Origin of the sequence: Streptomyces sp. SID13666 (assembly GCF_010548325.1) — a bacterium.
Classification (GTDB): Bacteria; Actinomycetota; Actinomycetes; order Streptomycetales; family Streptomycetaceae; genus Actinacidiphila; species Actinacidiphila fildesensis.
Map to the genome: position 1 here is coordinate 1 of NZ_JAAGLX010000020.1, position 114552 is coordinate 114552.

Sequence of the window (114552 nt, forward strand, 5' to 3'; positions counted from 1 at the left end):
GCCACCCCGGACTCGACCCCGTCGACCAGCGCACCCTGGAACGCGCCGCCATGGTCACCGCGCTGCTGCTGCTCGCCCGGCGCACCGCGGGCGAGGCCGAGCAGCGCTTCCGGGGCGAGCTGCTCGACGACCTGCTCGACGCGCCGCACCGCGATCCCCGGCTGCTGCGCGAACGGGCCGGCCGGCTCCGCGCCGACCTCGACGTACCGCATGTCGTGCTCGCCGCCCGGCCGGCCGACGGGGCTACCGCCGACCGCCAGCGCCTGTGGTCCGCCGCCTCGCACGTCGCCGCCACCCGGCACGGCCTGGCCGCCGCCCGGGACGGCGGCACCGTACTGCTGCTGCCCCTGGAGGACGGCGTCGACGCGTCGACGACCGCCCGCCGGCTGGCCGCGCAACTGGGCGCGGCCGTCCACGCCGAAGTCACCGTGGGCGCGTCCACCCGCGTCCCCGCCCCGGCCGCGCACCCCGAGGCGGTCGCCGCGGGATACGCCGAGGCGCAGCGCTGCGTCGACGCGCTGCGGGTGCTCGGCCGGGGCGGAGAGGGTGCCGCGGCCGAGGACTTCGGCTTCCTGGGCCTGCTGCTGGCCGACTCCCGCGATGTCGGGGGCTTCGTCCGGCGGACCATCGGCGCGGTCACCGACTACGACACCCGGCGCGGCACCGACCTCGTCCGTACCCTCGACGCGTACTTCGCGAGCGGGATGAGCCCGGCCCGCACCAAGGACGCGCTGCACGTCCACGTCAACACCGTCGCCCAGCGCCTGGAGCGCGTCGCCCAGCTGCTCGGCCCCGACTGGCAGCAACCGGACCGCGCCCTCGAACTCCAACTGGCGCTACGCCTGCACCGGCTGGGCGGCGCGGGCTGAACCGCCGCCGGTCCGCGACCACCCTCCTGGTCGCGGACCGGCTGATCCTTTCGCGGTCAGCGCGGCGCGGTCGCGGCGGTGGCCGCGGGCGCCGGGTCCGCGGCCCGTTCCCGTTCCGGTTCCACCGCGGTGAGGTCCCGGCCGCGGGTCTCCTTGGCGACCGCGACGGCGACCAGGGTGATGACGGCGGCGAGGACCACGTACAGGGAGATCGGGGTGGACGTCCCGTAGTCCTTCAGCAGCGCGGTCGCGATGAGCGGTGCGGGGGCGCCGGCCGCGACCGAGGCGAACTGGGCGCCGATCGAGGCACCGGAGTACCGCATGCGGGTCGAGAACATCTCCGAGAAGAAGGCCGCCTGCGGCGCGTACATCGCGCCGTGGAAGATCAGTCCGACGGTGATCGCGAGCACCAGCGAGCCGAAGTTCTCGCGGTCGATGAGCATGAAGAACGGGAACGCCCACAGCCCCACCCCGGCCGCGCCCAGCAGGTACACGGGTTTGCGGCCGATCCGGTCGGACAGCGCGCCCCAGGCCGGGATCACCGCGAAGTGCACGGCGGAGCCGATGAGTACGGCGTTGAGCGCGGTCTGTTTGCCGAGCCCCGCGTGGGTGGTCGCGTAGACCAGGACGAACGCGGTGATGACGTAGTAGCTGATGTTCTCGGCCATCCGGGCGCCCATCGCGACCAGCACATCGCGCCAGTGGTCCCGGAACACGGCTACCAGCGGCATGCGTTCGACGGGATCCTCGGACGTCCGCGCCGCGGCCTTGGCCAGCGCCGCCTTGAAGACCGGCGACTCGTCGACCGACAGCCGCACCCACAGGCCCACCATCACCAGCAGACCGGAGAGCAGGAACGGTATCCGCCAGCCCCAGGCGAGGAACGCCGAGTCCGACATGAGCGCGGTCAGCGCGGAGAGCACCCCCGTCGCCAGCAACTGCCCGGCCGGCGCCCCGGTCTGCGGCCACGACGCCCAGAACCCGCGGCGCTTGGCGTCCCCGTGCTCCGACACCAGCAGCACGGCCCCGCCCCACTCACCCCCGAGCGCGAAGCCCTGCACCAGCCGCAGCACGGTCAGCAGCACCGGCGCGGCCGAGCCGACCGTCGCGTGGGTCGGCAGCAGACCGATGCAGAACGTCGCGCCGCCCATCATCAACAGGCTGATGACCAGCAGCTTCTTACGCCCGAGCCGGTCGCCGAAGTGCCCGAACACCAGCGCGCCGACCGGCCGGGCGGCGAAGCCGATCGCGTAGGTCAGGAACGACAGCAACGTGCCGACCAGCGGATCGGAGCCCGGGAAGAACAGCTTGTTGAACACCAGGGCGGCGGCGGAGCCGTAGAGGAAGAAGTCGTACCAGTCGATTGTGGTTCCTATGAGGCTCGCGGCTACAACTTTCGCCATGTTGCGGAGAGTTGGCGGTGGGGCTGTGGGTGCGGTCATATCGGTCTCTTCCGGGCGGGGATGAGGGTGACTTTGGTGTTGCTCACGGTAGGAATGGCCCGGGCGTTGCCCCATGTGGTGGGAGTCCATAGTTCAACGTCGTCTCGTGGTGGTGGGAGCCGTGGAGCTTGTCCAGTGAGGGGCACCTGGCAGCAACTGTCGTCATCCCCGGTAACCCGTACCGTGCTGATTTGCACGGGCTGCGGGCGGCAGGCCGACACTCCCGCGCCGCGCCGATTGCCGGCGTTGGTAAGGTTGGGGCCTCCAAGAGGTCGAGGGCCCTCTTGTCTATTCCAGTGGACCTCGATCAGGTTGAGGCTTTGTTGTCCGACCTGATACCGACCGGACGGTGACCACCGAGGGCTGGATCATCGTCGTCGCCGAGATCGCCTCCGGCGGCCTCGACTTCGCCCAGGACCCGATGGTCTCCGCGGCGGAGCGGGAGCTCGACGCGGCCGGCGTCAAGAAGCCCCCGAGGTGGTGCTCGCCGACGTGAGGTGCTCGAATGCGGGCGCGTCATCCGCCTGGCCAGGCGTGAGGACCAAGCACAGCGGCCGACAACGCCCATCCGCCGCCAAGTGAACCTTGGTGGTCAGCCCACCGCGGGTGCGCCCGATGGCATGGTCGGCGGGCTCGCCGGCCGGGGCCCCTTTTTGCGGGCCCCGGCCGCATGCTGGTGGGCACGCACGATCGTGGAGTCCACTGCGACAGCCCAATCCAACTCGCCCTCGGCATCGGCCTGGGTGAGCAGGGCAGTAAGCACCCGCTCCCAGGTACCGTTGATCGCCCACTTTCGCAGCCGGGTGTAGACGCCCTTCCACGACCCGTACTCGGCGGGCAGGTGCACCCACTGCGACCCGGTCTGGAACTGGTGGCGTCGATCACCTGCCGGTGATCACGCCACCGCCCGCCCCGCCTCGGCGTCCGGTCCGGCAACAACGGCGGCGCTCCGACGTCTTCTGGATTGCTGACAACCCTGCGCCTGCCGAAAACCTCAAGCCGGTGACCCGCGTCACACCCGGCTCCTGTCAGCAATCGGGGCGCCGTCTCGTTCAAAGGGCACGCGAACGAGACAGGAGCCACGCCATGAAGCACCGCATCGTCGTACTCGGCGCCGGATACGCCGGGGCCTTCGCCGCCGGAAACCTGGCCCGTCGGCTCTCCCCCGCCGACACCGAGATCACCGTTGTCAACGCCGTGCCCGACTTCGTTGAGCGGATGCGGCTCCACCAGCTCGCGATCGGCCAGGACGTCGCGTTCCGCAAGCTCACCGACGTATTCGCGGGCACCGGAGTGCGGCTGCGCCTGGCGTGCGTCACCGGCGTCGACCCCGAGCGCAGGACCGTCGCCGTGACCGGCGAGGATGGGGACGGCGAGCTCGCGTACGACACGCTTCTCTACGCGCTCGGCAGCTCCGTAGCCCACCATGGCGTCCCCGGCGCGGCCGAGTACGCCTTCGATGTGACCGGCCGGTCCTCGGCGCTGCGTTTGCGCGAGCGCCTGGCCGGCCTGGGCGGGGACGGTACCGTGCTGGTCGTCGGTGAGGGGCTGACCGGCATCGAGACCGCCACCGAGTTCGCCGAGTCCCGGCCCGACCTCTCGGTCGCGCTCGCCGCCCGCGGCGAGCTGGGTGCCTCGCTCTCCCCGAAGGCCCGCCGTCACCTGCGCCAGGCCTTCGACCGGCTCGGCATCACCGTCCACGAGCACACCGGCATCGAAGCCGTCGAGCCGACACGTGCGATCGCCGCCGACGGTACGTCCATTCCGGCCGACGTGACCGTGTGGTCGGCCGGGTTCGCCGTGCACCCCATCGCGGCCGCCAGCGGTCTGGAGGTTGCCGAGACCGGCCAGATCGTCGTCGACCGCACCATGCGCTCGCTCTCGCACCCGGACGTCTACGCCGCCGGTGACTGCGCCTACGCGATCGGCGAGAACGGCCGGCCGCTGCCGATGTCCTGCGCCTCGGCCGGCCTCACCAACATGCAGGCGACCGCCGCGATCATCGCGCGCCTGACGGGCAGCAAGGTCCCGACCACTGGACTGAAGTACTACGGCAACCACATCAGCCTCGGGCGGCGGGACGCGATCTTCCAGATGGTGGATGGGGACGTCCGGTCGAAGTCCTGGTACCTGGGCGGCCGGACCGCCGCGCGGCTCAAGTCGGGCGTGCTCAAGGGGGCCGGGTGGGGCATCGCCCACCCGACCTTCGGCATGCCGAAGCGCAAGCGCCGCCTGGCCACCGCGCCCGACCGGGCCGGTGTGAGGGTCGCCGCATAGGCTGTTTCGCATGGACAGCACAGCCATCGATCGGTTCGAGGCCAGCCGGGGCCGGCTGGCCTCGCTCGCGTACCGTCTGCTCGGCTCGGCGGCCGACGCCGAGGACGCCGTGCAGGACACGTTCCTGCGCTGGCAGGCCGCGGACCGCGAACGGGTCGAGGTGCCGGAGGCGTGGCTGACCAAGGTCGTCACCAATCTCTGCCTCGACCGGCTCCGCTCGGCGCAGGCGCGCCACGAGCGAGCCGTCGGAGACTGGCTGCCCGAGCCGCTCCTCGAGGGCGACCCGATGCTCGGTCCTGCCGATACCTTCGAGCAGCGCGAATCCGTGTCCTTGGCCGTACTGACCCTCATGGAGCGCCTCTCGCCGGTCGAGCGGGCCGCTTACGTCCTGCGCGAGGCATTCTCCTACCCCCACGCCGAGATCGCCGGGATCCTCGACATCACCGAGTCCGCGAGCCAGCAGCATGTCCACCGGGCCCGGATCCGGGTCGCCGCCGAGCGCCGCGAAGGCTACAGGGCGGACCCCGCGGCCGCGCGCCGGATCGTCGAGGAGTTCCTCGCCGCCGCCACGTCGGGGCGCACCGAACGGCTGGTGGCGCTGCTCACCGACGACGTGACGGCGGTCTCGGACGGCGCCGGACTGGCCAGGCGGCTGTTGCGCTACAGCACGCGCGAGCGGGTCGCCTCCTATGTCCGGGCCGGCTTCAAGCCCACGCCGGCGAAGCGGCGGCTGGCCGGCGGCTCGCCCGCGATGCATGTCGCGCTGCTCAACGGCTCCCCGGCCGTCCTCGCCGTGGTCGACGACCGGGTCGTGGGCGCCGTGGCGTTCGAAGTCGTCGACGGCAAGGTCGCGTCCCTGCGGGGCATCGCCGCCGCGGACCGGCTCGCGCGCCTCAATGAGGCCTGGCGGCAGCACGAACCCGACGCACCGGTCATCAACGCATGGTGACCAGAGCCACCGGAATCCCGAGACCGTGACCTGAGTCGGAGCGATAACAGCACCCCTTCGGCCCCCGCGCTGCACAGCATCGCGGGGGCCGAAGCGCGTCGGGGGCGGTGGAACACGAAGCCGCCGTGGGGCTTGGCCAGGTAGCTGACCTGTGTGGTTCCTTCCAGCCGTCGTCCTCCTGCGTACTCACCGGCCGACGCGTCGGCGGGTCACGGACGTACGAGAGTTCGCCGGCTACTTCGGGCGTGGCATGAACTTCTCCGCTTGTTCCTCGGCCAGGAAGTCGAAGATCAGTCGGCTGACCAGCTCCGGCTTCTCCAGGGGGAGGCCGTGCGAGGTGCCGGGTACGATCGCGAGCTGTCCGTCCGGCAGGGTGGTGCGCATGGCCTCAAGGTGCTCGACGGTCACCAAGTCGTCGTCGCCGGCCATGACCAGGGTCGGCGCGGTGATGGTCGCGAGGTCGGTGAGTTGGGTCTCGGTAACCAGGAGCGCAGGGCGGATCTTGTCGAAGACGACGGGGAAATGGTCCGGGCCGTCCGGAGACAGGGCCGCGTACACTTCGAGGAGCATCGGCGGCAGGTGGTTGACAGTGAAGCCGTCCATCATCGCCTGAGCCCAGGGGCGGCCACCGCTGATCGTGACCGCGGTGCCGATGACAACGAGCTTGCGGACCAGGTCCGGCCGCCGCAGCGCGGCGATCAGGCCGACGTTGGCACCGTCGCTCCAGCCCACCACGTGCGCCGGTCCGATACCCAGCGCCTCGATGAAGGCGGTGGTGTCGTCGGCCATGATCTCGTAGGTGATCGGGCCCTCGACGTCCGGCATCCGACCGTGTCCGCGCCGCTCCGGACTGTAGACGCGATACCGCTCGGCGAGCAGCGGAGTGAACCCGCCGCCGAAGACGTCGACACTCGCGAAGCCGCCGTGCAGCAGGACCAGGGACTCACCGGTCCCCTGGGCCTCGTAGTAGGTGCGCAGAGCGCCGGCGTCGACGTAGTCCTTCACGCTTGAGGTCGGCGCCAGGTCTTGGGTCTGGGTGGTGGTCATGGCGGCTCTCCTTGGCTGAGCACAGCGGTGTAACTGCGGACACGACCACCGTACGAACGGGTGAACGGGTGACGCATGAGGCGTTTTGCCCATCTGTGCCCGGGAAGACCGGTCGGCGCGGACGTAAACTCGGCCCATGTCCAGTCGGCAGGCGAGCACGGGAAATGCCACGGCGTTCCACGGCGTCAGGGTCGCCGAACTGGCCGCGACCCTGTCCTACGCCGCCGACCTGGGCCTGGGCCAGCCGCTCGCGCACTGCATGCGGCAGACGACGATCGCCCTGCGACTCGCCGACCTTGCGGGCGCCTCCGAACGGGAGCGCGAGGCGACGTACTACCTCGGCCTGATGATGAACGCCTACTGCCACGCCGACGCGTCCGAACAGGCCCGCTGGTTCGGCGACGACATCGCCTTCAAGGCGGCCGCCTACGACACCCTCGGGATGAACACGGCCCAGCTGGCCGCCTTCATCGTGCGCCAGGTCGCCTCGCACGGCAGCGGGCTGGACCGTGCCCGCCGCCTGACCCAGTTCCCGCGCTCGGGCTGGAAGGAGGTCATGGACTTCCTGTCCACGCACGCACGCCTGGTGTCCCAGTTCGCCCAGCAGATCGGGCTCGACCAGGTCGCCGTGGACTCCTTCCGGCAAGCCTACGAGCAGTGGGACGGCAAGGGTGTCCCGAACGGTCTGCGCGGTGCCGACATCGCGCTGCCGGCCCGGCTGGTGCAGCTCGCCGGCCCCGCCGAGGTCTACGCCCGCAACCACGGCGTCGACGCCGCCCGCCGCCACCTGCGCCGGCACCGGGGTGCCGACTACGACCCCGCGGTCGTGGAGCTGTTCTGTGCGAACGCCTGGCAGGTTCTCGACGGGCTCGACGAGGCGTCGGAGTGGGACGCGATCCTCGATGCCGAGCCCTCGCTCGGGCGCCGGGTGGCCGGCGCCGAGCTGGACACGATCCTTGAGGCGATGGCGGACCTCGCGGATCTGAAGTCCCCGCATTTCGCGGGCCATTCGCGTGGCGTGGCCGGCCTGGCGGCCACCGCCGGCCGCGTCTGGTCGCTGCCTGACGCGGAGATCGCCACGCTGTACCGGGCCGGGCTGGTGCACGATCTCGGCCGGCTCGGTGTGTCCAACGCGATCTGGGAGAAGCACGGCCCCCTCACCGTTGCCGAGACCGAGCATGTGCGTCTGCACCCGTACCTCACCGAGCGGATGCTGGCCGGGGTGAGCGCCCTGGCAGCGAGCCGGGAGATCGCCGGCCGCCACCACGAGCGCCTCGACGGCTCCGGATACCCTCGCGGTCTCACCGGCGCCCAACTCCGGCCGATGGACAACCTGTTGGCGACGGCTGACGCCTACCACGCGATGACCGAGCCGCGCCCGCACCGCGGGGCGTTCACCCTCGACGAGGCCGCGGAGGAGCTCACCGCCGAGGCCACAGCGGGCCGACTGGACGGTGCCGCGGTCGCCGCCGTCCTCACCGCGGCAGGGCGGCCACGGCCGCGTCGGCGCGCGTGGCCTGACGGGTTGACAACGCGCGAGGCAGAAGTCCTCGCCCTCCTCGCCCGAGGACAGTCCAACCGGCAGATCGGAACCCGCCTCACCATCACGCCGAAGACCGCAGCCAACCACGTAGAGCACATCTACGCGAAGATCGGCGTGTCCAGCCGGGCCGCTGCCACCCTCTACGCGATGCAACACGGCCTCGTCGGCGCGTTCGAGCCGCCGACGGACTAGCGGTTTCGCCGGCCGACGCACGCGGCTGGCCTCAGGGCACACACGTAGCCGGCCACGTAGTCGATCTCGGACCCTTCCGGACCGCCGGTCCGCGAACGGTACATGCCCACCGATTCGATGGGCCGTCCGATGGGGCGAAGCAAGGACCTGCGCATCCAGGCCGACCCTTGCGAACCCGACGTACTGATCGACAGGTGACGAGTCTGGAGGACTTCGGGACTTTCGGCCCGCATCATGCCCACCTCCCCCGGACAGACCGCAGGCTCGGTCTCGGCTGGACCGAGCGTGTGGACAGGTGTCTGTCCCGTCTGGACGATGCGGGGCTCCCTTGCTCGTCGAACGGAGGACTCCTTCTGACGCTCGTCAGAAGTGGGGCGCCCGCCCTTTCTGCTCTTCCCGCTTCGGCGGGAGGCGACGTAGGTCAGGAGAGGTGACTGACCTGCGGCCAGTCGATGTCGACAGCGGCTGCCTTGTTGAAGTAGTTGGTGAGGATGTTGAGCGCCACGTGAGCGATGACCTCGGCGATCTTGGTGTCATTGAGACCGGCTGCGCGGGCGGTCTTGAGGTCGGTGTCGGTCACGTCTCCGCGGGTTCGCACGAGGGCGGCGGTGAGCTTGAGGGCGGCGTCGCATGTGGGGTCGGTGGACTCGGCCCTGCGTGCTGCGTGCGCCTGCTCCGTGGTGAGCCCCGCGAGGTTGGTGGCGATGTAGGTGTGCGCGGAGAGGCAGTAGTCGCAGGTGTTCTCCTGCGCCACGGCCAGCGCGATGCTCTCGCGGACCGTTGCGGGGAGTTCGCCGGTGGCGAGGGCGCCCGAGAACTCCAGGTAGCCCTTGAGGACGGCGGGGCTGTTGGCCATGGCCTTGGTCATGTTCGGCGTGACGCCGAGCGTCTTCTGGACTGTGGCCAGCAGGTCGGCGGCTGCGCCCTGGGCGTGGGCGGGCTCGATGATCGGGAGTCGGGACATGGTTTCCTCCAGTGGAACGACACTAATTCTCACGGTTGATAGTTCGATCAAACGTGAGAACAGTAGTCATACATTTCTCACGGATGCAAGCCAGTGTTACCGTGAGGTTATGAAGGTTGAGGACTTGGAGGGAGGCGGTGCGCCCGCGCTGGGGGAGCCGCTCCCCATTGAGCTGGCCAATGCCACCTATGCGGTCAGGGGACGCCTGGTCGACGGGCTGCAGACCGTCGAGCACGTCGCGGCGTGGTTCCGTGACAACCGGGCACGGTTCGCGGAGCAGTGCGCGGACGCGGACCTGCTGGCCACCGGCTCCGAAGAGCTGCGCGCCACGCGGGCCCTGCGCGACGCGATCCGTGTTCTCGCGGAGGCGGCGGTCCGTGGCGGGACACCCCCGCGCCAAGCCGTGGAGGTGATCAACGGGCAGGTCCGTGCGGCTGCTCGATGGCGGGAACTCTCGTGGGCCGATGGCCCGTCCGTTCGTGCCCGCAGCGCGACGACGTCCGTCGTGGCCGCGCTGGCTGAGATCGCTCAGCGAGCAGTGGACTTCTTCGGCGGTGACCGGATCGGCGACCTGCGGGCGTGCCAGGCGCCCGGGTGTGTCCTGTATTTCGTCAAGGACCACCCCCGTCGCGAGTGGTGTTCAGCCGGATGCGGGACCAGGGCCCGCGCGGCCCGCCACTACGAGCGGACGAAGGCGGCCCGATAAGCCGCAGGTGGTGCGCCCTCGGATACGGGTTCTCTCACGCGTCCGGCCTATCCGCGCCTGGCGTCAGAGGGTTTTGCCTGGTGGAGTGGTTCAGAACTCTGCCCATCCGAGAGCGGAAGGCACCCGCATGCCGGACACTGCGCCGTCCTACTCCGATCTGCGCGCCCTGGTCATCAACTGCACGCTCAAGCGTTCTCCCGAGCGCAGCAACACCGAGGGTCTGATCGACGTCAGCCGCGGCATCTTGGAGCGGCAGGGTGTCGCGGTCGACGTCGTCCGCGCTGTCGACCACGACATCGCCACCGGTGTCTGGCCCGACATGACCGAACACGGCTGGGAGAGCGACGAGTGGCCGGTCCTGTACAGCCAGGTGATGGCCGCGGACATCCTCGTGCTGGCCGGGCCGATCTGGCTGGGGGACAACTCCTCGGTGATGAAGCAGGTCATTGAGCGGCTGTACGCCTGCTCGTCGCTGCTGAACGAGGCGGGACAGTACGCGTACTACGGCCGGGTGGGCGGCTGTCTGATCACCGGCAACGAGGACGGCGTCAAGCACTGTGCGATGAACGTGCTCTACAGCCTGCAGCACCTGGGTTACACCATCCCGCCGCAGGCCGACGCCGGGTGGATCGGCGAGGCCGGGCCCGGCCCGTCCTACCTGGACGAGGGCTCGGGCGGCCCGGACAACGAGTTCACCAACCGCAACACCACGTTCATGACGTGGAACCTCCTGCACCTGGCGCGGATGCTCAAGGACGCGGGCGGCATCCCCGCACACGGAAACCAGCGCTCCGAGTGGGACGCGGGCTGCCGCTTCGACTTCGAGAACCCCGAACACCGCTGACCGAAGCGGGATGTCAGGTCGGCGTTTCCCGTACACGCGGTGCTCCGTGGCCCTGCCCTCAGGCTCGTTTTCGAGGCGGAGCCATGATGCCCGGTCCCCGTCCGGCCCCGGATTCATGCTCTCTGCGGGTCGTCTCCAGGCGCTCCCGGGGTTGGCGTGATTTCGACGAAGGGGATGTGATCGTGGCCGATCTGGTAGTAGTCGTCGGCGGTGCCGTCAGTATCGATGCCGCACCAGCCCATCAGGCGGCGAGCGGTGCGTGGGTGCAGCGGGGCGTAGGCAGCCATAGTGTGCCCGGATTCCTCCGGGGTCATGGGGCGGGCGATGGCGGGCATGCGCGTTCCACCGACCTGGATGGTGACGTGGGGGGAGTGCAGAACGTTTTGGTACCACTGTGATGTGGGGCCGAAGCCGGAGGCGAGATGGTAGGCGCCGGTGGTCGCATTGCGACCGGTGACCTCAAGGACGACCAGGCGGGGCTGGCCGCTGGTGCGACCGGTGTGGGTGAGCAGGAGGACGCGGTGGCCCATCAAACGTCCCAGGTGCCAGCGGTAGAGGTGGATCGGGGCGCGTGCGAGCCGGCGGCGCCAGCCGGTGGGCGGCGGGACGGCTGTGATGTTCCGGATCACGGGCGGGCTCCTCTTCTGGTGGCGCGTGGGTTCACCGCTGGTGGCCGTGCGGGCAACTGGCTCTTTCGCCGGGTGCGCGGGTCCAGTGGTGCTCGCAGTACGGTGCGTCGCAGCCGGCACAGAATCCGGCGTCGCTGTAGAGGTCCGCTCGGTGCACGCGTTGGTAGGTGCGGGGATGGTGGAAGGCATCGCTGAACTGTTTGGCACGCTCGGCGGTGACGTTCTCGCCCGGACCGTTGTCGTAGCGCTCGCTCTCGACGATCAGCCACCACATGGACTGGTCACGGCCTGCGGCGTAGCGGTCCTGAGTTGCGCGGTTCCAGCGCAACCAGCGCACAGGGGATTGGTGGGGCGGAGCGAGTTCACGTTGGGCAGCCTGCGCTCCGCACAGAGCACACATCAGGTGCAGGACGAACCAGGCAGCGGGAATCTGCCGCATGCGACCGTTCCTTCGCTGAGGTGAGCGCTGACGAAACCCCATCCTTGCACAATGCAAACAATTGCGGGAAAGGTTCCGCGGGTCCCACGCGAATCAGGAGGTGGCGGGTTCTGGCCAGCCCAGCGGGTACAGGTCGGCTCCCGTGGGGGCGGCAGGCTCGCCTCCCGCCTCGGCGAAGGCGGTCAGGGCGTCGACGAGAGCCTGTCGCTGGTCGGGGGTGACGCGGGCGACGATCGCGGCGATCTCGTCGCGGCGGCGGGCGGTGGCCTCGTCGACGATGCGGCGACCGGCTGCGGTGAGCTCCAGGAGGTTCTCCCGCCGGTTTCCGGGATTGACCTGACGGGAGGCGAGCCCTGCGGCGATCAGGCGGTCGATCATGCGCATCGCGGTCGAGGGGTTGACGCCCAACTGCTCGGCAAGGACCACGAGTTTGGTGGCGCCCTGCGTGGACAGCACCACCAGGAGCCTGAACTGCGGCAAGGTGACCGCGTCCTCCATGGCGGCCAGCGAGCGCGCGGAGACGGCGACCAGCACGCGTGAGGCGGTCAGTACCGCACGGGTCACCGCATCGACGTCATCCGTGCCCGGCAGGGGCTGCGCGCTCTGGTTCATGCCCCCTTTCTACCCCGCGTGTGACAGGGAGCCATCCTCTTGACTATCTTTGCATAATGCAAAGGTAGCTTTTCGAGGAGACAGACCATGAGCAGTTCCCGCATTCGGGACCCAGCCCCCACGGCCGTCAGCGCGGTGCCACTGCGGTCGCGGCCGCCCGCGGTCGTGACCGGGATGCGTGAAGCTCCCTGGGGCCTGACGGTCCTGGCCCTGCTGATCGGCACCGGAGCCGGGCTCGGCTCGATCGCCTTCCGCTGGCTGATCCAGACCTTCACCCGGCTGTTCTCCGGACACGCCGACTACGCGGGCGCCGGCCATGCCGCCAACCCACACGTCCCGTGGCTGGGCGTGTACTTCGTCCTGCTGACTCCGGTGATCGGCGGCCTGCTCTACGGGCCGCTGGTCGACCGCTTCGCGAAGGAGGCGCGCGGCCATGGGGTGCCCGAGGTGATGCTGGCCGTCGCGCAGCGCGGCGGCCGCATCAACCCCAACGTCTCCGTGGTCAAGGCGCTGGCCTCGGCGCTGTGCATCGGCTCCGGCGGCTCGGTGGGCCGTGAGGGCCCGATCGTGCAGATCGGCTCCGCGCTCGGCTCCACTCTGGGACGCTTCGTCAAGGTCGGCGAGGGGCGCATGCGCCTGCTGGTGGCGTGCGGCGCCGCCGGCGGCATCGCCGCCACCTTCAACGCCCCACTGGCCGGGGTGTTCTTCGCCATGGAACTGATCCTGGGCGACTTCGCCGTCGAATCGTTCGGCGCCGTCGTCATCGCCAGTGTCGCCGCCAGCGTCATCGGGCGTGCCGCGTTCGGCGACACCGCGTTCCTGACGCTGCCCGCCTTCCACATCGACCACGTCGCCCAATACCCGCTGTTCGCGCTGCTCGGCATCACTGCCGGCGCGGTCGGCGTCGGCTTCACCCGCATCCTCTACCTCATCGAGGACGCTTGCGACTGGGCCTGGCGCGGCCCCGAGTGGCTGCGCCCCGCCGCCGGCGGCATCCTGCTGGGCGTTCTGCTGCTGGTACTGCCCGAGATGTACGGAGTCGGCTACCCCGTTCTGCAGAACGCGGCCCAGGGGCAGTACGTCGCCGGGTTCCTGCTGCTCCTGCTCGTGGGCAAGATCCTGGCGACCAGTCTGACGATCGGCATCGGCGGTTCCGGCGGCGTGTTCGCCCCGAGCCTGTTCATCGGCGCGATGCTCGGCGCGGCCTACGGCACAGCCGTCCACGGCCTGGTACCGGGCACGGCCGGCGCGGTCGGCGCGTACGCGTTGGTCGGCATGGGTGCGGTCTTCGCCGGCGCCTCCCGGGCACCGATCACCGCCGTGGTCATCCTCTTCGAGCTGACCGGCCAGTACACGATCATCCTGCCGCTGATGCTGGCCATCGTCGCCGCCACGCTCGTCAGCCGTCTGTTGTCCCGCGACACCGTCTACACCCTCAAACTGCGGCGCCGGGGCATCGATCTGCACGCGCCCGCCGCGGGTGCGCGCCTGGGCAGTCAGACGGTCGCCACGGTCCTGGAGGACCTGCCGGATCCAATGCCCGCGGCCACCGGACTCACCGAGGCCGCATACCGGCTGAGCATGTCGGACCACGGTGTACTGCCCGTCATGGACAGTGACGGCCGGTACCTGGGCACGCTCACCGCTCGCACCGTCGCCGAAGCCCTGGCCGAAGGAACGGGCGGTGAACCCGGTGTCCCGTCCACAGCGGGCGAACTGGCCGAGTTCCCCGGCCCCGTCACGGTCGACATGTCCCTGGCCACCGCCCTGCACGTGCTGGTGGCCGCCCCGGGCACCGGCCTGCCGGTCCTGGACCAGGACCACACCCAGCTGGTGGGATGGCTCACCCACCAGAGCGCCCTGCGCGCCCTGGGTCCGCCCTCCCCGGCGTGACCGCGCCGCGGGCCCGGCCGTTTCCCGGGCCCGCAGGACTTGGTATCCGGCGGCTCCTTGGGCGCGGTCGCGTGGGAACACCGTCAGGAATGCGCCAAGAGACCGTAAGGGTCGTGTAAGTTCGGTGACGGTGTGCCGGGAAGTCTGGTCGGCGATCGCTTTGGCGATCCTTCTGCCGATCCAGGGAGCTTCTTGTGGTACTCGTCGCGGTGTTCGGTGTCGCCCTGCTCATAGCGGTGTTGGTGTCCGGTCTCGCCGCCCGCTCCGTCCTCTCCACATCCCTGCTGTTCCTGCTCGCCGGTGCCGCTGTGGGTGACGGCGCTCTGGGCCTGGTGCACATCGCCCCGGACAGCCCCCTGGTGACCGCGACCGCGGACCTGGCGCTGTTCACGGTGTTGTTCACCGACGGCATGCACGTCTCCTTCCCCAGCCTGCGCGCCGCGTGGCGCAACCCCGCCCGCGCACTGGGCATCGGGATGCCGTTGGCGTTCGCGGGTGTGGCGGTGCTGACGCACTATCTGGTGGGACTGGACTGGACCACGTCGTTGCTGGTGGGTGCGGTGCTGTCCCCGACGGATCCGGTGTTCGCCTCGGCGATCGTGGGCCGCAAGGAGGTACCGGCCCGGCTACGGCAGTTGTTGAACGTCGAGTCGGGACTCAACGACGGTCTGGCGCTGCCAGTGGTACTGGTCCTGATCACCGCCGCCGGCCCGCTGCACGCCGAGGGGAACGGCTCGCTGGGGGTCGTGGGCCTGGAGCTGGCCGGCGGTCTTGCGCTGGGCGTGGTGGTGCCGCTGCTGATGACCGCCGTGGTGCGGCTGCCGGGACTGGGCGCGGAACCGCGCCTGCAGCCGTTGGGGCCGCTCGCGGTCGGCATCGTCCTGTACGCGACCTGCCACCTGACGGGCGCCAACCCCTACCTGGCGGCCTTCGCCGCCGGTGCGGTGCTGGCCTCCTCCGCCCCGCAGACCGCCCACGCCTTCGAGCCGTTGGGCGAAGCACTGGCGGAACTGAGCAAGTTCGCCGCCCTGCTGGTCTTCGGCGCGCTACTGACCCCCGCCCTGTTCGGGAGCCTGTCGGTCGGTGGATACGTGGTGGTGGTGCTGGCGATCGCGCTCATCCGCCCGGCATCCTTGCTGATCTCCCTGCTCGGCACACGGATCGACAGCCGGGAGAGGTGGGTGGCGGCCTGGTTCGGACCCAAGGGCTTCGCCTCGGTGGTCTACGGGCTGCTGGTGCTGCAGGCGGGCATCCCACAGGGCGAACAGGCGTACACGCTGATCGCGGTGTGCATCGCGGTCTCCATCGCCGTGCACTCCAGCAGCGACGTCCCCATCGCCCGCCTCTTCCACGTCGACGACCTGCTCGGTATCCCCGACGACGAGGACGACGACACCGCCGGCGTTGTGGAAGGCCGCGATCCGCAACCACCGGTCCCCGCACCGGCCGCGGACCCGGAAACCGCCCCGAAGAACGACGCCGACCCCCACAGCAAGGAGCCCCGACGTGCGCGCACGTGATCTGGCCGAACCGTACCCGAGCATCGGAGTCGGCGACGACGCCCTGACCGCCGCCCGACTGCTGGCCGAGGAACGCCTGCCGGCCGTCCTGGTGCTGGACGCGCACGGGATGCCCGGCGCGATCCTGCCCGCCTCCCAACTGGTACGCCTGCTGGTGCCGAACTATGTATTGGAGGACCCGGCGCTGGCCGCGGTGATCGACGAGGCCCACGCCGACCGGCTGTGCCAGGCACTGACCGGCCGCACGGTGGGGGAGGTGCTGCCGAAGGAAGCCGCAGCGCCCCCCGTCGCGGATGCCGATGACACGGCGGTGGAGGTCGCGGCGCTGATGGCGACGTCCCGCAGCCCCCTGATCGCCGTGGTCGAACACGCCGCCGACCGCCGACACGGCACGGACCATCTACTGGGCGTCATCACCGCCTCCCGGCTCCTGGAACGACTGCTGGCCACCGCATGAGCAACTGGCACGCCTGGGCGGCACTGGCGGTCTTCGCCGGCGCCTACGTCCTGATCATCACCGAATGGGTCCACCGGGTGGCCGCCGCCCTGGGCGGCGCCGCCCTCATGCTCGCGCTGCGCGCCACCGACGCGGACGCCGCCTTCTTCTCCACCGATTCCGGCATCGACTGGAACGTCATCTTCCTGCTGCTGGGCATGATGATGATCGTGGGCGTGCTGCGCCGCACGGGACTGTTCGAGTTCCTGGCGATCTGGGCGGTCAAGCGCGCCCGCGCCAAGCCGTTCCGCGTCATGGTCATGCTGGTGGTGATCACGGCGGTGGCGTCCGCGCTGCTGGACAACGTCACCACCGTGCTGCTGGTCGCCCCCGTCACGTTGCTGGTGTGCGAGCGACTCAATCTGCCCGTCGCCCCGTTCCTGATCGCCGAGGTACTGGCCTCCAACATCGGCGGCATCGCCACCCTGGTCGGCGACCCGCCGAACATCATCATCGCCAGCCGCGCCGGCCTGAACTTCAACGACTTCCTCGTCCATCTCGCCCCGCTGGCCGTGATCCTGACCGCTGTTCTGGTGGTCATGTGCCGGTTCATGTTCCGCCGGGCGTTCGTCTACGACGAGAAGCTCGCGGCCGAGGTGATGGCGTTGAGCGAACGCGAGGCGATTCGCGACCGCAGGCTCCTCGTTCAGGGGCTGGCGGTGCTCGGCCTGGTGGTGGCCGCGTTCGTGCTGCACCCGGTCCTGCACTACGAGCCGAGCGTCGTGGCACTGCTCGGCGCCGGCCTGCTGGTCGCCATCAGCCCCGTCAAGACCAACGACGTGCTGGCCGATGTGGAGTGGCCCACCCTGGCGTTCTTCGCCGGCCTGTTCATCATGGTCGGCGCCCTGATCGAGACGGGCGTCATCAAGGAAGTCTCGTCCGCCCTGGCCGACGCCACCGGCGGCAACGCCCTGGGCGCCACCATGCTGCTGCTCGGCGCCTCCGCCGTGCTGTCGGGCATCGTGGACAACATCCCGTACGTCGCGACGATGGCCCCCATCACCGCCGACCTGGTCCACACCGTGGGCGACACCCACGGGCACGTCCTGTGGTGGGCCCTGGCCGTAGGCGCCGACCTGGGCGGTAACGCCACCGCGATCGGCGCCTCCGCCAACGTCGTGGTCCTGGGCATCGCGGAACGCAACCGCACCCCGATCAGCTTCTGGACCTTCACCCGCTACGGCGCCCCCGTCGCGGCCGTCACCATCGCCGTCTCCGGCCTCTACATATGGCTCCGCTACTTCGCCCTCGCCTGAAAGATCAGTCAAGCGACGGCAACCGAGGTACCCAGCCCGCAGCCCCTCCGCACCATCCACCCCAGGCAGGCCCCATTGAACGCCACTCTCCTCTGGACGATCCTGGCGATCTGCAGCGCCGTTCTGCTGCCGGTCGGCGTCCTACTGACCACCGGCACCCCGCTGCCCCGGCTGGCACCGTTCTGCACTCGGCGCCGGATGCTCGGCGTGTGCGCGCTGCGGTATTACGGGGCCGCGGCGGTCACCACCGTGGCGCGCCTCGTTCACGCCCACACGGACACCCTCCTGCTCTGCACCGGCATCGGCATAGCCATGACGCACGCGGCACTGACCCTCACCACCATCGCCTCCACCGTAGGACCCCGGTCCGCTCGCGCCCTGCCGTGACCCGACAGAGCCATCCGGACCGGCGCAGCCACAAGGAGATCACCATGCCGGAACGAGGATGGAAAGCGTGGCGCGCAGCCCGCGCCCTGCGCCGTATCGTCCATGTCCACCGCAATGACCGCGAACGCCTCGTCGTGAGCCTGCACGGAGAGATCAACCACGCCAACGCCGCACCGATCGGACAACTGCTGGCGGCGCTCCTGCAGGCTTCACCCACCGAGGCACACCTCGACTTCGTGCAGGTCCCCCGCCTGGGCACGGCAGCAGCCTCGCTGTTCTTCCCCCTGATGGCCGCCGCCCGCTCCCACCGCACTACCCTCATCGTCCACCGCGCCGACCCATCGTTGCGCGCCGCGCTCCACGAACTCGGCCTCGACCGAACGGGACTGTCCTACAGCGGCGATCCCATCTGACGCCGTTCGCCGATCGGCGCGGGGGCAGCGTCTGGAGGCGCGTCACAGCCGTGTCATGATCTCGCTGGCGTCCGGCGTGGGTCCGGCGCGCGGGAGAGAGATCATGAACCCCTACCTTGCTCTGCCCCTTCTCCTCATAGCGTCGCTCATCGCCGCCGCGGGCTTCGCGGCGGTCACCCGTGGCTGGGTGCTGCCCAGGAATCGGCGCCACATCCGCAACCCTCGTCTCTACGGCTGGGGCCAGCTCATAGTGGCCTTCGCTCTGTGCTGGCAGCTTGTCTTCGGCATGCCGAGCCGCGATCCCGAAACCCGGGCGTGGGGAACCCTGACCGGCGCGGTGATGCTTGTTGCCGGATTTATCGTCGCGTTGATGGGCCAGCTCACGAGTAGTAGACGCAAAGGCAACAGCACGCGGTAGGAGAGTGCTGTGGCAGACCACGCGCGATCGCGCTGAGCAGACAGTATGGAGCAGATGGAACTCCCGTCGTGCGGGTAGGTGGTGTGCACCGGCCTCGTAGGCAGGACAGTGTCCGGCCTCCGGGCACAGCCGGTGCGGCCAGGAACAGGATGCACGAGAACACGGTGATGCCGATCCGCAGCCAAGTCATAGGCGATGAAGCCCCTCTCGCCGTGTCGAGGCATCCGAAACGGCTGATGTCCCTGAAGACCGGGCGCAGCACCGATGCAGCCTGGTGGCAGCCCGGCATCCGGTCATCGCCCGGCCCGATGAGAGAAGCAGGGTGAGGGCCGCTTGGTAACTCGGCGGGATCCCGGTGCTGCTACTGCCGAGCCGGGTCAGCTGGGCGATGTGGGCGCTCAGGGTTCACGCGCACGGTCAGGCAGCCCCCGCCGAACTCGTCCCCAGAGCGCCATCCGGCCCGGACTGTTCGGCACCGCCCATCTCCTGAGTGAAGGCCAACGGGTCGCTGTCGAATCCGCGGGTCATCTCGTGGAACTCCCACTCGCCGGAACTCAACCTGCTGAACTCCGCGACCGTGGTGGCGGTGGAGCTCGCAACCAGCGTGAAGTCGGTCGCCAGCAGTTCGGTGTATCCCTCAACGACCACTACGGCGGCGTTCTCGATGGCACTGAAGGTGCGACGCCCGCCGTCCTGATGGATGACCACCCCCACCACGACACGCCCGTAGGAGGATGACAGCCGGTCGAGTTCCAGCACCATGACCTCGACGAAGCCGAAACCCTGTCCGGTCTGGCTGTGCCGGGTCATGTTGATGGTGCCGTCCGGTGATCTGCTGTCGTAGTGAACGACATATACCGGCCGCCCGTGAAGGTCGTCCAGGGAGTAGGTCGCAGCGATGATGTCGAGATGCCGGGGCGGTTCCCCGAAGGGGCTGGGGTCCCACTTGAGTCTCACATCGATCTTTCGGAGCCCCTTGTTCACGCTGCTCACCGGACGCTGCCTCCCCGCTCCCGACCCCCGCGGGACCCACCTGGCCCCACCCTTCAATTATGGTTCGTGACGAGCCACTTGATACTTCGTTAACGCTTCTGTGCCAGGGCTGCCCAAGCATCGGCCCTGGTCATCATTCCGTCGCTCGTCCAGGATCCGGCCGATTGCGGCGGGCTCGGGGTCCCTGGCCTGTCCGTTTGGTTGTCAGTGCGCGTCACACCCCTGTGGACCGTCTTCCCGGTCGGCGAGACCGTGCAGGTGGGCGCGGCCTCACCTGACCTGAGCCTGTCCGGGCCGGGCGAGTTCGACCTCTTCGGGCGGGCGATCCCCACCCGACTGCGGTTCGAACTCCCCATCCGTTCTCTGCTGCGGCTGACAGGCATCTGATGTCGGCGTCTCTACAGCGGCCTTTTGGACACCCGATGCCTTCTCACGTCCAACGTCCGCACCAGCCCGTCGAGACCCAGGAGAGCGTGTGGCGCAGTGGGAGATATCGGAGCATTATCTCGAGGGGTAGGCCAGTATCTTGGCCGAGGTGTGCCTGACGGGCCGTCGGCTGGCCCGTGACGAGCTCGAATCGGCACATGCCGTCCGGTCGCCGAGGGTCCCGCCGTGAACGACGACACGGACCCCATCACCCGTCGGGTGGCGGGCGCGCTGATCAGCCGGTTCGGCGATAGCGGGGTTCTACTCACCACGAAGGAGGGCCGGCCGGTCTGCATCGCCCCGGGCGATCAGGCGGATGTCCTGGCCCATTTCGATCAGCAGCCGTAGGCGGCTTCGCCCGGCGGACCTGCTGCTTCCCGGTTCTGACCGGTGACCGGCAGGCAATGGCAGATCTCGTGCAGAGCACCCTGGGGCCGTTCCTGCAACCACGTGGCGGAGCCGGCCATTCCTGGAGACACTGACCGTGTACTTCGAAGCGGGCTGTGTCTCGGCCGAGGCCGCGCGGCACCTCGGCTTGAGCGTTCGTGCCCTGACTTACCGACTTGACCGCATCCGCCAACTCACCGGCTCCGACCCCGCCGAGCCGATGCATCGCTACACCCTGCAGGCCGCCGTGATCGGGCCCGGTTGCTGGACTGGTCGATTGAGGAGATCCAGTCGGACCCCAGCGCATGATCCGTACCCGGACGGGGTGGCCGCAGGACACCGCCTTGCGGCACTGTACGGAGGTGCTGAACCTCCCGAACCAGCTCCCTCCCGCAAATCACGTCGGCCACATGGTGGTGTGCGGCGACGACGCGCTCGCGTACCGGCTCGTTCACGAGCTCAGCGGCGTTTACGGAACGCACGTCACCGCCCTCGTGTCATCCCTGGAGCGCAACCATGCTCCGCGGATCGCCGAACTCGGCCTGCTTCCCGGTGTGTCGGTGACCGTCCTGGAGGCACTCGACCCGGACGAGGCCACGCTGCGCGCGGCAGGTGTGGATCGGGCGGTGGCAGTGGCGCTGACGTACGGGGACGACCAGACCAATATTCACGCCGCTTTGCGGGCCCGGCGCCTCAACCCGGACGTGCGCCTGGTGATCCGCATGTTCAACCGCAAGCTCGGCCGGCATCTCGGCGAGATGTTGGAGCGGGCTTCCGCGGCCCGGTCCCCTCAGCCGAGGCGGTCCGACATTGACGCGTCCATCACGGTGCTGTCCGATGCCGACACCGCCGCACCGGCCCTGGTCGCCGCGGCGGTCGTCGGCAGCAGTAAGGTCGTCCAGGCTGATGGCCTGCTGTTGCGCGCCGCCGAGCGCCCGGTGGGCAGCGAGGGAAGTCGCCCGCACTTGTGCACCCTGGCCCTGCTGCCGGACCCGGTCACCGACCTCAGCCGTGACGACCCCGGCTCTGATCCGCAACTGTTGCCTGACGACGCGGCGGTGAATGCCGCGGACGGCGGTCGCAGCCGGGTGGTACTGGAGGCGATCACGCGACGGCCCGGGCCCCCGGTGCCCCGCAGGCGGCTGCCGCGCGGGCTGCCGATGCGGGAGCTGTTCTCGAGGCGGTTGCGTTGGACCGTCGCTGGGCTGGCCATTTTGCAGGGGCTTTTCGCTGTCCTGACGTGGCAGGTGAGCGGTGGGGCGCCTTTGCGGGCAGCGTACTTGTCGATGCTCGACCTGCTGAGTCTGGGCGATCCGGCGCTCGGTGAGCCGACCGGGCGGCAGGTGCTGCAGTTGCTGTCCGGCTTGTCAGGGATGGCACTGCTGCCGGTGCTCTTCGCGATCGTCGTCGAGGCGTTGGGCGCGTTCCGTAACGCGACCGCGCTGCGGCTGCCGCCGCGCGGACTGTCAGGGCACATCGTGCTGCTGGGTCTCGGCAAGGTCGGCAGCCGGGTGCTGGACCGGCTGCACGCCCTGGACATCGATGTGGTGTGCGTCGAGCAGGACCCGCAGGCCCGCGGTGTCGTGCTCGCTCGCTCTCTTCGGGTGCCGGTGATCATCGGAGACGCGACGCAGGAAGGTGTACTGGAGGCGGCGAAGATCGGTCGCAGCCGTGCCCTGCTGGCCTTGACCAGCAGCGACAGCACCAACCTGGAGGCGGCCCTCTACGCGCGCGAGAGCAAGGCCGAACTGCGGGTGGTGATGCGACTGTTCGATGACGAGTTCGCCACCGTCGTCTCCCGGACTTTGCGGGCGTCCTACCCCCAGGCCACCACCCGCAGCCGCAGCGTCTCCACCCTGGCCGCCCCGGCCTTCGCCGGAGCGATGATGGGCCGCCAGATTCTGGGCGCCATCCCGATCGAGCGGCACGTCCTGCTCTTCGCCGCTGTCGACGTGCGGGGACTGCTCGAACTGGAGGGCCGTACCATCGCCGAAGCCTTCCAGCCCGGCGCCTGGCGCGTCCTGGCGCTTGACCTGGCCGAGCCGGCGGAACGCCGCCCCGACCTGTCCGCCACACCGGAGAACGGACCCGCAGCGCGAGAGCCGGAACTCGCCTGGGAAGTTCCCTCGGGCTACGTTCTGCGCCCCGAGGACCGTGTCGTCCTTGCAGCCACCCGCCACGGCCTCGCCCGCCTTTTGCGCCACGCCGGCCAGAGCGCACACAGCACAAGCTGAAGCCCCGCACCGCGACTCACCCCGGACTCTCCATGGCCGGTCGATAGAGCCAGTCGCCGCGGACAAGGCGATCGACGCCATCACGTGGCCTTGCACGCGCGTGGCGGGTCGTCAGGGTGATGTCGGAATGTCGTAAGGAGTCGCTGACGCTCGCGGACGGCCGCTACGGCATACGGTCATCTGGATACTTTGAGTGACCGAGAAGGGGCAGAGATGGACGATGAGCAGGATGCGAACCTTCCTCCCCTTCCGCGGCCTTCGGGGGGCGGCCCCAGCAGTTCTGGAGATGGTGCTGCTGAGCAGTCGGCTGCTGAACCGACCTCATCCGAGCCTGTGAGTCGGTACGATGACGAAGCCTCCGCCCCTACTCCCGCCGACGCCCCGGAGCCGACGCCCGAGCAGCCTGGCCGTTTGCGGGCGCTGCTTGCGGCCGGCCCGCCGCCGGGTCCTGCCCGGCCGGGGTTCTGGCGCAGCCCGTTGCGCGGTCCGTGGCTGACGTCGGTGTTCGGGCTGATCCTGCTCGTGGGTATCTCGGTGCTCTTCGTGACCGGGCTGCTGTCCTACGCCGCGTACAACCCGGACCTGTCTCCGGTCAATGACCAGACCCCGGACAAGGGCATTCTGGGGTTCTACCTGTTCTCCTGGCCGACGCACCCGTACTGGCTCTACCGCCTCCTGCAAGGTGTGCACGTCACGCTGGGGGTGGTGCTGATCCCGATCCTGCTGGCCAAGCTGTGGTCGGTGATCCCGAAGCTGTTCTCCTGGCCGCCGGTGCGCTCGGTCAGTCATGCGCTGGAGCGATTGTCGCTGCTGCTCCTGGTGGGCGGCGCGCTGTTCGAGTTCATCACGGGCATTCTCAACATCCAGCTGCACTACATCTTCCCCGGCTCCTTCTACACCCTGCACTTCTACGGGGCGTGGGTGTTCATCGGCGCGTTCGTCGTCCACCTCGCCTTCCGCATTCCGACCATGGTCCGCGCCCTGCGCAGCCGCCGGATGCGCACCGAGTTGCGCACCCCGCTGGAGCGGACCGAGTCCGAACCCGCGGACGAGACAGGTCTGGTCTCACCGCGGCCGGCCCCGCCGACGATGTCGCGACGCGGCGCGCTGGGCATGGTGGGCCTGGGATCCGCGACCCTGCTCGTCGTCACGGCCGGGCAGAGCATCGGCGGACCCTGGCGCCGCACCGCACTGCTCGCCCCACACGGCGGCCCCAACCCCGGCTCGGGCCCTGGAGGGTTCCAGATCAACAAGACGGCGGCCGATGTCGGCATCCGGGCCCGTGACATCGGGCCGGAGTGGCGACTGACCGTGCGCGCCGGCACCCGTCAGATCGTCCTCACCCGGGCCCAGGTCCTGGCGTTGCCGCAGCACGGAGCCTCGCTGCCGATCGCATGCGTGGAGGGGTGGTCCACCGACAACCAGGACTGGTCCGGCGTGCGGCTTGCCGACCTGGCAGCCCTCGTCGGCCTGCACACCAGCCCGCCGGACGTCGCGGTGGAATCCGTACAGCGCGGCGGCGCCTTCCGGTCAACGGTGCTGCGAGACAACCAGGTCCGCGACTCCCGCTCGCTGCTGGCACTGCGGGTCAACGGAGCAGACCTCACCCCGGACCACGGCTACCCCGCCCGGATCATCGTCCCCGCCAACCCCGGCGTGCACAACACCAAATGGGTCACCCGCCTCACCTTCGGAGGCACCCTGTGAAAAGCCTCCGCGCCCGGTACGGCGCTTCCCCCCTGCACCTGCTGCTCGTCCTGTGCTCCTTCGCCCTCACCGCGTACGCCGGGATCCGGCTACTCCAAGGCGACACGCTCCGCATCGCGATCTGGTTCGTGGGCGCGGCCCTCATCCACGACCTGGTGCTGCTCCCGCTCTACACCCTCACGGACCGCGCAACCCAAGCCCTCGTCGGCTCCCGCGGCGGTGCCGGGAGACACGACCGGCCCCGGACGACGTGGATCAATTACCTTCGCGTGCCGACCTTCGTCGCTCTGCTCCTGCTGATCACCTGGTACCCCTTGATCCTCAGCAAGGTCCCCGGTTACCAGCTGGCCACGGGCCTCCCCGCGGACGTGTTCCTCGGCCGCTGGCTGCTCATCACCGCCGCCCTCTTCGCCGCCTCGGCCCTCTGCCTGATCACCTCGATGCGGCGCCACCGCACCCCGCGTACCGAGCCACGTACGCAGACCAAGGGAGCAGGTGAATCGTCAGATTCCTCTCCATCCGCGAAACCTGGCCACAAGGCCTCACCAGAACAGAAGGAGCCTGAGAGCGACACCTGAGACATTTGTCCGGCTCCAGCTGCACTGGGCACGAGGCAACTCCGGTAGGTATGAGAGGGAGCGTGGTGACGGCCGGGTTCCGGGACTCTGGTGGTTCAGTTGACCGCACCGGATGTGACAGTTGACGTCCGTGTTTCGTAAGGATCGAATGGCCGGAATGTCGGCCTCGGATTCGTAGGGTGAGGAGCGTGACCAACCCACCGACACCGCCTGTCGACGTCGTACTGCCGTGCCTGGACGAGGCCGGTGCCCTGCCCTGGGTGCTGGAGCGCATTCCGTCCGGCTGGCGGGCGATCGTCGTCGACAACGGCTCGACCGACGGCTCCGCCGACCTGGCCGCCTCCCTCGGCGCGACGGTGGTCCGCGAGCCGGTCCGGGGCTTCGGCGCCGCCTGCCACGCCGGACTGCTCGCCGCGACCGCCGACATCGTCTGCTTCTGCGACTGCGACGCCTCGCTCGACCCCGCCCTGCTGCCGTCCGTCGCGGACCCGGTGCTGCGGGGTGATCTCGACCTGGTGCTCGGCCGCCGCCGGCCGACCACCCGCGGCGCCTGGCCGCCGCACGCCCGGCTCGCCAACCTCGAACTGGCCCGGCTGATCCGCCGCCGCACGGGCCTGCGGCTGCACGACCTCGGCCCGATGCGGGCCGCCCGGCGGACCGCGCTGCTGGGCCTGGAGCTGGCCGACCGCCGGTCCGGCTACCCGCTCGAAATGCTGGTCCGCGCCGCCGACGCCGGCTGGCGGATCGCCGAGACCGACGTCCCGTACGCGCCCAGGACCGGCCGCTCCAAAGTGACCGGCACCTGGCGCGGGACCTGGCACGCGGTCCGCGACATGAGCGCCGTGCTGCGGCAGCCCCCGATCGGCGCGCCCAGGGACGAGCGGACCGCCGCGGTCGCTCAGGCCGCACGATGACGGGCGCTCCCGGCGTGACGACGCTGCTGGTGATCGCGAAGGAGCCGGTGCCGGGGCGGGTCAAGACCCGCCTCACGCCGCCGTACTCGCCGCGGCAGGCCGCGGCACTGGCCGAGGCGGCGCTCGCCGACACCCTGGACGCGGTGCTGCGCGCCCCGGCCCGGCGGCGGGTGCTGGTGCTCGACGGCGCGCCCGGCCCGTGGCTGCCGCCGGGCTTCGACGTCGTTCCGCAGGGGGCCGGTGGCCTGGCCGAACGGCTCGCGGCGGCGTTCGCCGGCTGTACGGGGCCGACCCTGCTGGTCGGCATGGACACCCCGCAGCTCACCCCGGCCGTGCTGGAGCCGGCGCTGCGGCCGGACGGCTGGCTCGGCTGCGACGCGTGGTTCGGTCCCGCGGCGGACGGCGGCTTCTGGGCGCTCGGCCTCGCCGAGCCGGATCCCCTGTTGTTCCCCGGAGTGCCGATGTCGACGGACCGCACGGGCGAGATCCAGCGCCGCCGTCTCACCGACGCCGGGCTGCGGGTCCGTGACCTGCCAGTACTGCGCGATGTGGACACCGCGTCCGACGCCGCCGAGGTCGCCGCCGCCGCACCCGGCTCGCGCTTCGCCGCCGCACTGCGGGCAGCCGAGCTCAGCCCGGAAGGCGCGCTGACGGCCCCGGGCCTCGCCGTCGCCGGCCGGACGGAGGCCCGATGACGGCGGTGGACGGCGCGACCGCGACGATCGCGCAGCGAACCGGTGCCCCCGTCCCAGCCCCCGCGCCCTGGATCGACGATCCGTACGCGCACGCGATCCGCTACGGGCGGGGGCCGCTGTTCCTGCGCAGGGCCGACGGCTGGCTGCTGCCGCTGGACGTGGAGCGCTGGTGCGCGGCGCCGGACGCCGCCGACATCGCGCTGCTGTACCGGTGCCGGCGCGGCCCGGTGCTCGACATCGGCTGTGGTCCCGGCCGTCTGGTGGCGGCGATCGCGGCCACCGGGGTGCCGGCCCTCGGGGTCGATGTCAGCCCGGCGGCCGTGGCCCGCACCCGGGACAGCGGCGGGGCGGTGCTGTGCCGTTCGGTCTTCGACCGGCTGCCCGCGGAAGGCCGCTGGGGCACGGCGCTGCTGATCGACGGCAATGTCGGCATCGGCGGCGACCCCCGCGCCCTGCTGGCCCGGGTCGGCGAACTGGTCGCCCCCGGTGGCCGGTTGCTCGTCGAGGCGGCGGCCTACGACGTCGACGAGCGCTTCACCGTACGGGTGCAGGACGGCCGGGGCCGGCACGGCCGGGACTTCCCGTGGGCCCGGCTGGGTGCGGCCGCCCTGCGGTCGGCCGCCGACAGCACCGGCTGGACGCCGGTCGAGGAGTGGTCCGTGGACGGCCGCCACTTCGTGGAGCTGTGGCGGGCTGACGTTCCGCATCCCGCACACAAGAACACCGGACAAAACCGATGAAACTGGGCACGCCTTACGGATCGCGGACGCGGGGCCCGGCGGGAGCCCGCCGGGTGCTTCCGCCTGCCACGGTGGGCGGTGTGGGAGTCCGCACTGTATGCACCTCAGTCCTCGTCGCCGTGCTGACCGCCGTCGTCGCCGTCACCATTCGCTCAGGAGGTTCCGAGGCGGACCCGCGCCACCTTCTGTACTGGTACGCGGCGGCCTGGGTGCTGTTCGCCGGAGCCGTATGGGCGGTCCGCAAGGTGCCCGTGCGCGCCGCCGTGGTCCTGGTGCTCGCCAGCAGCGCCGCGCTGTCGCTCGCGGCGCTGAGCGGGCCGCCGCGCACCAGCAGCGACATGTACCGCTACGCCTGGGACGGCAGGGTGCAGGCCGCGGGCATCTCCCCGTACGCCCATCCGCCCGCCGCGCCGGAACTGGCCGGGCTGCGCGACCGCTGGCTCTTCCCGCCCGGCCAAGTGTGCATTCCCCCGGATCTCCACCCGCTCGGCGGCGGCTTCTGCACGCTGATGAACCGGCCTGGTGTGAACACCATCTACCCGCCGGTGGCGGAAGGCTGGTTCCTCGCCGTTCACGCGCTGTCGCCCGACGGCGCCCGCCACAAGCCGACCCAGATCGCGGGCGCGCTGCTGGCCGTCGGGACCAGCGCCGCCCTGCTCCTCGTCCTGCGGCGGCGCGGCGATCCACGGCGCGCGGCGCTGTGGGCCTGGTGTCCCGCGGTGTCCTTCGCGGCCGTCAACGACGCGCATGTCGACACGCTCGGCGTGCTGCTGACCGTGCTCGCGCTCGGCACGTCCGTCCTGCCGCGCCGCGGCGCGCTGCTCGGCGCGGCCATCGCCGTCAAACTGCTGCCCGCGGTCGTCCTGCCGGGCGCCCTCGCCCGCCGCGGCCCCCGCGACGCCGCGCGCGTCCTGGTGCCCGCCGTGCTGGTGATCGCGCTCGCCTATCTGCCGTACATCCTGACCTCCGGCTTCGGCGTCCTCGGCTACCTGCCGGGCTATCTGCAGGAGGAGGGGTACGAATCAGGCAGCGTCCGACGGTTCGCACTGCTGCGGCTGTTCCTCCCGGACTCCGTCGCCGCCCCGCTCGCGGTGATCCTGATCGCGCTGACCGCCCTCTACGTCATGCGCCGCGGCGACCCGGAACGGCCGTGGAGCGGCGCGCTGCTCGTCACCGGCACCGCGCTGCTCCTGACCTCGCCCTCCTACTACTGGTACGCCCTGCTGGTGATCGCGCTGGTCGCGCTCGACGGCCGCTGGGAATGGCTCGCCGTCCCCCTCGCGGGCACCGCGCTCTACATCGGCAACGCCATGGGCGCGCACGGCAGTTGGCTGCAGTCCTGGTCCTACGGGACCGCCGCGGTGACCGTCCTGGCGAGCGCAGCGCTGCGGGCGTATGGCGAGAGGCAGCGGTCCAGAAATGCCGTAGCGGCACGTCGCACTGCTGCTCCGGTGGTCGGTGATGTCCCTGCCACCAGTACCCCGGAACCCACAGCCCGGAGGTGAGAGCCCGGCGTCGATGTTCGACGCTCGTTGTCGCAATGTCGCTAGGGGAACGGAGTTGACGGAGTGTTGGTTGATCGCGCTGCTTGGGCCAGAGCCTGTTGGTCCGCGAGGGCGATCGCCAGTTCTCCGGCCGCAGTGGGGTGCAGTGGGGCGTCCGCGTCTGGTCCTTGAACGAAGGACTGGTCGCTGCAGAGCCGGTGCCCGTCGAAGTGCTGCTGGACGTCGATGAATCCGAAGGTCTGCGCTCCCTCGCGGAGGACGGCGTTGAGGTCCGACAGCCGGGACTCCAGAACCTTCGCCTTGTCGGCGGTGATGCCTTGGTCGGCCAGGCAGCCCACGTCGTCTCCGAAGGGGTTGTAGTACTCGTTGATGAGGACCGTGGGATGCTGAGGCAAGGCCGCCAAGTTCCCGAGCAGCGTGTAGTAGTCGTAGGCGAATGACGCGATCTGCTGATGGAAGTAGGCGGTTGACGCACGGTCGCCGCAGGCATCTGCCGCTGCGCACACGGCTGCCAGGGCCGACCAGTGCACATCGTTGGCCCCGACGCTCACGATGACGACCGATGCTTTCGGGGACCGTACGACCGCGGACAGTTGGGGCGGAGCTTCGCTGGCCCCGGCTTTCTGTGTGCCGAGCAGGCCCTCCCTGATGGTGGCGCTGCTGCAGGCCGCGTTCAAGGTGTTCCAGCCGTTGACCTCACCCAGGCGCACGGCGTAGGCGTCCTTGCTGCGCCGGCATGCCCGGTCCAGCGTGCTGGGATGGTCGACCAGGGGATTGCCGTCTCCCGCTGCGGTCGAATCCCCAATGATGACGGCCTCGATCCCCGGCATAGTGGGGCCGCCCGTTGCTGCTGTTGCCGGGGGACTCTTGCCGACCAGGTCCTCAATCGATCGCACCTGCCGCAGCGCCCGCGGTGTGGACGCCGCCAGGAGGTAGACGCCCGCTGCGTTCAGTGCGCATACCCCCACTACGGTGCCGGCCAGTATCTTGATCATCCACGCTCGCGAGGAGCGCCGAAGCCCTGCAACTGCCACGGCCATGAGCGCCGCGAAACCGGCCGCGATCAGCGTCTGCCACAGGAGGTAGCGTGCCCAGCCCGAGGTCAGGGCTCGGCTGAGGTCTGTCTCGACATTCTGTTGGCCGCCCGGCTGGGTGACGGCGTTGGTCTGGGCGTTCAACGTGATCTGCGCGAGCTTGAGACGCGGCCGGATGGGTCCGTCGAACTGCGGCTTGGTCGCGATCACTTCACCGAAGAGATCAAGCTCGCCCGGCCCTGACCAGTGCAGATCCGGTGCTGCCGCGCCTACCTGCACTCTCTGTCCCACTCCGGAAACCGACTGGAGCGGCGTCACTCGCACTGAGAGCCAGATAGACAGGGCGGCGATGCAGGCGAATGCTCCTGCGTACCCCATCGCGGCCGTGGCCCGCCGGCGCCAGAGCCGCATGGTGTTCCCCCTGCTCACCCAGCTCCACTGATCGATACCCGCCACCTCCAACTCTGTGACGTCCGGTCGCTGGAAGGCGCGGGCCCGGTCCGTCCTGTTGTGACGCTGACCCCCACGCTAACGCGCTTGGCCCTATCGGTAGCGAAGGGCCTGAACCACCCGAATCCGGGTAGTCGGCCCCCAGGCTACTTTGCACTGTGCAAATATGGTGACCGCGGTGAGACCGGACGCAAGGAGAACAGGCACCTACGGCCGTACGCCCCGTTTGCGGCCCTGTTCCCAACAGCTGCGGTCCGCATGATCGGACGCGTCGGTGACGACGCGGGCCAGGAGGAAGACCTTGGATCGGACGGCGCCGCCCCAACGCCAATTCCTACTTGTGGCCATACCGTTCGCCGCGATGGCCATCGTCGCGGGCGTCGATCTGCTGGCAGGTCCGGACGTGGGATTTCTGCCCTTGTTCTCCCTGGGGCCGGCCTTCGCGTGCGCAGCGGGAACGGTGCGCAGAGCCTTGCTGGTGGGTGGCCTGGCCTGGGTACTGTGTCTGAGCGTGGCTTCCTATGACGGCCTGCTGCTGTCGCATCGGGTGACGGTTGCGCTGGCCTCGACTCTGGGCGTCACTGCGGCAGCTGCTCTGGCTGCCTCCATCCGACGTCGTCACGAACATGAGTTGGCGGATGTGCGTTCGGTCGCCGAAGTCGCCCAGCGCGTCCTGCTGCGCCCGGTGCCACGATATGCGGGGCACATGCGTATCGCGGTGTCGTACACCTCGGCTGCCGCCGAGGCCCGAATCGGCGGAGACCTCTACGAAGTCGTGCCCCTGGGTGCGGGCGCTCGGGTCATCGTCGGTGACGTGCAGGGCAAGGGGCTGGAGGCCGTGGAGACCGCAGCTGTGGTCCTCGGCGCGTTCCGTGAGGCAGCGCCCGAAAGCATGTCACTCGCCGTGGTCGGTGACCGGCTGGAGCGCTCCTTGAACCGGCGCTTGGAGGGAGAGGAGTTCGTGACTGCGGTACTCGCTGAGATCGGCGAGGACCACAGTGTGCTCATGCTCAACTACGGCCACCCGGCGCCGCTGCTGCTGCGAGCAAATGGCACGGTTCAGTTCGCCGAACCCGACAGCTACGCCGCGCCCCTGGGGCTCGCCTCCCTGGGGCCTCCGAGTCCTACGCCGTACAAGATCGAATTGGCCCAGGGGGACCAGATGCTCCTCTATACCGATGGAGTCAGCGAAACCCGCGATGAGCGCGGAGAGTTCTACCCCTTGGCCGAACGGGCCCATCTGCTGGATGAGCTCGACCCCGAGACCGCGCTCGAGGCCCTTCGGCTCGATCTGGTCGCCTACGCGCATGGGCCCTTGCGTGACGACGCCGCGATGCTGCTGCTGCGTCATCGCGATGTGCCTGGAGTTCGCCACTGAGATGGCCGCTCGGGCGCCGCCGCGGGCGGGGTTGATCGACTCACGGGGCGGCCGGAGGGCGCGCGGCGGCCTGGAGCCGGCGTCGCAGGGTGGCGGCGAAGTCCTCGGCGCGCGAGAGCTGGACCCGTAGGTCGGCGATGCGGTCTTGGGCGGCCTGCTCGTAGCCGCGCACCTGTTCCAGCAGTCTCTCCCGTTCCCCGGGCCCAACGGGCGTGTCGGTGTCGAGGCGGTCGGTGGCTTCCAACAAGTCGCGCATCTGGTCGAGGGCGAAGCCCAGCGGCTTCATCCGGCGGATCACCATCAGGCGGGCAACGTCGGTTTCGGTGTAGAGCCGGAAGCCGCCCTGGGAGCGAGCGGAGGGGGCGACGAGGCCGGCTTCCTCGTAGTGGCGGATGGTCCGCAGGGACAGTTCGGTTCGGGTCGCTACCTCGCCGATCTGCATGTGTTCGGATTCCACGCCCGTCATCCCTGGCCTTTCGCGTCCACAGATTCACTTCGAAGTCGGCGTCCCGGCAATCCCTACTCTAACGTTAGGGTAGAGTTAAGGAGTGCGGAGGCGACATGCGTGCCCCCGCCGACCTGCGGCCTTCGAGTCTACGGGCGGGCTGCCCGCCCGTCGGGGCCAATGGCGTGCCCGCGAAGCCCGCTGAGCAGGAGATGCAGCGCGCGACAGCCGCAGGTGCCCGCGTTGTCTTCCGCCTTTCGTGCCACCCCCTCCGTGCTCACCGAGATGACCGGGGCCTTGAAGCCGGCCCCAATCCGGCCCGTCCGCCTTCGCTCACCGCCTCCAGGCGATCCGCGGAGGGCCGTCTTTGAGTACGCGTTCACATTCTCGCGCGCCCGGCCGGTCGCGCCCGAGCACGACAGGTGCCTACCGACTTGCAGACGTCCCTGATCACCGCTGCCGCGCGCCTGCGCGTCTCCCGCCCTGCCTGGCTGTCGCCGAAGGTCGCCCGCACCGAGGCGATCGCCGGCCTCGTTGTCGCGCTCGCGCTGATCCCCGAGGCGATCTCGTTCTCGATCATCGCCGGTGTCGACCCGAAGATCGGTCTGTTCGCGTCCTTCACGATGGCCGTGACCATCGCGATCGTCGGCGGGCGCCCCGCGATGATCTCCGCCGCCACCGGGGCCGTCGCCCTGGTCATCGCTCCTCTGAACCGCCAGCACGGCCTGGGATACCTCGTTGCCTGCGTCATCCTTGCGGGCGTCTTCCAGCTCGTCCTGGGCGCGTTGGGCGTCGCCAAGCTCATGCGGTTCGTGCCGCGCTCGGTGATGGTCGGCTTCGTCAATGCCCTGGCCATCCTTATCTTCACGGCGCAGATTCCCAACATGGTGGACGTGCCATGGGTGGTCTACCCGCTCGTTGCGGGTGGCTTGGCCCTCATGGTGCTGTCCCCGCGGATCACCAAGGTGATCCCGGCGCCGCTGGTGTCGATCGTGATCCTGACCGCCATGACGGTGGGCGCCGGCATCGCCGTGCCGAGCGTGGGTGACAAGGGCAAGCTGCCCTCGTCCCTGCCGGTGCCGGGCCTGCCGGACGTGCCGTTCACCGCCCATACTTTGACGATCATCGCGCCTTACGCGCTCGCCATGGCGCTGGTGGGCCTAATGGAGTCGCTGATGACCGCCAAACTCGTCGACGACATCACCGAGACCCGCTCGAACAAGACCCGCGAATCGATCGGCCAGGGCATCGCCAACATCGTCACCGGCTTCTTCGGCGGTATGGGCGGTTGCGCCATGATCGGCCAGACCATGATCAATGTGAAGACGTCCGGGGCCCGCACCCGACTGTCCACCTTTCTTGCGGGCGCCTTTCTGATGGTGCTGTGCATCGGCTTCGGCCCTGTCGTCTCGGACATCCCCATGGCCGCGTTGGTCGCCGTGATGGTCCTTGTCTCCTTCGGCACCTTCGACTGGCACTCCATCGCTCCCCGGACGCTGCAGCGGATGCCCGCCGGCGAGATCACCGTCATGGTGATCACCGTGGGCGTGGTCGTCGCGACCAGCAACCTCGCCATCGGCGTCGTCGTCGGTTCCGTCACCGCTATGGTCATCTTCGCCAAGCGCGTCGCCCACCTTGTCAACGTCTCCGCGGCTGCCGACCCAGATGGCACCAGCGTCGTTTACTCGGTCACTGGAGCCCTGTTCTTCGCTTCCAGTAACGACCTCGTCGGCCGCTTCGACTACAGCGGAGACCCGGACAGGGTCATCATCGATCTCACTGCCGCGCACATCTGGGACGCCTCCTCCGTCGCAGCCCTCGACGCCATCGAGACGAAATACCAGAAGCGCGGCAAGACAGTGGAGATCATCGGTCTCAACCAGCCCAGTGCCAAGATCCACGAAACCCTGAGCGGTGAACTCACCAGCCACTGAGGGCCTGCGCCGGCAGGGCGCCGAGTGTGTCGTGGGCTGAGTGCGGTGGCAGTGCGGTGCGCGGCCCCTGGCATGGGCGGCGTTTAGGTGGGAGGCGCGATCTCGCGCACCCGCCGGAGCCTTGCTGGTGGGAACCTCGGCCGTCTCACCAGCGTTGTTTGGTCAGGTAGGCGTTTTCGACGACAGGCGCGGTTCCCGCGCTGGATTGAGTAGGGGTTTGTATGGGTGTCAGCCTTGCTAAGGGCGGCAATGTCTCGCTGACCAAGGAAGCCCCGGGGCTGACGGCGGTCATCGTGGGACTGGGCTGGGACGCACGCAGCACCACCGGCGCCGATTTCGACCTCGACGCCAGCGCGCTGCTGGTCAACACGAGCGGCAAGGTCGCCTCGGATCAGCATTTCGTCTTCTACAACAACCTCAAGAGCCCGGATGGTTCTGTCGAGCACACTGGCGACAACCTCACGGGTGAGGGCGAGGGCGACGACGAGGCCGTCAAGGTCAACCTCGCCGCCGTCCCCGCCGACGTCGACAAGATCGTGTTTCCGGTCTCGATCCACGAGGGCGAGAGCCGTCAGCAGAGCTTCGGCCAGGTCCGCAACGCGTTCATCCGGGTGGTGAACCAGGCGGACAACAACGAACTGGCTCGTTACGACCTCACCGAGGACGCCTCCACCGAGACCGCGATGGTCTTCGGCGAGCTGTACCGCAACGGCGCGGAGTGGAAGTTCCGCGCCATCGGCCAGGGCTACGCCTCCGGACTGCGCGGCATCGCGCAGGACTTCGGCGTCAACATCTGACCTCAAGCCACACTGTGTCGGGGCCCGCGAACCACGCGGGCCCCGTTCGGCCGTTTCAACAACTTTTTGCACCTGAGGAGACGCCAGATGGCGCTGTGGGACAAGCTCAAGGAATCCGCATCCACGATGCAGGGCCAGCTCGAAGCGAAGAAGAACGACCTCAAGAGCGGGTCCTTCCGCGACGCGAGCATGGCCATGTGCGCGCTGGTGGCTGCTGCGGACGGTTCCATCGACCCCTCGGAGCGCCAGCGTGTCGCCTCGCTCATCGCGAGCAACGAGGTGCTGCGGAACTTCCCCGCCGACGACCTCCAGCGCCGCTTCAACGACTACCTGGCCAAGCTGACCGCCGATTTCGACTTCGGGAAGGTCAGCATCCTCCAGGAGATCGCCAAAGCGAAGAAGAAGCCCGCCGAGGCCCGTGCCGTGATCCAGATCGGCATCGTCATCGGTGGCGCCGACGGCGACTTCGACAAGAGCGAGCAGGGCGTCGTCCGCGAAGCCTGCTACGCCCTGGGCCTGCCGCCCGCGGAATTCGACCTTTAGCCACCAACAGGCCCGGCACGTCGGGCCTTGTCCAGCGTGAAGCGGCTGGTGTCATGCAGCAGTTGGTTGCACAGCCCCGCCGTGTCATGCATCTGTAGGTCACTCCCGAAGGACTCAGCGGCGTGCCTTGGCCCGGTCCAGGGCGGCGATGCCAACAGCGGCCAGGGCGATCTGGATGATCCATTCGATCCAGTCGACGCCCTTGGTGTCGTCCACCTTCAGCGCATGAGCGATGGCGGCACCGATGAACGCCGCCACGATGCCGACCAGAATCGTCCAGACGACCCCGACGTGCTGCCGGCCGGGCACGACGAGCCGGCCGATGATGCCGATGATGAGGCCGATGACGATGGCGCTGATGATGCCTGAGATCTCCATGACGTCCTCTCCTTGACGAAGCTCCTGTGGCCACGTCTGCCCGCCACCACCGCGGGCACGCAGTTTGGGCATCGGGCAATCCATGCGCTGCTCGGCTTGGCGCCGCAAAGGAATCGACCCGGCCTGGGCCGCAATCCACTCGATTGTCGGGGGACCGCCCGGACGGCGCCCCGATCCGCGTGATCCTGGACAACCTCGCCGCCCACAACCAATTGGCGCATCCGCCGTTGGGCGGCGAAGAACAGGATCGAGCTGTGCATCCCGCCGGCCTACGCCGCGTGGGCGAAACTGATCCCAGGACCCTGGACAGGTCACGGACCAGTGGCCACCAGCAGATCAACCACGTAGGTCTCTTCCACCGCCTCGTCGGGGAACATTTCGCTCAGTCGTCTGCGCTCCGCGTGGAGAAAGGCACGCCTGTCATCCTCGGCAAGGACAAGGAACGCCGAGCGGCTGCTGATGTTGGCAAGGTGTAGGTCGAGAGAGACCATACGGCTCCATCGCACCTGGCGGCGGGCGACCTGGAGCCCCGTCAGGCCCGCGAGCCGGACAGCTTCACTGTCGTCGGGACGTGCCTGAGAAGTGGGCTTCAGTCCGCAGTGGTGCGCGATCCGCCGGCGCTGCCCACGGATCCAGGGCACATCGAAGGCGGTGGTGTTCCACCAGATCGCGAGCGCACCGCCCGGAAGAAGGACCCGCAGCGCCTCCGGGACCGAGCGGGCAGTGTCGGTCCACTGCCAGGATTGCCCGTAGGCGATGAGGTCGTGGGAGGCGTCCGCGAAAGGGAGAGCGTTGCCGTCACCTCTGACGATCGGCACATCCGGGAGCATGGTGTGGAACTGCGCGGCCATGGCGTCGCCTGGCTCAACGCCGACCACGTGAGCCCCGCGCTCACGCAGTAGAGCGGTGGCGATTCCGGTGCCCGCGCCGACATCAGCGACGCGAGCTCCCGCCAGGGGGCGGGTCATGAACTGCTCGATGAAGTCGAAGAGCGCGGGTGGGTACGAAGGGCGGCTGGCCGCGTACTGGTCAGCGGCCGCGTTGAAGGAATGGGCTCGTGAAATGGCGGTCATCCCCACATCCTCACCCCTGCTCCGCTGACTGCCCACCCCGGTGGTCGTCTCCGGCCACAGCACTGGCGGGGTGACCGAGGGCAGCCGGCGGACCGTGCAGTAAGCAGGCCGGGGCCGCGTCGGAGAGCGGGTCGATGACCAGTGAGCCCACGGTGATATCCAGTTGGGCAAGCGACAGCTGGAACGTCAGCCGACGCGTCGTCGGTCAGAGCGGGTTCGGTATATGCGCCTGTTCCCGGCCGCATGGCCGAGTTCGGACTCCGGGGAAAACCCTGACCCGGGACCCCTACCGGAGCGCATGGCGAGACCGTGCGGGGAGGGGCCTGGGGGGATGTTGGGCCCCGCCCTCAGGTGGGGGCTTCACCGAGGGTTAGCTCTGACCGGGGTGTCCCTGGTGGTTCCCGCTGTTCGGTCTTTGGTTGTGGGCGAGGGTGCCAGGGTGTCCGTGGTGGTCGGTGCCGGGTGGGCCGCCCATCATGCGGAGCATGCCGCGTCCGCCGGTGCGGAGGAATCGGATGAGGAGGGTGGCGGCCAGGAGGAGGAAGGCGATGTTGAGGTAGGTGGTGTAGTTCCAGGTGACGCCTTCCATAGGGAGCTTCGCGTCGGCCTGGTCGGGGATGAGGCCGAGGCCGCCGAAGGCGAATTCCACGATGTATCCAGCGATGACGGTCGCGAGGTAGAAGGTGCCGAGCAGGAACAGCGCCATGCGGGCGCCGTAGTACTTCCGGTAGATGTTGAGGATCGGCAGAATCAAAAGGTCGGCGAAGATGAACGCGACGACGCCGCCGAAGCTGATGCCGCCCTTCCAGAGCACGACCGCGAGGGGCACGTTGCCGATCGAGCAGACGAACGAGGCGATGGCGACCAGCGGGCCGATGACTGGCCCCCAGAGTTTGGATGCCAGCGGATGGCCGTCGAAGAAGAACGTGCGCCAGAACGCGTCGGGCACCCAGGCGGCGACGGCCCCGGCGATCAGCAGGCCGATCACGAGATCGCGCAGAATCGAGGCCCACTCCATGACGAAGACGTGGCTTGTTGAGGTGAACCCTTCACGGGAGAACAAGCGGCGGGCGAAGGAGCCTTCTCGCTGTACGGACATGTCCATCGCGGCATGACCCTCCATGGAGCCGGCCAGCCCGCGGTCGGCTTGCTCGCGTGCCCGGTGCAGGAGTTCGTCGCGCAGGAACAGGCGGAACAGGACCGCCAGTGCGACGATCATGATGGGGCCGCCGACGAATTCGGCCGCGGTGAACTGCCAGCCCATCAACAGTGCCAGGATCACGCCGAGTTCGACGACGAGGTTGGTGGAGGCGATCTCGAAGGCCATCGCGGCGGTGAAGTTCGCGCCCTTGCGGATCAAGGAGCGAGCCAGGGCGACAGCGGCGTAGGAGCACGAGGACGAGGCGGCGCCTAGGCCCGCGGCGATGGCCAGGGTTCGGGGGCGGTCGTCACCCAGCAGGGAGACGACGGTGGACTTGCGGATGACCGCCTGGACCACGGCGGACAGGGCGAAGCCCAGGATCAGGGCCCAGGTGATCTCCCAGGTCATGGAACCGGTGATCGACAGGGCGTGCACTACGGCAGGGATCATCTCTGAAGCCTTCCGACAGAGGCACAACAACGGGGCCACCGACACGGCGCATCCGAGAGGGCGTCGTACGGGTGGCCGAGTGAGGGGCGTTGCCGCGTCGGCGGCGCCCCTCGGCGGTTCAGTCGACGTTCGGGGCCAGGGCGGCGGTGCGGAGTGTTCCCCCCGTCTGGAACTGCAGGAACAGCCGGTTCCGCCGCACCGCCGACCGTGTTCGGGAGCGGATGCTCGGTCGTCCGACATGGTCGCCGAGGTTCGTGAAACCCACGCCGAACATCGCAGGAACTACGGTACGCGTTGCGTCCATCGACGAACTGCGCAGCTTCGGCCACACGGTCACACCGCAAACGGGCCGCGAGGCTGATGCGCGAGAACGGCATCGTCAGCCGTCACCCGCCTAGGAGGAAACGCGTCATGATCCCGGACCGGCTCGCGCTGCCGGCGCCGGATCCGGCCCAGCATAAGTTCAGCGCCGACGCTCCGGATGGAATTGGTGCGGCGATATCGCCCCTGTGCAGGTCGCAGCTACCGGGCTCCACCTCGCCTGCGCAATCGAGCGTCCACACTCCGGGGGTCATCTCATTTGGGAATGGTGGAGGCGACGTCGTCGAGGGTGGCGTCCGTGACCAGGCCGGTGTCCTCCAGGACTTCCATGTGGTCCTGGACGGTGTTGTTGGTCTCGGTTGCCAGTCGCCTCACCAAGGAGTTCTTGGTGGATGCCCGGACCTCGCCAATGGTGATGAACACCTTGCCGTGGGACGCCCGGAGCAGGTCCACGAAGAGCTGGTCGAAAGCGGGGCCGTTGACCTTCTCCAACTGGTTCACCCAGCCTTGCTGTTCGGCTGTCGCCTGGTTGGGGATCGGCACGTTCAGTGCCTCGGAGTCCTCGCGGACCAGTTGGTCGAGTTTGCTGTGACCGTCGAGCACATGCATGCCGGCCCGTTTGATCGCTTCGCTCGACGCGTGTGTCTGGGCCAGTCGGCCTGCCGGCATCTCCCACAGTCCTGCCTGCCGGACCTTGGTGAGGAAGGTCTTGTCCAACGCGGTGACTGCGCCGGTGTTCGCCGCCTGAAGTGCTGCCGGTCCCGTCCCCGCTGCCGGGAGGTTGGCCGAACCGGACTCGTCGGCCGCGCTGTTCTTCTGCGCGAGCCACACGGTCACGATGGCGATGACTGCCAGGAGAGCGACCGCGGTGGCTATCAGGCGGCCACGGCCACTACGGGACGAAGGCCGGGAATTTCGTGAGTGAGACTTCATCATGCCTCCTGGAGTGCGCGACGGGTCACGGGTGCTGTGGTGCCTGAGAGCGCTGGGGCACAGGCCACGCTAACCTTTGCACTGAGCAAACAAATGGATTCAGCGACGATGCTCAAAAGCAGGGAGCATGTGGCATTCATCGGATAGGATCCCGCTTCCTTCGGCCACTACGCCGCCGCGGTATGCGTCAGCTTCGTCGTCGGTCCACCGGCCATGACCCGCTTCGCCCGCACGGAGCACCGGCGTGCCCTGGCGGCTCTGAACGCCGCCCGCCGTCGCTGGGTCCGCGCCGGGCACCCACCGGAGTTGAGGATGTCGAAGCCCCGGTCGAACGGAGCGCGACCGAACCCGTGCGATCGCCCGGCGGATGACCGTCCGGTCAGGGTGCCGTCCCGCAGGTGTCGAGCGCCGCCAGGAACTGTCGGCGCAGCTCGGGTCTTCAACGGGGCGCAACGGAGTCCGGACACGGTCGTGCAGCAGCCAGGGACACCGGTTTGCGGCGGTCCGGAGCAACGATCCGCGGAGGCAGGCCTTGGCGGCCTCAATGAACGGTTGAGTCCTCGCGGCCGGTCTCGTCCGGACGTGCAGTGCGGAAACAGCACGGTGGTTGGATGACAGTCAACGACGTGGTCTGCGAGACTCAATTGCTATGGGAGAAGCGGTAGATAGTTGTGTGTCAGTGACCTGAAAGCGACCCTGGGCATTCTGATGGGGCCTCCTGGCAAAATACACCGAGCTTCCGCTGCATGTGATGCATGGCAATTGAAGACGGGGGTTTTATGGAGATCTACATACTGGGCCTGGTGTCCGTTTCTGCGCATGGCGGACGGACTGAGATACGGGCGAACAAGGTGCGCGCCATGCTCGCGACTCTTGCGCTGGACGCGGGAAAGGCGATTGCGCATGTAGAACTGGCTGATGAGCTGTGGTCGGGTCAGCCCGTGGGCAATACGCTCAACGCTCTGCAGGCGACGGCCACCCGCATACGCAAGGTGCTCGATGATCCGGGCAGCAGTCCGAAGAGCCCGACGGTGCTGCGTGCCGTCCGTAACGGGTACCTGCTCGATGTTCCGCCCGCGTGTGTCGACGGCAACAGGTTCCTGGACCTCGCGGCCCAGGGATCCGCGATGTTGCACAACCAGCCGGAACAGGCCTTGGAACTGCTGCAGTCCAGTCTTGAGTTGTGGCGCGGCCCGGCGCTGCTGGACGCGGGCGACGGTCTGCGGTGCCGTGGAGCCGCCGCTCTCTACGACGAGCGTCGGATGACCGTGTGGGAAGACCTGATCAGCGCTCGGCTCGCCGTCGGTGACGAGCGCCAGGCGATTTCGGAGCTCCAACAACTCACTGCGCAATACCCGTTGCGCGAGCGGTTCTGTGAACTGCTGATGCTCGCGTTGTACCGGACCGGCCGACAGGGTGAGGCGCTGGACGTGTTCCAGACGACATGGCGCCGGCTGGACGAGGAGCTGGCGGTACAGCCGGGAATCCCGCTGCAGCGTCGGCACGCCGAGATTCTGGCCCAGGACCCGGCGCTCACCGACCCGTCAGCCGTGTGGTCCGGGCACCGGGCACCGGGCGCCCGCGGACTCGACCTGCTGAGGGCCCCCTGACCTCGGGTTCCACAAGCCATGGGCGCGACTACGGATGGCGGCAGAGCCGCCATCCGTAGGCAGGTCCCCGGGCTATGGGTCAGGTGACCGGTTCGTCGCGCTTGTGGCGCAGCGGGTGCGGCCACCAGATGTGCCGTCCGATGTCCAGGTTGAGGGCGGTGACCATCACCGACCGGACGATGAAGGTGTCCAGAAGGATGCCGAACGCCACGGAGAAGCCGAGTTCGGCGAACTGCGTCAGAGGAAGCGTGGCCAGCACCGCGAAGGTACCCGCGAGAACCACCCCCGCCGACGTGATGACCCCGCCGGTCGCGGCGAGTCCGATCAGGGTCGCGGGACGGGTGCCGTGCTTGGCCGTCTCCTCCCGGATCCGCGTCATCAGGAAGATGTTGTAGTCGATGCCGAGGGCGATCAGGAAGACGAACACGTAGAGCGGATAGGAGTTGTCCTCGGCGCCGAAGTCGAAGATGTGCCGGAAGACGAGGGCACTGACACCCAAGGTCGCCGCACAGGACAGGACCACGGTGGCGATCAGGAGCAGCGGGGCGACGACGGCCCGTAGGAGCAGCACCAGGATCAGGAGAACCACCGCCAGCACGATGGGGGCGATGAGGTTGCGGTCCTGCCTGGTCGCCCGTTCGACGTCGAGCTTGAGTGCGGTGTCGCCGCCGACCTGGGCATGCGATCCCGGTACGGAATGCACTGCGGTACGAACACGGTCCACGGTCCGGTAGGCCGCGCCGCTGTCGGGCGGGTCGGTGAGCGTCGCCTGCACATAGGCGAGATCGCCCTTGACCAGCGGCTGCGTCACACTGGCCGGTTCGATGCCGTTGACGGTGAGCAGCGTCCTGCGTACCTCGCCCGCGCCTTGCGCGGTGCTGGTGACGACGAGGGGACTGCCCAGCCCGGCTTCGAAGTGCTGCGCGAGGGCGGTCTCCCCGGCCACCGAGTCCTGGTGGGTGGTGAACGCCTCCTTGTTGGACAGGCCGCTGGAGTTCAGTTGGACGATTCCCACCGCCGTCGCGGCAAGGACCAGTGCGGTCACGACCCAGGTGAGCCGCGGCCGGCGCGCGATCCGGTTGCCGATGGCGGCCCAGCGGCCCGTCGTGGCAGGCTCCGTCGTGCCGTACTGCGGTTTGGCGGGCCAGAAGATCCACCGTCCGACGGTGACCATCAGCGCGGGGAAGAGGGTCAGCATGACGACGGCGCCCACCACGATGCCCACGGCGAAGACCGGGCCCAGGCCCTTGGTGGAGTTCATGTCGGCGAGCATCAGGCAGATCATGCCGACCGCGACGGTCGAGGCGCTGGCGATGATGGCGGGACCCGACCTGCGCAGGGCCACGGCCATGGCCTCGTGGCGGTCGCTGTGGCGGCCGAGTTCCTCTCGGTAGCGCGCGATGAGCAGGAGCGAGTAGTCCGTGGTGGCGCCGAAGACGAGGATGGTCAGAATCCCGGCGCCGTCCGCGCTGACGGTCAGTCCCGCGTGTTTGGCGAGGACGTAGATGGCGGCCTGGGCTCCCGACAGGGACACTCCCGCGGAGACGATCGGCAGCAGCCACAGCAAGGGGCTTCGGTACGTCACCAGCAGGATCACGATGACGACGGCAAGGGTGGAGAAGAGCAGCGTCGTATCGATGCCGCCCACGGCCTTGCTGAGGTCGGCCTCGTCCCCTGCCGGCCCGGCGATGTGCGTCTCCAGGCCGGCCGCGTCGTGCTGGGCTGTCTTCCGGAGCGCTGCGACGACGTCACCGGCTTTGCTGAAGGTGTCGGGGCCGAGGTTCAGCGGGACGGTGACCTGTGCGGCGGTGCCGTCCTTGGCCGCGATGGGGCCGATGACGGGACCGTCCAGGTCCGTGCGCTGACCGAACACCTTGGCGTCAGCCGCCATCTTCGTCCGGTCGGCGTTCGTCAGACCCGAGGCGCGTTGGTACACGATGACCGCAGGGGCCGTGTACGGCGAGCCGAACGCCGCTTGGGCGTTGAACACCTGCGTCGATTCCGCGCTCTTGGGCAGTGAGGACTCGACGTCGTTCTTCTCGACCCCGGAGAGCTTGCCCGCGTACGCCGCGGTCACGGCGACCAGGACCAGCCAGAAGGCGATCACGATGTACTTCGTGCGGCGTCCGGTGATCCATGCGGAGAGCGACCTCTTCCGAGCGGATCGGACACCGACGAGCGCTTTCGAATTCTGGGGGGAATTTCCTGGCATGGCTGAAGCCTTTCCTGATCGTCGTCATACTTCGACGCTTCCGGTGCCGGTGGGCTTGGGGGGGTGGCCTACGCGGCGAGATAGCCGGGTTCGATGGGCTGTCCCACGAATTCGTCGACTACCGAGGCCATTTCGGAGAATCCGAGGGCGAGCCGGCGGAATACGCTGGTCTGCGTGTCCCGCTCGAAGGCTTCGCGGCTGCTCACCCAGATGATCTCGAAGAAGTGGACCTGAGCGGTGGGAGATCGGGAGACGTTGTGCACGGTGAAGGCGTTCACACTGGGCAGTTCGGCGCAGGCGGTGTAGTCGGTTTCCCGTACCCAGGCCTCGAAGTGCTCCGGACTGGCACCCGGGTGCAGACGAATGGGGTGAAAGATTACTTCCATTGGTGTCCTCCGTACCGAATCAGTGCCGCCGGATCGGGCGGCTTAGGCCCATGGCGCGGGCGATGTTGTTCTTCTGGATCTCGTTGCTGCCCGAGAAGATGCGCGACGGCAGCGCGTCCCGCAGGAACGTCTCGGCCTCGCCGTCGAGGACCCCGACTGCTCCGCGCAACTGGACGGCGTCCAGCCCGAGTTGCACCGCCGCCTCGCTCACGGCGAGCTTCGCCAATGCCGGAGGCGTCTCGTCCTCACTGCCGCGGGCCAGCCCGGAGGCCGCCTTGTAGAGCAGCAGCCGCGCTGACTCCAACCGCAGGGTCATGTCCACGATGCGGTGGCTGACCGCCTGGAAGGAGCCGATCGGAACGGTGAACTGCTCGCGTTCCCTGACGTAGCGAATGGTGGAGTCCAGCACGCGGCGCATCGCGCCGAGGTACGCGGCGAACAGGCAGGTGCGTTCCCAGTTCATCGAGGACGAGAACACGCCGGCCCCCGTTCCCTCGGCTCCCAGTACCTGGTCGGCGGGGACGGCGCAGTCCTCGAGGTGCACGTCCGCCGTGGGGGAACCGCGCAGGCCGACCTTGTCGTAGGGCCGGCCGACGGTCAGTCCGGGAGTTCCCGCTTCGACGATGAACGAGGTCAGGCCGAAGAAGCCGGCGCCGGGCTCGGTGACGGCCTGGACGACGAACACATCGGCTACGGGGGAGTTCGTGATGAAGCACTTGTCACCGTTGAGCACGTAGTGGTCACCGACGCGTCGGGCTCGGGTGCGCAGATTCAACGCGTCGGATCCGGCGTCCGGTTCGGTGATCCCGTGTGCCGCTATGTGTTCTCCGGAGCTCAGGCCCGGCAGCCAGCGTTTCTTCTGGTCCTCCGTCCCGAAGGCGGATATCGGCATGAGGCAGGCGAAGAGGTGGGCGGCGACGGAGAATGCGAAGCCGGTATCGGTGCAGCCCTCGCCGAGCGCCTCCATGAGAGCGGCGGCAGTTACCGCGTCCAGTCCGCCACCGCCGTACTCGGTCGGGACCGTACTGCCCACGAGGCCTTGGTGCCCGGCCAGTTGCCAACGGGAGCGGAACTCGTCGGAGTCGAAGCCGGTGGTGGTGGCGCAGAGCTTCTTCCGTGAGAACAGTGCCACTGCGTCGTACATCTCTTGGGTGGCGGGGTCGAAGTCGAAGTTCATCGTGATCCGTCCAGGTGTTCCTCTACGAGCAGGTGATAGTTGATTCCGCCGGTGCCGAACGAGCTCACGCCCGCGCGGCGGGGCCGGCCGGGCGGAGCGGGCCAGGGTGATGGTTCGGTGGCGATCACGGCAGGGATCGCCGCGAGATCCAGTGCCGGGTTGACGGTCCGGAGGTTGACGTTCGGCGGCAGGGTCTTCTCCCGGATGGCCAGCAGCGCGCGCAGCAGCCCTGCGGCGCCGGCGGCGGCGAAGGTGTGGCCGAAGAAGGACTTCGCGGAGCCGATCCGCAACGGGCGGGTCCGCTCCTGGCCGCCGTACACCTGGGCGGCAGCGGCGATCTCGACGCGGTCCCCGACCTGGGTTCCGGTTCCGTGCGCCTCGAGGTAGTCGACCGCGGCCGAATCGAAGTCCACTTGGCTGAACGCCTGCCGCATCGCGGCGGCCTGGCCCGCGGTGTCGGGCGCGATCAGGGACTTGGCGTCGTTGGAGGCGCCGACTCCTCGCAGTAGACCGAGGATGACATCGCCGTCGCGCACTGCGTCCGTATGCCGTTTGAGGAGGAACAGCGCGCAGCCGTCGCCCGGTGTGAACCCGTCGGCGCCGGCGTCGAACGGGGTGATCCTGTTGTGAGACAGGAGCCCCAGGGAGGAGCAGAGCACCATGTCCCGGGCGTTGCAGGCCAGTTCGACTCCTCCGGTGACGGCATACTCGACCGCGCCGGAGCGCAGCGCGCTGACAGCGACATCGAGCGCGGCCAGCGAGGACGCGCACGCCGCTTCCACCGCGATGGGCAGGGCGTCCAGGTGGAACTCGTTGGCGATCAGTGCCGCCACGCCGCTCGCGAGGTAGCCGTCGAGGTCGGCGGGGGAGAGGGGCTGGTCCGTGGGGCCGTACCGCTCGCGAACCTCTTCGGTCAGTGCCGCCTTCTCCGCCGCGGACAGGTGGGCGAGTGTGCTGAGGTCACGGACCTCGGCCGCCAACGTGCCCAGCGCGCGTTCGGCGTTCAGCCGGCGCTCCCTGGTCAGGCCCAGGTTGCTGCCGACCACGATCAGACCAGGGCCGGTGAGCGGGCCCGCAGAGCGACTGCGTTGTGGGAACAGTTCGCTGGCGACGGTCAGGGCGACGCGCTGAGCGGCGTCCATGGCCGCGTAGCGCAGCGGAGTGATGCGGAGTTGCGGAGGCGGCGCCTCGGGCAGCGGGACGTGGCCGCCCTGATCGGTGTAGCTGTGGGTGAGGCTGAGGGCGCCCTCGGCGAAGTGCAGCTCCCTGTCGAACCGGGACTCCGGTACCGGGCCGATCCGGTCCCTGCCGGACAGGGTGGTGCGCCAGAAACTCTCCGCGTCCGGCGAGCCGGCGAAGTATGCGCCGGCGCCGATCACGGCGATCGGTTCGGCATCCCGCGTCCGGGCGCGCGGCGGAGGCGGTGGTGCGGTACGGGCCGGTCGGCGTGCGTCGTGTTCCTCCAGGACCAGGTGGACGAGTGCACCGGTCAGTGACGCTCCACCGACGGCGGCGCGGCGAGGGCCACCCGATACGCCGGGAGGCCAGTTCCGGAGGGTGGGGGAGAGGTGGAACGGGGTGCCGGTGAGATCCAGTTGCGGAGTCGGGTCGGGCGCCCAGTGCGGGGGGATTCTGCGGTGGTAGAGGGCCAGGGCGACTTTGGTGAGGCTGGCCAGTCCGGCGTTGGCGAAGGTGTGGCCCAGCCGGTCCCGGACACTGCCCAGCGCCACCGAACCCGCCGGCATACCGTTGAACTGCCGGTTGAGGGACGCTATTTCACTCTCGGTCTCGCGGCTGATGCCGGAGCCGGCGCACTCCACGTACTGAATCGATTCCACCGGCACCCCAGCGGCCCGGTAGGCCGCCGAGACGGCTTCGTGGCGGTTGCCGACGGAGGTGGAGTAGCGGAAGGTCCCGGGGCGGGAGTCGTACCGTTGGGAGCAGTCGAGGATCGACGCGTAGATGCGGTCCCCGTCCTGGACCGCCGACGAACGGCGTTTGAGCAGCAGGGCGCCGACTCCCTCGCCGAGCGCGAAGCCGCGGCCGTCGGCCGCGAAAGGATGAGTGCCGGGTGCCAGCAGGCCCTTCGCCGCCAACGCGTCAGTGAGCAGGCCACTCTCCTGTAACTGGCCGGCGAGGACGAGTACGGCGTCCGATACTCCGCCTCGCAGGCTGTTGAGGGCGTGCCAAATACCGATGAATGACGTGACGTCGGCGGATTCCAAAGCCAGGGTGCGGCCGCGGAGTTTGAAGACGGTGGCGATCCGGGCCGGAATGGTGCTGGCCATCTCCCCGACTCGGTCGTGCGGCGATCCGCCCATGCGCCGGGCCAGGACCGACCGCAATTCCCTGCCGGTCTCGGCGGAGTTGCGGCGGGTGGCGCCGCGCGGAGCGGCGGCGGTGGCGTTCTCCAGCTCCCGGACGTACCGGCCGGACTCGATGCGCAAGGCGTTGGCGTACTGCCGGTCGAGGCCGAAGCACGTTCCCGCGATCACGTCCGTCCGGTCGGTCTGCAGGGGCCGTTCAGCGTAGCCCGCGTCGGTGAGGCACATGCGGGCTGTTTCGAGCATCAGTGTTTGCAGCCGCGTCATCGACTTCGACTGTGCGGGCGGGATCCCGAAGCGGGCGACGTCGATGGCCGTGCTGTCGAGCACAGGGGCGGGATCGGCCGGGTCGAACGGTTGCGTCTGCCCGCAGTGGTTCCACCGGGCGCCGTGCTGCGGACCGGAGCCCGCCGCTCCACCGGGGGCCGGGATCGCGCAGCCGCAGTGCAGAGACGTGGCCTTCATCAGGTCCCAGTAGGCGTCGGTGCCGCGGGCCTGCGGATACAGCGCCGCGATGCCCACAATGGCGATGGGCTCGCGCGCGTCTGTCGCCTGGCTGCGATGGGCTTCCGACTCGGAGGTCATGATGCGGCGACTCCTGTGTCTCGGTCTGGTCGATGGCGGTGGTGGCCGGCAGTTGGAGCGCGAGCCCGCTGGATGGAGCGGCCGGAACGCGAAGCCGGCGCGCCGTAACGGGGTTGGCGGCGGCTTCGCGGTCCGGCGCCCGGCCTGGCCGGGGGTGGGCTTCAGGACGGACCAGATGCCTCCGTTCCGTCGCGGAAGCCGACCAGGCGTCCCAGGGGGCCGTCGACCCGTACGGAAGCCAGGCCCGGATCGATGAGGCGGTTCAGCACCAGGCCGTCGATTACGGCTCCCAGAACGACGGCGGTGGCTTCCGCGTCAGTGGCTCCGTGGTCTCGCAGCCACTGCGCGACGCCGCTCCGCCACTCGCGCAGCAGGGCACAGAGCTGCTCACGCAGCCGCTCGTTGCGGGTGGCGGCCAGCAGCATCTCGGTGAACAGGATCGTCGCGGAGTCGTCGGCGGAGTACTGGGCCATTCCCGCCAGTGCCTGTTCCACTCCGGCCGGGCCCTCCGCGGACTGCGACAGCATCGCCATCAGTCCGCGGACCTCGCGTCGTGCCGTGTCCAGCGCGGCTTCGACCAGGAGCACCGTGACGGTCTCGAAGTGGTAGTGGACCAGCCCGGGGCGCAGCCCGGCGGCGGCGGCCACTTTCCGCGTGGTCACCGCGCCCCAGCCCTCCTCCACGATGAGCCGCGCTGCGGCGGCGAGCAGCCGGGCCCGGGTTTCCTGGCCCTGCTCCACCGAGGTCGGAGTCACTGATCGCTCCACATCTGCCATGTGGCACCTCCGCGCGGAACGCGGTGATCGCGCACACCTGTTTGGACGTTCGCCCTGGGCGATTGACCAAGGCGTCTGGGACTGAGCATAGACCCGACGGGGGCGCGCGTCACCACCGTTCCGGAACGATGGCTGACATTCGGTCACTCCGGCGTGGTGACCTGGAGTTTCGCCGGAGCGGAGCCCTTGGAATGGCCAGATCCGCTTTCCGGAGAGCTGTTCGCCGCCGGGGTGCGGCCGGCGGCCGGATCGGCCGCGGCGCCGACTTCCGCCTCGGCCTCGGCGTCCTTCTTGAGCTTGTCCCGCAGTACCAGATACTTGGCGTTCAGCTCGTCCACGGCGACGAGCTTGTTGACGCCGCGTCCGCTGATCTTCGGCTCCACGCGGGTGACCACGCGCATGTCCTGGACCTCCTGGACGCGCTTCTGCGCGAAGAGCGCGAAGCGCGGGATCAGCAGCCGGAGGCTCTTGAAGCGCAGGACCTTCTGCAGGTGCGGATCCTCGTACCAGCGGAACATCACCTGGGTGTGCTCGTCGTCGATGGGCGTCATCCAGATCGTGACGTCGAACGGCGCGGTGTGGATGTGCACCATGCCGGGGAAGGTGAACGTCACGTTCAGGAAGTTGCGGTTGGTGGGATCACCCTCCTCGCACAGGTCGAAGGCGTGCCGGATGGTGGTCCCGTCCGTCTCCAGAACGCTGTTCTCGACCTTGGTCATGGCGATGTAGCGCCTGCGTCCGTCGAGCCCCAGTTTCTTGAACGTGCCTCCCCAGCCCATGTAGTCGGCGTAGTTGAACCAGTGGTCCCGGTGCACGATCGGCACGTGGTAGAAGTCCAGGAGGCTCTCGATGTACCGGGTGTAGTGGACCGGCTGGCTCCAGGTCGCCGTCGCGTACAGCGCGGGCTTGTCGGCGACCTCGGGCGGCACCTGGATCTCGGGCAGGACCTCCATGTGGCGGCCCCACCACATCCAGACCAGCCCGTTCTGCTCGCGTACCGGATAGGTGTCGATACGCATCGACTTGGGGATGCGTGCCTGCGGGCCGAGGCACGGCGCCAGCTTGCACTCGCCGTCGGTGCCGAACCGGAAGTCGTGATAGGGGCAGCCGATCGTGTCGCCGCGCAGCCGGCCGTCCGCGAGGTTGGCCCCCTTGTGCGGGCAGCGGGCCGACTGGCAGACGAGCTGCCCGCTGGTGTCCCGCCAGATGACGAGCTCCTGCCCAAGCCGGCGGGCGCCGGTCGGCCGGTCCTTCCTGACGTCCTCTGACCGCAGGATCGCGTACCACTGATTGGGGATCACTTTCTGGCTCCTGTCTGGTCCCGCCCCTGGCGGGGCACGGAATGGGTGGTGGGGCGAGGGACACGGGCGTCCCGCGTTCCTGTTATGTCCTCAGCCTTCGACGACCTCGACGACACCGGTGCTGCCGTCGACCATGACCATGTCGCCGGTGGCGATGCGCCGGGTCGCGTGCTTGGTGTTGACGACCGACGGCACGTTGAACTCGCGCGAGACGATGGAACTGTGCGAGAGCATGGAACCGATGTCCGTCACGACACCCCCGGCGATGGCGAACAGCGGGGTCCATGACGCATCGGTGAAGCGCGTCACGAGGATCTCGCCGACCTGGAACTCGTCCGCCTGCCAGACGAGGTCCTCGATGATGCGGGCGCGCCCGATCACCCGCCCGGGGCTCGCCCCCAGCCCTTCCAGACGCGCGCCGTCGGCCGCCGGCGCGATCGCCTGGGTGACGTCGTACTCGCCGATCACAGTGAGCGGCGGCTCCGGCAGCCGGTTGTAGTTCTGGAAGACCCGTCGGGCCTCGTCGAGCGCGGTACGGGAGAACACCGACCGGGCGTCTTCGTCGCCGCCCAGATAGCGCAGGATGTCGTCGAAGTCGAGGTAGGCGACCTCGTCCAGGGTGCGCAGCACACCCTCCGCGACGAGCCGGCGGCCGACCTCGTAGACCACGTTCCGTACCAGCCAGATCGAGGTGACCATCGACATGCGGGTGATCTCGCGCAGCTCGCTGCACATGACGAAGAGGGAGATCACCTTCTCGATCACCTTGCGCTTGGCGGTCGGCAGCCGCCTGAGCACCGTCGTCGAATCGCCTTCGGTGTAACCGCGACTGCGTTCGAGGATCTCGTCGACGGACAGCCCGTCGTCCGCGTACCGCCGGATCATCTGGAACACATAGGACGGATCATCGATCCACCGGGGATGTGTGAGCTCCATCTCCTGCCGCCCGCGGGTTCCGTTGTTGCGCAGGAACGCCTCCATGTAGGTGTTCCAGAAGGAGCGGCCGTTCTCGTCCGCGAGGAGGTTCTCGCGGATGTCCCCCAGATCGCTGTCGCGGATGATCCGCAGGACGCCGGGACGCTCCTTGGCAGCCTGAGCCACCGCCCATATCTCCCGCGCGGATTCGACGGTCCGCAGGCTCGACATGTCGGTCTTCACGCGGTTTTGCAGATTGGCGCCCTCGTCGCCGAGCCACTTGGCGCACAACTCCGTGAGGATGCCGTAGAACCCGAACGCGTTGATGTAGTAGGGCATGTAACCGACGTGCATGTCGTGGAAGTAGCCCAGGTAGCGGGAGAGTTCGGCGTTCAGTTCGCGGCGGCTCAGCCGTTCCAGACTGATCCCCCGCGCCCGGTCGAACTCGTAGAGCCGGGACGCCACCATCTGTTTCGACCGCTTCTTCATCCGCGCCATTTCGGCGCCGGTGTGCTTGACCCAGTACGCGAGGGACCGCAGGTCCTCCATACCGCCCGGGAACCGGCCGAACGGATTCTCGTACCCGTCGAGCGATACCTCCTCACTGACGAAGCGGCTCGTGAAGTGGCGCTGGTCGCGGGTGGGCAGACACTGGCCGAGCATGTACGAGGTGTAGGAGATGTTGAGATAGATGTGTCCCTGCAGATAGCCCATCTGCAGTCCGACGTCACCGGTGTCGCGGACACCCACGGCCGCCGCGCAGTCACCGTGCACCGTCCGCTGGTAGTACTGTGCGAAGGTCTGCCCCAGCGGGGACATGACACCGTTGAAGATCTCTCCGATGTCCATCCGCGACCAGAGGGTGCCCTGGGTGACCGCGTCGCTCTGCGGTGTGAGGTAGGGGCTGGTGCGCGGTGCGGCGACCGGCGTGGTGGTGATCGGCCTGGTCTGCAGGAGGTGGAGCTGCCCGTCGTGCAGAGCCCATTCGATGTCCTGCTCGGCACCGTAGTGTTCGCGGACCTGCACAGCCAGCCCGGCCAGGTCCGCGAGCTGCTCACGGGTCAGACACGGCGCGTTGCGGGCGGCCGCGTCCACCTTGGTGATGCCGACCTTGCCCGGCTCCACCGCGGCACATTTGGTGACCTTGTATCGGACGCGTTCCTCGATGACCTCCAGACTGCGGTCGTCCACCACGAAGAAGTCGGAGGTGACCCGGCCCGCCACCAGGCCCTCGCCCAGTCCCCAGCACGCCTCGACGACCATGCGGTGCGGGGCGTCCGAGGTGGGATCGGTCGTGAACAGGACCCCGCCCCCATCGGCGTGGATCATCCGCTGCACGACGACGGCGATCGCGCCGACCTCCGCGGGATCCGTCCGGTAGGCCGTGGCGCGCTCCGACCACAGGGATGCCCAGCAGACCTTCACCGCATCCAGCAGTGCCTCGTCCCCGGCGATGTCCAGAATCGTGTCGTGCTGCCCGGCGAACGACTGGGACGCGGAGTCCTCCTTGACCGCCGAGGACCGCACCGCGACACGGGGGCGGCCGAGGTGCTCGTAGGCGTCGAGGATGGGGCGGGCGATCGCTTCGGGTACCGGGCCGGCGAGTATCCGGTCACGGATCTCGGTACTTCCCGAGGTCGCGGCGAGGGTGTCGAGTCCGCTTTCGCGCAGGAAGTCGCCGAACAGGTCGGTGGTGATGCAGAACGCGGCCGGCACGGGGAGCCCGGCCCGGATCATCTCGTCGAGCCGGGCGGCCTTTCCGCCCAGGAGACCGTCGTCCGCCTTGTCCTGGCTGCCGAGGACGACGATGTCGGTGATTCGGGGGTCCTCGGCCGTTTGGTTCACGGTGGGGGTTTTCATGGTGTGCTCTCCTCGGGGTTCAGATCTGCGCGGCACGTGCGTTGGTCCCGACGAAGGCACGGAACTGTTCGCCCGGGATGATCCGGCGGGCGGTGACGTCGGTGTATCCCGCACGTTCCAGCTGCCCGGTGAGTTCGTCCTCGCGGGGCAGTGGGCCGCCGAAGTCGGCGTAGGTGAACCAGAGGTTGAGTACTTCGAGCCCGACGTTGCCGCCCTGGCAGGAGGTCGTCAGCAGCACCTTGCCACCCGGGGCCAGGAGCGCCCGCGCACGTTCCAGGACAGCGGTCCGTTCGTCCCGGGGGAAGTAGTAGATGTTGTTGTGCAGGGTGATGAGATCGAACTGGGGCTCCAGCTCGAGGGTGCGGATATCGCCCTGGCGGGTCTCCACCCGGTCCTGCAGACCCCACTCCGTCATGTTCTCCGCGGCTTGCTTGGCAACGTCGCCCTGCAGATCGATCGCGAGTGCGGTCAGCCGCGGGTTGAGGGAGGCGGCGTGCCGGACGTAGACGCCGCTGCCACAGCCGACCTCCAGCAGTCGCACCGGCGTTGTACGGTCCAGGGTGTGCGCGACGGCCTCTTCGACGAAGGGCTGGACCACACGGGTCGAGCGGGCGATCACCGCACCGTCCTGGTCGCTCAGCGAGAGCCGCCGCCCGTCGCGCAGCATGTCCGGGGCGTCGAGGAGCACCGGCACGTGGAAGCGCAGCACCTCCTCCAGGGCGGCGGCCACCGAGTCCTGGCCGGCGCGGGCGAGCGCCTTGGCGGTGCGGCTCCTGAGCCGGTAGGCATCGTCCGACCAGGAGAGATCGCCGAGCTGGACGCCGATGTCGAGCCAGGCGCGCAGCGGCGCGGCGTCGCCGTGGATCCCCAGGTGTTCGGCCAGCGTCTCCAGGTCGCAGGGGCGCACGGCCATCCGGCGCAGTACGCCGCGGCTCGCGGCCGACGCCAGGAAGGTCGCCCGGTAGAGCGGGGTCACGAGATTGCGCGTGAGGGAGAGCAGCAGCGGGATCTGTCGCTGCCTGATGACTTTGCTGAGGGTCAGTGCGTCCATGACGGGGTCCTTCGGGCAGTGAGGGTTCGCGCCTCCTGGTCGGGGCGGAGCCGGTCGAGTTCGCCGCGCAGCTCCCGCAGCAGGCGGAGCCGCGATGCGCCGGTGAGGAAGAAGTGGTCGCCCGGCAGATGCCGTCGCAGCAGCGAGCCGGTGGTGCACTCGCGCCAGGCCTCCGTCCCGGCGGCGGTCGCGATCGGGTCGTCGGTCCCGGAGAACGCGGTCATCGGACACCGCAGCGGCCTGCGTGGGGTCCAGCGGTACGTCTCACAGACCCGCAGGTCCGCGCGGAGCACCGGTAGCCGGCGGTCGAGGTAGGAACGAGCCGTCACGTGGTCGTCGCCGAGCCCGCCGAGGTCATGGACCAGGCGGCGCAGATCGTCGTCGGACAGCGTGTGGTCCTGCCGCGTCCCGTACAGGTGCGGCGCCCTGCTGCCCGACACGAACAGATGGCGTGGCTCGCGGTGACCGCGCCGCCGCAGTTCGCAGGCGACCTCGTAGGCCAGCAGCGCTCCCATGCTGTGGCCGAAGAGCGCGAAGTCGGGGGTGAGTCCGAACTCGACGAGGGCGGTGGCCGCGTCGGCGGCGAGCGGGCCCATATCGGTGTAAGGGGGCTCCCGTAGTCGCAGTCCGCGGCCCGGCAGCAGCACCGGGACCACCTGGACGCCGTCGCCGAGTTGCCGCTGCCAGTCACGGAAGACGGAGGGTGTGCCGCCGGCGTACGAGAAGCAGATGAGCTGGAGCGTCGCCGGGGCGTGGGTGTCGGCGGCGGGGAACCAGGCTCCGGTGGGGTCCCGGTGCTGCTGGATGGTGAGCGGGTGATGGTGGAGCGGCATCCTGACCTCCTGTCCTCGTCGCGGTGGTACGGCTCAACGGCTCACGTGCCGGCGGCCCTCCGCGGAGTCCAGCCAGTCGATGGTGCGGCGCATGGCCTCCTCGAAGCCGACCTCGCTCTTGAAACCGAAGTCATTGCGGGCACGCTCGATGGGATAGGACTGGTCCCGCTCGAAGAGGTGCACCGCGTGACGGGTGAGGACCGGCCGTGACTTGATGCGCAGCGTGCCGTAGACCTTTTCCGAGACCGTCGCCACGCCGGTGGCGACCGCGCTCGGCAGACTCATCGAGGGAGGCCGTACGCCCAGGCCCTCGGCGAGCGCCTCCATGTACTCGCGCCAGGTGGTCAGGTCAGGGTCGCGGAGGTTGTAGGCCCGGCCGATCGTGGCCTCGGAGCCGCAGGCCGCGATCATCGCGTCGACCGCGTTGCCCACGTAGAGCAGCCCGGCCGGAACGTTGCCGCGGCGGATGTAGACCATCTGCTTCTGCACGATCAGGTTCGCCAGTTCGATGACGAAGTCCTTGCTGCGCGGGCCGTAGACCGAGACCGGACGTACCACGGTCAGCGGGATGCCGAGCCGCTCCGCGGTTTCGCGCACCACGGTCTCGCCGAGCAGCTTGCTGCGGTTGTAGGGCAGTCCGGTGTCGCGCGGGGTGGCGCTCTCGTCGCAGGGCCGCACCGGGTAGCCGTACACGTCGGTGGTGCTGACGTGCAGGATCCGCTCGACGGTGCCGGCCTGGTGCGCGGCTTCGACGAGGTTCCTGCCGCCTTCGATGTTGACGTGCCGGAACTCCTCCCATGGACCCCAGTCCGCGGACTTCCCGGTGCAGTTGTAGACCTGCTTCACCCCGTCGGTGGCGCGGCGCAGGCTGTCGGTGTTGCCCAGCGAGCCCACCTCGACCTCGACCGGAAGATCGCCGAAGGCCGAACGGTCGCTGTTCTCGCGGACGAACACCCGGACCCGATGGCCCTGCTCCACGAGCCGTCGGGTCAGGTGGCCGCCGATGAAGCCGCCGGCTCCGGCCACGAGGATGTCGGCGTCGCGGCGGGCGGCGGGGGAGGCGGACGGCTCCGCGCGGGTGCGGGGGGCGGGGGGTGGCAGTTCGCTGTCGGATGACATGGCATGCCTCAAGAGGTCGAGGGAGTGTTCCAGATCGGACTCGCGGTGATCGACGTTGATGAAGAAGCGCAGCCGGCACTTGTCGCGCGCGACGGCGGGGTATCCGATGGGCATCACGTTCACGCCCTGGGCCAGCAGCCGGTTGGAGATCGTCATGGACCGTTCCCAGCTGCCCAGAATGATCGGCACGACCGCTGAGGCCCGCGACACTCCGATGTCCAGGCCACGGGCGCGCGCTGCATCCCGGAAGAACTCCGCGAGCTCCTGTGCTTTGCGCACCCGCTGCGGCTCGTCCCGGATGACCCGGAAGGCCTCCAGCGCCGCCGCCGCGTTCGCGGGGGAGATTCCGGTGCTGAAGATATAGAGCGGGGCGGTGAACTTGAGGTACTGGATGATGGGCGAGCGGGCCGCGATGTACCCGCCGAGACTGCCCAGAGCCTTGCTCAGCGTGCCCATCCAGAGGTCGACGTCGCGCCGGTCGACATCGAAGTGCTCGCCGATACCGCGGCCGGTGCGCCCCAGCACTCCGATCGAGTGCGCCTCGTCGATCATGAGCATCGCGTCATGGCGCTTCTTGACCTCGATGAACCGTGGCAGATCGGGGATGTCGCCGTCTTGGCTGTACGCGCCCTCGATGACGATGACGGCCCTGCGGTGGTGCCGGCGCAGGGCACCCAGCATCCGGTCCAGGGCCTCCCAGTCGTTGTGGGGGAAGGGCCGGCGCCGCGCACCCGAGAGAATGCAGCCGCGCACGGTGCTGTCGTGGATCCATTCGTCGTGCAGGATCACGTCCTCGGGGCCGAACAGATGGCCCACGGTCGCCACGTTCGTCGCGTGGCCGCCCGCGAAGACGATAGCGGCGTCGGTGCCGAGGAACGACGCGATCTCCGCGTCGAGCTCGTGGTGGAGCGGGGTCTCCCCGCACAGCAGCGGGGTCGCGGAACTGGAGGTGCCGTAGTGGTCGATCGCCGCGGTGGCCGCTGCTCGAAGCCGGGGGTGACTGGACAGAGCCAGGTAGTTGAAGGCGGAGAAGTTGACGATCTCGCGGCCGTCCATCGAGATCCGGCCGGTGTTGTAGCCCTCGTGGACGCGGCCGTAGGCGTTCGCGCCGCTGGACTCGATCTGCCGCAGCCGCCCCTGGAGTTCCGCGTACTCGGCCCACTCCTCGAACTCGCGCTCCACCCGGACGGGCGGCGCGGCGAGCTCCGGTGTCGGTGCCGGTTGCGGCGGGGCCGAGGGCGGCGCGGTGTACTGCTGCGGGACCTGCGCGTACTGCTGGGGAGCGGGCAGGTACTGAGGTGTCGATGCGAGGACGGCCTGGCCGGCCCCCAGCACTCCGACGAGGTCCTGCACGGTCGGATCGTCGGGCAGGGACCGCCGCAGGTCCCCTAGCCGGTGTGGGTACTTCTGGGCGATGTGCCGTTGCAGTTCGGTCTTCATCAGTGAGTCGAAGCCGAGATCCATTCCCAGGCGGGCCTGCACGGGGATCTGATCGGTGGGAAATCCGCAGACCTGGGAGACCCAGCCGACCACATCGCGTTGCACCACCGGCTGCGGGCCATCGTGACCGTTCCACGTCGGCTGCCAGTCCGTTCCAGATCCGTCCATGCCGTTCATGCCGTTCATGTCGTGCTCCCTTCGCTCCTGGACGAAGCCGTTCGGTTGCTGAGCCGGGACGCCGAGATCGCGGGTGGTTGGCTCCGGAGCCGTGAACCAGTAGGGCTGCCGCTCGAAAACGGTGCGTGGCACGGAAACCCGTGCCGGGGGAGACCCCTGCTCCAGCGCGGCCCAGTCGACGTCGCCGCCAGCGCAGTGCAGGCGGGCCAGGGACTGCAGGAACGTCTTCCAGTCGTCCGCGCCACGGCGCAAGGACGGCAGCCGGAGCACGGCCACCGGGCCGTTCCCGGGGTCCGCGGCCCGGGTCAGGCCGAGGAGAGCGGGATGCGGGCCGATCTCGACGAAGGTGTCGCAGCCGAGGCGGCGCAGTGTCGCCACTCCGTCGGCGAATCGCACGGTGCCCAGCAGATGATCGACCCAGTAGTCGTCATCGACGTGTTCGACCGGTTCACCGGTCACGTCGGATACCCACGGGATGCGCGGCTTCGACGGGTCCAGCTCACGGGCAGCCGCGCGCAGCGGGTCGGCGGCGCCCTCCATCATCGGTGAGTGGAAGGCATGGGAAACCGTCAGCGGCCGGACAGCGACCGACCTGGCCTCCAACTCGGCGCGCACCTCATGGATCCGGTCGGCAGGCCCCGAAAGGACCAGCTGGCCGGGGGCGTTGACCGCGGCTACGGAGACCGGCGGATGGGCGGCGGCGAGTTCGAGGATCGTCGCGGGATCACCGCTACAGGCGATCATCGATCCGTCACCGGGCTGCTCGTCCATGTGGCGGGCGCGGGTGGCCGTCAAGGTGAGGGCGTCCTCCTGGGAGAGCACACCCGCCACGCAGGCGGCGCTGTACGCGCCGACGCTGTGGCCGAGCAGCGCGGCCGGTCGCACGCCGACCGAAATCCACAGTTCGGCCAGCGCGATCTCCAGTGCCACCAGAGCCGGCTGGCAGTAGCGGGTGCTGCGGAGCCGGTCGGCGCCGGATTCCTCGAAGAGGAGCTCCGTCAGCGGGATGCCGAGCAATGGCCGCAGCACCCGGTCGCTGCGGTCCAGTGACCGCGCCACCCCTTCGTGGGAGTCGTACAACTGCTTTCCCATGCCGGCGTACTGCGTCCCCTGGCCGCTGAAGAGGAACGCTGTCCTGGGCGCGGGCCCGTGGGAGGCGTGACCGACGACGAGCTGGGTGTTCGCTGCGCCCTGGGAGAGCGCGGCCAGTCCCTCGTCCAGCTCTGCCGAGTTCCGTCCGTTGACGACGGCCCGGTACGGGAGGTGTGATCGACCGGTGTTGGCGGCGTGGCACAGGGCGCCGGTCGGTACGTCCGGGTGCGCGACGAGGTGTCCGCGGTAGCGGCGTGCCAGCTCCGCCAGCGCGGTGGGTGAATGGGCCGACAGGCACAGTGCGTCGACCGTCCGTGGGGACCGTTCCGGCGGTGCGGCCGGAGCGACAGGCGTCGGCGGCGCTTCGAGGACGACATGGGCGTTCATCCCGCCGAATCCGAAGGAGCTGACCGCGGCGCGCGCGACGCTCCCGGCCGGAAGCGCGCGCCGCCGGGTGGGGACCTCGAGTCCGGATCCCTCCCGGGCGAGTCGCCGGTTCGGGGTGGTGAAGTGCAGTTGCGGTGGCACCTCCCGGTGCCGCACGACGAAAGCGGCCTTGATCAGCCCGGCGATGCCGGCAGCCGCCTCCAGATGGCCGATGTTGCTCTTCGCCGAGCCGACCAGGCACGGGCGGTCGTGTTCCTGGTGCCGGCCGTACGCCGCCACCAGGGCCTCCCATTCGACGGGGTCGCCGAGCGAGGTTCCCGTTCCATGAGCCTCGACATAGTCGATCTCGGCGCCGTGCGAGCCCGCCTGGCCCAGGGCCCGCTCGATCACCGTGCGCTGCGCGGACCCCCGCGGTGCCGTCAGACCGTTGCTGCGGCCCCCATGGCCCAGGCCGGAGCCCGTGATGGTCGCGTGGATCCGGTCGCCGTCCGCGATGGCGGCCGCCAGGGGCTTGAGGCAGACCAGGCCGACGCCCTCGCCGCGGACGTAACCGTCGGCCGCATCGTCGAAGGTGCGGCAGCGGCCGGTGGCGGAGAGCATCCCACCCTCGGAGAAGGCCACCGAGAGCGCGGGAGTGATCAGCAGGTTCACCCCGCCGGCGAGCGCGATGTGGCACTCTCCGGAGCGCAGTGACTGGCACGCGGCGTGCACGGCGACCAGTGAGGACGAGCAGGCGGTGTCGAGGGCGATGCTGGGGCCGCGCAGATCGAGTGTGTACGAGAGGCGGTTGGCGGCGATGGCGTGGGCGTTGCCGGTCGCGGCGTGGATGTCCGTCGTCAATGGGTCGCTGAGCTGGAGCCCGGAGTAGTCGTGGCTGCTGATGCCGACGAAGACCCCGGTGTCGCTTCCGGCGAGTGCGCTGGGGGCGATGCCCGCGTCCTCGATGGTGTGCCAGGCGGTTTCCAGGAGCAGACGCTGCTGCGGGTCCATGCGTTCGGCCTCGCGCGCCGAGATCCCGAAGAATCTGGCGTCGAACTCGTCTATGTGGTCGATGAACCCGCCGAGCCGGGGCGCCTTGACGACCGTGGTGTCCCAGCGGTCGGCCGGGACCTCGGTGATCGCGTCACGGCCGTCCAGCAGGAGCTGCCAGTAGCTGTCGGCATCGGGCGCGCCGGGGAACCGGCAGCCGATCCCGACGATGGCGATGGGCTCGTTGCCTCCGGCCGGCCGCGCGGTCGCGGCCTCCGGTGCGTCGCCGGGTGTGAGCGGTGTTGTCGTGCCGAGCGCGGTGGCGACGGCTCTGATGGTCGGATGATCGAAGACCACTCCGGGGAGCAGGGTCCGGCCGAGCCACGTCCCGAGATCGTCGCAGATGGCCACCGCCTGGCGGGAATCGAGCCCGAGTGAGGCGAAGGGACGTGTGGCGTCGATCGTGCCGGTGGCCAGACCGAGACGGCCGGCGATCTTCGCGGTCAGCCAGGCCTCGATGTCGTCCACCGCACGCGGGGACGGTTCCGTGGTGGTGGACGGAGAGTCGGCAGGCGTGTCGCCGAGCAGGAGAGCCGTCAGAGTGTCCACATCGGGGCACACGAGCAGATCCCCGAGCGGGACCTCGACCCCGAGCCGCTGTCCGAGCAGCCGCACCGCTTCGGTCAGCCGCGGGTAGTCGAGACCGATGTCGGCGAAGCCGCGCCCGCTGATCCGGGTCGCTCCCGTGATGCCGGTGAGAACATCGTCGACGGCTTCGGCGACGGTGGCCCGGCCCCGCCCGGCGGAAGGGCCGCCGGTCCCGACCGGTCCGTCCGAGTCGCTGACGACGCTGGCAGCCACGGCGGTCAGACCGAAGCGGAGAAAGTCAGTCCTGCACGCGCCACGCTGGATCTTCCCGCTGGTGGTGCGGTGGACGGTGGACCTCTTCAGCAGCACCACCGCATGCGGCGACACCTCGTGTTCCTGGGCGATGGCGGTGCGCAACCGCGCCAGGAGCGCCGCCGGATCACCGAGCTTCCGGCCGTCGACCTCGTAGGCCACCACCAGGGCCTCGCCGTTCCCGGTCGGGATGCCGAAGACGGCTCCGCAGTTCGCGCGGATCGCCGGATCGGCCTTCTCCACGGTCAGCTCGATGTCGTGCGGGTAGTGGTTGCGGCCCTGCACGATCACGACGTCCTTGGTCCGGCCGACGATGTGGAGCTGACCGGCGTGCAGGAATCCGAGATCGCCGGTGCGCAGGTACCGGGCGCCGGGTTCGCCGTCGATCTCCGCGTGGAACGTCTCGCGGGTCGCCTCGGGCTTGCGCCAGTACCCGCGTGCCACGCCGGGTCCGGAGACCCAGATCTCGCCTGTCCGGCCGGCGGGCACCCGGCGACGGACGGCCGGGTCGACGATCTCCACGCTGACGCCGTCGGCGGCCGGGCCGCAGCCGACGATCCGGGTCACCCGGTCCGTTCCCGGCCCGGCGGGCTCCGGTGCTCCGGCCTCGAGCGCCTGCGTGGCGAAGGACCCGACGGCCGGCGGTTCGTCCGCCCGGGTCCCCGACACCAGCAGGGTCGCCTCGGCCAGGCCGTAGCAGGGCATGAAGGCCCGGCGGTCGAAGCCGCTCGGGGCGAAGAACTCCGCGAAGCGGTCCAGGGTGTCGGCGCGTACCGGCTCGGCGCCGTTCAGGGCCAGCCGCCAGTGGCTCAGATCGAGCGAGTCGCGCTCCTCCGGGGACACCCTGGTCAGGCAGTGCTCGAACCCGAAGTTCGGCGCGATGGCCGTGGACGCCCGGGTCTGCGAGATGGTCTCCAGCCACAGCAGCGGTCGCTGAACGAAGGTCATCGGCGCCATGAAGTGCAGCGGGATGCCGCTGTAGAGGGCGGTCAGGATGCCGCCTATCAGACCCATGTCGTGGTACGGCGGCAGCCACAGCGCCATGGCCGAATCCCGGTCGTGGCGCAGCCGCTGGTGGATCGAGCGCAGATTGGCCAGCAGGTTGTCGTGACTGACCATGACGCCCTTCGGCGTCGAGGTGGAGCCCGAGGTGTACTGCAGAAAGGCGAGGGTGCCGCCGGTGGTGCCGGGATCGTGCCATCCGTCGCCCGTGGGGTCGGCGGAGGTGCCTGAGCCCAGCCAGGTCAGGTTCGCCAGCCCGAGGTTCTCGAGCTCCCGTTCCTGGTTCGCGACGAAGTCCCGGACGCTGTCGGTCGTCAGTGCGTGGGTGGCCCGTGCGTCACGGGCGATGGCGGCAAGCCGGGGGAAGGTCTGGCCGAAGCGTGACGTGTCCGGCGGGTAAGCGGGGACGGCGATGGCGCCGGCATACAGGCAGCCGAGGAAGTTCGCGATGTAGTCGAGCCCCGGTGGGTGCAGGAGCAGGACCGGCCGGCCGTCCAGTTTCGCGTCCTGGAGGCGGGCGGCGACTGCACGCGCCCTGCGGTCGAGCTCGCGATGGCTCCAGCTCTCGCTCCGGCCGTCGATGCCCGTGATGAAGCGGTAGGCGAGTCCGTCGGGATCGCTCGCCAGACGGTCGCGCAGCAGCGCTGTGACCGATGCGGGCCCCGCTCCCCGGTCGGTGCACGTCGGTTCGGGGCTCATGAGGGCCTCCGGTCGGCGTGCGCCGCGCCAGCGGCCAGCCGGGGGTAGGCGATCTTGCCGTTGGCGTTGTAGGGCAGCTCGTCGAGGCAGGTCGCGACCCGGGGCAGCATGTACGCGGGTACGTACTGCGCGCAGTGCCGCTTGATCTCCAGGAGTCCCGGCCGCTCGGCCCCCGGGTGGAGCGTGTAGTACAGCGCGACGCGGGCGGTGGGGCCCTCGCCGTCCAGGACGATCGCAGCGGTGGCCACCGCCGGGTGACGCAACACGGCGGACTCGATCTCGCCCAGCTCCACCCGGTAGCCGGAGAGCTTGACCATCCGGTCCTTACGGCCCCGGTAGACCAGCAGGCCGTCCTCGTAGCTCACCAGGTCGCCGGTGGCGTGGCTGCCCTTGGGGTGGCCGGCCGCGAGGGATTCCTCCTCGCGCCGCCAGTAGCCGGCGGTGACGCAGTCGCCTTCGACGACGAGTTCACCGAAGGCGTCCGCACCGTGCAGGGCGAGGCCGTCCGGGTCGACGACGGACAGCCGCGCTCCGGCGACCGCGGAGCCGATCGGGACCGGGTCGGTACGCGTGGCGTCCACGGCCCGCAGCCGGTAGTAGGTGCAGACGTTCGTCTCCGTCGGACCGTAGAGGTTGTAGAGGACGGTCTGTTCGGGCAGGACGTCGAGCAGGGCGCGGAGTTGCGGCATCGGGTAGACCTCGCCGGCGAACAGTACGTAGCGCAGGCTGCGTGCGGTCCCGTCGGTGAGGGCGCCCGACGCCGTCAGGAGATGGAGGATGGAGGGCACCGAGTACCAGACGGTGACGCCGTTTTCGCGGATGCCGGCGGCCAGCGCGGCCACGTCCCGGGCCTGGGAGTCCGCCACGATCCACACCGCGGCGCCCACCGACAGGGCGGTGAACAGGTCGAAGGTGCTCAGATCGAAGTTGAAGGACGCGTGGTTGGCGAAGACGTCATCGGCGCCGACGTCGAGCTCCTGGCGGGCCCAGCCGATGAAGCAGGCCAGATTGCGGTGCGAGATCTGGACACCCTTGGGAACGCCGGTCGAACCCGAGGTGTAGAGGATGGCGGCCAGGTCGTCGGGTCCCGGGCCGGAACCGGTCTCCGGGCCGCCGGCGGCCCGGACGGTGGCCGACGCGGCGGAGAAGGACTCCCAGGTTCTGACCGGCACGCGCTCGGCGTACGCGGCGGGCACATCACCGCTGACAACGATCACCCGCAGGGAGGTGGGCAGGGTGATGCCGGACAGCGACGGGAGGTGTCGGACGTCGGTGAACAGGGCGATCGGTTCGGCGTCGGCGAGGATCGTCTCGACGCGGCTCGGCGGCTGCGCGCCGTCGAGCGGGACGTAGGCGCAGCGCGCCTGCAGGGCTGCGAGGATCGCCGTGGCGCCGCAGGGGGTCTTGTCCATCCAGATGGCGATCCGGTCGCCCGCGGTGGCACCCAGGCCCGCCAATCGAGAGGCGGCGGCGTCCACGTGCGCCGCCAGTTCGCCGTAGGTCAGCGGTGCCGGGCCCAGGAAGGCGGTCCGCGCCGCCTGTTCGGTGGAGAACGGACGGGGCAGCCGGATCACACGGAGGTCGGGCGCGGGTTCATGTTCGGGTATGGGTACGGGCAGGGCTGTTTCTGACATCGCCGTCACTCCGATACGTTCCGGTCGCGGGCGGACCTGGCGTCGGCGGTCGCGGGGGACAGCACCCCGGTCTCCTGTCCGGCCTCGGTGAACATCTCTGCCGCGAGCTCCAGGTCCTCCCGGGTGTGCTCGGACGTCACGCTGATCCGCAGCCGGGCGTCGCCGAGCGGGACCCCGGGGAAGACCACCGTCTGGCAGAACAGGCCGCGGGCGCGGACCGCCCGTCCCATTTCCATCGCCCTGCGCTCATCGCCGATGACGATCGGCAGGATCGCGCTCTGGGTGTTCTCCAGATCGAATCCGGCATCGGCCAGCCGGCCGCGCAGCAGGCGGATGTTGGACCAGAGGGTGGCGACGCGCTCGGGCTCCGACTCCATCACATCGATCGACGCGATGAGTCCGGCCGCGACGCCGGCGGGAATCGTCGCGGCGAAGACATAGGAGTTGGAGTAGAAGCGCAGATAGTCGATGACCTCCTCCTCGCCGACGACGAAGCCGCCCATTCCCGCGAGGGTCTTGCTCATCGTGCCGAGCTCCAGGTCGACCTCGCCCTTGAGCCCGAAGTGTTCGGCGGTACCCGAGCCGCGCATCCCGAGGACACCGGTCGCGTGGGCGTCGTCGACCATCACCCGGGCGCCGTACTGCTGCGCCAGCCGGACGATCTCCGGCAACTCACAGACGTCGCCGTGCATGCTGAAGACACCATCCGTGACGATGAGCTTGCCCATCGCCTGGTCCGCGCTGCGCTGCAGGACCTTTTCGAGATCCGCCATGTCGTTGTGCCGGTAGATTCTGCGGTTGCCGCCGGAGAGCCGGCAGCCGTCGACGATGCTCATATGGTTCAGCTTGTCGACGATGACGGTGTCGTCCCTCTTGACGAGTGCCGATATGGCACCGATGTTCGCCGAGTAGCCGCCGGGATAGACAATGCAGGCGGGCCGCTGTTTGAAGGCCGCCAGGCGTTGTTCGAGTTCCTTGTGCAGCACATTGGTGCCGCCGATGAGGCGGCAGCCGGTGTTGGTCGCCCCATAGACCCGGGTGGCATCGCAGACCGCCTCGACGACCTTGGGGTGATTGGCCAGACCGAGGTAGTTGTTCGAGGCGAACATGAGGAACTCGCGGGTGCGGCCGGTGATTTCATCGCGGATGACAGCCCGGTTCTCGCAGCGGGATTGGAGCGGCATGCCATACCAATAGAGCTGGTCGTCGTTGCGTTTCCGGAAGTAACTGCCGAAGCTGCGCGCCTTGGCGAAGAGATCGGGATCGCGCTGCTCCGTGAAATCCTTCATGGAACGGTCGTCCCAGGGTCCGTCCTTCGCCGCGGGTGTCTGCGGGGCATGCTCCCGGACCGGTGTGGTCGTGGGGGCCGGCAGGGCGGGAGAGGGAGCGGGTGCTGTGGCGGCGGGAGTGAGCGGGGCCGGGGGTCCGGATCCCGCCCGTCCACCGGCGAGTTCGACACCCAGTGCGCGAAGGGTTGCCGCCGTGACCGTGACCGGTGCGCTGCCTGCCAGGCCGCACAGCTGGGCCACCTCGGCGACGATCGAGGTCAGGACCACGGAGTCGATTCCGAGTTCACTCTCGAAGTCGGCATCGAGATCGAGTTGGTTGCGCTGGTAGTGCGTGTGCCGCATCGTGACGTCGACCAGTGTCTTCAGAAGGTCCTGCGGTACGGAGCCGTCCGGGCGCGGCGGCAGCGGCGCTGCCTTCAGGCGGTCCTGCGTGCGCGGGGTCAGGGACTGCTCGACCTCGTGGACGAGCTCCTTGATCGTTGAGATTCCCCCCGGGAGTGCGGAGGGGAGGCCGAAGTGCTCCCTCACCGTCAGCAGGATCGATTCGAGAATGACCGAGTCGATGCCGAGTTCACCCTCGAAATGACTTTCCGGAAGGAGATAGGACTGGTCGTAGAGAGTGCGGGACGCCACGATGTCCACCACTTGCTCATGGATACGCGCGGTGTCCTGGCCGGCCGCCAGAGTGTCGGTCATCAGCGAGCCGCCCCCTCTGTCTGCAGACGCTCGACAAGAGCCGCGATGTCGTTGATTGTTCTGAAGTTCCGCGGCGTGATCTCCTGCAACGGCACGGTGATGTGGAAGTCACTCTGCAGATGGTGGACGAGATCGAAGATCGCGGCCGAGTCGATGATGTTCATCTCGGTGAGCCGGACCTCCGCGTCGAGTCCGTCCGCGTCTCCGTCCATCCAGGTATCGGCGATGTAGGTGATGAGCGACTGCTGAGTGGTCATGTTCGTCCTCGATCCATGTCCCGCAAGGAGGGATGGGCGATGGGTACGTCGGGCACCGCTGTGCAGGGGGCTCACCCGGAGGTGAACACCAGCACCGCGTTCTGACCGCCGAATCCGAAGGAATTGCTGACAGCCACGTCCAGCCGCCGGTGCCGGGGAGCACCGGCGACGATGTCGAGCTGGATCCCGGGATCCTGGTGGTCGAGGTTCGCCGTCGGCGGCACGGTCTCGGTCTCCAGGCTGAGCACGGTGAACACCGCCTCGATCGCTCCGGCGGCGCCAAGGGTGTGACCCACCACGCCCTTGGTGGAGGTGACTGCCGGTCCGGCCCCCAGCACCGCCTCCAGGACTCGGGCCTCGGCAGCGTCGTTGAGCTGAGTGGACGTGCCGTGGGCATTGACGTGGTCGACCTCGTAGGGAGCCACACCTGCCCGTGACAGTGCGGTGTTCAACGCACGTCGCACGCTGGTGCCCTCCGGGTCCGGGGCCGTCATGTGGTGCGCGTCGGCGGAGGCGCCGTATCCCGCCACCAAGGCGCGCACCCGTGCGCCCCGTGCCGTCGCGTCACGTTCCCGTTCCAGCACCAGCATGCCGCTGCCCTCGCCGGTGACGAACCCGTCCCGGTCGGCATCGAATGGACGGGACGCGGAGCCGGGGTCGTCGGTACGCCGGGACAGTGCGCCCATCTGCGTGAATCCGGTGACGATGAGCGGGCTCACCGCCGCCTCGCTGCCGCCGGCGATCACGACATCGCAACTGTCGTCCCGCAGGAGCTGCAGGGCGGTGCCGATCGCGGTGGCTCCCGAGGCACACGCTGTCGACGTGACCAGATTCGGGCCGGTGGCATGGAACTCCATGGCCAGATGTCCGGCGACCATGTTGGGCACGAGCATGGGGATGAGCAGTGCGGACACAGCTGCCGGGCCCTTTTCGAGCATGGCACGCAACTGCGTCTCACCGGTTGCAGAGCCTCCGACTCCGCAGCCGATGACGACCCCGACTCTCGCACCGTCCCAGGTCAGCGGGTCGAGCCCGGCATCAGCCACGGCCTCGCGGGCGGCAACGATGCTGAGCTGGACGAAACGGTCGTGAACCAGTTTGCTGCGGCGTCCGACGTGCTTGGCCGCGTTGAACCCCGGCACGGTACAGGAGATGTCCACCGCCAGACCGGCGAGTACCGGGTCGCGTTTGGCGGCCGAGACACCGGAACAGACACCGCGCCAGCTGGCTTCGACACCGATACCGGCCGCGGTGACGAGGCCGAGGCCGGTGACCGCGATCGGTACCGCGCTCATGACGTCGTCGTCGCTGCGGCTACCTGCTCCTCGATCAGCTCCGCCGCCCGTTCCAGGGTGTCCCGTGGAGAGGCCGTGTCCTCGCTGATGGCGACACCGACCTCCGACTGCACGACCAGCAGCAGCTCGACCAGGAACAGCGAATCCATCTCGAGCTGTTCGAAAGTGACACCCGGCCTGACGTTCGTCCGGTCCACTTCGAACTTGTCCACCAGCAGATCGACGAGCCGTTCGTACATCGCTGTCATCGTGTATTCCTTTCGTCGTGGTGCGGCAGGGGACATGCGGTGTCACAGGGTGGCCAGCTCCGGCCAGGTAAGTACCGCCGACCCCCAGGTGAGACCGCCGCCGAACGCGGTGAGCAGTACACGGTCTCCCGCGTGCAGCCGGCCGGCGGCATGTGCGTGGTCCAGGGCGAGCGGGATGGAAGCGGCCGCGGTGTTACCGACTTCACCGATGTTGCCGATGCTCTTCTCGGGTCCGAAGCCGAGATCGTCAGCCACCCGGTTGAGGATCCGCAGGTTCGCCTGATGAGCGACCAGCCAGTCGACGTCGGCACTGCGCCACCCGGCCCGTTCCAGGACCGCGCTCGCCGATCGCGACATACGCTGCACGGCGCGCCAGAAGACTTCCTTGCCCGCCATGGAAAAGTACTGCTCGTCGGGCGCGACCGCCACGGAAGACAGCCGCTGTTGGGAACCGCCGGCCCGGACGGTGATCAGGTCGGCGCCGGTTCCGTCGCTCCCGAGGTCGAAGGGGCCGAACGCCCCGGGCTCGTCGGATTCTCCGGCACGCAGGAGCATTGCTCCGGCACCGTCCCCGAAGATGACTCCGGTGGAACGGTCGGCCGGATTCAGGATCGTGGAGAACGTCTCCGCTCCGATGACCAGGACCCGGTCCGCCGCTCCGGCGGAGATGAGGCCCACCGCGGTGGCGAGACCGTAGACGAATCCAGTGCAGACGGCGGAGACGTCGAACGCGGCGACTCCGGTCATTCCGAGCTTGGTGGCGACCGTCGGGGCGGTGGCCGGGCAGGGCCGGTCCGGCGTGGTGGTGGCGACCACCACCGTGTCCGCGAGGTCAGTGCCCGCGGACTTCAACGCCCTCGCGCCGGCGCCGGCCGCCAGATCGGACGTGGTGGTGCCCTCGGCCGCGAAGAAACGCTGACCGATCCCCGTACGGGTGCGGATCCACTCATCAGAGGTGTCCAGCCGGGCTGTCAATTCCTCGTTGGAGACCGCCCTGGGCGGCAGGCAGCTGCCGATTCCGGCCAGCACGGCGGCCCGGCTCACCGGCTGTCACCGGGGTGAGTGGGAACCGCTGGGAGCGCGGGGCTGTTGCGGCGTGGGAACACGGTCGTCTGCTCCTCGCATCCAGGTCGTGGTGCTTCGGTGCCGCCCACTCTGGTCCCGGGGACTGACGGGAAGCTGACCGGAAGCTGACGAGTTCCACCGGCCGTGACCGGCCCGAACCACGTCAGTGTCCGGTCAGCTTCCCGTCAGTCCGGAGCGCGAGGATGCAGCAGCAGGACACGACCGACGGCGCACCCGGAAGCGGTGGCGCGATGTCACTCAGGAACGGAGACCCTTCATGGCAGCACGTATCCTCACCCCACGACGCCTCGCGGGAACGCTCGGTGCGACGGTGGCGATCAGTACCCTCTTGGTCCGGTCCCGGGGTGGCGGCGATCCGCTCGGTGACCTGGCGTTCTCCGACGGAGAACCCGTTCGGGGCGGCGTCGCCCGGTTGCTCGCTCCCCGGCGCATAGGTGGCGCGGTGCTCGTCGCCTGCGCCGTCTACCCCCTGTACCGCCGTCGCGCCTCACGGGGATCCGATGTGCTGCTGAGTGGCGCCGGCGGATACGAGAACTGAGGGGATTCCCATGTCGTTCACCGTTCCGGGCAGACAACTGGCGGACCTGGAGGAACAGGTCCGGACGGCACTGCTGACCGGAGATGACAGTGCTCTGGACGTCCTCGGTTACGGCGAGGTGACTCTCGTCCTGCGACTACGCACAGCCCGGGGCGCGTTCGCCTGCAAACGGCTGCCCGTCTTCCCCTCCCGCGCCCGGTTCGAGCGCTACCGAAGGACACTCGACGAGTACCTCGTGCGGCTGCGGGAGGGCGGAGTGCGCGTCGCCGACACCGAGTTGTGGCACATGACGCGGCCGTCGGGAGAGATCGTGGCTTACTGCGTACAGGAGGCTCTGCCGTCGAACCGTCTGTGCTCCGCGCTCATGCACAGTGCGGGCGAAGCGTGGGCCCGGGAGTTCTTCGAGCGCTTCCTCGACAGTGTCGAACGCGCGGTGCGACCCGAAGCGGGCCTGGACGGACAGGCCAGCAACTGGATGGATGTGGACGGCGATCTGGTCTACCTGGATGTCACCACTCCGCTGCTGCGTGATGCGCGCGGCCGGGAACGACTCGACGTCCGGCTGTTCTTCACCTCGCTCCCTTGGATACTGCGTGATGTGGTGCGGCTGTCGATGACCAGGTCGATCTTCGACAAGTTCTACGGGACACGCGGCGTCGTCCTGGACTTCCTCGGGAACCTGCACAAGGAGCGGCTCGACGCGCTGATCCCGGCATTCGTCGCCCAGGCCAACAGGCGTCTGGCCGAGCCGATCACCGAGGCGGAGGTGGCTGCCTACTACGGTGGTGACGCCCGCATGTGGGAGTTGATCCAGCGGTTGCGCAAGGCCGACCGGTTCTGGCACCGCAGGATCCGGCGGCGGCCGTATCCCTTCCTTCTGCCTTCGGTCGCCAACCGGTGACGAGTGCTCTGGTGCCTGGCGCTGCAGAGCCGGTACCGCCGCTCGGCGGGGGTGTGACCCTCGACCCGGCACGTCCCTTGCAGCTGCGGCACGCACGGGGCCCCCTCACCCTCGCGGTGGTCTCCATCGCGTGGCTCCGCTCACAAGGTGAGGACACCCACTCGGCGCTCTCGGAGCGTCATCTGTGCGCCGAGGAGATCGCCCACGCGGCGACGCTGCCGCTCGCCAAGAGGCGTATCGAGTGGCTCGCCGGCCGACTCGCGATCAAGCACGGCGTCTGCGCCTACCGGCAGCGGAGCGCCGGCTTCTCGATGAGAACGGCCGACGTCCGGGTCCGGGCCGTCGAGAACGGTGTTCGCGCGGGGAAGCCGGTGGTGAACGTCCCGGTCGAAGTGGGTCTGTCGCACTCCGCCGACTTCGCCATCGCCGCGTGCGGACCCCGGGAGATCGGCATCGATCTGGAACGGAGCCGGGCGATGTCGCCGCTTCTTGAGGATCTGCTCGCTTTCGACACCGACTCACGAGGCGCTCACGGCGGCGGACGGCTGCAGCGGATGCCGGTGCCTCTGCGCTGGGCCTGCAAGGAGGCGGTGCTCAAGCACTTCGGCGTCGGGTTGCGCGTCGACAGCCGTGAGGTGGTCCTGACCGGTTGGCGGGCCGACGGTCGGTTCTCGTGGACGGCCAGTCCGGAACTGCGGCGGCGGATTCCGGATGCGGCGGGTCCGCACTTCGAAAGCTGGGCACGGGAGATCGACGGATACGCCCTGGCCATGGTCTGGCGCCAGGAGCCTTAGTGGAGGATGTCTGATGCAGCAATCCCCGGCACCGCGGACGCCCGCCCGCCCACCGCGCCCGCCCGGCTTCACGGAGGCGTTGCGTGAGGCCGCAGCCATCGCGGCGCTCAGTCCGTCGTCGCACAACTGCCAGCCGTGGGCGCACGCGCTGCTGAGCAGCTCCGGTGCCCGCGCGGCCGCTGCCCGTCTGCTCGGGGGCGACGATGAGGAGGAGACAGCCGAATATCTGGTGCTGGCGCTCGACCACGAGCGCCGGCTCGGAGCTCTGCCCGCGCACGCCGTCGAGATGCAACTGAGCTGCGGTGCGTACTGGCAGCTGCTGCTGTGCGCGCTGGACGCGCAGGGGTGGGTGCTCGACGCTCTGCGGTTCGGCGACGACGAGGGACACCTCACGGAGCTGTTCGGTGACGGGTGCCCCAGGACGTGGTCGCTGTTGAGTGTGGCGCGCCTGCGCCGGATCGAGGGGGACGGAGGTACCGGTGCGGAGCTGGCCGGGTTGCGCGCCACCGCTGCGGCGCGGCGGACCAACCGTGCTCGGTACCATGAAGGCCTCGTCGACCCGGCCGTACTGCGCGGGCTCACCGCACCCTGCGGAGCGGCGGCGTCCGGCGCATTGGTGACGGTCCGTCATCTGCGGTCCGGATTCGAGCGGGGGAGACTGGCCGACTTCGTGGCCGGCCACGGAGGCCGCGACTTCGCGCATGAAGAGGCCTGGCGCGAGACGCACTCCTTCATCCGCTGGAGCCACATCGAGGCTCGGGTCAGCGGGGACGGGTTCACGCTCGCCCAGCTCTTCGGGCCGCTGTCGCGGGCACGTCACCGGCTCATGCGCACGGCGCTTGCCCCGTCGACCATGCGCCTGCTGAGTCGCGTCGGCTACCAGAACTTCCTCGCACGGCAACTCGCCGCGATGGTGCGGCCCACCTCCGTCGTGGTGGCCATGAGCCTTCGCGATGACGAGCCGAGCTTGGCCGACGTCCTTCAGGGCGGCGCGATGCTCGCCGAGTACTGGCTGCGAGCCACACGCGCCGGACTGGCACTGCACCCTGTCAGCGTCGTCCTGCAGCACGAGGATGTCCGGCTCGGCCTGCAACGACGTCTCGGTCTCACCGGCCGGGTGTTCTTCCTGAGCCGGCTTGGTTACCCGACCGTAGAGTTTCCGCCCTCTCCGCGTCATTTCAATTCTTCGACCCGAACGATCTGAACCCTCCGCCCTGGCGCCGCTAATCGACCGCTTAGTCCGTGCTACGGCCAACTCGGGCCTTCGTCCTTCGTGCTAGCCTCAAGTCCCGGCACGGGCGCCGGGATTCCCGGTACCAAGGGAGCTGCACTGGCGTAGGCGTGTCGGCACGGTAGGTGCGCAAAAGAAACGGATGATCGGGTTCATTCACGGGGGTGTGAATGGGTAACGGATCGTGCTGGGCGGATTCACTCGTCCAGCGCCCCCGCGCCGCATGTTTTGTCGAATGGTCAACCAATTCCACCATGGGTTGGTCTCGTGATGGGTCCCGGGGCGGGTCGGCCGATCGGTCCGGCGGTGGGTGCTCGTGGAGGCAGATCCGAGTCGGGGCCATCTCCCGCTTCGCGGTTCCTGGCGGTCGCTCATGATCGCGCGCGTATTGATTTGCTGCAACAAGTCAATAATATGCGGAGGGTTGCGAGCGTTGATCGCCCAGCGCGATGACATGGAAGTGGTCGCTGATGTCACCGGGGCCCGGGTGTTGGCGGCGGTGGAAAAGTGGAGCCCGCAGATTGTCCTCGTCGTGTCTCCGGCGTTGACCATTGATGACAAGGGCGTACTTTCCAAGCTCGCCACATTGTCGAAGGTCCTTCTGATAGCCAAGACCGAGAATACCCACCGCTCGTTAGAGGCGATTGGCGTGGGTGTTCGGGCAGTTCTCTCGCCAGAAAGTTCCTCCGATGAACTGCTGCAGGTGCTGCACATGGTAATCGAGGGGGATACGTTGGTGATCCCGGTCGCCGCACAGGGCAGCATCGACACGAGCGGCACTCCGCGTACGTCCGACCTGGCACTGCGATTGGTCGGGACCCTCACCCCCCGCGAGGCAGAGGTCATGATCCTTGTCGCCAGGGGAAGCTCGAACGCCGATATCGCCGCCAAACTGTCGGTTTCCGCGGCCACGGTGAGGTCGCACGTCCATCACCTCCTCACCAAGCTTGAGGTGGGAACACGAGCCCAGGCGGTCGCTGTCGCCTATGAGACCGGACTCGTCACAGTCCTGGAGCAAGGCTTCAAGTGAGGTTTGCACCCTGCGCCGCGACACTCCTGAAAATGGATCCTGGTCCATGGGCGGAAGGTCCCGAAGAGGGGCGTTCGTCGAAAAGTCCGACCCGACACGCTCGCCGCGATGCCCGTCCGGACAAGGGGATGTGGATCTCGGCAGCGAGCGCGAACAGAGGGGGGGTGGCCTGCGCCGGAGATCTCTGCCCGGCCTCGGAGGTCCAGGCGGCGTAGCCTGGGAGAAGAGGAGAGATTCGTCGCGATCTCATCGAGCCGCCTGCCGCGAGTGCGGTCGGCGACGCCCCGCCTCCCGCTCCGGCCCGATGGCGAGGAGGAGTGATGTCCGTCGCAGAGCTGGACGCAGTTGAGCAGGAGGCGTTCGCGGGCCGCATGATCCAGATGGTGAATGACGCCTGCCTGGGGATGATGACGGGTCTGGGGCACGAGAGTGGTCTGTTCGACACGATGGCCGGGATGCCGCCGGCTCGGAGTGAGGAGATCGCCCTGGCGGCCGGGCTGAACGAGCGCTACGTGCGGGAGTGGCTCGGCGCGATGGTGGTCGGCCGGGTGGTCGACTACGTGCCGGAGCACGGCACCTACGTCCTGCCGCCCGAGCACGCCGCTTCCCTCACTCGGGCGGCCGGGCCCGACAACCTGGCCCGCATCGCGCAGGATCTCAGCATGATGGGCGAGGTCGAGCAGCAGGTGCTGGAGGCGTTCCGCACCGGGAGCGGCGTTCCGTACTCCGCCTACCCCCGGTTCCAGGCTCTTCAGGCAGAGGAGTCCGGGGAGGTGTACGACCTGGCGCTGGTGAACGCGATCGTCCCGCTCGTGCCGGGCCTGCCCGAGCGGCTGCGCACCGGCATCGACGCTCTGGACATCGGCTGCGGCCAGGGCCACGCGGTCAACGTTCTGGCCGCAGCGTTCCCCGCGAGCCGCTTTCATGGGCTGGACATGTCCGAGGGGGGCATCGCGGCGGCGCGCGCCGAAGCCGCCGAGCTGGGACTTGCCAACGTGGAGTTCCAGGTCGGTGACTGCGCCGCGCTGACCGGCTCCTACGACCTGATCACGGCATTCGACGTCATCCACGACCTCGCCCGGCCCACGCAGACGCTCGCCGCGATCGCCGGCGCACTGAACGACGACGGGGTGTTCCTGATGGGCGACATCGCCGCGTCCAGCCGGCTGGAGGAGAACACCGACCACCCGCTGGGCCCGGCGCTCTACACCTTCTCAACGTTCTACTGCATGAGCGTCTCGCTCAGCGAAGGCGGAGAGGGCCTGGGAACCGTGTGGGGCGAGGAGACCGCGCGGCGGATGCTCACCGAAGCCGGTTTCAACCAGGTCGACACGCAGCGGGTCGAGGGCGACATCCTCAACGTCTACTACGTGGCGCGCCGCTGACGGCCAGGGCGCACGCGACGCGAGATCGGTGTTGCGATGACCGACCGGGTGAGGACGGCGAGTTCTCCTTCGAACCCGGCGGCGCCTACCGGACCAACGTCAAGGGCGAAAATCGCGCCGCCGGGCGCTTCCTCGAACTCGACCCGCCCAAGCGCGTGGTCTTCACCTGGGGCTGGGAGACCGGCGACATGCCCGTCCCGCCGGACTCCACGACCGTAGAGATCACCCTGTAGCCGGACGGCGAGGGAACCCTGCTGCGCCTGTCCACCACGACCTGCCGGCGCAGGCCCGCTCGCCCCACGAGGAGGGCTGGGCCCACTACGTCGAGCGGCTGGCGGTACGCGCCGAAGGCGGCGACCCCGGCCCCGACCGCTGGGTGGAGAACGCCCCCGTCTGAGCGGCCTGGCAGTGCGTCCAACGCTGCCGGCCCTCGCAAGGAGTGGCAGACGGTGACGCGCGTCCTGGTGACCAGGATGACGGGAAGGGCAACTGCCGCCATGTACCTGGTGCGCATCCACCATGGAGGAAACTGCCACGAGCACTGGGACCAACTGGGTTAAGAGTAGTGTCTCGGCGGTGGGTGGTATCGGGAGGGTGAACGCGCTGCGGGAGTCTTTCTTGTCGCTGGTGTCGGGGTAGCTGAGCTGTGACATGCGCGCCGATGGGAGTGGGCTGGGCGTTTGGCCAGTGTGTTTCAGAAGTGCAAGGTCGATAAGAGGAGTAAGTGCTACCCCTGTGTCCGGTCGCGTTGCGGGCATAGCTGGACGGTTCGGTATCGCGAGCCCGGCGGTCGCAGTGGGCGTCAGCGGGAAGTGTCGTTCCGCCGCAAGGCGCTGGCCGATGGTTTCGCGGCCAGGGTGGAGAGTGACAAGGTTCTCGGTATCTACATCGGTGTTACCGGATGGAAGAAGCCGCTGGCCGAGGTGTACCGGGAGTTCATTGACTGCGGCGACCGTGCCAGGACCACCCGGTGCCAGTACGAGGCGAGTCTTCGCTGCCATATCGAGCCGTATTTCCGCGGCAGGCCCATCGGTTCGGTCAAGGCCAAGGACATCCGGGCGTGGCTGGTGTGGATGGTGGAGGAGCGGGGCTATGCCCGGAGCACCGCCTATAGCCGGTATGGGATTTTGCGCGGGGTCTTCGGGTTCGCCGTCGCCAACGACTACCTGGCCAAGGACCCGTGCCGGCAGGTGCGGTGGGGGAGCCGGTACGGCCGGCGCGGAGTTCGCAGGGTGATCCGGCTGCCGTCGCTGAGCGAGATCGCCGCCATCGCGGAACATCTTCCCGGCCCGTACCGGTTGGTGGTGTGGTTGATGGCCGGGTGCGGGCTGCGGATCGGCGAGGCGAGCGCGGTCTCGTTGGAGCAGTTCGACTTCGCGGCCGGCACGCTGTGCGTCGACCGTCAGATCGCGCAGGACGGCGAGGAACACCTGCCTGGGGTGCGTGGGCGACGGGTCCTGCCCAAGGGGCGGGGGAGGGCGCACCGGATCCGCCACCTCAAATGGCGGGAGCAGGACGAGGGGCGGCTGGTGCCGGTGCCTTTGAGCATTGCGGCCAAGGTCCGCGAGCATGTCCGCTGCTATGGGACCTTCCGTGTCGAGGACGGGCTGAACCGGCTTGTGGGGGACTATCTGTTCGCCAATCTTGGGCGGACCAACATTCTGATGTACTCGCTCATCAGCCGGCTCTGGCACGCCGCCCGGTGCGCCGCGGGGATCGTGAGGGAGATCACTCCGCATTGGCTGCGGCACTTCTTCGCCTCCGCCGGCCTCGCGAAGGGGGTTCCGGTGACGGACATGGCCGAGTGGCTCGGCCATCGCGACTCCCGCACCACGCACCGGACGTACGCACACGTCATGCCCGATGCGCCGGAGCGCCTGCGAACCGTCATGGACTCCATCTTCACCCTCGAGGCCGAGGTGAACCTTCCGCTCGAGTTCGAGGCAGTCCATGAGGCCGCGTTCGCAGTGAAGTACTGAGCCTCACCCTGGGACGCCTCGGTCCTTCGCCCGCTGGCGTGGGTGTCGGGGCACGAGGGGACAGAGGGGCTGGCGTGTTCGTTCGTTTCACTCGATGGGGTGAGGAACCGGCCTTGGGCGGCGTAGGGGCCGCGCTGGTGGAGAGGCTGAAGAGCAAGGTGGTTCGGAACGCTCCGTGATCGGTCCTCGCCTGCTGCCGGGCTCGGCGGCAAACGCTGCGGCGCGGCCCAGCCAGCACAACCTCAGCACGCCAAGATCCCTGTGCTGGATCCGTGCTGACTGCGACGGCCCGGATCATGGAAACCCGCAGGTCCTAGCTCTCTTCGAATGAGTGGTCGTACCACTCGATGGTGGTGCCGATCAGGCTCGCGGCGACGATGCGCTTGAGGGACGAAGGTGTGGGTGGAGCGGATGCCGAGGCAGCCATGGTCACCACTTCCGAGCGGGGACGGGGACGATTCGATGTCGCCACACCGTAGGAAGCCGCTGGTCAGGCGCACATGTGGTGGGACACCACACTTTCGGGGCCGGGTGTCCGCGCGGCAGCCATGCGCGGCATCGCAGGCCAGGCCGGCGCCTTCCGGCGGCGCTGGACGCCCCGCTGCAGAGATGCGACTTTTGGCATACTTCGACGGCACGGTGCTGGCTCCCGCGCTGGTTCGGTGCTGACTACGGAGCAACGATGGCCATGCGAACGGCTGTGCCACTACCGGCAGGAGTAGTCGAAAGTGGCGGCGATGCCTCGCCAGTCCGGGGTTGTGATCCACAGAGTGGTCGTGGCACGGAATGTGCCGTGACCCACCACGGTCCACAGTTCGGGAAGTTGCACCTGGTGCTCCCCGGGGCGGACGTACTGCTTCTGGGGGCCGCTGTCCGTGCCGTCACTGCGCGCCCAGTGGTAGGAGATGTTTCCGCCCCATCCGTTGGTCCGGACCGTGGCGGTGACGGTTTCCGTGCCGCCGCAGGTCACCCGGGCGGGTGCGGAGGCGACCGAGACGGAGTCGATACCGAGGGGTGCGCCGAGCCGCTCCCACAGCAGGAACGCCAGCACGGCCAGCAGTACCACTCCCGCCAGGGTGTAGCGGCGGAGCCTGCGCCGGGGCTTCATCCGTGCGGGGGCGGTGGCTGGTTCGCCGTGCCACGCCGCGGCCACCTCCGGTGCCGTGTGCGTGGGCACGCCCGGGCCGAAGCGCAGTAGCTTGTCGGGGGCGGGGCTGGGGGCGGGTTCGTGCACCGTCGCACTCAGCGCCGGCACGTACCCGTCGGGAAACCGGGGCGTGGCGGCCTCCGACGCCGACAGGTCCTCCGGTTCACGGCGCAGACGCACGGTGTCGTGCTCCACCGGGCGCGCGTCCTGCGGTTCGTTCTGAGAGGTCATGGCTTCGGACACCCTTCGTCACCTGATGACTGGCGTCGTCGTCGACGGCGGGGACGGGGACACGGGCGCCAGGTCATCAGGCGTTGGGAGCACCACCAGTTGAGCCGGGGCTCTGCGTCCGGAACTCTGCCCAACCGCCCGGAAGGTGTAGTTACCGGGCGGCAGGAGTTCCGAGACCTGGTCCGTGAAGTTTCCGTCGCCGTCCGCGGTTGACGGGCCATCGAAGTTCGCGCCGGTCGCCTCGTTGGTCATGACCACCGTTTCGCCGGGTTCGAAACCCGAACCGCTCGCGGTGAAACCACTGCCATAGGGGACGGTCGACGAAGAGAACGTCAGCGTGACCGGTGTACTCGAGGTGGGCCCACCGGTCGTCCCTTCCGTGGTGGACCCGTCCGTACTCGTCCCACCCGACGTGGACCCTTCCGTGGTGGACCCGTCCGTACTCGTCCCACCCGACGTGGACCCTCCCGTGGTGGATCCGCCCGCGCTCGTCCCACCCGACGTGGACCCTCCCGAGGTGGATCCGCCCGTGGTCGTCCCACCAGTCGTCGTGCCGCCCGGGGTCGCCCCACCGGAGGTCGCCCCACCCGTCGTAGACCCCCCTCCGCCCGCCGTTGAGGACCCGCCCGTCGCGGACGCACCCCCGCTCCCGCTCCCCGGGGACGTCGGAGGGGGCGTCGCACCGGCGGCGATCACCTCGAACGAAGTCGAGGCCGACCGTCCGGAACTCAGCCCGGTCACACGCATGACGTAGGAACCAGGCCGGTCCCTTTCCTTGAAGATGGCAGAGGCGTTGCCTTCGAGACCGGCCGTTGACACCGTGGACGAGACGCTTTGGCCCGGACCTGCGATGACCAGGGCGAGTACCGCCCCGCCGGGACGCTCACTCCAAGAGAAGCGCACCCCCTCCCCGGGCATGAATCCCGAGGCTGTCGCCACAAACGTCGAACCATCAGCCACGACCGACGCGGACAGTCGCAACGTAACCGCGCCGCGGGACGTGTCCCGCAGGGGGATCATGCCGGAGGCGAAACCACCCGCCAGCACTCCGAGGACAATTCCCCCGGCAATTCCACCGACGAGTAATTTTCTCTTGGGAACGATCCTGCGCACACCCTTTCGGGGCACGCGCCCGACCCTGCGGGGCTTCCCGCCGGGCAACCTGGTCTCCGCCAGCACGGTCGTATGGGTCGGCGTCACGCCCGCCGAGGGAAACAGCAGGGGCAGCAGCGCCGCCAGCGCGGCGAGCTTCCGCTGCCCGCGCTCCTCCCAATCCTGCCCGTACGTCGCCCCGGCCACCGCCTCCAGTTCCTGGACGAAGGCCATCGCGCTGGGCGGACGGTCGCTCACCGCCTTGGCCAGACCCCGCCGGATCAGTGGCCGGACCGCAGCCGGCGCCAGCACGGCGGGAATGGGAGCCACCCGGTGCTGCACCGCCAGCTCGACGAACGTCGTCCCGCCGTAAGGCCGCATGCCGGTGAGACATTCGAAGAACGTCGCCGTCGCGGCGTAGACGTCCGCCGCAGGGGACGCCGGGTCGCCGATCCACTGCTCGGGAGCCATGTACGGCGGCGTGCCCGCGACGCCGCCGTTCTGCCCACTGGGGACAGCGATGCCGAAATCCACCAGCTTCGACCAACCGTTCCCTGCCACCAGGACGTTCTCGGGCTTGTAGTCCCGGTGCACGACACCCACCCCGTGCGCGGCCGCCAGACCGAGCAGGGAGCCCTTGAGCACCACCAGCGCGGCCTCCGGGCCGGTGGCTCCCTCCTGGTGCAGCAACGCGCGCAGAGGGATGCCGTCGACCAGTTCCATGACGATCGCGACGCCCAGCGGGCCCTCCACGTACTCCCACAGCCGCACCACATGAGGCGAGACCAGGCGACCCAGCTGCTGGGCCTCCTCCCGGAACATCTCCCGGAACTCCGCCTGGGCGAGCAGTTCCTCGCTGAGGTACTTGATGGCGACCGGCGTGCCCGTCACCTCGTGGAGGGCGAGGACGACACGGCCGCTGGCCCCCGAGCCGAGCGGCCGAGTGTGGCTGTATCCCGGAACGATCCATTCCATTGACTGCCCCCGTTACTCCCCATCAGAAAGTAGCGCGAAACGCGTCACCGCGAGGCCCCCGGACCGTCACGGGTTCTCCGCCGCCGGAACATCCCGTCACACCATCAACGCGGGTTACGAACGGCACATATGATCGCGCGTCAAATCCTGCGGAGCTCGGTTGCGTCCCGCGCAGTGGTGTAGTGGCGCGATCTTGCTGAGTCTCTGCGTCGCGTGGGCCAGGCGGTCTGGTGCGGAGGCACGACCTGAGTGGTGATCGCTGCTGCACCGCTCGGCGGCACATCCCCTCCTTGCCCGGTCCGGTGACCGGAACGGGCCGTGACAGCCGCGTCCATCCGCTGCACGTGCCGACGTATCCCCGTCGGGCCACCTCGACCCGGATGCTGCCTGTGCGCGCCGGCCCCATGCCGCGTCAAGTGCGAGAGGCTGGGTCCATGACGGACATCTCTGAACTGGTCGCGCTGCTCGGTCTGGAACCCCATGTCGAGGGCGGGTGGTACCGGGAGACCTGGAAGGCCCCCGGCGAGGCGGTCCCCGCCGGGTATCCGGGGCCGCGGGCGTTCGCGACCGGCATCTACTTCCTGCTGCACCCGGGCGAGGTCTCGAAGTGGCACCGGGTGCGCTCCGACGAGCTGTGGCTGTGGCACCGCGGCGGCCCGCTGCGGATGCGGCTGGGCGGCGACGGCGAGCACCCGGACGGGGCCGGGGCCGTCGAGGCGGTGCTCGGGAGCGGGGTCGAGAACGGGGAGCGGCCGCAGTTCCTGGTGCCCGGCGGGTTCTGGCAGTCCGCCGAGCCCGCGGGCGACGAGCCGGTTCTCGTGACGTGCGTCGTCGCCCCCGGGTTCGACTTCGAGGACTTCACGCTGGAGTGACCGGGGTGAGGTGAGTGCTCCGGGGCGGGCCGCCCGCCCCGGAGCGCTCCCGGGCGGTTCAGGCGGGCGCGCCCAGTGATTCGACGGCGTTGGCCAGCGGGGTCAGCTCGGGGTTCTTCGCGGCCTCGTCGAGGGCCTCGCGCAGGGCGGCGTCGTTCGTCGGGCGGGCCTCGGCGAGGAGTTTCAGACCGGCCTCGCTGACGTTGGTGTAGATGCCGCGGCGGTCGGTCGGGCACAGATAGCGGGAGAGCAGCCCGCGGTCCTCGAGCCGGGAGACCAGCCGGGTGGTCGCGCTCTGGCTGAGGACGACGGAGTCGGCGACCTGATGCATCCGCAGGTGGCCGCCTTCGCCGTCGTGCTGGCGGCTGAGGACGTCGAGCAGTGAGTACTCGCGGACGCTCAGGTCGTGGCCCGCCTGCAGCGCCCGCTCGATGTGCGCCTCGATCCGGCCGTGCAGCAGCGACAGCGCCCACCAGCCCTGGGCGAGACCGGTGAGTGCGGGGTCGGTGGCGGTCATGGAGGGTCCCTTCTGCGGCGAGGTGCGGGCGTGAGCGCGCATACAGCACAGGATAGAGCACTACCGCGATAGCCCGCGTTTGCAATGAAACGCGTCTGCAATTATTGTGAGGTCCCGTAAGGCGCACTCGCAACGTTACTGGGAAGTGAACCCCATGCCTCTCGCACTCCTGGCCCTCGCTATCGGGGCCTTCGGGATCGGCACCACCGAGTTCGTGATCATGGGGCTCCTGCCCGAGGTCGCCGCCGACTACGGCGTCACGATCCCGACCGCCGGATTCCTGGTCACCGGCTACGCCCTCGGCGTGGTGCTCGGCGCCCCGCTGATGACCGTCCTCGGCACCCGGATCTCCCGCAAGCGCATGCTGATGCTGCTGATGGGCCTGTTCATCGCGGGCAACGTGATCTCCGCGGTCGCCCCGGTCTTCGGTGTGATGCTCGCCGGGCGCATCGTCGCCTCCCTCGCGCACGGCGCGTTCTTCGGCATCGGCGCGGTGGTCGCGGCCGGCCTGGTCGCCCCGGCGAAGAAGGCCGGAGCCATCGCGATGATGTTCACCGGTCTGACCGTCGCCAACGTGGTCGGCGTACCGCTCGGCACCCTCGTGGGCCAGAACTTCGGCTGGCGCACCACGTTCTTCGTCGTCGCGGGCCTCGGCGTCCTGGGCCTGCTCGGCATCGCCAAGCTGCTGCCGGAACAGCCCCGGCCCGAAGGCGTACGGCTGCGCCACGAGCTGGCGGCCTTCCGCAACGTCCAGGTGCTGCTCGCGATGGCGATGACCGTCCTCGGTTTCGGCGGGGTCTTCGCCGCCATCACCTACATCACCCCGATGATGACCGACGTCGCGGGCTTCGCGGACACCTCCGTCACCTGGCTGCTGGTCCTGTTCGGCCTCGGCATGGTCGGCGGCAACCTGATCGGCGGCCGGTACGCCGACCGCCGCCTGATGCCCATGCTGTACGTGACGCTGGGCTCCCTCGCGGTCGTCCTGACGCTGTTCACCTTCACCGCCCACAACAAGGTCGCGGCCGCCGTCACCATCCTGCTGATCGGCGCCCTGGGCTTCGCGACCGTCCCGCCGCTGCAGAAGCGGGTCCTGGACCAGGCGGCCGGTGCCCCGACCCTCGCCTCCGCCGTGAACATCGGCGCCTTCAACCTCGGCAACGCCCTCGCGGCCTGGCTCGGCGGCATCGTCATCGCCTCGGGCCTCGGCTACACCGCGCCCAACTGGGTCGGCGGCGCGCTCGCCGCCGCGGCGCTGGTGCTCGCGATCGTGTCGGGCTCCCTGGAGCGCCGGACCACCGCCCGCGGCCGGCTCACCGCCGACAGCGTGCCCGCCGCCTCCGCCGCGCCCACGCCGACCGTCGAGCGGGAGCCGGTGTCCGTTCCGGCCCACCTCTGAACCATCCCGTTTCCCACCGCGGGACCCCACCCGCCCCGCCCCGTCATCGCACCACCCCACTGAGGAGAACCACCCCATGAGCACCACCACCCCCACCGCTGTCTTCCCGCTGACCATCCAGGACGCCGAGACCCTCGTCGAAGCCGCCCGTGCGGCCGCGGAGACCGCCGGAGTACCGGTCAGCGTCAGCGTCCTCGACGCCGGCGGGCACCTGCTGGCCTTCCGGCGCGACGACCGCGCGGTGCTGATCTCCGGCGAGACCAGCACCCGCAAGGCGTTCACCGCCCTGCAGTTGAACGCGCCGACCGCGGACCTGGTCGAGGCGGTCCAGCCCGGCGCCCCGTTCCACACCCTGCCGACCGCCCTCGACCGGCCGCTGCTGTTCATCGCGGGCGGCGTGCCCGTCCACCGCGGCGGGCGCCTGATCGGTGCGATCGGCCTCGGCGGCGGCGCCCCCGAGCAGGACCACGGCATCGCCGTCACGGCGCTGCGCGCCCTCGGCGACGTGGCCTGACCTCTGCCGGCGGACAGCACGGTGGGCCGCCCCGGATCAGGAGCGGACCACCGTGCCGTCCGCCGACCGGAGGCCGGCGGGTCGTCAGCTCAGCACTCGCGCAGGCCCGGTGCGGGGTCCACCGGCGTCTTGACGCTCACGGCCGGCACGTTGCCCCACTGGCCGTTGTCGAGCTGCGTCCAGTACCAGATGTCGTTGCCGCCCCCGTGCCGGTCGCCGTGGCCCCAGCACTGGAACCAGCTGAACGTCGAGTTCAGCTGTCCCCTGACCGCGGAATTGTACGAACGGTCGGCGTACCCCTTCGCTCCGGCCGCGTTCCCGCAGTGCAGGCGGCCGTCCGCCCAGATGCTGCAGTCGGCGGCGGCCCTGGCGTGCGGGGCGGGTGCGGCGGGCGCGGCCGAGGCGGGGACGGCCGCCGTCAGCCCCGCGGTGAGAGCGGTGGCGGCCAGCGCGAGGACGAACCTGCTGCGTGCGGACATGACTCCTCCAGATGATGGGTGCGGGTGGTGCGTGGGGTGAGGTGGAACGTGAGGTCCGGGGCGGCGCTACGCCCTCACGGACAGGTGGGTACGCCGACGAGCCAGGCGGGACCCTTGATGTAGATGTTGGTGATCCACGCGCGGTAGTCCGGCAGATAGGACCAGGCGTCGTTGGTGAAGCCCTCGGCGGTGACGGACTGCGCGTGCTTCTGGCAGCTGATCTTCACCGAGGTCGGGCCCGCGAACTTGTACACCCGCGCGCTCGTGGTGGACGCGTCGGCGTGCGTCCAGACGTCGGTGCCCCAGGTGCTGAAGCCGCCGCCCGGCGCCGCGGCGCCGTCGATCCGGACCGCTCCGGCGTAGTCGCCGCCCACCCGGGCGTCGCTGACCATGACGTGCGTGCCCGACTGCCGGGCCTCGACCATCTTCCCCGCGCCGAGGTAGACCGCGATGTGGTGGATCGCGCCGCCGTTGCCGTAGGCGAGCAGGTCCCCGGGGCGCAGCGGTGCGGTGCCCTGGGCGGCGCTGAAGCGTGCCGACGCGTGTGTGGTGTTGAACTGGCTCCGGGAGGTGCCGTTGAGGATGTCCTGCCCGGTGGCCTGGGCGTAGGCGAACCGCACCAGCCCCGAGCAGTCGAAACCGCGCCGCTCGGGGTCGTGGTTGCTGGCGGGGTCGCTGGGGTCCACCTGCCCGTAGGTGGCGCCGGGCTGCGCACCGTGGCCACCGCCCCACGAGTACCAGACGCCGATCTGCCCGCAGGCCGCCCGTACCGCCTTCTCCGCCACCGCCGAGGCGCCCGGCGCGAGTACGTCGCAGGTGCCGGCCGCCGCCGCGGCCCGCGCCGGGGCCGACGGGGCCGCTTGCGCGGTCGACACCGACGCCCATCCGCTGAGCGCCAGTACGCAGAGGGCGGTGGCCGCCCTGGTGATCCTGTTGATCCTGTGCCGGGTGTGTCGCATTCGTGATCCCCGTTCGTCCCGCCGAAAGTCCGGTCGCTGCGGTTCGGTTGCTGCCCTCCGAGCCTGTGCGGCGGGCCGGTCGGTGTCGAGGACCCGCCCGTCGCCCGATCCGACGGGAAACGGGAAACACCTGGGGAAACAGCTCTGATCAGCGCTGATCGGCCCTGGCCTGCGCTGTCATGACGGGCAGACGGGCCGGTACGGCACGCCGGGGAGCAACTGCGCCCAGCGCGTCCGGCCCGCCCCTCCGGCCAGCCGGCAGATCTCGGCGCCGCGCTGCCGCACATCGACGTTCCACAGCCGCACGGTGCCGTCGTTGCTGCTGCTGGCCAGCATCGGCTGCCGGGGGTCGAAGGCGACCCCCCAGACCGCGCCGCTGTGTCCGGTGAGAGTGGCGGTGAGCCGCCACCCGCCGGTGTCCCACAGCCGTACGGTGCCGTCGCTGCCACTGCCGGCCAGCGTCCGGCCGTCCGGGCTGAAGGCCACCGCGCGCACCGCGCCGCTGTGGCCGGACAGTCCGGCGGTGCGGCCGTCGGCGCCGGGCCCGCTCGGGTCCCAGAGCCGTACGGTGCCGTCGTTGCCTCCACTGGCCAGGGTCCGGCCGTCCGGGCTGAACGACACGCCCCGCACCGAACCGCTGTGCCCCCGGAGCACGGCGCCGGCCCGGCGTCCGGCCACGTCCCACAGCCGCACCGTCAGATCGTCGCTGCCACTGGCCAGCGTCCGCCCGTCCGGGCTGAACGCGACGGTGTTCACGAAGTCCTGATGCCCGGTGAGGTCCGTGACGAGCCGGTGCCGCGCCACGTCCCACAGTTTGACGGTGCGGTCCGCCCCTGCGGAGGCGAGGAGTCGTCCGTCGGGGGAGAAGGCGACGGCGAAGACGGATCCGTCGTGGCCGGTGAGGTCCGTGACGAGCCGGTGCCGCGCCACGTCCCAGAGTTTGACGGTGCGGTCCGCCCCTGCGGAGGCGAGGAGTCGTCCGTCGGGGGAGAAGGCGACGGCGAAGACGGATCCGTCGTGGCCGGTGAGGTCGGCGAGCCGCCGGCGGTGGGTGACGTCCCAGAGTTTGACGGTGCGGTCCGCCCCTGCGGAGGCCAGCAGCCGTCCGTCCGGGGAGAAGGCCGACTGCCAGAGCTCGGCGAACGGACGCGTGGTCAGCGCGGACCTGCCCAGGTCCCACAGCACCACGGACTGGTCGAACCCCGCCGTGGCCAGCAGGTTTCCCGGCCCGACGGCGATGGACAGCACGTAGTCCGTGTGTCCGGCGAGGGTGGCGGTCACCCGGTGGGTCGCCGTGTCCCAGAGCTTGGCGGTGCCGTCGCCGCTGGTGCTGATGACAGCGGTACCCTCCCGGCTGAACGCCACCGCGTTGATGTCGTCGTTGTGGCCGGTGAGAGTGGCGAGCGGCCGCTGCTCCGCGACGTCCCAGATCCGGACGGTGCGGTCGGCGCTGCCGGAGGCGAGGGTTTTCCCGTCCGGCGCGAAGGCGACGGAGAGCACCTCGTCGTTGTGGCCGGTGAGGGTCGTCAGCGGTTGCCGGCCCACGGCGTCCCAGAGCCTGATGGTGCGGTCGGCGCTGCTCGAGGCGAGGGTTTTCCCGTCCGGGGCGAAGGCGACGGAGAGCACCTGGTCGGTGTGGCCGGTCAGCGTCGTCAGCAGGCGCCGGCCCGCGACGTCCCAGATCCGGACGGTGCCGTCCGCCCCGCCGGACGCGAGGGTCGCGCCGTCCGGCGCGAAGGCGACCGCCCGGACGCCGCCGCTGTGACCGGTCAGGGTCCCGGCCGCCCGGTGGTCCGCGACGCCCCACAGCCGTACGGTGCCGTCCGAGCCGGCCGACGCGAGCAGCCGGCCGTCCGGGCTGAACGCGACGGAACGCACCGGAGCGCCGTTGCCGGTGAGGGCCGCCACCGTCCGGTGGTCCGCGACGGACCACAGCCGTACGGTGCCGTCCGAGCTCGCCGAGGCCAGCAGCCGGCCGTCCGGGCTGAACGCGACCGCGTTGACCGGTCCCGTGTGGCCCCTGAGCCGGCCGGCGAAGTACTGGGACTGCGTGCTGAGCAGGGCGCCGCGCGCCTCGGTGGTCGGCGCCGTGCGGTACGCGGCCGCGGCCAGCAGTATGGACGCCTCCGGCTGCCCGGTCGCCAGCGCGCCGGACCGCACCGCCATCTCCTGCGACTGCGCGACCCGGCGCTCGTCGACGGCACGCGACCGCTGCTGGAACGCCAGGCTTCCGGCGAGGACCGCGACGACCAGCAGCGCCGCGAGGGTGACCAGCAGCCGCCGCTGGACCGTGGCCTGCCGCCGCGCGGCGGTCCGGCGGCTCCGCTCCTCCGCCAGGCTCGCGTCCAGGAACTCCGTCTCGTGCGGGCCGAGTTCCGCGCGGCCGTCGGTCTGCTCCGCCCATTCCCGCGCGACGGCCAGCCGGTTGCCGCGGTGCAGCAGCCCGGGGTCGCGCCGCTCCCGCACCCACTCGCCCGCGGCCTGGGCGAGCTGCTGATGGGTCAGCAGCCCCGCCCGGTCGTTGTCGATCCAGCCGCGCAGCCGGGGCCAGGCGCGCAGCAGCGCCTCATGGGTGATCTCCACTGCGTCCCGGTCGACGGTCAGCAACCGGGCCCGGACGAAGGCGTCGAGGGTCGCCTCGGCGGCCCGCCGGTCGGGCAGCTGCGCCAGCAGCGGATCGCGGTCCGCCCGGCGCCGGGACTCCACGTCGCCGTCGCCGACGTGCACCAGCCGGACCAGGATGCGCCGGGCGAGGTCCTGTTCGGCCGGCTGCAGCCGGCCGAAGACCTCCTCGGCCGACCGGGCGATCGCGCCGTGGATGCCGCCCGTCATCTCGTACCCGTGCACGGTCAGCGTGCGGCCGCTGCGCTGCTGCCAGGTGACGAGCAGCGCGTGGGAGAGCAGCGGAAGGGCGCCGGACGCTGTCCCACGGGAGGCGCCTCGCACCTCCAGGTCCCGCAGCAGCAGTTCGACCAGGCCCGGCTCCAGTGCGAGCCCGGCCCGTTCGGCGGGGCGGACGACGGCCTCCCGCAGTTCGGCCGCGGTCATCGGGCCCAGCGCGAACAGCCCGTGGGTGAGGACCGCCGCCAGCTCCTCGTGTTCGAGGCAGCGCCCGCAGAAGTCCGCCCGCATCCCCAGCACCACCGTGGCGGGCGGCTCCCCGCAGCCGGACGCGGCGCGGGAGACGGAGCAGAGCACGGAGACGAAGGCGTGCCGCTCCGCCTCGTCCGCGCACAGCGTGAACGTCTCCTCGAACTGGTCGACCAGCAGCACCAGCCGCGCCGTGCCGAGGACCGGGCGCAGGATCTCCGCCAGCCGGCCGGGCCCTTCCTCGAGCTCCTCAGGGGTGACGCTCAGGCCGGTCCCCAGCGCCTCGGTCACACAACGCAGCAGCTCCTTCAGCGGGTTCGGGGTGGGCGTGCACACCACCACCGGCCAGCCGCGGGATCCCGCGACCGGCAGTGCACCGCGCTCCAGCGCGGGTACCAGCCCGGCGCGCAGCAGGGAGGACTTTCCCGCGCCGGACGGGGCGATCACCGCCAGCGGCCCGCCGCCGATCCGGCCGGCGAGCTGTTCCAGCAACTGGGCGGTGGCCCGGTCCCGGCCGAAGAACCACCGCGCGTCCTGCGGGCGGAAGGCCGCGAGCCCCGGGTAGGGGCACACCGCGTTCCGCGGGTCGTCCGCTTCCGGTGTCCTGGCCGGTGGCACCTCGGGGACCAATCGCGCCAGCGCGCCCCCGGCCAGCAGCTCTTCGTCGCACCGGCGGGCCAGATCGGGGGTGGGCGGCTTGCCGCCGTTCTCGATCTTGCTGAGATAGCCCTTGCTGTAGTGGATCCGCTGCGCGAGCGCCGTCAGCGACAGCCCGCGCGCACCCCGCAGCCGGCGCAGCTCCGCCCCGAATCCGGCCGGTCCGTGCGCCGACGTTTCGTCCGGTCCACCCATGCGTACTCCCGCGGAGATCCGGATCACCACGCTACAGGTGGGATCGTGATACTTGGTCACCAATGGGCATGGCTGCGGGAGATGGCTGCGGGAGATGGTGGCGGACAGCCCGGGCGTGGTGCCGGCCCCGGAGTGCCGGGGCCGGTCCCGCCGTCATCTGGTGCTGATCTGCACCTTCCTGATGTCCACGGGAAGGGCCGGGTAGCCGTCGCCGGGGCCGTTCTGGTCGTCCTCGCCGGCCGCGGCGATCTTCTGCAGGACGTCGAGCCCCGCGGTGACCTTGCCGAACGGGGTGTAGGCGGGGGAGAGCTTGGTGTCCTTCCAGACGAAGAAGAACTGGCTGCCGTTGGTGTTCGGACCGGCGTTGGCCATCGCCAGCGTCCCGGCCGGGTAGGTGGCGCCCGTCAGGTTCTCGTCGGGGAAGGAGTACCCCGGCCCGCCGCTGCCGGTGCCCGTCGGGTCACCGCACTGCAGCACGTACAGCCGCTGGGTGGTGAGGCGGTGACAGTGCGAACGGTTGAAGTAGTCGCGCTCGGCCAGGAACCGGAACGAGTACGTGGTGCACGGGGCCTTGTCCGTCAGCATCTTGACGGTGATGGAGCCCTGACTGGTCTTCAGCGTCGCGCTGTACGGTCTCGCGGCCTTCCGTGCGTCGAAGACCGGTATCCCCTTGAAGTTGTCGGCGGGGACGGCCGCGGTGTACGCGCAGGGGGCGGGCACCGGTGGCGGATCGTCGGCCGCCGCGGCCGTCGTCAGGCTCAGCGGGAGAACAGCGGCGGCGGTGAGCAAAGCCCATTGCTTGCGCTTCATACGAGGACCCTCCGGATCGGAACCTGACACGGCCGCACCATGCCTGCCCGATCTGGTGGGGGCTAAGCGCCGCATGGGCCCGGTGGGACGTGATGGCCGAAACCGGTGCGTCCCCGCGCGGGTTCCGTACCCCCCGCACCGGTGCGCCCGGCGGGCCGCCCGCTCGCGCGGGAGGCCCGCCGGGCGGCCGGTCACACCTTGCGGTACGTGTACGCCTCCTCGGCCGCGGCGACGACCGCCGCCAGGTCCGCCCCGGCGGACGCGGTGACCACCGCGGCGACCGCGCCCTCGACGAAGGGCGCGTCGACGAGCCGGGTGTCCGGGGGAAGTTCGTCCTCCTCGGCCAGCATCGCCTTGACGGTGAGCACGGCGCTGCCCAGATCGACCAGGACCGCCACCCCGGCGCCCTGGTCCACGGAGTGCGCCGCCGCCGCGATCAGGTCCGAGCTGGTGCCCAGCTCACCGTCGGGAGTGCCGCCCGCCGGTGCGACGCGCGCGACGGCGCCGCCGCCGGCCAGCCCCGTCGCGAGCAGGCCGACCGCTTCGGCGACCGCCGCGCTGTGCGACACCAGGACGATGCCGACCAGGCCGTCGCTCATGCGACCGCCTCCGCCGCGGTGTCCGCGAGCGCGGCGACCAGCAGCGCGGCCGAGGTCGCGCCGGGGTCCTGGTGTCCGATGCTGCGCGGGCCGAGATAGCTCGCGCGACCCTTGCGGGCCTGCAGCGGCACGGTCGCCGCCGCGCCCTCGTCCGCGGCGATCCGGGCGGCGGCGAGGCCGTCCGCGAGCCCGGCGCCCGCGTCGAGCGCGAAGGACAGCGCCTCGACCGCCGGGACGAGCGCGTCGAGCATCGTCTTGTCGCCAGATACGGCCCCGCCGAGCTTCCCGACCGCCTCGACCCCGGTGCGCAGGGCGTCGCGGAACTCCTCGGGGGTGGCCGGGGTGCCGTCGCCCAGCGCCTTGCCCGCCCTGCGCAGCAGCGTGCCGTACAGCGGGCCCGCAGCCCCGCCCACGGTGCTGATGAGCTGCGAGCCCACGAGGGTGAGCACCCCGCCCGGGGTCTGCGGCGGCTCCAGCTCCACCGCCGCGTGCGCCGCGGTGAAACCGCGCCGCATGTTGCTGCCGTGGTCGGCGTCGCCGATGGGGGAGTCGAGTTCGGTCAGCCGGTCCGCCTCGCGGTCGACGACCGCGGCCGCCGTCGCCAGCCAGCGGCGCAGGAAGTCGGCGTCGATCACCGGGCCGGGAGCCGTGGATGCGTTCATGCGGTCCTCTCTACGGGGCGTGTCCATGGAGTCGCGGGTGGCAGGGCCTGGGTCACGGCCGCGATCAGCGGCACCAGCACAAAGGCTGCTTCGCGGCCGCGCCCCAGGTGTATTGACCCGCAGGGTTGTTTGCGCGGGTCAATACACCTAGCAGCCCCAGCGCAGGCCCGGCGTCGAGACCGGGGCGTCCCACAGCCGCAGCAGTTCCTCGTCCACCTGGCACAGGGTCACCGAGCAGCCGGCCATGTCGAGGGACGTCACGTAGTTGCCGACCAGGGTGCGGGCGACCGGTACCTTGCGTTCGGCCAGCGCCCGGTGCACCTCCGCGTTGAAGCCGTACAGCTCCAGCAGCGGGGTGCCGCCCATCCCGTTGACGAGGGCGATCACCGGCGCGTCGGGCCGCAGGTCCTCGACCACCGCGTCGACGACGACATCGGCGATCTCGCCCGACGTCATCATCCCGCGCCGCTCGCGGCCGGGCTCGCCGTGGATGCCGACGCCCAGCTCCAGCTCACCGGCGGGCAGATCGAAGGTGGGGCTGCCCTTGGCGGGGGTCGTGCACGCGCTGAGCGCCACGCCGAAGCTGCGCGAGGACTCGTTGACCCGCCGGGCGAGCGCCTCGACCCGCTCCAGCGGTGCGCCCTCCTCGGCCAGGGCGCCGGCGAGCTTCTCGACGAAGAGCGTCGCGCCGGTACCGCGCCGGCCGGCCGTGTACAGGCTGTCGAGGACGGCGACATCGTCATTGACCAGGACCTTGGCGATCTGTACGCCCTCGTCCTCGGCGAGCTCGGCCGCCATGTCGAAGTTCAGCACGTCGCCCGTGTAGTTCTTGACGATGAACAGCACGCCCGCGCCGCTGTCCACGGCGGCCGCAGCGCGGACCATCTGGTCCGGCACGGGCGAGGTGAACACCTCGCCGGGGCAGGCGGCGTCGAGCATGCCCCGTCCGACGAACCCGCCGTGCAGTGGTTCGTGCCCGGAGCCGCCTCCCGAGACCAGACCGACCTTGCCCGCGACGGGCGCGTTCCGTCGCACGATCAGCCGGTGCTCGACGTCGACGATCAGTTCCGGGTGGGCGGCCGCCATGCCGCGCAGAGCGTCGGCGACCACGCTTTCGGCCACGTTGATGAGCATTTTCATGAGGTGCGGCCCTCCGCTTCAACAGCTGTCGTTGCGTCCACTGTGCACGCTGGCAGCCTACGTACCGGGCCTGGCGAAGGCACCCCGGCGGCGGGCCCGGCGCGGCGCCCGCCCCGTACGACCTATGGCGGAGAGGGCTCCGCCCGCAGGCGCAGCGACCGCGCGACGATGCTGTCCGACGTCACGAGGGCCTGCTCCGCCTCCACGCGCGTGAGGAAGACGCCGGGCGGGATGACGGGCAGCATCGGCAGCTTGTCGGGGTGAAGGTCACGCAGAAGACGCCTTCGACGCAGCCGCTGAGCCGGGTGAGGTACAGCAGGACGTTGCCACTGAGATCGAGCCGGTCCGCGCTCAGGGCTAGCCACCGGCCGGGACCGTCGTGGGTGGACAGCCGGTCGTCGGTGAGTGACGCCGACGCCATGCTGACGACCATGACCTTCAGCGGGCCCCCGGCGGTGGGCACGGTGGTCACCTAGGAGAGCGCGAAGCCGTTCGGGGTGAAGCGGCTCGTCGTCACCGTCGGCGGCCGGGACCCGGCCCGCGGCGCGCCCGACGCACTGTCGGCGGAACGGACCGGTGCGGCGCCGGCGCCGGCGAGGATCACCAGCAGGACGGCCGGCAGCGCGACGGCGAGCGCCCGGCCGCCGGTACTGCCCGTAGCACCGCCTGCCGCGCCGGGCACGGATCCGGATCCGGGGTTCGGTTCCGCCCCTTCCGCCGGCCCTCCGCGGCGGTGCCGGGCGCCACGGGCTCGTCCAGGATCCAGCCGAGACCCATCGCGCTCCCGGCGATCCCGAGCAGCATGCCGACCAGGAAACCGCCGAGGTTCGTGGCGGCGAACGAGAGCACCGACAGGATCAGCGCGTTGACGCTGACGTACCGGCGGGTCCAGCGGACCCCACCGGCGGCGGATGCCCGGCCGGTGCGGCGGTGCGGGTGATCAGGAGGTGCGGGTGATCAGGCGTGCGGGGACGTGCCGCGACAGGACCCGGCGGAGGGCGGTGACGCCCGGCGGCCTTCTGGCATACTGCGGAAATCCTGTGGCAGTTGGAGAGTAGGCCCGATTTTGAATAATAGTCAACAGCGTGGAACGGACGTTCCACGAGGACCGCGCGGCACCGACCGGTCCCTGGCGCGGCGAGCCGAACTCATAGCCACCGGCCGGAAGTTGTTCGCCAACACCTCGTACGACGCCCTGTCCATGGACGACATCGCCCGGCACGCGGGCGTCGCCAAAGGGCTGATCTACTACTACTTCAAGAACAAGCGCGGCTACTACCTCGCCATCGTGCGCGAGTCGGTCGAGGAGCTCGTGGTGCGTGCCTCCAGCACCGCCGACCTGCCGCGCGCCGAACGCGTGCACCGCACCGTCGACGGCTATCTCCGCTACGCCCAGCACAACCAGGCCGCCTACCGCACGATCGTGAGCGGCGGTGTCGGCTTCGACGCCGAGGTGCACGCGGTCCGCGACGCGGTGCGCGAGGAACTGCTCGCGGCGATCGCCGAAGGCGCGTACGGGCACCGGGAGCTCCCGGTGGTCGCGCGCACCGCGCTGGTCGGATGGCTGTCGTGCGTCGAGGGCGTGACCCTGGACTGGCTCGGCCACCAGGGGCTGGAGCGGGACGTGGTGCGGTCCCTGCTGGTGCGCATGCTGCGGGACACCCTGCTGGCGATCCAGGACTTCGAGCCGTCCTGCCCCGCGCCGGTCGCCGAGTGACGGGGCAACCCACCGCCCGGTGTTAGCCCTTCCGAATTACTGGAACGCGTTCTAGTCTGTGCGCCGTCGCCGCAGGGACCGGGGACCCGGAGACCTTAGGAGGGGCCGTGCACCTGGACTACACACCCGAGCAGCAGCAACTGCGCGTGGAGCTGCGTTCGTACTTCGCCGGACTGGTGCCGGACAACGTCTACGCCCGCTACGCCGATCCCGCGGCGCAGAAGAAGTTCTACCGGGACACCGTCCGCCGGCTCGGCGCCGACGGCTGGCTGGGCATCGGCTGGCCCGCGGAGTTCGGCGGCCGGGGGCTGTCGCCGATGGAGCAGTTCATCTTCTTCGACGAGGCGGCGCAGGCGGGTGTGCCGCTGCCGCTGATGGCGCTGAACACCGTCGGTCCGACGATCATGCAGTTCGGCACCGAGGAGCAGAAGGCGTACTTCCTGCCGAAGATCCTCGCCGGGGAACTGGACTTCGCGATCGGCTACTCCGAGCCGGACGCGGGCACCGACCTCGCCGCGCTCAAGACCCGCGCGGTGCGCGAGGGCGACGAGGAGTCCGGCACCTACACCGTCAACGGCCAGAAGATCTGGACCACCAACGGCGACACCGCCGACTGGGTCTGGCTGGCTGTGCGCACCGACCCGGATGCCCCGCCGCACAAGGGCATCACGATGCTGCTGGTGCCCACCTCGGACCCCGGCTACTCGTGCACGATCATCAACACCCTCGCCTCGCACGACACCACCGCCAGCTACTACGAGAACATCCGGGTCCCGGCCGGCCGCCGGGTCGGCGCGGAGAACAAGGGCTGGCGGCTGATCACCAACCAGCTCAACCACGAGCGCGTCACCCTCGCCGCCCACGGCACCATGGCGATCCGCGCCCTGCACGACGTGCAGCGCTGGGCCGCCGACACCAAGCTCGCCGACGGCAGCCGGGTCATCGACCTGGGCTGGGTGCGGCGCCGGCTCGCGCTGACGCACACCCGGCTCGACGCGATGAAGCTCCTCAACTGGCAGATGGTGGACGCCCTCCAGCAGGGAACGCTCACCCCGCAGGACGCCTCCGCGGTCAAGGTCTACGGTTCCGAGGCCCGCCGGGACGCCTACGCCTGGCTGATGGAGATCACCGCGGCCGCGGGCCCGATGAAGGAGGGCTCCGCGGGCGCCGTCCTCCACGGCGAGCTGGAGCGCGGCTACCGCAGCGCGGTCATCTTCACCTTCGGCGGCGGCAACAACGAGATCCAGCGGGAGATCATCTCGTGGATCGGCCTGGGTATGCCGCGCGTCCGCCGTTAGCGTGGGGGTAGGGGCACACGGGCGGCGATGGAGGCGGCGATGCGCGACGCGGACCCCGGGCTCTTCGGACCCCGGTCGGTCACCTGGCAGCTGCGCGGCGATCCGATCATGTGGGTCGCGGGGGTGCGCGCCCTGTATCTGCAGGCCCTGCACCCCCGCGCCGTGCAGGGCGTCATGCAGAACTCCGACTTCCGGAAGGACGCCTGGGGGCGCCTGCTGCGGACCGCCGACTTCGTCGGCACGATCACCTACGGCACCTCCCTCCAGGCCGAGCGGGCCGGGGCCAGGGTGCGCGGCATACACCGCCGGCTCGGCGCGACCGATCCGCGCACCGGTGAGCGGTTCGGCGTGGACGACCCGGAACTGCTGCTGTGGGTGCACTGCGCCGAGATCGACTCCTATCTGGCGGCCGCCCGCCGGTCCGGGCTGCCGCTCACCGGCGGCCAGGCCGACGCCTACGTCGACGAGCAGCGCACCGCCGCCCGGCTGGTCGGCCTGGACCCCGGCACGGTGCCCGACAGCACCCTGGCGCTCGCCGACTACTTCGAGAACGTCCGGCCGGAGCTGGCCGCCACCGAGGACTCGGACGCGGTCTACGCGTTCCTGCAGGCGCCGCCCGTGCCCTGGCCCCTGGTGCCGGCCAGGGCCCTGCTGTGGGCCCGGGTCGCGGACCTGGCCTACGCGGCGCTGCCGCCCTTCGCCCAGCAGCTGTACGGCCGCCCGGCGCCGTCCGCCGCCGCCACCGGGCTGCGGCTGCGGCTGGCCGGCCGGGCGCTGCGCACCGTCCCCGCCCAGCTGCGCTGGCAGCTGCCGCCGGGACATATCCTCAAGGCGGTGGGGCGGCTCGGGCCCGGAAGCCATCCGTCCGTGTACAAGCTGCGCGAAGGGGCGCGTTCCCTGCCGTAATGCGACGTGCCTCCCGGCGGTGCCTGCGGCCATACTGGACGCCGGGGGAGTTACGCGGAACGACGGGGGCGGCGGCGGATGATGGCGGCTGTACACGATGGCAGTGGCACGCTGATTCAGAGCCGGTACCGGCTGAACGAGCTGATCGGCCGGGGCGGGATGGGCGAGGTCTGGCTGGCCCTGGACGAGTCGCTCGGGCGGCGGGTCGCGGTCAAGTGCCTCAAGCCGCTGAGCCCGGCCGCGGACGCCGGGTTCACCCGGATCCTGCAGGAGCGGTTCCGGCGCGAGGCCCGGGTGGCGGCCTCGCTGCAGCACCGCGGCGTGACCGTGGTGCACGACTTCGGCGAGCACGACGGCGTGCTGTTCCTGGTGATGGAACTGCTCGACGGACGCAATCTGCTCCAGGTGCTGGACGATGCCCGGCGCCAGCCGCTGCCGGTCCCGGACCTCATGGACATCGCGGAACAGGTCGCGTCGGCGCTGGCGTACACCCACGCGCAGGGCATCGTGCACCGGGATCTGAAGCCGGCCAACATCATCCGGCTGAGCGACGGCGCCGTGAAGATCTGCGACTTCGGCATCGCCCGGCTCGGCCACGACATCGGCTTCACCTCCCGCCTCACCGGCACCGGCATCGCCATGGGGACCCCGCACTACATGTCGCCGGAACAGATCGGCGCGTCCGAGGTCGACCAGCGCAGCGACCTGTACTCGTTCGGCTGTGTGCTGTACGAGCTCGCCACCGGGGCGCCGCCGTTCGACATGGACGACGCCTGGGCGGTGCTGGTCGCCCACCGCGACGCCGTGCCCGAGCCGCTGTGCGCCGGCCGGCCCGACCTGCCGCAGGAGCTGGAGCGGCTCATCCTGGACCTGCTCGCCAAGGCCCCGGACGACCGGCCGCAGAACGCGGCGGACGTCGGCGGCCGGCTGAAGGCGATGCGCGGCGCGGCGGAGCGCCCGGTGGTCCCGGCGGCCCCGCTGCCGTCCTGGGCGCGCGACCTGGCCTCGGACTCCGGCGCCCGCGCCACCCGGGCGTTCCACGCCGCCGCGCCGCCGCGGCACGAACTCACCGGCGCCTGGTCCACCCGCTCCGCCTCGGGCGCCGTCGCGCCCGCGCCGGAGCAGCTCGCGACGCTGGCCGCCCGGCACACCGAAGGAATCGACCTGGAGCGGCTGGGCCGCTGGCAGGAGGCGTACGACCTGCACACCGCGGTCGCCGCGGAACGCGACCGGGCGCTGGGCACCGAGCACCCGGACACCCTGACCAGCCGCCACGAGGCGGCGTCCTGTCTGGCCCGGCTGGGCAGGACCGAGGACGCGATGCGGCTCTACGACTACGTCGGCGGGGTGCGGCAGCGGGTCCTCGGCCCCGACCATCCCGACACTCTCGCCGCCCGGCACGAGGCGGCGTACGCGCTCGGCCGGCTCGGTCTGCACCTGGAGGCCCACCAGGGCTACTCCGCGGTGCTCGCCGCCCGCGAGCGCACCCTGGGCGCCGAGCACCCCGACACCCTGCGCTGCCGGCACAACCTGGCCTTCAACCTGGGCCGGCTGGGACGGCTCGACGAGGCGTACGCCATGGCCGTCGAACTCGCCGCGGTCCGGGCCGGGGTGCTGGGCCCCGACCACCCCGAGACGCTGGTCACCCGCTACGAGGTGGGCTACGTGCTGGGCCAGCTCGGCCGCTGGGCCGAGGCGCTGGAGGTGTACGGGGAGGTGGCCGCCGCCCATGAGCGCACCCAGGGTGCCGGCCATCAGGACACCCTGGCCGCCCGCTACGAGATGGGGATATGCCTGGGCCGGCTGGGGCGCAGCGCCGAGGCGCTGGAGCTCTACCGCGACCTGGTCGCGGCCCGCACCCGTACCGCGGGCCCGTCCGACGCCGAGACGCTGCGCGCCCGGCACGCCCTGGGCGTCAACCTCGGCCGGCTCGGCCGCTGGGACCAGGCGCTGGCCGAGGCGGGGACCGTCGCGGAGATCCGTGAGCAGGCGCTGGGCGCGGACCATCCCGACGCCCTGGTCAGCAAGCGCGAGGTCGCGGTGGGGCTCGGCTGGCTGGGCCGGTGGGAGACCGCGCTGGACGTGTACCGCGAGGTCGCCGACGCCCGGACCCGGGTGCTCGGCCCGGCCCACCCCGACACCCTCACCAGCCGCAACGACGAGGCGCACTGCCTGGAACAGCTCGGCCGCTCGGCGGAGGCGCTCGCGCTCTACCGCAAGGTCGCGGCGCAACAGGGGGGCCCGCAGAGGCTGTGAGTTTCCCAAATATCTGACGTTGCGTCAGATAATCTCTTCCGTCTCCGCGCCCGCTGCGGCATCCTGCCCACCATGGAGACGGAGCTGAGCAAACGGCTGGGTATCGAGCACGCCATCTTCGGCTTCACGCCGTTCCCCGCGGTGGCCGCGGCCATCAGCCGCGCCGGGGGAATGGGCGTGCTCGGTGCGGTGCGCTATTCGGACGCGGACGAACTCGCCCGCAGCCTGGACTGGATGGAGGAGAACACCGGCGGCCGGCCCTACGGCCTCGACGTCGTGATGCCCGCCAAGAAGGTCGAAGGCGTCAGCGAGGCCGACATCGAGGCCATGATCCCCGAAGGGCACCGCGAGTACGTCCGCCAGGTGCTCGCCAAGCACGGCGTACCGGAGCTGGGACCGGACGACGTGTCGGGCTGGCGGATCACCGGCTGGATGGAACAGGTCGCCCGCAACCAGCTCGACGTGGCCTTCGACTACCCGATCAAACTGCTCGCCAACGCGCTGGGCTCGCCGCCCGCCGACGTCATCGCCCGCGCCCATGAGCACGACGTCCTCGTCGCCGACCTCGCCGCCAGCGCCCGCCACGCCGGGCACCACAAGGACGCCGGCATCGACATCGTCGTCGCGCAGGGCTACGAGGCCGGCGGCCACACCGGCGAGATCGCCAGCATGGTGCTGGTCCCCGAGGTCGTCAGCGCCGTCGAGGGCATCCCCGTGCTGGCCGCGGGCGGCATCGGCACCGGTGAACAGGTCGCCGCCGGACTGGCCCTGGGCGCCCAGGGCGTCTGGCTCGGCTCGGTGTGGCTCACCACCACCGAGGCGGAACTCCCCTCGCAGGTGCTCATCGACAAGCTGCTCGCGGCGGGCTCCGGCGACACCGTCCGGTCCCGGGCCCTCACCGGCAAGCCGGCCCGTCAGCTGCGCACCGAATGGACCGACGCCTGGGAGGACCCGGCCGGTCCCGGCACCCTGCCGATGCCGCTGCAGGGCCTGCTGGTCGCCGACGCGGTTTCCCGGATCCAGAAGTACGAGACCGAGCCGCTGCTCGGGACCCCGGTGGGCCAGATCGTCGGCCAGATGAACTCCGAACGCAGCGTCCAGGCGGTCTTCGACGATCTCACCCGCGGTTTCGAACGGGCCGTCGACCGTATCAACCGCATCGCCGGCCGAGCCTGAGGAGGCACCATGACGTCCACCGCACCCAACGGCTTCTGGGCACAGGCCGCCCAGGACCCCGACCGGCTGGTGCTGGTCGCCCCGGACGGCGACGAATGGAACGCCGGCCGGCTCAGCGCCGCCTGCAACCAGCTCGTCCACGGACTGCGCGAGGCCGGGCTCGAACCCGGTGACGCCTTCGCGGTCGTGCTGCCCAACAGCGTCGAGTTCTTCACCGCCTATCTCGCCGCGTTCCAGGCCGGCTTCTACCTGGTGCCGGTCAACCACCACTTCGTGGCACCCGAGATCGCCTGGATCCTGTCCGACTCCGGCGCCAAGGTCCTCATCGCCCACGAGCGGTTCGCGGCCGACGCGCAGGCCGCCGCCGACGAGGCGGAGTTCCCGGTGGACCGGCGGTTCTCGGTCGGCGAGGTGCCGGGCTTCCGGCCGTACGCCGAACTGACCGACGGACAGCCGGTCGGCGCGCCCGCGGACCGCACCAGCGGCTGGGTCATGAACTACACCTCGGGCACCACCGGGCGCCCCCGCGGCATCCGCCGCCCGCTGTCCGGGAAGCTGCCCGAGGAGACCTACCTCGGCGGCTTCCTCGGCATCTTCGGCATCAAGCCGTTCGACGACAACGTCCATCTCGTCTGCTCGCCGCTCTACCACACCGCGGTGCTCCAGTTCGCGGGCGCGGCACTGCACATCGGGCACCCGGTCGTCCTCATGGACAAGTGGTCGCCGGAGGAGATGCTCCGCGTCATCGACCGCTACCGCTGCACCCACACGCATATGGTGCCCACCCAGTTCCACCGCCTGCTGGCCCTCCCGGAGCAGGTCAAGGAGCGTTACGACGTCTCCTCCATGCGGCACGCCATCCACGGCGCCGCGCCCTGCCCCGAGCACGTCAAGCGCGCCATGCTCGACTGGTGGGGGCCCTGTGTCGAGGAGTACTACGCCGCCAGCGAGGGCGGCGGCACCTTCGCGCCCGCCGCCGACTGGCTCAAGCGGCCCGGCACGGTCGGCAAGGCCTGGCCGATCAGCGAGATCGCCATCTATGACGACGACGGCAACCCGCTGACGGCGGGTGAGGTCGGCACCGTCTACATCAACATGAAGACCGGCGGCTTCAGTTACCACAAGGACGAGGGCAAGACGAAGAAGAACCGCATCGGCGACTTCTTCACCGTCGGCGACCTCGGCTATCTCGACGAGGACGGCTATCTGTATCTGCGCGACCGCAAGATCGACATGATCATCTCCGGTGGCGTCAACATCTACCCCGCCGAGATCGAGGCCGCGCTGCTCACCCACCCCGCCGTCGCCGACGCCGCGGCCTTCGGGATCCCGCACGAGAGCTGGGGCGAGGAGGTCAAGGCCGTCATCGAACCCGCCGCCGGCCACAAGGCGGGGCCGGAGCTGGCCGACCACATCCTGGCCCACTGCGAGAAGCGGCTCGCCGGCTACAAGCGGCCCAGGACCGTCGACTTCATCACCGAGATGCCCCGCGACCCCAACGGCAAGCTCTACAAGCGGCGGCTGCGCGACCCGTACTGGGAGGGCCGCGACCGCGCGCTGTGACCACGACCGCCGGTCGGCCGGCACCCGCCCGTCCTGACCGGCGGGCGGGCCGCGTCAGATCTCCGGCGGCGGGCCCCAGCGGCCCGGGTCCGGGCGGCCGAACGGCAGGCCGGCGCTCTCACAGGCGTGGCGCAACTGGTCGGTGTCCGGCAGGTCGAAGCTCTCCTTGCGGATGACCTGGCCGGTCGGCGACCAGACGAAGAGCGCCTCCTGGCCCTCCTCGTGGGTGTCGACGCCGATGCCGCCGATCGCGGTGCGGGGGTGCTCCCACCGGGTCCGGCCCGAGCCACCGCGCGAGGCGAGGCGGATGCCGTCCGGGCCGAGGGCCAGCCCCGGGCGGCGCAGGTCGTACAGGCCGCCGAGCAGCGCTCCTGCGGCCGCGGCCGCAGGCAGGCCCCAGAGGAGCCAGCTCATGTCACCGCTGAGATAGCGCATCTTGAAGCCGACCACCCCCACCACGACGACCATGAGCACGGCGCCCGCGATGTAGTACCACTTGCGGGTGGTCCAGGGCATGTCCAGCACGACGGGCTCGGCGGTCGTCCCGGCGGTCACGGCCGGCCGGTCCTGGACGACGCCCGCCGCCAGGCTCGCGTAGGCCGCCGTCTGATAGGCGTCGTGCTCCGGATCGGTGAGCGGATAGCCGAACGCCCGCGCCCGGTCCCGCAGTTCGGTGCGGGAGATGCGGAGCGCGCTGAGCGGCGCGTCCAGCTGCTCGGTCCCGTCCTTGCCGCGCAGCCGCAGCCAGGGGTGACCGTGGCGGGTGTTGATCTCCATCGCGCCGATGTCCGCGCGCTGGACGCGGATCTCCGCGCCGGCGCCCTCCCAGCGCAGATACTCCGAGGTGACGGCCAGTACGGCGTCCGGGGCGATCTGATGGGGGAGGAAGCCCGGCCGCAGGTCGTAGGCGCGGCTGCGCGGCCCGTCCTCGATCACCCGGTAGCCGCGCGACCGCAGCACCGCGAACAGCTCCTCCGCCGGGATCCGGCCGGTGTGCGCGGTGCCCAGCAGCGCCAGGTCATGGCCGTAGATCTGCAGCAGCGCCGCCGGCTCGGCCCCGCCGCCTCCCGTGCCGGGGGCGGACAGCGGCTGCGCGACCAGCCCGGCGATGCGCTCCGCGGCCAGGTCGGTGCTGCCGAAGACCGGATCGAAGGCGGTGATCCGCTCCGGGGTGACGGTCCAGCGCGCGGGCCGGTTCCCGGCCAGCCGGACGAGGTAACCCGCGGCCAGCACCACGACCGTGACCCCGAGGGCGTTGATCAGCGCGACGCGTCCGGGGACCGCCGTCGGGCCGTCGCCGACCGCCGCGACCAGCAGCGCGGTCGCACCGCAGGCCAGCGCCGCCAGCCGGCGTCCGTACTGGCGGGCCCGCAGCCCCGGTTCGGCCCGCGACAGCTCGACCGCGCCCTCCTGGGCCGCCGGCAGCGGTCCCTCCGCCGCGGCGGACAGCAGCGCCGCCTCCCGCCGGGCGAAGACCGTCTCCCAGTGCACCGCCGCGCCCGAGGCGGCGCCCTGCCGGTCCACGATCCGGACCGGGGCGCCGAGCCGCCGGGCCGTCAGATGGAACGGGAACATCGCCAGCGCCATGTCCTCCACGCCCATCGAGCAGAGCCTGCCGACCTTCGTCGCCCCGTATTCGGCCGGCGCCAGGACCTCGAGATCCGGCACCAGGAGCGTCAGCGGCTGCTCGCGGGAGAAAGGATGCGTCACCCGCACCCGGCCGCCCCGCAGTTGCTGCAGCCCGCTCGCGCTCAGCCGCCAGAACGTCAGCGGCCGCAGCCGCCGCCACCCGGCCGCGGCACCCCAGACGAGCGCCGCCACGGCGAACGGCACCACCAGCCGCAGCAGCCGGTCGTCCGCCAGCACATAGGCGATCACACCCGCGAACACCGCTGTCGACGGCGGCATCCACCAGGGCGCCGGGTCCGCCCGCAGCCGGTTGCTCTCCAGGACGGCGCCGGCCCCCGGCCCGGTGACCGGCCCGGCGGACCGGGGCGACGACGCGTGCGACGGCTGCATAAGTGGCCTTGTCCCGAGACGGCGGTGGGTCCAATATCCTGTCAGACGCCCGGAAGAGCGAGGCCGGTGGATCGTCCCTCGTCGTCAGCCGGTCCGCGCGGCGATGGCGCGGGCGCACACGAGGGACTCCGTGGCGGTGGTGTCCACCTCGAGGTCGTACTCCACCCCTTCGTGCACGAGCAGGGCCTGGGACCGGGCCATGCCCGCGACCCGGTCTCCGCGGGCGGCCTCCCGCTCCTCGGCGACCCCGGCCTCGCACCGCACCCCGACCCACAGCACGTGGAGACCCGTCAGCGCCGTGCGCCATCTGGCCTGCGAGCCGGCGCCGCCGAGGAACACCTCGTCGACGACGATCCGGGCACCGGCGCGCGCCATGGCCGCGATGCCCTCGGCCCAGGCCACGTCGAGCAGCCGGAACGCGGCCCCGGTGGTCACGTCGCCGTCCGGGCCGAAGGAGATACCGGAGTCCGAGGCCCGCATCGCGGCGGGCAGCGCATCGACGAGGGTGTCGACGCCGAAGCTCAGCCACGGCTCCGGAAGGACGGTTTGCAGACAGCGGGCGATTCCGCTCTTCCCCGCGCTCGATCCGCCGTTGAGAATGATCACTTGGGTGGGCATGCCGCCACCGTAGGCGTCGGGAGAGGAAGCGGCCAGTGGATACTGCGAGCGCCCGGGACGGCGGAACGATCCGCCTGATGACCTGGAATCTATGGTGGCGGTTCGGGCCCTGGGAAGCGCGCAGGGACGCGATCGCGCACGTGCTGCGGGAGGAACGGCCCGATGTCCTGGGGCTGCAGGAGGTGTGGGGGAGCGCGAGCGAGAACTTCGCCGGGTGGCTCGCCAAGGAACTCGGCATGGAATGGGTCTGGTCCCGCTCACCGGTCCAGGACCGGTGGCACCGGCGCAACGGCGGTGACACCTCGGTCGACGTGGGAGTCGCCGTCCTGAGCCGGTACCCGATCCTGGAGACGGCGGAGCGCCGGCTGCCGGCGGCAGGCTTCCCCGACGACGGCAAGACCGTCCTGCACGCTCTGATCGACGCCCCCGGCGGCCCGCTGCCGTTCTTCACCACCCATCTCAACTCCGGCCCGGCGGAGTCCGGCGTGCGCTGCGCGCAGGTGCGGGAGCTGGCGGCCTTCGTGAACGAGCGGACGGGGTGGGGGACGGAGCGGGCGAGCGGGAGCTTCCCACCCGTCGTGTCCGGCGACTTCAACGCGGAGCCCGACTTCGACGAGGTACGGCTGATCGGCGGCTACAGGACCGCACCCGCCGAACCCGGGCTGGTGCTGCTGGACGCCTGGCGCTTCGCCGACCCCTCGCAGCCGCACGGCACCTGGGACATCGCCCACCGGGATTCGGTCAACTTCGGGGATCGCCCGAGCTGTATCGACTACCTCTTCGTCGGACTGCCGGGCCCCGACGGCCGCGGCTGGATCCGCAGCGCCCGCCGCGCGGCCGACGCACCCGTCGACGGCGTGTGGCCCTCCGACCACGCCGCCGTCGTCGCCGAGCTCGCGACCGGCCCTGTTCTAGCCGTCGATCCACTCGGCTGACAGCGCTCGCGCCGGATTGGCAGCAGCGGCGGCCCCCGACGTCCTCGACCTGCTCTGCGGGAAGTTGGAGGTGCCGCCGTCCAGCGTGATCCTCGTGTCCTTCCCGACGGCGTCCTTCCCGAGGGCGGCCGTCACGACGCGCAGTCCCGCCAGTGCCTTCGGCACACCGATGTACGGGGCGAGATGGACCATCACCTCGACGATCTCCCGCGGCTCGATCCCGATGCGCAGGCTGTTGCGCACATGGTCGTCCAGCTGCGGCTCCACACCGCCCAGCGCCGCCAGCGCGGCGAGGTTGGCGATCTGCCGGTCGCGCAGCGCCAGCCCCTCGCGCTGGTAGGTGCCGCCGAACAGGGCCGTCACGATCCAGTCCGGGAATCCGGGGGCGACCGCGTCGAGGCGGGAGAGAGTGGCCTCGATGGTCTCCGGGCCCGCCAGTTCGCCGAGCAACCGGTAGCCGGCCTCGCGGTCGATGCTCGCCTGCTTCACCACTGTCGTCCCGTCTCGATGGTGTTCCGTTCCGGCGCCGACAGGTGCAGCACCTCGTAGCGGTCCCCGGCCGCGGCGGGAGCGGTGTGCTCCCAGAGCGTGAAGTGCAGCAGTTCCCAGTGCCGGGGATCGACGGCGAGCGCGGCCGAGTGCACGCCGGGCGTGCCGGCGTACTCGCGGACGGCGCCGGCGGCGCGGTCGATGACGGCGGCCGGATCCTCGCCGGGAGGGATCGGCACGGCGCGGCGGGCGGCCGCCCGGGGAACCCGGCCCGCCGCGGGCCCGTGCTCGAAGGCCAGCCCCGTCCAGTGCTCGACCTCGGGGCGGCCGAAGTCGTCGATGATTCCCTGGAATCCCGGCCCCCAGAGGAAGCTGTTCATGCCCTGCGGGGTGTTCCACAGATAGAACGGCGCGTACTGGTTGACGGGCGACTCGCCCCCGACCTCCGGCTGGGAGGTGCCCCCCGTGCCGCGCTCGCGGATGAGGTACGCCTTCAGTCCGAGACCGGGGAAGTCGTCGAGCAGATGGCCCCGGGACTCGACCCGACGGCGGATGATCTTCATGTCGTAGTCGGCGGGCAGCGTGATCCGGTACTGCATGGCGTGCATCGGGCTGAACTCCCTACGGCTCGGCGGTGGTCACCGGTCGGCGGTGGTCGAGCGGGCGGCGAGCAGCGCGACCGCACCGCGCACCGCCTGGTGGAACGGCTCCTGCGAGTCCTCGGCGCGGGCGAGCACATAGCCGCCCTGGACGACGGCGGTGATCATGGCGGCGGTGTCCCGCGGATCGAGCGCGGCGTCGAACTCGCCCGCGGCCAGGCCCTCGGCGATGATCTCCGCGAGCCGTCCGCGCAGCCAGGCGAAGGTCTCCTGGACCGGGCGGCGCAGCTCCGGGCTGTCGATCACGTCCGGATCCATGGCCATCCGGCCGACCCGGCAGCCGCGCAGCGCGTCGCGCTCGCGCAGCAGATAGGCCGAGACCCGCTCCAGTGCGGTGCCCCCGCCCGACATCTGGGCGTCGGCCTGGGCCATCAGCTGCTCCGCGCTGCGCCGCATCGCGGTCAGCGCGAGCTCGGGCTTGCCGGAGAAGTGGTGGTACATGCTGCCCTGGCCGGCGCCCGCGTGCTGCTGGATCGCCTTGGGGCTGGTGCCGGTGTAGCCGCGTTCCCAGAGGAGTTCCTGGGTGCTCGCGATCAACCGTTCCGAGGTCTCCATCATCCGAGTGTACATACTAGTAGGTATAGAATCCACGGAGTGAGGCGATGTGCCGTGCGGCCGCACCGCCTCACCCGGTCGGAGGCCCTAGTCGCGCCGGAAGCCGTAGGCACGCTCCACGCGGGCCACTTCGACGCTGTACGAGGCGTACCACCGCTCCCGGCCCAGCCGTTGCACCTCCAGGTGCTCCGGATCGGCCTTCCAGGAGGCTATGGACTCCGCGTCCGAGTAATAGACCACCAGCAGATCGCGGCCGTCGGGACCGCTCTCCGACTCGCGGCCCAGGTATCCGGGCCACTTGGCGGAGAGCGGTCCCATGCGGCGGTTCGCGTCCGCGTACCCCTCCGGGTCCTCGCCGCTCGGCAGTGTCGTGATGATGACGGCGTAGTACGGCGGCTCGGGACGCTGGAACGAGGTGGAATCGGCGGACATGCGCGCACTCCGATCGACGGGGGATCCTGACCGCTGATCGTAAGCGCCGCCACTGACAACGGCCCGGGACGTCCCCTCGGGCGGCCGCCCGACTACCGCCCGGCCTCCGCCGCGTCGGTGGCCACCGAACGGGCCCAGCGGTAGTCGGCCTTGCCGCTGGGGGAGCGCTGGATGCTGTCCATGAGGACGAGGCTGCGCGGGATCTTGTAGCCGGCCAGCCGGGTGCGGCAGTGCGCCTGGATGTCGTCGAGGGTCAGCGGGTCCGCACCGTCGCGCGGCTGGACGACGGCGGCGACGTGATTGCCCCACTTCTCGTCCGGCACCCCGGCGACCAGTGCGTCATAGACGTCGGGGTGCGCCTTGAGCGCCTCCTCGACCTCCTCCGGATAGACCTTCTCGCCACCGGTGTTGATGCACTGCGAACCGCGCCCGAGAACGGTGACGACGCCGTCCTCGTCGACCGTCGCCATGTCCCCGAGTAGCACCCACCGCTCGCCGTCCCGCTGGAAGAACGTCTCCGCGGTCTTCTCGGGGTCGTTGTAGTAGCCGAGCGGTACGTGTCCGCGCAGGGCGATGCGTCCCGGTTCGCCGACCGTGACCGGCTCCAGCGTGGCCAGGTCGACCACCGCGATATGGGAGTTGACCCGCAGCCGGAAGCCGTTGGCGGGACTGGAGTCGTCGGTGGCCGTTCCGTTGAAGCCGGACTCCGAGGAGCCGAAGTTGTTCAGGATCATGACCGTTGGGACCAGCGCCTGGAACTGGGCGCGGACGGTCTCGGACATGATCGCGCCCGAGCTGGAGATGGTGAACAGCGAGGAGCAGTCGGTGCCGGCCAGCGGTCCGGCGAGGGCGTCCGCCAGCGGCCGGAGCATGGCGTCGCCGACCAGCGAGACGCTGCTGACCTTCTCCTTCTCGATGGTGCGCAGCACCTCGTCCGGCACGTACTTGCGGTGGATGACGACCTTCTGGCCGAAGTTGAAGCCGATGAACGCGGTGAGCGTGGAGGTGCCGTGCATCAGCGGCGGGGTCGGGAAGAAGACCAGCCCCTCGCCGCCCGCGGCGACCCGCTCCGCCAGCTCCTCGGGCCGCTTGACCGGCTCGCCGGTGGGGGCGCCGCCGCCCATGCCGGAGAAGAAGAGGTCCTCCTGGCGCCACATGACGCCCTTGGGCATACCGGTGGTGCCGCCGGTGTAGATGATGAACTGGTCGTCCGCGGAGCGCGGCGGGAAGCCGCGGTCCGGGGATCCGGCCGCCTCGGCGTCGGTGAAGGCCACCGGCGCGATGGCCGGTTCCCGCTCGTCCCCGGCCGGAACGCCCACCCTGACCAGGTGCCGCAGTTTCTCGGTGTGCGGCAGTGCGGCGGCCACCCGGCCGGTGAACTCGGCGTCGAAGACCAGTGCCGTCAGATCCGCGTCCCGGTAGAGGTAGACCAGCTCCTCCTCCACGTACCGGTAGTTGACGTTGACCGGCACGGCACGGGCCTTGACGCAGGCCAGCGCCGTCTGCAGGTACTCGATGCCGTTGTAGAGATGCAGTCCGACGTGGTCGCCGGGAAGGATCCCGCTGCCGATCAGGTGGTGCGCGATCCGGTTCGCGGCCGCGTCGAGCTGGGCGTACGTCAGCCGCCGCTCGGCGCCCGTTCCGGGGTGGTCGATGTAGACGAGCGCCTCCCGGTCCGGGACCACGTCCACGACCGACTCGAAGAGGTCGGCAAGGTTGTACTCCACGGCTCCTCCAGCCTTGATGCTGCGAAGGTCTCGGCGGTCATTAGAACCCTCCTGGAGCGAGGTGGGAAGGGTTCCCGGGCGGGAAATCTGACTGGTAGTCAGAAAACTATTGAACTCGACCTGCGCCTACTGCAACCTGTTCTAGGTCCGCGACGGAAGATTGCGACCTTGGAGGCCGGCCATGGGCGGCACGGAACATCTCACGGTGGAGCGCGTCGGCGCGACGCTCGTACTGACCCTGAACCGGCCCGAGGCGAAGAACGCCCTCTCGCTGCCGATGCTGGTCGGTCTGTACGACGGCTGGCTGGCGGCCGACGCCGACGACTCGATCCGCTCCATCGTCCTCACCGGGGCCGGCGGCACCTTCTGCGCCGGCATGGACCTCAAGGCGCTGGCCTCCGACGACGGCGCGATGGCCGGGCAGGAGTACCGCGACCGGATGAAGGAGGACCCCGATCTGCACTGGAAGGCGATGCTCCGGCACCACCGGCCGCGCAAACCGGTGATCGCCGCCGTCGAGGGGTACTGCGTGGCCGGCGGCACCGAGATCCTGCAGGGCACCGACATCCGCGTCGCCGGGGAGAGCGCCACCCTCGGGCTCTTCGAGGTCCGGCGCGCGCTCTTCCCGATCGGCGGCTCCACCGTGCGGCTGCCCCGGCAGATCCCCCGCACCCACGCCCTGGAGATGCTGCTCACCGGCCGCCCCTACTCCGCGGCGGAGGCGAAGGACATCGGCCTGATCGGCCATGTCGTGCCCGACGGCACAGCGCTGAAGCGAGCCCTGGAGATCGCGGAACAGATCAACGCCAACGGGCCGCTGGCCGTCGAGGCGGTCAAGGCGTCCGTGTACGACACCGCGGAGATGACCGAGACGGAGGGCCTCAAGCACGAACTGGAGCGGGGCTGGCCGATCTTCGCCACCGCCGACGCGAAGGAAGGTCCCCGGGCCTTCGCCGAGAAGCGCCCCGCGGTCTTCAAGCGCGCCTGACCCCAGGGACCCAAGGAGAGAAGCCCCCATGACCGAAGTCCTCAGCGCACCACTGGTCGTCGAGTTCCCGTTCACCCGCTCGCTCGGCCCCGTCCAGAGCGCGTTCCTCACCGGCCTGCGCGAACGCACCGTGCTCGGTGTGCGCACCGGCGACGACCGGGTGCTCGTACCGCCCGTCGAATACGACCCCGTCACCTCGGCGGAGCTGCGGGAACTCGTCGAGGTCGGCGCCACCGGCACCGTCACCACCTGGGCCTGGAACCCCGACCCCGGGCGCAACCAGCCGCTCTCCACGCCCTTCGCCTGGGTCCTGGTCCGCCTCGACGGCGCCGACACCGCGATGCTGCACGCCCTGGACGCGGCCGGCCCCGACGCCGTCAGCACCGGAATGCGGGTACGGATCCGCTGGGCCGCCGAGCGGGTCGGCGCGATCACCGACATCGCCTGCTTCGAACCGGACGACGGGACCGGGCCGCCGGAACGCGCGGCCACCGCGCACCACGGCGAGTTCACCGATCCGGTGACCGGCATCGTCGCCCCCGCGCGCCTCGACTACGTCTACAGCCCCGGCCGGGCCCAGACCCGCTACCTCGCCGCGCTCGCCGACCGCAAGATGATCGGCGAACGCTGCCCGTCCTGCCGCAAGGTCTACATCCCGCCCCGGGGCGCCTGCCCCACCTGCGGCGTCGCCACCGAGGAACAGGTGGAAGTGGGACCTGGCGGCACCATCACCACCTTCTGCATCGTCAACATCAAGGCCCGCGGCCTCGACATCGAAGTGCCGTACGTCTACGCGCACATCGCCCTGGACGGCGCGGACCTCGCCCTGCACGGGCGCATCGGCGGCCTCCCCTACGACCAGGTGCGGATGGGCATGCGCGTCGAACCCGTGTGGAGCGACGACGGCGGCTTCCCCGACCACTACCGGCCGACCGGAGAGCCCGACGCCGGCTACGACACGTACAAGGAGATGGTCTAGATGCGGGACGTCGCGATCGTGGCGTTCGCCCAGAGCCGGCACGCCCGCAGCACGGCCGAGGTCTCCGAGGTCGAACTGCTCATGCCCGTGCTGCACGAGGCGCTCGACCAGGTCGAACTGAAGGCCAGCGACATCGGCTTCACCTGCTCCGGGTCGTCGGACTACCTCGCCGGCCGGGCCTTCTCCTTCACGATGGCCCTGGACGGGGTCGGCGCCTGGCCGCCGATCTCCGAATCGCATGTCGAGATGGACGGCGCCTGGGCGCTCTACGAGGCCTGGGTGAAGATCCTCACCGGTGAGGCCGACACCGCGCTGGTGTACTCCTACGGCAAGTCCTCGCCCGGCGACGTCCGCGAGGTACTGACCCGCCAGCTCGACCCGTACTACGTCGCGCCGCTGTGGCCCGACCCGGTCGCGCTCGCCGCGCTCCAGGCGCGGGCCCTCATCGACGCGGGGCACACCAGCGAACCCGAACTCGCCGGGGTCGCCGCCCGCAGCCGCGCCTCCGCGCGGGACAACCCGTACGCGCAGCTCACCTCCGTCCGCGACGGCGCGGAGTACGTCGTCCAGCCGCTGCGCCGCCAGGACTGCCCGCCGGTCGGCGACGGCGCCGCCGCGATCGTGCTGGCCGCCGGGGACACCGCCCGCCGGCTCTGCGCCAGGCCCGCGTGGATCCGCGGCCTCGACCACCGGATCGAGGCGCACAGCCTCGGCGTCCGCGACCTCACCGACTCGCCGTCCACCCGGCTCGCGGCCGAACGGGCCGGGCTCTTCGACGCACCGGTCGACACCGCGGAACTGCACGCGCCGTTCACCTCCCAGGAGGTCGTGCTGCGCAGGGCGCTGCGGCTGGGCGACGAGGTGGACGTCAACCCGTCCGGCGGTCCGCTCGCCGCCAACCCCATCATGGCCGCCGGCCTGATCCGGCTCGGCGAGGCGGCCGCCCGCATCCACCGCGGCGACTCCGACCGCGCCGTGGCCCACGCGACCTCCGGTCCCTGCCTGCAGCAGAACCTGGTCGCCGTCCTGGAAGGGGATGTGAAATGAGCAAGGCACCCGTGGCCGTCGTCGGCATCGGCCAGACCAAGCACGTCGCGGCCCGGCACGACGTGTCGATCGCGGGGCTGCTGCGCGAAGCGGCCCTGCGGGCGCTCGCCGACGCCGAACTCACCTTCGCCGACATCGACGCGGTCGTCATCGGCAAGGCCCCGGACTTCTTCGAGGGCGTGATGATGCCGGAGCTGTATCTGGCGGACGCCCTCGGAGCGGTCGGCAAACCGATGCTGCGGGTGCACACCGCGGGCTCGGTCGGCGGCTCGACCGCGCTGGTCGCCTCCAACCTGGTCGCGGCCCGCGTCCACCGCACCGTACTGACCGTCGCGTTCGAGAAGCAGTCCGAGTCCAACGCCATGTGGGGGCTCTCGCTGCCGATCCCGTTCCAGCAGCCGCTGCTCGCCGGCGCCGGCGGCTTCTTCGCCCCGCACGTACGCGCCTACATGCGCCGCACCGGGGCGCCCGACCACATCGGCTCCCTCGTCGCGTTCAAGGACCGCCGCAACGCCCTGAAGAACCCCTACGCCCACCTGCACGAGAAGGACATCACCCTGGAGAAGGTGCGGGCCGCCCCCATGCTGTGGGACCCGATCCGCTACTCCGAGACCTGTCCGTCCTCCGACGGCGCGGTCGCGATGGTGCTCACCGACACCGAGGGCGCGGCCCGGACGCCGCGCCCGCCCGCCTGGCTGCACGGCGGCGCCATGCGCAGCGAGCCGACGATGTTCGCGGGCAAGGACTACGTCAGCCCGCAGGCCGGCAAGGACTGCGCCGCCGATGTGTACCGGCAGGCCGGGATCACCGATCCGCGCCGGGAGATCGACGCGGTCGAGATGTACGTGCCGTTCTCCTGGTACGAGCCGATGTGGCTGGAGAACCTCGGCTTCGCCGCCGAGGGGGAGGGCTGGAAGCTCACCGAGGCGGGCGTCACCGAACTCGACGGCGATCTCCCCGTCAACCCGTCGGGCGGGGTGCTGTCCACCAACCCGATCGGCGCGTCCGGCATGATCCGGTTCGCCGAGGCGGCGCTGCAGGTACGCGGCCAGGCCGGTGAGCACCAGGTGGAAGGGGCCCGCCGGGCGCTGGGCCACGCGTACGGCGGCGGCGCGCAGTTCTTCTCGATGTGGCTCGTCGGCGCGGACCGGCCCACCACCTGATCGGGCGGTGTATCCGGGCAGCTTGTCCCATTGCCTGTCGGGCAAAGGGCCCGGTGGCTAGGCTGGGTCGCGGATGACGACGTGGGAGGAGAGCGGACGTGGCCGAGAGCACCATCGGACAGCCGTTGACCAACGGTAAGAAGCCGCAGCTGGATCTTGCGAGCGCGGACTGGCAGTCCAGCAGTCAGGGCACGGGCGACGTCCAGATCGCCTTTATCGAGGGCTACATCGCGATGCGGGACGGGCGGAGCCCGGACGGGCCGTCGCTGATCTTCACGCCCGCCGAATGGCGCGCCTTCGTACTCGGCGCGCGTGACGGCGAGTTCGACCTCACCTGAGGCGTCCGTCCCGTACGCCCCACCGGCCGCCGGGCCTCGTCACCGAGGCCCGGCGGCCGGCTGTTCGGGGCCGGACACCAGCATGGCTACGGCCACGGCTACGACTACGGCCACGGCCCGAGTTCGGGCAGCGGCGCCACTCCGCTGTCCAGCGGGCCCAGCGGCTCGCGTCCCGCCAGCCAGGCGGTGAGGTCGGTGAGCGCACCGCCTACGGTGACCGGTTCGCCGTCCCCGAGGACAAGTGCCTCCGGGCCGTCCGACGCCGCGAGCGTCAGCCGCACCCCGTCCGGTACCCGCGGCGCGAGAAAGTCCAGGACGTGCGCGCAGAACGGCCGTGACCACTGCGCGGTCCGGTACCCGATCGCGGCGTCCGCCGTGTGGATCTCCAACTCCCGCCACCAGGCGAGCGCGGCGGCCGACAGCGTGGCGTCGCGATAGCGCACCGGCCGCTCCAGGTCCCGCGGGCCGACGGCCGTCCACGCCTGCTCGGCCTCGTCGAGCGCCGCGGTGACGGCCGCCCGCAGTTCGGCAGCCGGGCGGCCGTGTCCGGCCTCGATGGCGGCGTCTCGGGCCGGCCGCCCGCCGTCGTAGGGATCGATCAGCTCGTCCTTGAGGGCGTAACGCGCCTGCCGGGCCAGGGCGAACCCGACCCCCTCGACATGGCTGAGCAGGTGCCCGCGGGTCCAGCCGGGCAGTGCGCTCGGGGCGCGGACGTCGGCGTCGGTCAGCCCGCCGAGCAGCGCCCGCAACCGCGACTGACTCTCCAGGACCGCCGGTACGGGGTCGGGACGGTTCACGGCCACAGCAGCTCCTTGTGCCGGCCGCCGTCGGAACGGCGGTGGTTCGACCGGGTGTGATCCCGGTTCTTGTCGCCCCGCCGGAAGTCCACTTGCCGGAGGTCCACCTGCCGGCACTCCACCTGCTGGGCGCATCAGCTAATGCATCGCCGCGAATATAACATTAGGTCTCCGCTCCGGGGTGGCTGGTTCCGGCCGTCCCGGTGGCGGGTATCAGGACGTCCGGCGGCTTTGCCCGTGCTTGGGTCGCCCGTCATCTTGTGTGTGGCAAGTGGCCATGGCAGTCTCCGCGCGTATTGGCGCGCCCGTCGCGTTCTCCCCGTTCAATTCGGCGCGACCCCGCACCTGTGTCCCCTGACCGAGGAGTCGCCTTGACGCCCTTGTCCCGCCGTGGATTCCTGGGAGCGGCCGGCGCCGCCGCC

The 114552-nt window shown here is 70.2% G+C and carries 102 protein-coding genes and 3 pseudogenes (1 of these 105 only partly in view); 53 read left to right on the forward strand and 52 right to left on the reverse strand.

The window, feature by feature from the left end:
- Positions 1–869: CdaR family transcriptional regulator (locus G3I60_RS24030; RefSeq protein WP_164607698.1), on the forward strand; the 869-nt coding region annotated here is incomplete at its 5' end.
- Positions 870–925: 56 nt separating this feature from the next.
- Here G3I60_RS24030 and G3I60_RS24035 read toward each other — a convergent pair.
- Positions 926–2311, reverse strand: a complete 1386-nt coding sequence (locus tag G3I60_RS24035; RefSeq protein ID WP_164299100.1) for an MFS transporter — start codon at positions 2309–2311, stop codon at positions 926–928.
- Between the two features lie 349 nt (positions 2312–2660).
- On the opposite strand from G3I60_RS24035, the gene G3I60_RS24040 reads away from it, so the two are divergent.
- Entirely contained in the window at positions 2661–2807 is a 147-nt protein-coding gene (locus G3I60_RS24040) for a hypothetical protein (RefSeq protein WP_164299102.1), read from the forward strand.
- Positions 2808–2811: 4 nt separating this feature from the next.
- Here G3I60_RS24040 and G3I60_RS45640 read toward each other — a convergent pair.
- Positions 2812–3232 (reverse strand): annotated as a pseudogene (locus tag G3I60_RS45640) (IS5 family transposase); the annotation flags it as partial.
- 165 nt (positions 3233–3397) lie between these two features.
- On the opposite strand from G3I60_RS45640, the gene G3I60_RS24050 reads away from it, so the two are divergent.
- Complete coding sequence (locus tag G3I60_RS24050) at positions 3398–4588, forward strand: NAD(P)/FAD-dependent oxidoreductase (protein ID WP_164299106.1); 1191 nt, start codon at positions 3398–3400, stop codon at positions 4586–4588.
- Between the two features lie 10 nt (positions 4589–4598).
- Entirely contained in the window at positions 4599–5537 is a 939-nt protein-coding gene (locus tag G3I60_RS24055) for a sigma-70 family RNA polymerase sigma factor (RefSeq protein WP_164299109.1), read from the forward strand.
- A gap of 234 nt (positions 5538–5771) precedes the next feature.
- On the opposite strand, the gene G3I60_RS24060 is transcribed toward G3I60_RS24055, so the two are convergent.
- Positions 5772–6584: an alpha/beta fold hydrolase gene (locus tag G3I60_RS24060; RefSeq protein ID WP_164299110.1), complete on the reverse strand. Its 813-nt coding sequence runs from the start codon at positions 6582–6584 to the stop codon at positions 5772–5774.
- A 136-nt stretch (positions 6585–6720) separates the two neighbouring features.
- Here G3I60_RS24060 and G3I60_RS24065 point away from each other — a divergent pair, with 136 nt between their 5' ends.
- Complete coding sequence (locus G3I60_RS24065; protein ID WP_164607700.1) at positions 6721–8319, forward strand: HD domain-containing phosphohydrolase; 1599 nt, start codon at positions 6721–6723, stop codon at positions 8317–8319.
- A gap of 421 nt (positions 8320–8740) precedes the next feature.
- Here the strand turns inward: G3I60_RS24065 and G3I60_RS24070 are convergent, their stop codons facing one another.
- Positions 8741–9283, reverse strand: coding sequence for a carboxymuconolactone decarboxylase family protein (locus G3I60_RS24070; RefSeq protein ID WP_164299114.1), 543 nt, complete (start codon positions 9281–9283; stop codon positions 8741–8743).
- 109 nt (positions 9284–9392) lie between these two features.
- On the opposite strand from G3I60_RS24070, the gene G3I60_RS24075 reads away from it, so the two are divergent.
- Together G3I60_RS24075 and G3I60_RS24080 are read left to right on the forward strand one after the other, a co-directional pair.
- Complete coding sequence (locus tag G3I60_RS24075; protein ID WP_138354017.1) at positions 9393–9989, forward strand: ABATE domain-containing protein; 597 nt, start codon at positions 9393–9395, stop codon at positions 9987–9989.
- A 127-nt stretch (positions 9990–10116) separates the two neighbouring features.
- A complete protein-coding gene (locus G3I60_RS24080; protein WP_164299115.1) occupies positions 10117–10833 on the forward strand; it encodes a flavodoxin family protein in 717 nt (238 codons plus the stop codon).
- Positions 10834–10946: 113 nt separating this feature from the next.
- Here G3I60_RS24080 and G3I60_RS24085 read toward each other — a convergent pair whose 3' ends face one another.
- From G3I60_RS24085 to G3I60_RS24095, 3 genes are all read right to left on the reverse strand, one after another.
- Positions 10947–11462 (reverse strand): nitroreductase family deazaflavin-dependent oxidoreductase, encoded by a 516-nt coding sequence (locus G3I60_RS24085; protein WP_244809038.1) that lies wholly within the window; start codon positions 11460–11462, stop codon positions 10947–10949.
- A gap of 31 nt (positions 11463–11493) precedes the next feature.
- Positions 11494–11901: a hypothetical protein gene (locus G3I60_RS24090; protein WP_164299117.1), complete on the reverse strand. Its 408-nt coding sequence runs from the start codon at positions 11899–11901 to the stop codon at positions 11494–11496.
- 93 nt (positions 11902–11994) lie between these two features.
- Positions 11995–12513 (reverse strand): MarR family winged helix-turn-helix transcriptional regulator, encoded by a 519-nt coding sequence (locus G3I60_RS24095; protein ID WP_138354014.1) that lies wholly within the window; start codon positions 12511–12513, stop codon positions 11995–11997.
- Between the two features lie 174 nt (positions 12514–12687).
- Here G3I60_RS24095 and G3I60_RS24100 point away from each other — a divergent pair, with 174 nt between their 5' ends.
- The 7 genes from G3I60_RS24100 (at position 12688) to G3I60_RS24130 (ending at position 18896) form a co-directional block, all read left to right on the forward strand.
- On the forward strand, positions 12688–14406 hold the full coding sequence (locus G3I60_RS24100) for a chloride channel protein (protein WP_203673717.1): 1719 nt from the start codon (positions 12688–12690) through the stop codon (positions 14404–14406).
- A gap of 194 nt (positions 14407–14600) precedes the next feature.
- Entirely contained in the window at positions 14601–15926 is a 1326-nt protein-coding gene (locus G3I60_RS24105; protein ID WP_138354013.1) for a sodium:proton antiporter, read from the forward strand.
- Positions 15913–16383 carry a CBS domain-containing protein gene (locus G3I60_RS24110; protein WP_164299121.1) on the forward strand — a complete coding sequence of 157 codons (471 nt, stop codon included), beginning with the start codon at positions 15913–15915 and terminating at the stop codon, positions 16381–16383. The genes G3I60_RS24105 and G3I60_RS24110 overlap by 14 nt, the downstream gene beginning before the upstream one ends.
- Positions 16380–17678, forward strand: a complete 1299-nt coding sequence (locus G3I60_RS24115; RefSeq protein ID WP_164299123.1) for an ArsB/NhaD family transporter — start codon at positions 16380–16382, stop codon at positions 17676–17678. Before G3I60_RS24110 ends, G3I60_RS24115 begins: the two co-directional genes overlap by 4 nt.
- A 75-nt stretch (positions 17679–17753) precedes the next feature.
- The gene (locus tag G3I60_RS24120) at positions 17754–18065 is read left to right on the forward strand and encodes a hypothetical protein (protein WP_164299125.1); all 312 of its coding nucleotides are present in this window, start codon (positions 17754–17756) and stop codon (positions 18063–18065) included.
- A 44-nt stretch (positions 18066–18109) separates the two neighbouring features.
- Positions 18110–18478 (forward strand): STAS domain-containing protein, encoded by a 369-nt coding sequence (locus tag G3I60_RS24125; protein WP_164299127.1) that lies wholly within the window; start codon positions 18110–18112, stop codon positions 18476–18478.
- A 55-nt stretch (positions 18479–18533) separates the two neighbouring features.
- Positions 18534–18896, forward strand: a complete 363-nt coding sequence (locus G3I60_RS24130; RefSeq protein ID WP_239070170.1) for a hypothetical protein — start codon at positions 18534–18536, stop codon at positions 18894–18896.
- 417 nt (positions 18897–19313) lie between these two features.
- Here the strand turns inward: G3I60_RS24130 and G3I60_RS24135 are convergent, their stop codons facing one another.
- The gene (locus G3I60_RS24135) at positions 19314–19889 is read right to left on the reverse strand and encodes a TerD family protein (protein WP_164299129.1); all 576 of its coding nucleotides are present in this window, start codon (positions 19887–19889) and stop codon (positions 19314–19316) included.
- A gap of 207 nt (positions 19890–20096) precedes the next feature.
- Here G3I60_RS24135 and G3I60_RS24140 point away from each other — a divergent pair, with 207 nt between their 5' ends.
- From G3I60_RS24140 to G3I60_RS24180, 9 genes and pseudogenes are all read left to right on the forward strand, one after another.
- Positions 20097–20276, forward strand: a complete 180-nt coding sequence (locus G3I60_RS24140) for a hypothetical protein (RefSeq protein WP_138354008.1) — start codon at positions 20097–20099, stop codon at positions 20274–20276.
- A gap of 193 nt (positions 20277–20469) precedes the next feature.
- Positions 20470–21011, forward strand: a pseudogene (locus G3I60_RS24145) (PucR family transcriptional regulator); the annotation flags it as partial.
- Positions 21012–21112: 101 nt separating this feature from the next.
- Positions 21113–22936 (forward strand): NAD-binding protein, encoded by a 1824-nt coding sequence (locus G3I60_RS24150; protein WP_164299141.1) that lies wholly within the window; start codon positions 21113–21115, stop codon positions 22934–22936.
- 411 nt (positions 22937–23347) lie between these two features.
- A complete protein-coding gene (locus tag G3I60_RS24155; protein ID WP_164299131.1) occupies positions 23348–24643 on the forward strand; it encodes a molybdopterin-dependent oxidoreductase in 1296 nt (431 codons plus the stop codon).
- Positions 24640–25221 (forward strand): hypothetical protein, encoded by a 582-nt coding sequence (locus G3I60_RS24160; RefSeq protein WP_343241872.1) that lies wholly within the window; start codon positions 24640–24642, stop codon positions 25219–25221. The genes G3I60_RS24155 and G3I60_RS24160 overlap by 4 nt, the downstream gene beginning before the upstream one ends.
- Positions 25222–25400: 179 nt before the next feature.
- A complete protein-coding gene (locus tag G3I60_RS24165; protein WP_164299133.1) occupies positions 25401–26135 on the forward strand; it encodes a glycosyltransferase family 2 protein in 735 nt (244 codons plus the stop codon).
- Complete coding sequence (locus G3I60_RS24170) at positions 26132–26830, forward strand: DUF2064 domain-containing protein (RefSeq protein ID WP_164299135.1); 699 nt, start codon at positions 26132–26134, stop codon at positions 26828–26830. Before G3I60_RS24165 ends, G3I60_RS24170 begins: the two co-directional genes overlap by 4 nt.
- On the forward strand, positions 26827–27570 hold the full coding sequence (locus tag G3I60_RS24175; RefSeq protein WP_164299137.1) for a methyltransferase domain-containing protein: 744 nt from the start codon (positions 26827–26829) through the stop codon (positions 27568–27570). Before G3I60_RS24170 ends, G3I60_RS24175 begins: the two co-directional genes overlap by 4 nt.
- 80 nt (positions 27571–27650) lie before the next feature.
- On the forward strand, positions 27651–29075 hold the full coding sequence (locus G3I60_RS24180; protein WP_343241962.1) for a glycosyltransferase family 87 protein: 1425 nt from the start codon (positions 27651–27653) through the stop codon (positions 29073–29075).
- Between the two features lie 41 nt (positions 29076–29116).
- Here the strand turns inward: G3I60_RS24180 and G3I60_RS24185 are convergent, their stop codons facing one another.
- Positions 29117–30388 carry a GDSL-type esterase/lipase family protein gene (locus tag G3I60_RS24185; RefSeq protein ID WP_244809033.1) on the reverse strand — a complete coding sequence of 424 codons (1272 nt, stop codon included), beginning with the start codon at positions 30386–30388 and terminating at the stop codon, positions 29117–29119.
- 532 nt (positions 30389–30920) lie between these two features.
- Here G3I60_RS24185 and G3I60_RS24190 point away from each other — a divergent pair.
- Positions 30921–31937 (forward strand): PP2C family protein-serine/threonine phosphatase, encoded by a 1017-nt coding sequence (locus G3I60_RS24190; RefSeq protein WP_164295866.1) that lies wholly within the window; start codon positions 30921–30923, stop codon positions 31935–31937.
- Positions 31938–31977: 40 nt separating this feature from the next.
- Here the strand turns inward: G3I60_RS24190 and G3I60_RS24195 are convergent, their stop codons facing one another.
- Positions 31978–32394 (reverse strand): MerR family transcriptional regulator, encoded by a 417-nt coding sequence (locus tag G3I60_RS24195; protein WP_343241459.1) that lies wholly within the window; start codon positions 32392–32394, stop codon positions 31978–31980.
- Between the two features lie 422 nt (positions 32395–32816).
- Here G3I60_RS24195 and G3I60_RS24200 point away from each other — a divergent pair, with 422 nt between their 5' ends.
- The 3 genes from G3I60_RS24200 (at position 32817) to G3I60_RS24210 (ending at position 35656) form a co-directional block, all read left to right on the forward strand.
- Complete coding sequence (locus tag G3I60_RS24200) at positions 32817–34316, forward strand: SulP family inorganic anion transporter (protein WP_138354000.1); 1500 nt, start codon at positions 32817–32819, stop codon at positions 34314–34316.
- Between the two features lie 221 nt (positions 34317–34537).
- Complete coding sequence (locus tag G3I60_RS24205) at positions 34538–35113, forward strand: TerD family protein (RefSeq protein ID WP_138353999.1); 576 nt, start codon at positions 34538–34540, stop codon at positions 35111–35113.
- An 87-nt stretch (positions 35114–35200) separates the two neighbouring features.
- Positions 35201–35656, forward strand: coding sequence for a tellurite resistance TerB family protein (locus G3I60_RS24210; protein ID WP_138353998.1), 456 nt, complete (start codon positions 35201–35203; stop codon positions 35654–35656).
- A gap of 114 nt (positions 35657–35770) precedes the next feature.
- Here G3I60_RS24210 and G3I60_RS24215 read toward each other — a convergent pair whose 3' ends face one another.
- Positions 35771–36034 carry a GlsB/YeaQ/YmgE family stress response membrane protein gene (locus tag G3I60_RS24215; RefSeq protein WP_138353997.1) on the reverse strand — a complete coding sequence of 88 codons (264 nt, stop codon included), beginning with the start codon at positions 36032–36034 and terminating at the stop codon, positions 35771–35773.
- Between the two features lie 100 nt (positions 36035–36134).
- On the opposite strand from G3I60_RS24215, the pseudogene G3I60_RS46865 reads away from it, so the two are divergent.
- Positions 36135–36319, forward strand: a pseudogene (locus G3I60_RS46865) (IS630 family transposase); the annotation flags it as partial.
- 26 nt (positions 36320–36345) lie between these two features.
- On the opposite strand, the gene G3I60_RS24220 reads toward G3I60_RS46865, so the two are convergent.
- The 4 genes from G3I60_RS24220 to G3I60_RS46495 all read right to left on the reverse strand — a co-directional run bounded on the left by G3I60_RS24220 (position 36346) and on the right by G3I60_RS46495 (position 39856).
- Positions 36346–37107, reverse strand: coding sequence for a class I SAM-dependent methyltransferase (locus G3I60_RS24220; RefSeq protein WP_138354031.1), 762 nt, complete (start codon positions 37105–37107; stop codon positions 36346–36348).
- Between the two features lie 370 nt (positions 37108–37477).
- Positions 37478–38695: a permease gene (locus tag G3I60_RS24225; RefSeq protein WP_138354030.1), complete on the reverse strand. Its 1218-nt coding sequence runs from the start codon at positions 38693–38695 to the stop codon at positions 37478–37480.
- 121 nt (positions 38696–38816) lie between these two features.
- Positions 38817–38963, reverse strand: a complete 147-nt coding sequence (locus G3I60_RS24230) for a hypothetical protein (protein WP_164607706.1) — start codon at positions 38961–38963, stop codon at positions 38817–38819.
- Positions 38964–39274: 311 nt separating this feature from the next.
- Positions 39275–39856 (reverse strand): DUF4142 domain-containing protein, encoded by a 582-nt coding sequence (locus G3I60_RS46495; RefSeq protein ID WP_244809032.1) that lies wholly within the window; start codon positions 39854–39856, stop codon positions 39275–39277.
- A gap of 851 nt (positions 39857–40707) precedes the next feature.
- Here G3I60_RS46495 and G3I60_RS24240 point away from each other — a divergent pair.
- On the forward strand, positions 40708–41562 hold the full coding sequence (locus G3I60_RS24240) for an AfsR/SARP family transcriptional regulator (RefSeq protein WP_239070174.1): 855 nt from the start codon (positions 40708–40710) through the stop codon (positions 41560–41562).
- Between the two features lie 79 nt (positions 41563–41641).
- Here the strand turns inward: G3I60_RS24240 and G3I60_RS24245 are convergent, their stop codons facing one another.
- The 16 genes from G3I60_RS24245 to G3I60_RS24320 all read right to left on the reverse strand — a co-directional run bounded on the left by G3I60_RS24245 (position 41642) and on the right by G3I60_RS24320 (position 69230).
- Positions 41642–43669, reverse strand: coding sequence for an MMPL family transporter (locus G3I60_RS24245; RefSeq protein WP_244809030.1), 2028 nt, complete (start codon positions 43667–43669; stop codon positions 41642–41644).
- A gap of 173 nt (positions 43670–43842) precedes the next feature.
- Complete coding sequence (locus G3I60_RS24250) at positions 43843–44160, reverse strand: RedY protein (protein WP_138353994.1); 318 nt, start codon at positions 44158–44160, stop codon at positions 43843–43845.
- Positions 44161–44179: 19 nt separating this feature from the next.
- The gene (gene redW, locus G3I60_RS24255) at positions 44180–45337 is read right to left on the reverse strand and encodes an L-prolyl-[peptidyl-carrier protein] dehydrogenase (protein ID WP_138353993.1); all 1158 of its coding nucleotides are present in this window, start codon (positions 45335–45337) and stop codon (positions 44180–44182) included.
- Positions 45334–48246 (reverse strand): polyketide synthase, encoded by a 2913-nt coding sequence (locus tag G3I60_RS24260; protein ID WP_138353992.1) that lies wholly within the window; start codon positions 48244–48246, stop codon positions 45334–45336. Before G3I60_RS24260 ends, redW begins: the two co-directional genes overlap by 4 nt.
- 161 nt (positions 48247–48407) lie before the next feature.
- Positions 48408–49001: a TetR/AcrR family transcriptional regulator gene (locus tag G3I60_RS24265; RefSeq protein WP_138353991.1), complete on the reverse strand. Its 594-nt coding sequence runs from the start codon at positions 48999–49001 to the stop codon at positions 48408–48410.
- Between the two features lie 164 nt (positions 49002–49165).
- Positions 49166–50323, reverse strand: a complete 1158-nt coding sequence (locus G3I60_RS24270; RefSeq protein ID WP_164295872.1) for an aromatic ring-hydroxylating dioxygenase subunit alpha — start codon at positions 50321–50323, stop codon at positions 49166–49168.
- A 90-nt stretch (positions 50324–50413) separates the two neighbouring features.
- Positions 50414–53098, reverse strand: coding sequence for a PEP/pyruvate-binding domain-containing protein (locus tag G3I60_RS24275; RefSeq protein WP_164607708.1), 2685 nt, complete (start codon positions 53096–53098; stop codon positions 50414–50416).
- 19 nt (positions 53099–53117) lie between these two features.
- Positions 53118–54149: a cyclopropane-fatty-acyl-phospholipid synthase family protein gene (locus G3I60_RS24280; protein WP_138353989.1), complete on the reverse strand. Its 1032-nt coding sequence runs from the start codon at positions 54147–54149 to the stop codon at positions 53118–53120.
- The gene (locus G3I60_RS24285) at positions 54137–54982 is read right to left on the reverse strand and encodes a thioesterase II family protein (RefSeq protein ID WP_138353988.1); all 846 of its coding nucleotides are present in this window, start codon (positions 54980–54982) and stop codon (positions 54137–54139) included. Before G3I60_RS24285 ends, G3I60_RS24280 begins: the two co-directional genes overlap by 13 nt.
- 33 nt (positions 54983–55015) lie before the next feature.
- Positions 55016–62767: a type I polyketide synthase gene (locus G3I60_RS24290; RefSeq protein ID WP_164295874.1), complete on the reverse strand. Its 7752-nt coding sequence runs from the start codon at positions 62765–62767 to the stop codon at positions 55016–55018.
- On the reverse strand, positions 62764–64401 hold the full coding sequence (locus G3I60_RS24295; protein ID WP_164607710.1) for an amino acid adenylation domain-containing protein: 1638 nt from the start codon (positions 64399–64401) through the stop codon (positions 62764–62766). Before G3I60_RS24295 ends, G3I60_RS24290 begins: the two co-directional genes overlap by 4 nt.
- A 5-nt stretch (positions 64402–64406) precedes the next feature.
- Entirely contained in the window at positions 64407–66386 is a 1980-nt protein-coding gene (locus G3I60_RS24300; protein ID WP_164295876.1) for an aminotransferase class I/II-fold pyridoxal phosphate-dependent enzyme, read from the reverse strand.
- On the reverse strand, positions 66386–66643 hold the full coding sequence (locus tag G3I60_RS24305; protein ID WP_138353984.1) for a phosphopantetheine-binding protein: 258 nt from the start codon (positions 66641–66643) through the stop codon (positions 66386–66388). The genes G3I60_RS24300 and G3I60_RS24305 overlap by 1 nt, the downstream gene beginning before the upstream one ends.
- A 71-nt stretch (positions 66644–66714) precedes the next feature.
- Positions 66715–67938: a beta-ketoacyl synthase gene (locus G3I60_RS24310; RefSeq protein WP_138353983.1), complete on the reverse strand. Its 1224-nt coding sequence runs from the start codon at positions 67936–67938 to the stop codon at positions 66715–66717.
- The gene (locus G3I60_RS24315) at positions 67935–68186 is read right to left on the reverse strand and encodes a phosphopantetheine-binding protein (protein ID WP_138353982.1); all 252 of its coding nucleotides are present in this window, start codon (positions 68184–68186) and stop codon (positions 67935–67937) included. The genes G3I60_RS24310 and G3I60_RS24315 overlap by 4 nt, the downstream gene beginning before the upstream one ends.
- Before the next feature lie 42 nt (positions 68187–68228).
- Positions 68229–69230 carry a beta-ketoacyl-ACP synthase III gene (locus G3I60_RS24320; protein WP_138353981.1) on the reverse strand — a complete coding sequence of 334 codons (1002 nt, stop codon included), beginning with the start codon at positions 69228–69230 and terminating at the stop codon, positions 68229–68231.
- 298 nt (positions 69231–69528) lie between these two features.
- Between G3I60_RS24320 and G3I60_RS24325 the strand changes: the two genes are divergently transcribed.
- The 8 genes from G3I60_RS24325 (at position 69529) to G3I60_RS45655 (ending at position 77130) form a co-directional block, all read left to right on the forward strand.
- Positions 69529–69810, forward strand: a complete 282-nt coding sequence (locus tag G3I60_RS24325) for a hypothetical protein (RefSeq protein WP_138353980.1) — start codon at positions 69529–69531, stop codon at positions 69808–69810.
- A 10-nt stretch (positions 69811–69820) separates the two neighbouring features.
- A complete protein-coding gene (locus tag G3I60_RS24330; protein WP_164295878.1) occupies positions 69821–70711 on the forward strand; it encodes a DUF6206 family protein in 891 nt (296 codons plus the stop codon).
- Between the two features lie 11 nt (positions 70712–70722).
- Positions 70723–71505 (forward strand): 4'-phosphopantetheinyl transferase superfamily protein, encoded by a 783-nt coding sequence (locus G3I60_RS24335; protein ID WP_244809029.1) that lies wholly within the window; start codon positions 70723–70725, stop codon positions 71503–71505.
- A 13-nt stretch (positions 71506–71518) separates the two neighbouring features.
- Positions 71519–72709 carry a RedV protein gene (locus tag G3I60_RS24340; protein WP_138353978.1) on the forward strand — a complete coding sequence of 397 codons (1191 nt, stop codon included), beginning with the start codon at positions 71519–71521 and terminating at the stop codon, positions 72707–72709.
- A gap of 460 nt (positions 72710–73169) precedes the next feature.
- Positions 73170–73766, forward strand: coding sequence for a response regulator transcription factor (locus tag G3I60_RS24345; RefSeq protein WP_239070176.1), 597 nt, complete (start codon positions 73170–73172; stop codon positions 73764–73766).
- Positions 73767–74086: 320 nt separating this feature from the next.
- Entirely contained in the window at positions 74087–75151 is a 1065-nt protein-coding gene (locus tag G3I60_RS24350; RefSeq protein ID WP_138353976.1) for a methyltransferase domain-containing protein, read from the forward strand.
- Positions 75040–75384 (forward strand): SRPBCC domain-containing protein, encoded by a 345-nt coding sequence (locus G3I60_RS45650; protein WP_244809028.1) that lies wholly within the window; start codon positions 75040–75042, stop codon positions 75382–75384. Before G3I60_RS24350 ends, G3I60_RS45650 begins: the two co-directional genes overlap by 112 nt.
- A gap of 579 nt (positions 75385–75963) precedes the next feature.
- Positions 75964–77130, forward strand: coding sequence for a tyrosine-type recombinase/integrase (locus G3I60_RS45655; protein ID WP_164295879.1), 1167 nt, complete (start codon positions 75964–75966; stop codon positions 77128–77130).
- A gap of 706 nt (positions 77131–77836) precedes the next feature.
- On the opposite strand, the gene G3I60_RS24370 is transcribed toward G3I60_RS45655, so the two are convergent.
- Both G3I60_RS24370 and G3I60_RS45660 read right to left on the reverse strand, forming a co-directional pair.
- The gene (locus G3I60_RS24370) at positions 77837–78508 is read right to left on the reverse strand and encodes a hypothetical protein (protein WP_164295881.1); all 672 of its coding nucleotides are present in this window, start codon (positions 78506–78508) and stop codon (positions 77837–77839) included.
- A gap of 18 nt (positions 78509–78526) precedes the next feature.
- A complete protein-coding gene (locus G3I60_RS45660; protein WP_239070177.1) occupies positions 78527–80575 on the reverse strand; it encodes a serine/threonine-protein kinase in 2049 nt (682 codons plus the stop codon).
- Positions 80576–81009: 434 nt separating this feature from the next.
- Here G3I60_RS45660 and G3I60_RS24380 point away from each other — a divergent pair, with 434 nt between their 5' ends.
- A complete protein-coding gene (locus G3I60_RS24380) occupies positions 81010–81447 on the forward strand; it encodes a cupin domain-containing protein (protein WP_164607712.1) in 438 nt (145 codons plus the stop codon).
- A gap of 58 nt (positions 81448–81505) precedes the next feature.
- Here G3I60_RS24380 and G3I60_RS24385 read toward each other — a convergent pair whose 3' ends face one another.
- Complete coding sequence (locus tag G3I60_RS24385) at positions 81506–81964, reverse strand: MarR family winged helix-turn-helix transcriptional regulator (RefSeq protein ID WP_138354026.1); 459 nt, start codon at positions 81962–81964, stop codon at positions 81506–81508.
- 154 nt (positions 81965–82118) lie between these two features.
- Between G3I60_RS24385 and G3I60_RS24390 the strand changes: the two genes are divergently transcribed.
- Together G3I60_RS24390 and G3I60_RS24395 are read left to right on the forward strand one after the other, a co-directional pair.
- Positions 82119–83363: an MFS transporter gene (locus G3I60_RS24390; protein WP_164607714.1), complete on the forward strand. Its 1245-nt coding sequence runs from the start codon at positions 82119–82121 to the stop codon at positions 83361–83363.
- A 76-nt stretch (positions 83364–83439) separates the two neighbouring features.
- Entirely contained in the window at positions 83440–83877 is a 438-nt protein-coding gene (locus G3I60_RS24395) for a heme-binding protein (protein ID WP_164295887.1), read from the forward strand.
- Positions 83878–83966: 89 nt separating this feature from the next.
- Here G3I60_RS24395 and G3I60_RS24400 read toward each other — a convergent pair whose 3' ends face one another.
- The 10 genes from G3I60_RS24400 to G3I60_RS45665 all read right to left on the reverse strand — a co-directional run bounded on the left by G3I60_RS24400 (position 83967) and on the right by G3I60_RS45665 (position 93317).
- The gene (locus G3I60_RS24400) at positions 83967–84356 is read right to left on the reverse strand and encodes a hypothetical protein (protein ID WP_138353971.1); all 390 of its coding nucleotides are present in this window, start codon (positions 84354–84356) and stop codon (positions 83967–83969) included.
- A 74-nt stretch (positions 84357–84430) separates the two neighbouring features.
- The gene (locus G3I60_RS24405) at positions 84431–85315 is read right to left on the reverse strand and encodes a C40 family peptidase (protein ID WP_164295889.1); all 885 of its coding nucleotides are present in this window, start codon (positions 85313–85315) and stop codon (positions 84431–84433) included.
- Positions 85316–85492: 177 nt separating this feature from the next.
- Positions 85493–89257, reverse strand: a complete 3765-nt coding sequence (locus G3I60_RS24410) for a helix-turn-helix domain-containing protein (RefSeq protein WP_164607717.1) — start codon at positions 89255–89257, stop codon at positions 85493–85495.
- A 153-nt stretch (positions 89258–89410) separates the two neighbouring features.
- Complete coding sequence (locus tag G3I60_RS24415) at positions 89411–90067, reverse strand: peptidylprolyl isomerase (protein ID WP_164295893.1); 657 nt, start codon at positions 90065–90067, stop codon at positions 89411–89413.
- A gap of 191 nt (positions 90068–90258) precedes the next feature.
- Positions 90259–90666 (reverse strand): PTS-dependent dihydroxyacetone kinase phosphotransferase subunit DhaM, encoded by a 408-nt coding sequence (locus G3I60_RS24420; RefSeq protein WP_138353963.1) that lies wholly within the window; start codon positions 90664–90666, stop codon positions 90259–90261.
- Positions 90663–91328, reverse strand: a complete 666-nt coding sequence (gene dhaL / locus G3I60_RS24425) for a dihydroxyacetone kinase subunit DhaL (protein WP_164295895.1) — start codon at positions 91326–91328, stop codon at positions 90663–90665. The genes G3I60_RS24420 and dhaL overlap by 4 nt, the downstream gene beginning before the upstream one ends.
- Positions 91329–91475: 147 nt before the next feature.
- Positions 91476–92468, reverse strand: a complete 993-nt coding sequence (dhaK, locus tag G3I60_RS24430; protein WP_138353961.1) for a dihydroxyacetone kinase subunit DhaK — start codon at positions 92466–92468, stop codon at positions 91476–91478.
- 181 nt (positions 92469–92649) lie between these two features.
- Positions 92650–92931, reverse strand: coding sequence for a hypothetical protein (locus G3I60_RS24435; RefSeq protein ID WP_164295897.1), 282 nt, complete (start codon positions 92929–92931; stop codon positions 92650–92652).
- 9 nt (positions 92932–92940) lie between these two features.
- Positions 92941–93150 carry a hypothetical protein gene (locus G3I60_RS24440; protein ID WP_164295899.1) on the reverse strand — a complete coding sequence of 70 codons (210 nt, stop codon included), beginning with the start codon at positions 93148–93150 and terminating at the stop codon, positions 92941–92943.
- On the reverse strand, positions 93069–93317 hold the full coding sequence (locus G3I60_RS45665; protein WP_343241963.1) for a hypothetical protein: 249 nt from the start codon (positions 93315–93317) through the stop codon (positions 93069–93071). Before G3I60_RS45665 ends, G3I60_RS24440 begins: the two co-directional genes overlap by 82 nt.
- 217 nt (positions 93318–93534) lie before the next feature.
- Between G3I60_RS45665 and G3I60_RS24445 the strand changes: the two genes are divergently transcribed.
- From G3I60_RS24445 to G3I60_RS24470, 6 genes are all read left to right on the forward strand, one after another.
- Positions 93535–94185 (forward strand): TetR/AcrR family transcriptional regulator, encoded by a 651-nt coding sequence (locus tag G3I60_RS24445; protein WP_138353959.1) that lies wholly within the window; start codon positions 93535–93537, stop codon positions 94183–94185.
- A gap of 107 nt (positions 94186–94292) precedes the next feature.
- A complete protein-coding gene (locus G3I60_RS24450) occupies positions 94293–95483 on the forward strand; it encodes an acyl-CoA dehydrogenase family protein (protein WP_138353958.1) in 1191 nt (396 codons plus the stop codon).
- A gap of 39 nt (positions 95484–95522) precedes the next feature.
- The gene (locus G3I60_RS24455; protein WP_164607719.1) at positions 95523–96389 is read left to right on the forward strand and encodes an oxygenase MpaB family protein; all 867 of its coding nucleotides are present in this window, start codon (positions 95523–95525) and stop codon (positions 96387–96389) included.
- 78 nt (positions 96390–96467) lie between these two features.
- Positions 96468–98645: a serine/threonine-protein kinase gene (locus tag G3I60_RS24460; RefSeq protein ID WP_239070179.1), complete on the forward strand. Its 2178-nt coding sequence runs from the start codon at positions 96468–96470 to the stop codon at positions 98643–98645.
- A gap of 72 nt (positions 98646–98717) precedes the next feature.
- Positions 98718–99821: a nitronate monooxygenase family protein gene (locus G3I60_RS24465; RefSeq protein WP_164607721.1), complete on the forward strand. Its 1104-nt coding sequence runs from the start codon at positions 98718–98720 to the stop codon at positions 99819–99821.
- 9 nt (positions 99822–99830) lie between these two features.
- Positions 99831–101384, forward strand: a complete 1554-nt coding sequence (locus G3I60_RS24470; RefSeq protein WP_164295905.1) for an acyl-CoA synthetase — start codon at positions 99831–99833, stop codon at positions 101382–101384.
- 54 nt (positions 101385–101438) lie between these two features.
- Here the strand turns inward: G3I60_RS24470 and G3I60_RS24475 are convergent, their stop codons facing one another.
- Together G3I60_RS24475 and cpt are read right to left on the reverse strand one after the other, a co-directional pair.
- Entirely contained in the window at positions 101439–103403 is a 1965-nt protein-coding gene (locus G3I60_RS24475) for a hypothetical protein (protein WP_164295907.1), read from the reverse strand.
- 84 nt (positions 103404–103487) lie between these two features.
- Complete coding sequence (cpt, locus tag G3I60_RS24480; RefSeq protein ID WP_187144785.1) at positions 103488–104021, reverse strand: chloramphenicol phosphotransferase CPT; 534 nt, start codon at positions 104019–104021, stop codon at positions 103488–103490.
- Positions 104022–104098: 77 nt separating this feature from the next.
- Between cpt and G3I60_RS24485 the strand changes: the two genes are divergently transcribed.
- Positions 104099–104956 carry an endonuclease/exonuclease/phosphatase family protein gene (locus G3I60_RS24485; protein ID WP_164295909.1) on the forward strand — a complete coding sequence of 286 codons (858 nt, stop codon included), beginning with the start codon at positions 104099–104101 and terminating at the stop codon, positions 104954–104956.
- Here the strand turns inward: G3I60_RS24485 and G3I60_RS24490 are convergent.
- From G3I60_RS24490 to G3I60_RS24510, 5 genes are all read right to left on the reverse strand, one after another.
- Positions 104933–105445 carry a carboxymuconolactone decarboxylase family protein gene (locus tag G3I60_RS24490; protein WP_244809026.1) on the reverse strand — a complete coding sequence of 171 codons (513 nt, stop codon included), beginning with the start codon at positions 105443–105445 and terminating at the stop codon, positions 104933–104935. The two genes, G3I60_RS24485 and G3I60_RS24490, sit on opposite strands and share 24 nt — an antisense overlap.
- Positions 105442–106053: a DUF4865 family protein gene (locus G3I60_RS24495; protein ID WP_164295910.1), complete on the reverse strand. Its 612-nt coding sequence runs from the start codon at positions 106051–106053 to the stop codon at positions 105442–105444. The genes G3I60_RS24490 and G3I60_RS24495 overlap by 4 nt, the downstream gene beginning before the upstream one ends.
- A gap of 30 nt (positions 106054–106083) precedes the next feature.
- Positions 106084–106674: a TetR/AcrR family transcriptional regulator gene (locus G3I60_RS24500; RefSeq protein ID WP_239070182.1), complete on the reverse strand. Its 591-nt coding sequence runs from the start codon at positions 106672–106674 to the stop codon at positions 106084–106086.
- A gap of 72 nt (positions 106675–106746) precedes the next feature.
- Complete coding sequence (locus tag G3I60_RS24505; RefSeq protein WP_138353950.1) at positions 106747–107091, reverse strand: antibiotic biosynthesis monooxygenase; 345 nt, start codon at positions 107089–107091, stop codon at positions 106747–106749.
- 92 nt (positions 107092–107183) lie between these two features.
- The gene (locus G3I60_RS24510; RefSeq protein WP_164295912.1) at positions 107184–108818 is read right to left on the reverse strand and encodes an acyl-CoA synthetase; all 1635 of its coding nucleotides are present in this window, start codon (positions 108816–108818) and stop codon (positions 107184–107186) included.
- 181 nt (positions 108819–108999) lie between these two features.
- Here G3I60_RS24510 and G3I60_RS24515 point away from each other — a divergent pair, with 181 nt between their 5' ends.
- The 5 genes from G3I60_RS24515 to G3I60_RS24535 all read left to right on the forward strand — a co-directional run bounded on the left by G3I60_RS24515 (position 109000) and on the right by G3I60_RS24535 (position 113333).
- Positions 109000–109806 carry a crotonase/enoyl-CoA hydratase family protein gene (locus G3I60_RS24515; RefSeq protein ID WP_138353948.1) on the forward strand — a complete coding sequence of 269 codons (807 nt, stop codon included), beginning with the start codon at positions 109000–109002 and terminating at the stop codon, positions 109804–109806.
- Between the two features lie 28 nt (positions 109807–109834).
- A complete protein-coding gene (locus G3I60_RS24520; protein ID WP_164295914.1) occupies positions 109835–110785 on the forward strand; it encodes a Zn-ribbon domain-containing OB-fold protein in 951 nt (316 codons plus the stop codon).
- Positions 110786–111832, forward strand: coding sequence for a thiolase domain-containing protein (locus tag G3I60_RS24525; RefSeq protein WP_164295916.1), 1047 nt, complete (start codon positions 110786–110788; stop codon positions 111830–111832). It abuts the gene before it with no gap.
- Positions 111829–112995, forward strand: a complete 1167-nt coding sequence (locus tag G3I60_RS24530) for a thiolase domain-containing protein (RefSeq protein WP_138353945.1) — start codon at positions 111829–111831, stop codon at positions 112993–112995. The genes G3I60_RS24525 and G3I60_RS24530 overlap by 4 nt, the downstream gene beginning before the upstream one ends.
- A gap of 98 nt (positions 112996–113093) precedes the next feature.
- Positions 113094–113333 carry a DUF397 domain-containing protein gene (locus G3I60_RS24535; RefSeq protein ID WP_138353944.1) on the forward strand — a complete coding sequence of 80 codons (240 nt, stop codon included), beginning with the start codon at positions 113094–113096 and terminating at the stop codon, positions 113331–113333.
- Between the two features lie 104 nt (positions 113334–113437).
- Here the strand turns inward: G3I60_RS24535 and G3I60_RS24540 are convergent, their stop codons facing one another.
- The gene (locus tag G3I60_RS24540) at positions 113438–114136 is read right to left on the reverse strand and encodes a maleylpyruvate isomerase family mycothiol-dependent enzyme (protein WP_343241462.1); all 699 of its coding nucleotides are present in this window, start codon (positions 114134–114136) and stop codon (positions 113438–113440) included.
- A gap of 365 nt (positions 114137–114501) precedes the next feature.
- On the opposite strand from G3I60_RS24540, the gene G3I60_RS24545 reads away from it, so the two are divergent.
- Positions 114502–114552: the start of a phosphocholine-specific phospholipase C gene (locus G3I60_RS24545; RefSeq protein ID WP_164295919.1), read on the forward strand. It continues 1893 nt past the right edge of the window; the window shows 51 of its 1944 coding nt (coding positions 1–51); its start codon is at positions 114502–114504; its stop codon lies beyond the right edge, outside the window.

What these genes read in the sequence shown, in the direction of transcription:
- G3I60_RS24520 (WP_164295914.1), top strand. Translation starts at nt 109,835, where the DNA reads ATGACCGAAGTCCTCAGCGCACCACTGGTCGTCGAGTTCCCGTTCACC.
- G3I60_RS24100 (WP_203673717.1), top strand. Translation starts at nt 12,688, where the DNA reads ATGCGTGAAGCTCCCTGGGGCCTGACGGTCCTGGCCCTGCTGATCGGC.
- G3I60_RS24175 (WP_164299137.1), top strand. Translation starts at nt 26,827, where the DNA reads ATGACGGCGGTGGACGGCGCGACCGCGACGATCGCGCAGCGAACCGGT.
- G3I60_RS24170 (WP_164299135.1), top strand. Translation starts at nt 26,132, where the DNA reads ATGACGGGCGCTCCCGGCGTGACGACGCTGCTGGTGATCGCGAAGGAG.
- G3I60_RS24125 (WP_164299127.1), top strand. Translation starts at nt 18,110, where the DNA reads ATGCCGGAACGAGGATGGAAAGCGTGGCGCGCAGCCCGCGCCCTGCGC.
- G3I60_RS24410 (WP_164607717.1), bottom strand. Translation starts at nt 89,257, where the DNA reads ATGGGTGGACCGGACGAAACGTCGGCGCACGGACCGGCCGGATTCGGG.
- G3I60_RS24190 (WP_164295866.1), top strand. Translation starts at nt 30,921, where the DNA reads ATGGCCATCGTCGCGGGCGTCGATCTGCTGGCAGGTCCGGACGTGGGA.
- G3I60_RS24525 (WP_164295916.1), top strand. Translation starts at nt 110,786, where the DNA reads ATGCGGGACGTCGCGATCGTGGCGTTCGCCCAGAGCCGGCACGCCCGC.
- G3I60_RS24405 (WP_164295889.1), bottom strand. Translation starts at nt 85,315, where the DNA reads ATGCGACACACCCGGCACAGGATCAACAGGATCACCAGGGCGGCCACC.
- G3I60_RS24280 (WP_138353989.1), bottom strand. Translation starts at nt 54,149, where the DNA reads ATGGACGCACTGACCCTCAGCAAAGTCATCAGGCAGCGACAGATCCCG.
- dhaL (WP_164295895.1), bottom strand. Translation starts at nt 91,328, where the DNA reads ATGAACGCATCCACGGCTCCCGGCCCGGTGATCGACGCCGACTTCCTG.
- G3I60_RS24260 (WP_138353992.1), bottom strand. Translation starts at nt 48,246, where the DNA reads ATGACCTCCGAGTCGGAAGCCCATCGCAGCCAGGCGACAGACGCGCGC.
- G3I60_RS24240 (WP_239070174.1), top strand. Translation starts at nt 40,708, where the DNA reads ATGGCAATTGAAGACGGGGGTTTTATGGAGATCTACATACTGGGCCTG.
- G3I60_RS24485 (WP_164295909.1), top strand. Translation starts at nt 104,099, where the DNA reads ATGACCTGGAATCTATGGTGGCGGTTCGGGCCCTGGGAAGCGCGCAGG.
- G3I60_RS24395 (WP_164295887.1), top strand. Translation starts at nt 83,440, where the DNA reads ATGAGCACCACCACCCCCACCGCTGTCTTCCCGCTGACCATCCAGGAC.
- G3I60_RS24340 (WP_138353978.1), top strand. Translation starts at nt 71,519, where the DNA reads ATGCAGCAATCCCCGGCACCGCGGACGCCCGCCCGCCCACCGCGCCCG.
- G3I60_RS24515 (WP_138353948.1), top strand. Translation starts at nt 109,000, where the DNA reads ATGGGCGGCACGGAACATCTCACGGTGGAGCGCGTCGGCGCGACGCTC.
- G3I60_RS24210 (WP_138353998.1), top strand. Translation starts at nt 35,201, where the DNA reads ATGGCGCTGTGGGACAAGCTCAAGGAATCCGCATCCACGATGCAGGGC.
- G3I60_RS24330 (WP_164295878.1), top strand. Translation starts at nt 69,821, where the DNA reads ATGTCGTTCACCGTTCCGGGCAGACAACTGGCGGACCTGGAGGAACAG.
- G3I60_RS24250 (WP_138353994.1), bottom strand. Translation starts at nt 44,160, where the DNA reads ATGGAAGTAATCTTTCACCCCATTCGTCTGCACCCGGGTGCCAGTCCG.
- G3I60_RS24505 (WP_138353950.1), bottom strand. Translation starts at nt 107,091, where the DNA reads ATGTCCGCCGATTCCACCTCGTTCCAGCGTCCCGAGCCGCCGTACTAC.
- redW (WP_138353993.1), bottom strand. Translation starts at nt 45,337, where the DNA reads ATGAACTTCGACTTCGACCCCGCCACCCAAGAGATGTACGACGCAGTG.
- dhaK (WP_138353961.1), bottom strand. Translation starts at nt 92,468, where the DNA reads ATGAAAATGCTCATCAACGTGGCCGAAAGCGTGGTCGCCGACGCTCTG.
- G3I60_RS24380 (WP_164607712.1), top strand. Translation starts at nt 81,010, where the DNA reads ATGACGGACATCTCTGAACTGGTCGCGCTGCTCGGTCTGGAACCCCAT.
- G3I60_RS24080 (WP_164299115.1), top strand. Translation starts at nt 10,117, where the DNA reads ATGCCGGACACTGCGCCGTCCTACTCCGATCTGCGCGCCCTGGTCATC.
- G3I60_RS24065 (WP_164607700.1), top strand. Translation starts at nt 6,721, where the DNA reads ATGTCCAGTCGGCAGGCGAGCACGGGAAATGCCACGGCGTTCCACGGC.
- G3I60_RS24205 (WP_138353999.1), top strand. Translation starts at nt 34,538, where the DNA reads ATGGGTGTCAGCCTTGCTAAGGGCGGCAATGTCTCGCTGACCAAGGAA.
- G3I60_RS24050 (WP_164299106.1), top strand. Translation starts at nt 3,398, where the DNA reads ATGAAGCACCGCATCGTCGTACTCGGCGCCGGATACGCCGGGGCCTTC.
- G3I60_RS24290 (WP_164295874.1), bottom strand. Translation starts at nt 62,767, where the DNA reads ATGAGCCCCGAACCGACGTGCACCGACCGGGGAGCGGGGCCCGCATCG.
- G3I60_RS24455 (WP_164607719.1), top strand. Translation starts at nt 95,523, where the DNA reads ATGCGCGACGCGGACCCCGGGCTCTTCGGACCCCGGTCGGTCACCTGG.
- G3I60_RS24310 (WP_138353983.1), bottom strand. Translation starts at nt 67,938, where the DNA reads ATGAGCGCGGTACCGATCGCGGTCACCGGCCTCGGCCTCGTCACCGCG.
- G3I60_RS24220 (WP_138354031.1), bottom strand. Translation starts at nt 37,107, where the DNA reads ATGACCGCCATTTCACGAGCCCATTCCTTCAACGCGGCCGCTGACCAG.
- G3I60_RS24285 (WP_138353988.1), bottom strand. Translation starts at nt 54,982, where the DNA reads ATGCCGCTCCACCATCACCCGCTCACCATCCAGCAGCACCGGGACCCC.
- G3I60_RS24095 (WP_138354014.1), bottom strand. Translation starts at nt 12,513, where the DNA reads ATGAACCAGAGCGCGCAGCCCCTGCCGGGCACGGATGACGTCGATGCG.
- G3I60_RS24350 (WP_138353976.1), top strand. Translation starts at nt 74,087, where the DNA reads ATGTCCGTCGCAGAGCTGGACGCAGTTGAGCAGGAGGCGTTCGCGGGC.
- G3I60_RS24385 (WP_138354026.1), bottom strand. Translation starts at nt 81,964, where the DNA reads ATGACCGCCACCGACCCCGCACTCACCGGTCTCGCCCAGGGCTGGTGG.
- G3I60_RS24415 (WP_164295893.1), bottom strand. Translation starts at nt 90,067, where the DNA reads ATGAAGCGCAAGCAATGGGCTTTGCTCACCGCCGCCGCTGTTCTCCCG.
- G3I60_RS24495 (WP_164295910.1), bottom strand. Translation starts at nt 106,053, where the DNA reads ATGCACGCCATGCAGTACCGGATCACGCTGCCCGCCGACTACGACATG.
- G3I60_RS24130 (WP_239070170.1), top strand. Translation starts at nt 18,534, where the DNA reads ATGATCTCGCTGGCGTCCGGCGTGGGTCCGGCGCGCGGGAGAGAGATC.
- G3I60_RS24390 (WP_164607714.1), top strand. Translation starts at nt 82,119, where the DNA reads ATGCCTCTCGCACTCCTGGCCCTCGCTATCGGGGCCTTCGGGATCGGC.
- G3I60_RS24070 (WP_164299114.1), bottom strand. Translation starts at nt 9,283, where the DNA reads ATGTCCCGACTCCCGATCATCGAGCCCGCCCACGCCCAGGGCGCAGCC.
- G3I60_RS24400 (WP_138353971.1), bottom strand. Translation starts at nt 84,356, where the DNA reads ATGTCCGCACGCAGCAGGTTCGTCCTCGCGCTGGCCGCCACCGCTCTC.
- G3I60_RS24460 (WP_239070179.1), top strand. Translation starts at nt 96,468, where the DNA reads ATGATGGCGGCTGTACACGATGGCAGTGGCACGCTGATTCAGAGCCGG.
- G3I60_RS24055 (WP_164299109.1), top strand. Translation starts at nt 4,599, where the DNA reads ATGGACAGCACAGCCATCGATCGGTTCGAGGCCAGCCGGGGCCGGCTG.
- cpt (WP_187144785.1), bottom strand. Translation starts at nt 104,021, where the DNA reads ATGCCCACCCAAGTGATCATTCTCAACGGCGGATCGAGCGCGGGGAAG.
- G3I60_RS24090 (WP_164299117.1), bottom strand. Translation starts at nt 11,901, where the DNA reads ATGCGGCAGATTCCCGCTGCCTGGTTCGTCCTGCACCTGATGTGTGCT.
- G3I60_RS24475 (WP_164295907.1), bottom strand. Translation starts at nt 103,403, where the DNA reads ATGCAGCCGTCGCACGCGTCGTCGCCCCGGTCCGCCGGGCCGGTCACC.
- G3I60_RS24275 (WP_164607708.1), bottom strand. Translation starts at nt 53,098, where the DNA reads ATGAAAACCCCCACCGTGAACCAAACGGCCGAGGACCCCCGAATCACC.
- G3I60_RS24115 (WP_164299123.1), top strand. Translation starts at nt 16,380, where the DNA reads ATGAGCAACTGGCACGCCTGGGCGGCACTGGCGGTCTTCGCCGGCGCC.
- G3I60_RS24150 (WP_164299141.1), top strand. Translation starts at nt 21,113, where the DNA reads ATGGTGGTGTGCGGCGACGACGCGCTCGCGTACCGGCTCGTTCACGAG.
- G3I60_RS24420 (WP_138353963.1), bottom strand. Translation starts at nt 90,666, where the DNA reads ATGAGCGACGGCCTGGTCGGCATCGTCCTGGTGTCGCACAGCGCGGCG.
- G3I60_RS24295 (WP_164607710.1), bottom strand. Translation starts at nt 64,401, where the DNA reads ATGTCAGAAACAGCCCTGCCCGTACCCATACCCGAACATGAACCCGCG.
- G3I60_RS24530 (WP_138353945.1), top strand. Translation starts at nt 111,829, where the DNA reads ATGAGCAAGGCACCCGTGGCCGTCGTCGGCATCGGCCAGACCAAGCAC.
- G3I60_RS24325 (WP_138353980.1), top strand. Translation starts at nt 69,529, where the DNA reads ATGGCAGCACGTATCCTCACCCCACGACGCCTCGCGGGAACGCTCGGT.
- G3I60_RS24215 (WP_138353997.1), bottom strand. Translation starts at nt 36,034, where the DNA reads ATGGAGATCTCAGGCATCATCAGCGCCATCGTCATCGGCCTCATCATC.
- G3I60_RS24370 (WP_164295881.1), bottom strand. Translation starts at nt 78,508, where the DNA reads ATGACCTCTCAGAACGAACCGCAGGACGCGCGCCCGGTGGAGCACGAC.
- G3I60_RS24305 (WP_138353984.1), bottom strand. Translation starts at nt 66,643, where the DNA reads ATGACCACTCAGCAGTCGCTCATCACCTACATCGCCGATACCTGGATG.
- G3I60_RS24315 (WP_138353982.1), bottom strand. Translation starts at nt 68,186, where the DNA reads ATGACAGCGATGTACGAACGGCTCGTCGATCTGCTGGTGGACAAGTTC.
- G3I60_RS24060 (WP_164299110.1), bottom strand. Translation starts at nt 6,584, where the DNA reads ATGACCACCACCCAGACCCAAGACCTGGCGCCGACCTCAAGCGTGAAG.
- G3I60_RS24465 (WP_164607721.1), top strand. Translation starts at nt 98,718, where the DNA reads ATGGAGACGGAGCTGAGCAAACGGCTGGGTATCGAGCACGCCATCTTC.
- G3I60_RS24035 (WP_164299100.1), bottom strand. Translation starts at nt 2,311, where the DNA reads ATGACCGCACCCACAGCCCCACCGCCAACTCTCCGCAACATGGCGAAA.
- G3I60_RS24075 (WP_138354017.1), top strand. Translation starts at nt 9,393, where the DNA reads ATGAAGGTTGAGGACTTGGAGGGAGGCGGTGCGCCCGCGCTGGGGGAG.
- G3I60_RS45660 (WP_239070177.1), bottom strand. Translation starts at nt 80,575, where the DNA reads ATGGAATGGATCGTTCCGGGATACAGCCACACTCGGCCGCTCGGCTCG.
- G3I60_RS24300 (WP_164295876.1), bottom strand. Translation starts at nt 66,386, where the DNA reads ATGACCGACACTCTGGCGGCCGGCCAGGACACCGCGCGTATCCATGAG.
- G3I60_RS24470 (WP_164295905.1), top strand. Translation starts at nt 99,831, where the DNA reads ATGACGTCCACCGCACCCAACGGCTTCTGGGCACAGGCCGCCCAGGAC.
- G3I60_RS24500 (WP_239070182.1), bottom strand. Translation starts at nt 106,674, where the DNA reads ATGTACACTCGGATGATGGAGACCTCGGAACGGTTGATCGCGAGCACC.